General features: G+C 62.7%; 100 protein-coding genes, 1 pseudogene and 1 riboswitch. Of the genes and pseudogenes, 41 read left to right on the top strand and 60 right to left on the bottom strand.

The window, feature by feature from the left end:
* A complete protein-coding gene (locus AB5Y68_RS10575) occupies positions 1-594 on the top strand; it encodes a PilZ domain-containing protein (protein ID WP_039040292.1) in 594 nt (197 codons plus the stop codon).
* 47 nt (positions 595-641) lie between these two features.
* Here the strand turns inward: AB5Y68_RS10575 and greA are convergent, their stop codons facing one another.
* The 3 genes from greA to pomA all read right to left on the bottom strand — a co-directional run bounded on the left by greA (position 642) and on the right by pomA (position 2924).
* Positions 642-1118 (bottom strand): transcription elongation factor GreA, encoded by a 477-nt coding sequence (greA, locus tag AB5Y68_RS10570; RefSeq protein WP_010675378.1) that lies wholly within the window; start codon positions 1116-1118, stop codon positions 642-644.
* 145 nt (positions 1119-1263) lie between these two features.
* Positions 1264-2157 (bottom strand): flagellar motor protein MotB, encoded by an 894-nt coding sequence (locus tag AB5Y68_RS10565; RefSeq protein ID WP_039040293.1) that lies wholly within the window; start codon positions 2155-2157, stop codon positions 1264-1266.
* Positions 2158-2165: 8 nt separating this feature from the next.
* Entirely contained in the window at positions 2166-2924 is a 759-nt protein-coding gene (gene pomA / locus AB5Y68_RS10560; RefSeq protein ID WP_039040294.1) for a flagellar motor protein PomA, read from the bottom strand.
* A 234-nt stretch (positions 2925-3158) separates the two neighbouring features.
* Between pomA and xseB the strand changes: the two genes are divergently transcribed.
* The 3 genes from xseB to dxs are packed head-to-tail and all read left to right on the top strand — an operon-like array spanning position 3159 to position 6188.
* Positions 3159-3410: an exodeoxyribonuclease VII small subunit gene (gene xseB, locus AB5Y68_RS10555; protein ID WP_010675381.1), complete on the top strand. Its 252-nt coding sequence runs from the start codon at positions 3159-3161 to the stop codon at positions 3408-3410.
* A complete protein-coding gene (gene ispA, locus AB5Y68_RS10550) occupies positions 3411-4301 on the top strand; it encodes a (2E,6E)-farnesyl diphosphate synthase (protein WP_039040295.1) in 891 nt (296 codons plus the stop codon).
* Positions 4302-4322: 21 nt separating this feature from the next.
* Positions 4323-6188, top strand: a complete 1866-nt coding sequence (dxs, locus tag AB5Y68_RS10545) for a 1-deoxy-D-xylulose-5-phosphate synthase (protein WP_039040296.1) — start codon at positions 4323-4325, stop codon at positions 6186-6188.
* Positions 6189-6409: 221 nt separating this feature from the next.
* Here the strand turns inward: dxs and AB5Y68_RS10540 are convergent, their stop codons facing one another.
* The 14 genes from AB5Y68_RS10540 to glyA form a co-directional block, all read right to left on the bottom strand.
* Positions 6410-7351: an ABC transporter permease gene (locus tag AB5Y68_RS10540; RefSeq protein WP_029314771.1), complete on the bottom strand. Its 942-nt coding sequence runs from the start codon at positions 7349-7351 to the stop codon at positions 6410-6412.
* A gap of 3 nt (positions 7352-7354) precedes the next feature.
* Positions 7355-8329: an ABC transporter permease gene (locus tag AB5Y68_RS10535; RefSeq protein WP_039040297.1), complete on the bottom strand. Its 975-nt coding sequence runs from the start codon at positions 8327-8329 to the stop codon at positions 7355-7357.
* 96 nt (positions 8330-8425) lie between these two features.
* A complete protein-coding gene (locus tag AB5Y68_RS10530; protein ID WP_010675386.1) occupies positions 8426-9982 on the bottom strand; it encodes an ABC transporter substrate-binding protein in 1557 nt (518 codons plus the stop codon).
* Between the two features lie 58 nt (positions 9983-10040).
* Positions 10041-11765, bottom strand: coding sequence for an ABC transporter ATP-binding protein (locus tag AB5Y68_RS10525; RefSeq protein WP_010675387.1), 1725 nt, complete (start codon positions 11763-11765; stop codon positions 10041-10043).
* A 645-nt stretch (positions 11766-12410) separates the two neighbouring features.
* Positions 12411-12899 (bottom strand): phosphatidylglycerophosphatase A, encoded by a 489-nt coding sequence (locus AB5Y68_RS10520; RefSeq protein WP_010675388.1) that lies wholly within the window; start codon positions 12897-12899, stop codon positions 12411-12413.
* Positions 12896-13855: a thiamine-phosphate kinase gene (gene thiL, locus AB5Y68_RS10515; RefSeq protein WP_039040298.1), complete on the bottom strand. Its 960-nt coding sequence runs from the start codon at positions 13853-13855 to the stop codon at positions 12896-12898. Before thiL ends, AB5Y68_RS10520 begins: the two co-directional genes overlap by 4 nt.
* A 57-nt stretch (positions 13856-13912) precedes the next feature.
* On the bottom strand, positions 13913-14326 hold the full coding sequence (gene nusB / locus AB5Y68_RS10510; protein ID WP_010675390.1) for a transcription antitermination factor NusB: 414 nt from the start codon (positions 14324-14326) through the stop codon (positions 13913-13915).
* A gap of 14 nt (positions 14327-14340) precedes the next feature.
* Positions 14341-14811 carry a 6,7-dimethyl-8-ribityllumazine synthase gene (gene ribE / locus AB5Y68_RS10505; protein WP_010675391.1) on the bottom strand — a complete coding sequence of 157 codons (471 nt, stop codon included), beginning with the start codon at positions 14809-14811 and terminating at the stop codon, positions 14341-14343.
* Between the two features lie 133 nt (positions 14812-14944).
* Positions 14945-16054 carry a bifunctional 3,4-dihydroxy-2-butanone-4-phosphate synthase/GTP cyclohydrolase II gene (ribBA, locus tag AB5Y68_RS10500; protein WP_039040299.1) on the bottom strand — a complete coding sequence of 370 codons (1110 nt, stop codon included), beginning with the start codon at positions 16052-16054 and terminating at the stop codon, positions 14945-14947.
* A 137-nt stretch (positions 16055-16191) separates the two neighbouring features.
* Positions 16192-16845 carry a riboflavin synthase gene (locus tag AB5Y68_RS10495; protein WP_039040359.1) on the bottom strand — a complete coding sequence of 218 codons (654 nt, stop codon included), beginning with the start codon at positions 16843-16845 and terminating at the stop codon, positions 16192-16194.
* 55 nt (positions 16846-16900) lie between these two features.
* Positions 16901-18010, bottom strand: coding sequence for a bifunctional diaminohydroxyphosphoribosylaminopyrimidine deaminase/5-amino-6-(5-phosphoribosylamino)uracil reductase RibD (gene ribD / locus AB5Y68_RS10490; protein ID WP_039040300.1), 1110 nt, complete (start codon positions 18008-18010; stop codon positions 16901-16903).
* Between the two features lie 277 nt (positions 18011-18287).
* Positions 18288-18737 (bottom strand): transcriptional regulator NrdR, encoded by a 450-nt coding sequence (nrdR, locus tag AB5Y68_RS10485; protein ID WP_010675395.1) that lies wholly within the window; start codon positions 18735-18737, stop codon positions 18288-18290.
* A gap of 134 nt (positions 18738-18871) precedes the next feature.
* Positions 18872-19306, bottom strand: a complete 435-nt coding sequence (locus AB5Y68_RS10480; protein WP_052224829.1) for a hypothetical protein — start codon at positions 19304-19306, stop codon at positions 18872-18874.
* An 87-nt stretch (positions 19307-19393) separates the two neighbouring features.
* Positions 19394-20647: a serine hydroxymethyltransferase gene (glyA, locus tag AB5Y68_RS10475; protein WP_010675397.1), complete on the bottom strand. Its 1254-nt coding sequence runs from the start codon at positions 20645-20647 to the stop codon at positions 19394-19396.
* 341 nt (positions 20648-20988) lie between these two features.
* On the opposite strand from glyA, the gene AB5Y68_RS10470 reads away from it, so the two are divergent.
* The 11 genes from AB5Y68_RS10470 to AB5Y68_RS10420 all read left to right on the top strand — a co-directional run bounded on the left by AB5Y68_RS10470 (position 20989) and on the right by AB5Y68_RS10420 (position 32549).
* Positions 20989-21276 carry a hypothetical protein gene (locus AB5Y68_RS10470; protein ID WP_010675399.1) on the top strand — a complete coding sequence of 96 codons (288 nt, stop codon included), beginning with the start codon at positions 20989-20991 and terminating at the stop codon, positions 21274-21276.
* Between the two features lie 149 nt (positions 21277-21425).
* Positions 21426-22094, top strand: coding sequence for a molecular chaperone TorD (torD, locus tag AB5Y68_RS10465; RefSeq protein ID WP_039040303.1), 669 nt, complete (start codon positions 21426-21428; stop codon positions 22092-22094).
* 7 nt (positions 22095-22101) lie between these two features.
* Positions 22102-22470 (top strand): hypothetical protein, encoded by a 369-nt coding sequence (locus AB5Y68_RS10460; RefSeq protein WP_039040304.1) that lies wholly within the window; start codon positions 22102-22104, stop codon positions 22468-22470.
* Positions 22471-22576: 106 nt separating this feature from the next.
* Positions 22577-24364 carry an EAL domain-containing protein gene (locus AB5Y68_RS10455; protein ID WP_039040305.1) on the top strand — a complete coding sequence of 596 codons (1788 nt, stop codon included), beginning with the start codon at positions 22577-22579 and terminating at the stop codon, positions 24362-24364.
* A 175-nt stretch (positions 24365-24539) separates the two neighbouring features.
* The gene (acs, locus tag AB5Y68_RS10450; RefSeq protein ID WP_039040306.1) at positions 24540-26486 is read left to right on the top strand and encodes an acetate--CoA ligase; all 1947 of its coding nucleotides are present in this window, start codon (positions 24540-24542) and stop codon (positions 26484-26486) included.
* A 283-nt stretch (positions 26487-26769) separates the two neighbouring features.
* Positions 26770-27219, top strand: a complete 450-nt coding sequence (gene aroQ, locus AB5Y68_RS10445) for a type II 3-dehydroquinate dehydratase (protein WP_039040307.1) — start codon at positions 26770-26772, stop codon at positions 27217-27219.
* A gap of 36 nt (positions 27220-27255) precedes the next feature.
* Positions 27256-27717, top strand: coding sequence for an acetyl-CoA carboxylase biotin carboxyl carrier protein (accB, locus tag AB5Y68_RS10440; RefSeq protein ID WP_010675405.1), 462 nt, complete (start codon positions 27256-27258; stop codon positions 27715-27717).
* A 15-nt stretch (positions 27718-27732) separates the two neighbouring features.
* Entirely contained in the window at positions 27733-29073 is a 1341-nt protein-coding gene (gene accC, locus AB5Y68_RS10435; protein WP_039040308.1) for an acetyl-CoA carboxylase biotin carboxylase subunit, read from the top strand.
* Between the two features lie 268 nt (positions 29074-29341).
* Positions 29342-29590: a YhdT family protein gene (locus AB5Y68_RS10430; protein ID WP_039040309.1), complete on the top strand. Its 249-nt coding sequence runs from the start codon at positions 29342-29344 to the stop codon at positions 29588-29590.
* Entirely contained in the window at positions 29580-31037 is a 1458-nt protein-coding gene (gene panF / locus AB5Y68_RS10425) for a sodium/pantothenate symporter (RefSeq protein WP_039040310.1), read from the top strand. Before AB5Y68_RS10430 ends, panF begins: the two co-directional genes overlap by 11 nt.
* 87 nt (positions 31038-31124) lie before the next feature.
* Entirely contained in the window at positions 31125-32549 is a 1425-nt protein-coding gene (locus AB5Y68_RS10420; RefSeq protein ID WP_039040311.1) for a PTS transporter subunit EIIC, read from the top strand.
* Here AB5Y68_RS10420 and AB5Y68_RS10415 read toward each other — a convergent pair whose 3' ends face one another.
* On the bottom strand, positions 32550-33422 hold the full coding sequence (locus AB5Y68_RS10415) for a LysR family transcriptional regulator (RefSeq protein WP_039040312.1): 873 nt from the start codon (positions 33420-33422) through the stop codon (positions 32550-32552).
* A 100-nt stretch (positions 33423-33522) separates the two neighbouring features.
* Between AB5Y68_RS10415 and AB5Y68_RS10410 the strand changes: the two genes are divergently transcribed.
* The 3 genes from AB5Y68_RS10410 (at position 33523) to AB5Y68_RS10400 (ending at position 36773) form a co-directional block, all read left to right on the top strand.
* Positions 33523-34539: a zinc-binding alcohol dehydrogenase family protein gene (locus tag AB5Y68_RS10410; protein WP_039040313.1), complete on the top strand. Its 1017-nt coding sequence runs from the start codon at positions 33523-33525 to the stop codon at positions 34537-34539.
* Between the two features lie 531 nt (positions 34540-35070).
* Positions 35071-35949 (top strand): 50S ribosomal protein L11 methyltransferase, encoded by an 879-nt coding sequence (gene prmA / locus AB5Y68_RS10405; protein ID WP_039040314.1) that lies wholly within the window; start codon positions 35071-35073, stop codon positions 35947-35949.
* Between the two features lie 275 nt (positions 35950-36224).
* Positions 36225-36773 carry a sugar O-acetyltransferase gene (locus AB5Y68_RS10400; RefSeq protein ID WP_039040315.1) on the top strand — a complete coding sequence of 183 codons (549 nt, stop codon included), beginning with the start codon at positions 36225-36227 and terminating at the stop codon, positions 36771-36773.
* Positions 36774-36793: 20 nt separating this feature from the next.
* Here the strand turns inward: AB5Y68_RS10400 and AB5Y68_RS10395 are convergent, their stop codons facing one another.
* The 3 genes from AB5Y68_RS10395 to AB5Y68_RS10385 all read right to left on the bottom strand — a co-directional run bounded on the left by AB5Y68_RS10395 (position 36794) and on the right by AB5Y68_RS10385 (position 41094).
* A complete protein-coding gene (locus AB5Y68_RS10395) occupies positions 36794-37822 on the bottom strand; it encodes a methyl-accepting chemotaxis protein (protein WP_324606584.1) in 1029 nt (342 codons plus the stop codon).
* A gap of 588 nt (positions 37823-38410) precedes the next feature.
* Entirely contained in the window at positions 38411-38959 is a 549-nt protein-coding gene (locus tag AB5Y68_RS10390; protein WP_010675416.1) for an NAD(P)H nitroreductase, read from the bottom strand.
* A 107-nt stretch (positions 38960-39066) separates the two neighbouring features.
* A complete protein-coding gene (locus AB5Y68_RS10385; RefSeq protein ID WP_039040360.1) occupies positions 39067-41094 on the bottom strand; it encodes an NADPH-dependent 2,4-dienoyl-CoA reductase in 2028 nt (675 codons plus the stop codon).
* Positions 41095-41415: 321 nt separating this feature from the next.
* Between AB5Y68_RS10385 and sppA the strand changes: the two genes are divergently transcribed.
* On the top strand, positions 41416-43260 hold the full coding sequence (sppA, locus tag AB5Y68_RS10380) for a signal peptide peptidase SppA (protein WP_039040317.1): 1845 nt from the start codon (positions 41416-41418) through the stop codon (positions 43258-43260).
* Positions 43261-43322: 62 nt separating this feature from the next.
* Here the strand turns inward: sppA and AB5Y68_RS10375 are convergent, their stop codons facing one another.
* Both AB5Y68_RS10375 and AB5Y68_RS10370 read right to left on the bottom strand, forming a co-directional pair.
* Positions 43323-43880 (bottom strand): NUDIX domain-containing protein, encoded by a 558-nt coding sequence (locus tag AB5Y68_RS10375; RefSeq protein ID WP_039040318.1) that lies wholly within the window; start codon positions 43878-43880, stop codon positions 43323-43325.
* The gene (locus AB5Y68_RS10370) at positions 43877-44680 is read right to left on the bottom strand and encodes a DUF2989 domain-containing protein (RefSeq protein ID WP_039040319.1); all 804 of its coding nucleotides are present in this window, start codon (positions 44678-44680) and stop codon (positions 43877-43879) included. The genes AB5Y68_RS10375 and AB5Y68_RS10370 overlap by 4 nt, the downstream gene beginning before the upstream one ends.
* Before the next feature lie 211 nt (positions 44681-44891).
* On the opposite strand from AB5Y68_RS10370, the gene AB5Y68_RS10365 reads away from it, so the two are divergent.
* On the top strand, positions 44892-46325 hold the full coding sequence (locus tag AB5Y68_RS10365) for a glyceraldehyde-3-phosphate dehydrogenase (protein WP_039040320.1): 1434 nt from the start codon (positions 44892-44894) through the stop codon (positions 46323-46325).
* 60 nt (positions 46326-46385) lie between these two features.
* Positions 46386-46679, top strand: coding sequence for a YeaC family protein (locus AB5Y68_RS10360; protein ID WP_010675423.1), 294 nt, complete (start codon positions 46386-46388; stop codon positions 46677-46679).
* Between the two features lie 250 nt (positions 46680-46929).
* Here AB5Y68_RS10360 and ansA read toward each other — a convergent pair whose 3' ends face one another.
* Positions 46930-47937 (bottom strand): asparaginase, encoded by a 1008-nt coding sequence (gene ansA, locus AB5Y68_RS10355; RefSeq protein WP_010675424.1) that lies wholly within the window; start codon positions 47935-47937, stop codon positions 46930-46932.
* Positions 47938-48426: 489 nt separating this feature from the next.
* On the opposite strand from ansA, the gene gltS reads away from it, so the two are divergent.
* A complete protein-coding gene (gltS, locus tag AB5Y68_RS10350) occupies positions 48427-49626 on the top strand; it encodes a sodium/glutamate symporter (protein WP_039040321.1) in 1200 nt (399 codons plus the stop codon).
* 178 nt (positions 49627-49804) lie between these two features.
* On the opposite strand, the gene AB5Y68_RS10345 is transcribed toward gltS, so the two are convergent.
* Positions 49805-51676 (bottom strand): methyl-accepting chemotaxis protein, encoded by a 1872-nt coding sequence (locus AB5Y68_RS10345; protein WP_368207145.1) that lies wholly within the window; start codon positions 51674-51676, stop codon positions 49805-49807.
* Positions 51677-51928: 252 nt separating this feature from the next.
* Between AB5Y68_RS10345 and prfB the strand changes: the two genes are divergently transcribed.
* Positions 51929-53027 (top strand): peptide chain release factor 2 gene (gene prfB, locus AB5Y68_RS10340; RefSeq protein WP_102948437.1). Its coding sequence is split into 2 segments (ribosomal slippage): positions 51929-52003 and positions 52005-53027, totalling 1098 coding nucleotides; the frame shifts between segments, so codons are not numbered across the junction.
* Positions 53028-53104: 77 nt separating this feature from the next.
* Positions 53105-54583, top strand: coding sequence for a lysine--tRNA ligase (gene lysS, locus AB5Y68_RS10335; protein ID WP_223302609.1), 1479 nt, complete (start codon positions 53105-53107; stop codon positions 54581-54583).
* A 105-nt stretch (positions 54584-54688) separates the two neighbouring features.
* Here the strand turns inward: lysS and AB5Y68_RS10330 are convergent, their stop codons facing one another.
* Complete coding sequence (locus AB5Y68_RS10330) at positions 54689-55501, bottom strand: PhzF family phenazine biosynthesis protein (RefSeq protein WP_039040324.1); 813 nt, start codon at positions 55499-55501, stop codon at positions 54689-54691.
* Positions 55502-55699: 198 nt separating this feature from the next.
* Between AB5Y68_RS10330 and AB5Y68_RS10325 the strand changes: the two genes are divergently transcribed.
* From AB5Y68_RS10325 to AB5Y68_RS10315, 3 genes are read left to right on the top strand one after another with little or no spacing between them, the layout of a single operon-like run.
* Positions 55700-57487, top strand: a complete 1788-nt coding sequence (locus AB5Y68_RS10325) for an assimilatory sulfite reductase (NADPH) flavoprotein subunit (protein ID WP_039040325.1) — start codon at positions 55700-55702, stop codon at positions 57485-57487.
* Entirely contained in the window at positions 57487-59199 is a 1713-nt protein-coding gene (gene cysI, locus AB5Y68_RS10320) for an assimilatory sulfite reductase (NADPH) hemoprotein subunit (protein ID WP_039040326.1), read from the top strand. Before AB5Y68_RS10325 ends, cysI begins: the two co-directional genes overlap by 1 nt.
* Positions 59189-59995, top strand: a complete 807-nt coding sequence (locus AB5Y68_RS10315; RefSeq protein WP_010675432.1) for a phosphoadenylyl-sulfate reductase — start codon at positions 59189-59191, stop codon at positions 59993-59995. Before cysI ends, AB5Y68_RS10315 begins: the two co-directional genes overlap by 11 nt.
* Before the next feature lie 98 nt (positions 59996-60093).
* Here AB5Y68_RS10315 and proX read toward each other — a convergent pair whose 3' ends face one another.
* The 7 genes from proX to AB5Y68_RS10280 form a co-directional block, all read right to left on the bottom strand.
* A complete protein-coding gene (gene proX, locus AB5Y68_RS10310) occupies positions 60094-61095 on the bottom strand; it encodes a glycine betaine/L-proline ABC transporter substrate-binding protein ProX (RefSeq protein ID WP_039040327.1) in 1002 nt (333 codons plus the stop codon).
* Positions 61092-62240, bottom strand: a complete 1149-nt coding sequence (gene proW / locus AB5Y68_RS10305) for a glycine betaine/L-proline ABC transporter permease ProW (protein WP_039040328.1) — start codon at positions 62238-62240, stop codon at positions 61092-61094. The genes proX and proW overlap by 4 nt, the downstream gene beginning before the upstream one ends.
* Positions 62237-63433: a glycine betaine/L-proline ABC transporter ATP-binding protein ProV gene (proV, locus tag AB5Y68_RS10300; RefSeq protein WP_039040329.1), complete on the bottom strand. Its 1197-nt coding sequence runs from the start codon at positions 63431-63433 to the stop codon at positions 62237-62239. Before proV ends, proW begins: the two co-directional genes overlap by 4 nt.
* A 473-nt stretch (positions 63434-63906) precedes the next feature.
* Positions 63907-64398, bottom strand: coding sequence for a type 3 dihydrofolate reductase (folA, locus tag AB5Y68_RS10295; RefSeq protein ID WP_039040330.1), 492 nt, complete (start codon positions 64396-64398; stop codon positions 63907-63909).
* 23 nt (positions 64399-64421) lie between these two features.
* A complete protein-coding gene (locus AB5Y68_RS10290; RefSeq protein WP_010675437.1) occupies positions 64422-64889 on the bottom strand; it encodes a threonine/serine exporter family protein in 468 nt (155 codons plus the stop codon).
* Positions 64890-65007: 118 nt separating this feature from the next.
* Entirely contained in the window at positions 65008-65805 is a 798-nt protein-coding gene (locus AB5Y68_RS10285; RefSeq protein ID WP_042014428.1) for a threonine/serine exporter ThrE family protein, read from the bottom strand.
* Between the two features lie 232 nt (positions 65806-66037).
* Positions 66038-66376, bottom strand: coding sequence for a DUF3135 domain-containing protein (locus tag AB5Y68_RS10280; RefSeq protein WP_039040331.1), 339 nt, complete (start codon positions 66374-66376; stop codon positions 66038-66040).
* 407 nt (positions 66377-66783) lie between these two features.
* On the opposite strand from AB5Y68_RS10280, the gene mog reads away from it, so the two are divergent.
* Entirely contained in the window at positions 66784-67314 is a 531-nt protein-coding gene (gene mog / locus AB5Y68_RS10275) for a molybdopterin adenylyltransferase (protein ID WP_039040332.1), read from the top strand.
* Between the two features lie 31 nt (positions 67315-67345).
* Here the strand turns inward: mog and AB5Y68_RS10270 are convergent, their stop codons facing one another.
* Both AB5Y68_RS10270 and AB5Y68_RS10265 read right to left on the bottom strand, forming a co-directional pair.
* Positions 67346-67693, bottom strand: coding sequence for a DUF2541 family protein (locus AB5Y68_RS10270; RefSeq protein ID WP_080770024.1), 348 nt, complete (start codon positions 67691-67693; stop codon positions 67346-67348).
* 208 nt (positions 67694-67901) lie between these two features.
* Positions 67902-68657, bottom strand: coding sequence for a DNA/RNA non-specific endonuclease (locus tag AB5Y68_RS10265; RefSeq protein ID WP_039040334.1), 756 nt, complete (start codon positions 68655-68657; stop codon positions 67902-67904).
* Positions 68658-69302: 645 nt separating this feature from the next.
* Between AB5Y68_RS10265 and AB5Y68_RS10260 the strand changes: the two genes are divergently transcribed.
* Positions 69303-70028, top strand: a complete 726-nt coding sequence (locus tag AB5Y68_RS10260; protein ID WP_039040335.1) for a carbonic anhydrase — start codon at positions 69303-69305, stop codon at positions 70026-70028.
* A 73-nt stretch (positions 70029-70101) separates the two neighbouring features.
* Here AB5Y68_RS10260 and AB5Y68_RS10255 read toward each other — a convergent pair whose 3' ends face one another.
* The 10 genes from AB5Y68_RS10255 to AB5Y68_RS10210 all read right to left on the bottom strand — a co-directional run bounded on the left by AB5Y68_RS10255 (position 70102) and on the right by AB5Y68_RS10210 (position 82899).
* Positions 70102-71010: a pseudouridine-5'-phosphate glycosidase gene (locus AB5Y68_RS10255; RefSeq protein ID WP_039040336.1), complete on the bottom strand. Its 909-nt coding sequence runs from the start codon at positions 71008-71010 to the stop codon at positions 70102-70104.
* Positions 71004-72095, bottom strand: a complete 1092-nt coding sequence (locus tag AB5Y68_RS10250; protein WP_039040337.1) for a PfkB family carbohydrate kinase — start codon at positions 72093-72095, stop codon at positions 71004-71006. Before AB5Y68_RS10250 ends, AB5Y68_RS10255 begins: the two co-directional genes overlap by 7 nt.
* Before the next feature lie 144 nt (positions 72096-72239).
* A complete protein-coding gene (gene nirD / locus AB5Y68_RS10245) occupies positions 72240-72593 on the bottom strand; it encodes a nitrite reductase small subunit NirD (protein WP_039040362.1) in 354 nt (117 codons plus the stop codon).
* A gap of 47 nt (positions 72594-72640) precedes the next feature.
* Positions 72641-75223 (bottom strand): nitrite reductase large subunit NirB, encoded by a 2583-nt coding sequence (gene nirB, locus AB5Y68_RS10240; protein ID WP_039040338.1) that lies wholly within the window; start codon positions 75221-75223, stop codon positions 72641-72643.
* A 26-nt stretch (positions 75224-75249) separates the two neighbouring features.
* Positions 75250-76071: an ABC transporter ATP-binding protein gene (locus AB5Y68_RS10235; RefSeq protein ID WP_010675449.1), complete on the bottom strand. Its 822-nt coding sequence runs from the start codon at positions 76069-76071 to the stop codon at positions 75250-75252.
* Positions 76072-76102: 31 nt separating this feature from the next.
* Complete coding sequence (locus AB5Y68_RS10230) at positions 76103-77062, bottom strand: ABC transporter permease (RefSeq protein ID WP_052258857.1); 960 nt, start codon at positions 77060-77062, stop codon at positions 76103-76105.
* 14 nt (positions 77063-77076) lie between these two features.
* Positions 77077-78432: a CmpA/NrtA family ABC transporter substrate-binding protein gene (locus tag AB5Y68_RS10225; protein WP_039040339.1), complete on the bottom strand. Its 1356-nt coding sequence runs from the start codon at positions 78430-78432 to the stop codon at positions 77077-77079.
* 345 nt (positions 78433-78777) lie between these two features.
* Complete coding sequence (locus AB5Y68_RS10220) at positions 78778-79362, bottom strand: ANTAR domain-containing response regulator (RefSeq protein WP_010675452.1); 585 nt, start codon at positions 79360-79362, stop codon at positions 78778-78780.
* Between the two features lie 125 nt (positions 79363-79487).
* Positions 79488-80246: a uroporphyrinogen-III C-methyltransferase gene (gene cobA / locus AB5Y68_RS10215; RefSeq protein WP_010675453.1), complete on the bottom strand. Its 759-nt coding sequence runs from the start codon at positions 80244-80246 to the stop codon at positions 79488-79490.
* A 28-nt stretch (positions 80247-80274) separates the two neighbouring features.
* Positions 80275-82899 (bottom strand): nitrate reductase, encoded by a 2625-nt coding sequence (locus tag AB5Y68_RS10210; protein WP_039040341.1) that lies wholly within the window; start codon positions 82897-82899, stop codon positions 80275-80277.
* A gap of 284 nt (positions 82900-83183) precedes the next feature.
* On the opposite strand from AB5Y68_RS10210, the gene AB5Y68_RS10205 reads away from it, so the two are divergent.
* Positions 83184-83687: an RNA methyltransferase gene (locus AB5Y68_RS10205; protein WP_039040342.1), complete on the top strand. Its 504-nt coding sequence runs from the start codon at positions 83184-83186 to the stop codon at positions 83685-83687.
* Positions 83688-83709: 22 nt separating this feature from the next.
* On the top strand, positions 83710-83802 hold the full coding sequence (locus AB5Y68_RS10200; protein ID WP_162483103.1) for an RNA methyltransferase: 93 nt from the start codon (positions 83710-83712) through the stop codon (positions 83800-83802).
* 42 nt (positions 83803-83844) lie between these two features.
* Here the strand turns inward: AB5Y68_RS10200 and AB5Y68_RS10195 are convergent, their stop codons facing one another.
* Positions 83845-84588: a hypothetical protein gene (locus AB5Y68_RS10195; RefSeq protein WP_039040343.1), complete on the bottom strand. Its 744-nt coding sequence runs from the start codon at positions 84586-84588 to the stop codon at positions 83845-83847.
* Positions 84589-84782: 194 nt separating this feature from the next.
* Between AB5Y68_RS10195 and AB5Y68_RS10190 the strand changes: the two genes are divergently transcribed.
* The gene (locus AB5Y68_RS10190; protein ID WP_010675457.1) at positions 84783-85214 is read left to right on the top strand and encodes a universal stress protein; all 432 of its coding nucleotides are present in this window, start codon (positions 84783-84785) and stop codon (positions 85212-85214) included.
* 92 nt (positions 85215-85306) lie between these two features.
* Here the strand turns inward: AB5Y68_RS10190 and AB5Y68_RS10185 are convergent, their stop codons facing one another.
* The 6 genes from AB5Y68_RS10185 to gpt all read right to left on the bottom strand — a co-directional run bounded on the left by AB5Y68_RS10185 (position 85307) and on the right by gpt (position 91002).
* On the bottom strand, positions 85307-85942 hold the full coding sequence (locus tag AB5Y68_RS10185) for a murein L,D-transpeptidase catalytic domain family protein (RefSeq protein WP_039040344.1): 636 nt from the start codon (positions 85940-85942) through the stop codon (positions 85307-85309).
* Positions 85943-86098: 156 nt separating this feature from the next.
* Positions 86099-87355: a glutamate-5-semialdehyde dehydrogenase gene (locus AB5Y68_RS10180; protein WP_324606585.1), complete on the bottom strand. Its 1257-nt coding sequence runs from the start codon at positions 87353-87355 to the stop codon at positions 86099-86101.
* Between the two features lie 32 nt (positions 87356-87387).
* Positions 87388-88491: a glutamate 5-kinase gene (gene proB / locus AB5Y68_RS10175; RefSeq protein ID WP_010675460.1), complete on the bottom strand. Its 1104-nt coding sequence runs from the start codon at positions 88489-88491 to the stop codon at positions 87388-87390.
* 145 nt (positions 88492-88636) lie between these two features.
* Positions 88637-89029 (bottom strand): sigma factor-binding protein Crl, encoded by a 393-nt coding sequence (gene crl, locus AB5Y68_RS10170; RefSeq protein WP_039040346.1) that lies wholly within the window; start codon positions 89027-89029, stop codon positions 88637-88639.
* A 62-nt stretch (positions 89030-89091) separates the two neighbouring features.
* The gene (frsA, locus tag AB5Y68_RS10165; protein ID WP_010675462.1) at positions 89092-90360 is read right to left on the bottom strand and encodes an esterase FrsA; all 1269 of its coding nucleotides are present in this window, start codon (positions 90358-90360) and stop codon (positions 89092-89094) included.
* Between the two features lie 174 nt (positions 90361-90534).
* Positions 90535-91002, bottom strand: a complete 468-nt coding sequence (gene gpt, locus AB5Y68_RS10160; protein WP_039040347.1) for a xanthine phosphoribosyltransferase — start codon at positions 91000-91002, stop codon at positions 90535-90537.
* A 927-nt stretch (positions 91003-91929) separates the two neighbouring features.
* Here gpt and AB5Y68_RS10155 point away from each other — a divergent pair.
* Positions 91930-93381 carry an aminoacyl-histidine dipeptidase gene (locus AB5Y68_RS10155; RefSeq protein ID WP_039040348.1) on the top strand — a complete coding sequence of 484 codons (1452 nt, stop codon included), beginning with the start codon at positions 91930-91932 and terminating at the stop codon, positions 93379-93381.
* Positions 93382-94010: 629 nt separating this feature from the next.
* On the opposite strand, the gene AB5Y68_RS10150 is transcribed toward AB5Y68_RS10155, so the two are convergent.
* The 6 genes from AB5Y68_RS10150 to AB5Y68_RS10125 all read right to left on the bottom strand — a co-directional run bounded on the left by AB5Y68_RS10150 (position 94011) and on the right by AB5Y68_RS10125 (position 100770).
* A complete protein-coding gene (locus AB5Y68_RS10150; RefSeq protein WP_039040364.1) occupies positions 94011-95012 on the bottom strand; it encodes an ABC transporter ATP-binding protein in 1002 nt (333 codons plus the stop codon).
* Between the two features lie 94 nt (positions 95013-95106).
* The gene (locus AB5Y68_RS10145; RefSeq protein WP_039040349.1) at positions 95107-96144 is read right to left on the bottom strand and encodes an ABC transporter ATP-binding protein; all 1038 of its coding nucleotides are present in this window, start codon (positions 96142-96144) and stop codon (positions 95107-95109) included.
* Positions 96145-96169: 25 nt separating this feature from the next.
* Positions 96170-97987, bottom strand: a complete 1818-nt coding sequence (locus tag AB5Y68_RS10140) for an extracellular solute-binding protein (RefSeq protein ID WP_039040350.1) — start codon at positions 97985-97987, stop codon at positions 96170-96172.
* Between the two features lie 82 nt (positions 97988-98069).
* Complete coding sequence (locus AB5Y68_RS10135) at positions 98070-99113, bottom strand: ABC transporter permease (protein ID WP_039040351.1); 1044 nt, start codon at positions 99111-99113, stop codon at positions 98070-98072.
* A 2-nt stretch (positions 99114-99115) separates the two neighbouring features.
* On the bottom strand, positions 99116-100141 hold the full coding sequence (locus AB5Y68_RS10130; RefSeq protein ID WP_010675471.1) for an ABC transporter permease subunit: 1026 nt from the start codon (positions 100139-100141) through the stop codon (positions 99116-99118).
* 356 nt (positions 100142-100497) lie between these two features.
* Positions 100498-100770 (bottom strand): hypothetical protein, encoded by a 273-nt coding sequence (locus AB5Y68_RS10125; RefSeq protein ID WP_103259636.1) that lies wholly within the window; start codon positions 100768-100770, stop codon positions 100498-100500.
* A 110-nt stretch (positions 100771-100880) separates the two neighbouring features.
* Here AB5Y68_RS10125 and AB5Y68_RS10120 point away from each other — a divergent pair, with 110 nt between their 5' ends.
* The 7 genes from AB5Y68_RS10120 to AB5Y68_RS10090 all read left to right on the top strand — a co-directional run bounded on the left by AB5Y68_RS10120 (position 100881) and on the right by AB5Y68_RS10090 (position 108636).
* Complete coding sequence (locus tag AB5Y68_RS10120) at positions 100881-103487, top strand: TonB-dependent siderophore receptor (protein WP_039040352.1); 2607 nt, start codon at positions 100881-100883, stop codon at positions 103485-103487.
* A 102-nt stretch (positions 103488-103589) separates the two neighbouring features.
* Entirely contained in the window at positions 103590-104354 is a 765-nt protein-coding gene (locus tag AB5Y68_RS10115; protein ID WP_039040353.1) for a DUF3450 domain-containing protein, read from the top strand.
* The gene (locus AB5Y68_RS10110) at positions 104351-105724 is read left to right on the top strand and encodes a MotA/TolQ/ExbB proton channel family protein (protein ID WP_039040354.1); all 1374 of its coding nucleotides are present in this window, start codon (positions 104351-104353) and stop codon (positions 105722-105724) included. Before AB5Y68_RS10115 ends, AB5Y68_RS10110 begins: the two co-directional genes overlap by 4 nt.
* 10 nt (positions 105725-105734) lie before the next feature.
* On the top strand, positions 105735-106262 hold the full coding sequence (locus AB5Y68_RS10105) for a MotA/TolQ/ExbB proton channel family protein (protein WP_039040355.1): 528 nt from the start codon (positions 105735-105737) through the stop codon (positions 106260-106262).
* 67 nt (positions 106263-106329) lie between these two features.
* Positions 106330-106737 (top strand): biopolymer transporter ExbD, encoded by a 408-nt coding sequence (locus AB5Y68_RS10100; protein WP_005327075.1) that lies wholly within the window; start codon positions 106330-106332, stop codon positions 106735-106737.
* Between the two features lie 16 nt (positions 106738-106753).
* Complete coding sequence (locus AB5Y68_RS10095; RefSeq protein WP_039040356.1) at positions 106754-107389, top strand: energy transducer TonB; 636 nt, start codon at positions 106754-106756, stop codon at positions 107387-107389.
* An 11-nt stretch (positions 107390-107400) separates the two neighbouring features.
* A complete protein-coding gene (locus AB5Y68_RS10090) occupies positions 107401-108636 on the top strand; it encodes a lipopolysaccharide assembly protein LapB (protein ID WP_039040357.1) in 1236 nt (411 codons plus the stop codon).
* A 342-nt stretch (positions 108637-108978) separates the two neighbouring features.
* On the opposite strand, the gene AB5Y68_RS10085 is transcribed toward AB5Y68_RS10090, so the two are convergent.
* On the bottom strand, positions 108979-111984 hold the full coding sequence (locus AB5Y68_RS10085) for a glycosyl hydrolase family 18 protein (protein ID WP_368207148.1): 3006 nt from the start codon (positions 111982-111984) through the stop codon (positions 108979-108981).
* 145 nt (positions 111985-112129) lie between these two features.
* Positions 112130-112213: riboswitch (cyclic di-GMP riboswitch) on the bottom strand.
* A 293-nt stretch (positions 112214-112506) separates the two neighbouring features.
* On the opposite strand from AB5Y68_RS10085, the gene AB5Y68_RS10080 reads away from it, so the two are divergent.
* Positions 112507-114648 carry an ExeM/NucH family extracellular endonuclease gene (locus AB5Y68_RS10080; protein WP_039040358.1) on the top strand — a complete coding sequence of 714 codons (2142 nt, stop codon included), beginning with the start codon at positions 112507-112509 and terminating at the stop codon, positions 114646-114648.
* A gap of 419 nt (positions 114649-115067) precedes the next feature.
* Here the strand turns inward: AB5Y68_RS10080 and AB5Y68_RS10075 are convergent.
* A pseudogene (locus AB5Y68_RS10075) lies at positions 115068-115343 on the bottom strand (IS1595 family transposase); the annotation flags it as partial.

The following is a 115343-nucleotide window of genomic DNA, read 5'->3' as shown; positions in this document are numbered from 1 at the left end:
ATGGACAAGCATCAGCTCCTCACCGATGAAGAACTGGCCATGCTGCGGGACCTGGGAAACGATGAAGACATTGCCACCAGCCAATACCTGCGCGGCATCCTGCCCCTTCCTCTCCAAAGCCTGTTGCAGCGAGCCAAGCCTCTGACACTCGAAGCCCGCATCGCCGGCTACCAATTGCGTTTCCCGCTCCACTGCACCCAGGCAGAGGAGGGCCATACCGAGCTGCGCATCGCCGCGCCGACCATTACCGAGCTGGGCTCACCCCATCTGCGCGCCTGGCGACTCGACGAAAAGGCCGTGCTCTGCACCGAAGACGCGGAGTACGAGGTATACAGCCTCTCCCTTGGCGGTCTCATCGTGGCCGGCTTGCCGGACTCCTCTGCCAAGGGAGATCCACTTGGCGGATACCTTCGCATCGAGGGTCTCCCTCCCCTGGCCATGACAGGCACCCTCATCAGGCACGTGGATGCCAATCAACATCACCATGACTGGGCCGTCCAGTTCCGACTGGGCAAGGAGGATCAGGAACAATTGCGGGACTGGCTCTTCCAGCGCCACCAGGACGCCTTCGTCCAGGCCTATCAGGGTGACTAAAGACAACAGGGGAGCCCGGCTCCCCTGTCTCTTTCCCCGACGTTCAATCAGAGATAGGCAACTTCCAGGATCTCGTACTCCACATCGCCACCCGGCGTCTTGACGATGGCAACGTCATCCACTTCCTTGCCGATCAGGGCGCGGGCAATGGGGGAGTTCACGGAGATCATGTTCTGCTTGATGTCCGCCTCGTCGTCTCCCACGATGCGGTAGACCACTTCCTCTTCCGTTTCACTTTTGAGCAGGGTCACGGTTGCACCGAAGATGACGCGGCCATTGTTGGCAATCTTGGTGACATCGATAATCTGGGCATTGGAGAGCTTGCCTTCGATTTCCTGAATGCGGCCTTCACAGAAACCCTGCTGCTCGCGGGCGGCATGGTATTCGGCATTTTCTTTCAGATCGCCATGTTCACGGGCATCAGCAATCGCTTCGATAATCTGGGGACGCAGCTCGGTCTTGAGATAATCGAGCTCTTGACGCAGCTTTTCAGCGCCGCGAACAGTCATCGGAGTATGATTCATAGTCGAAACCTGGGTTGCTTTATAAAGAGAAGCTGCGGCAATCAAAAGAGAGCCGCAGCTGTCGGTTCGGATGGGGCATCTTAATATGAAGCCGCCACAAAATCCATGTCAGCCCCTGCGAGCGGGATCCCGCTTTGGGCCAGCGTTACTTGGATTCCGAGACGCCAAGCGGAGCCGACACCGTCGGTTTGCCCTGCATGATGGCGATCTCGACACGTCGGTTCATGCGCCGATTCTCCGGGCTGTTGTTGGGCACCAGCGGCTGGGAATCCGCCATCCCTTGCACCACCAGACGATTGCCGTCAAAACCGGGCACCTTGATCATCTGGTGGGCAACCGCCACCGCCCGCTGGGATGAAAGCTCCCAGTTGGACTGGAACAACTCGTCCTCGGTGGCCACATTGTCGGTGTGGCCGGAGACGGTGATCTCCCCCGGCACATCCTTGAGCAGCGCAGCCACCTTGCGGATCACCGGCCAGAACTGGGGTTGCAGGAAGGCGGATCCCGCCGGGAACGCCGCTTTCTCGCGAATGCGAATGATGATCTGCTGACCCAGCGCCTCTATCTCGATGGCCCCGTCCTGGATCTGGGCCTGCATCTGTTCGGCCAGCGCCTTGGCCAGGGTATTGGACTGCTCCTGCGCCTTCTGGGCCTGCTGGGCGGTGTCACCACCGCTCTGCTGCCCTTCGGTCTTGTCATGCCCCCCCGCCTTGTCCGCATCCCCGGGCTGAAAATCCAGCTCGGTCTGGGTCATGTCGATGGTCTGCTGCATGATGGTGTCGATGGGCGTAGGTTCAGGCCGGCCGGGGCGAAACTCCTGGGCGATGACCGAGGTCCCCTTGGGAATATCCTTCACCTCCAGGATATTCTGCACCCCGAACGCCTTCTCCATGGAGCCGGCGATCTGCTTGAACTTCTGCACATCCATCTCCGCAAAGGAGAGCAGCAGCACGAAGAAGCACATCAACAGGGACATGAGATCGGCGAAGGTACCCATGTAACCGGGCAGGCCGGGGGGCGGACACTTGCACTTTGCCATGGGGCCTCCTATTCGACCCCGTTGTTGCGTTTGGACTGGCTCAGGTAGTTCTGCAGCATCGCCTGGATCACGCGGGGGTTCTGGCCATCCTGGATGCCCATGATGGCGTCGAGTATCAGGGTGCGACTCAGTTGCTCCTCACCGCTGCGCAGCTCCAGCTTGTCGGCGATGGGGATGGCGATCATGTTGGCCTCGATGGCGCCATACAGGGTCGTCAGCAAGGCCACCGCCATGGCCGGGCCGATGGACTTGGGATCGCTCATGTTCGCCAGCATGGCCACCAGCCCCACCAGGGTACCTATCATCCCCATGGCGGGGCCGAGATCGCCGAGGGAGCGGAACACCTTGACGGCGATGACGTGGCGCTCCGAGGTCAGTTCTATGTCTTTTTCCATCACGGCCCGCACCACGTCCGCGTCATGGCCGTCCACCAGCATGTCGATGCCCTTCTTCATGAAGGTATTGGGGATCTCTGCCGCCTCCAGGGCCAGAAAGCCCCCCTTGCGGGCCGCATCCGCCAGTTCCACCGCCTTGGTGATGAGATCGTCGAGCTTGTCCCCCTTGTACATGAAGGCCTTGCCCGCGACCTTGAAGGCCATCAGAAACTGGCTGAGGTTGAATTTCATCATGCAGATGAACACGGACCCCAGTATGGTGATGTAGACCGATGGCATGTCCACATACATGCTCATGGGGCCGCCCAGCAACATGCCGTACACCACGACCCCGAACCCCAGCACTAAGCCTATCAGACTCCCTAAATCCACATCCCTACTCCTGTCGCCGAACGTGCCGTCTCATTATATTGCGTTGAATTTTCTGCTATTGCGTCCCCGGCAGCAAGCCCGGTACACCGCAATCGCCGATCGGCAATGCGTGGTTGCATGCCCGTTCTTATCGGCCAGGGTCAGGATAGTTTGAGGACGCCGCGTTTTTCTGCCTCCCCCCTGTGGCCGGTCGATGTTAAGATGAGCCGTTTTTTTCAATCCCCGAGGATGGACATGGCCAGTAAAAAAATCGACCGTCTGAGTTTTGATGCCACCCTGGAAGAGCTGGAAACCATAGTGCATCAACTCGAACAGGGCTCGCTCCCCCTCGAGGAGGCACTCAAACAATTCGAACAGGGCATCCATCTGGTGCGTGCCGGCCAGCAGAAGCTGGAACAGGCCGAACAGAAGATCCAGATCCTCCTGACCCAGGCCGATGGCAGCGAGCAAGCGGTCCCCTTTCGAGCAGAACAAGGAGAGGAGTGAGTGACCCTGGACGATTTCTCCCGCCTGCATCGGCGCCGCATCGACGACTGCCTCTCGGCACAGCTTGACGCCCTGCCCGCCATGGCGCCACGTCTGCGGGACGCGATGAAATACGGCCTGCTGCTCGGTGGAAAACGGGTGCGCCCCTTCCTGGTCTATGCCGTCGGCGAGATGCTGGGCGTCAAGAGCGAACTGCTGGATGGCCCCGCCGCCGCCGTGGAGTGCATTCACGCATACTCCCTCCTGCACGACGACCTGCCCGCCATGGACGACGACGATCTGCGTCGTGGTCAGCCCACCGTACACAAGGCCTTCGATGAAGGCACAGCCATCCTGGCGGGCGATGCCCTGCAGACCCTGGCGTTTTCCATTCTGGCCGACCACCCCATGCCCGATACATTGATGGCCAACCGGGTGCGGATGCTGAGTGCCCTGGCCCGCGCGTCCGGCTATCTCGGCATGTGCGGCGGTCAGGCACTGGATCTGGACGCCGAAGGGCGCCGGATCAGCCTCGCCGAGCTGGAGCAGGTGCACCGCCACAAGACCGGGGCCCTCATCGAGTGCGCCGTGACCCTCGGCGCCCTGTGCAAGGCTGACGTGGAACCCGCCACCCTCACCGCCCTGCAAACCTTTGCCGCCGCCATCGGACTCGCCTTCCAGGTGCAGGACGACATCCTCGACATCACGGGCGATACCGCCACCCTGGGCAAGCCGCAAGGCTCGGATCTGGCGCTGGAAAAGAGTACCTATCCGGCCCTGCTCGGACTCGACAATGCCCGTGAGCTGGCTCGCGAACTGCATGACAAGGCCTTAACAGCCCTGCAATCCTTGCCCTACAATACCGACATTCTGGAAGCGTTTGCCGATTACATCATCGAGCGAACCCACTAAACGCTGGATAACAGTAACAATATGAGCGTTGATATTAGCGATTTCCCCAACCTGGCCCTCGCAGACACGCCGGTCGATTTGCGATCCCTCCCCTTCGAGCGGCTGCCCGTGGTGTGCAACGAGCTGCGCGAGTATCTGCTGCGCTCGGTGAGCCGCTCCAGCGGCCACTTCGCCTCCGGCCTTGGCACCGTCGAGCTGACGGTCGCCCTGCACTATGTCTACAACACCCCCTTCGATCGGCTGGTGTGGGACGTGGGCCACCAGGCCTATCCCCACAAGATCCTGACCGGACGACGGGAGCGCATTCACACCATTCGCCAGAAAGATGGCCTGCACCCCTTCCCCTGGCGGGAAGAGAGCGAGTACGACGTGCTCAGCGTGGGCCACTCCAGCACCTCCATCGGAGCGGCGCTCGGCATGGCGGTGGCGGCCGAGAGCGAAGGGCTTGGCCGCAAGGTGGTCGCGGTCATCGGTGATGGCGCCATCACCGCCGGCATGGCCTTCGAGGCCCTCAATCACGCCGGCGATGTCCACAAGGACATGCTGGTGGTGCTCAACGACAACGAGATGTCCATCTCCGAGAACGTGGGAGCCCTGAACAATCACCTCGCCAGGCTGATGTCCGGCAAGCTCTACACCACGATTCGCGAGGGGGGCAAGAAGGTGCTGGCGGGGCTGCCGCCGGTCAAGGAGCTCGCCAAGCGGGCCGAGGAGCACCTCAAGGGCATGGTGGTACCGGGCACCCTGTTCGAGGAGTTCGGCTTCAACTACATCGGCCCCATCGACGGTCACGACATCCATGCCCTGGTCGAAACCCTGCGCAACATGCGCAATCTCAAGGGTCCCCAGCTGCTGCACGTCAAGACCAAGAAGGGCAAGGGCTACGAGCCAGCGGAAAAAGATCCCATTGGCTATCACGCCGTCCCCAAATTCAACCCGGATGACTGTGCCCTGCCCAAGAGCGCCGGTGGCAAACCCACCTTCTCCGCCATCTTCGGTCAGTGGCTGTGCGATATCGCCGCCAAGGACGAGCGCGTGGTCGGTATTACCCCCGCCATGCGCGAAGGCTCCGGTCTGGTGAAATTCAGCCAGCAATATCCGGATCGCTACTTCGACGTGGCCATCGCCGAGCAACATGCGGTCACCTTCGCCGCCGGTCTCGCCATCGCCGACCAGAAACCCGTGGTCGCCATCTATTCGAGCTTCCTGCAACGGGCCTATGACCAGCTGATCCACGACGTGGCGCTGCAGAACCTGCCGGTGCTCTTCGCCATCGACCGGGCCGGTCTGGTGGGGGCCGACGGCCCGACCCATCAGGGGGCGTTCGACATCAGCTTCCTGCGCACCGTGCCCAACATGGTGGTGATGACCCCGTCCGACGAGAACGAGTGCCGCCAGATGCTCTACACCGGCTATCTGTGCAACGGGCCAGTGGCGGTGCGCTACCCCCGTGGCAGCGGCACCGGTATCCAGGCCGAGAGCGAGATGCAGGCCCTGCCCCTCGGCAAGGGACGCGTCGTTCGCGAGGGCAAGGGGACCGCCATCCTGGCGTTTGGCACCCTGCTGCAACAGGCCAGAACGGCCGCCGAGGCGCTGGATGCCACCCTGGTGGACATGCGCTTCGTCAAACCCATGGACGAGGCGCTGGTGCTCTCTCTGGCCGCCTCCCACGATCAGTTCGTCACCCTCGAGGACAACGCCATCATGGGCGGTGCAGGCTCTGCGGTGAACGAGTTGCTGATGGGCTGCAAGCAGTGCAAACCGGTGCTCAACCTCGGCCTGCCGGACCGCTTCATCGAGCAGGGCACCCAGGATGAGATCTACGCCCTGCTGGGGCTGGACAGCGTGGGCATTCAGACCCGCATCGAGAGCTGGCTGCAGGCCTGACAAGGGTTATCGCAAGCAATAAACAAGGGCGCCTGATGGCGCCCTTTTTTGTTAATCACTGTGCCAGACCAAACCTGTTCACGCCCTGTCGCGAGAAGGCCGTCAACAAGGTTACAAGCCGCTCAGGAACCGAGACATACGTGAGCACTCCTTGGTTCCACATAAGCGAGCAGCACATGAACCTTGATCACGGCCTCGCAGCCAGTTCGTGGAGAGGTTTATCAGCCCTTGTAGATCTTCGGGTTGAACACATCCCGCAGCCAGTCACCCAGCAGGTTGATCACCAGCACCAACACCACCAGGCAGAGGCCCGGGAAGGCGGTGATCCACCAGGATCCGGAGAAGATGTAGTTGAAGCCCACGCTGATGAGCGACCCCAGGGACGGTTGATCAACCGGCATCCCCAGACCCAGGAAGGAGAGGGCCGCCTCGCTCATGATGGCGTTCGCCACCTGCACGGTGGAGATGACCAGGATGGGCGACAGGCAGTTCGGCAGAATGTGGCGGAACATGATGCGCGGGGCGCGGAACCCCATCACCTGAGCCGCTTCCACATACTCCTTCTTCTTCTCCGCCAGCACGGAGGCGCGCACCGTCCGGGCATACTGGGGCCACTCGGCGATACCGATGATCACCACCAGCATCAGGATGGCGAACTTCGAGTAGAACTCGGAGCCAAAGGTCGCCTGGAAGATGGCGGAGATGATGATCGCCACCATCATGGTGGAGAACGACAGCTGCACATCGGCAAAGCGCATCAGCAGGTTGTCGATGCGACCGCCAAAGTAACCGGCCATCAGACCGATGACGATACCGAGCACCAGCTGCAGCCCCACCGCGAACAGACCAATGGTCAGCGAGATGCGGGCGCCATAGAGGATGGTGCTCCAGATGTCGCGTCCCTGGTTGTCGGTCCCGAGCCAGAAGCGGGCCTCGCCCCCTTCCAGCCAGGAGGGGGGCAGCTCCGCATCCATCAGATCGAAGCTGGTCTGGTCATAGACGTTGTGCGGTGCGATCCAGGGTGCCAGCAGAGCCGCCAGCACGAAGACCACAAACACCGCAAAGCTGAACATGGCTACCTTGTCCCGCAGGAAGTAGTAGACGATGTCGGAATTTTTAAAACGTGCCCAACGGCTTGGGCTTGCAGTTACAGCGTTAGTCATCTGTTACCCCTTGGCGGTCAGGTTGACGGTCGGGTTGATCAACCCGTAGAGCAGGTCGACCAGGGTATTGGTCACCACGAAAATGAGGCCGACGAAGATGACGTAGGCAGTGATCAGCGGCGTATCGACCCGGTGGATCGCCTCAAGGAAGAGGAAGCCTGTCCCCGGCCACTGGAACACGCTCTCGGTCAGGATGGTGTAGGCCACCATGGTCCCGATCTGCACACCGCCCACCGTGATGACCGGCAGCATGGTGTTCTTCAGGGCGTGCTGGTAGTAGACCTTGTTGTTGTCCAGCCCCTTGGCACGGGCAAACTTGACGTACTCGGAGGAGAGCTGCTCCAGCATCTCCGAGCGCACCAGCCGGATGAACAGCGGCAGCATGATGGAGGAGAGGGAGACAGCTGGCAGCACCAGGTGCAGGATACCGTCCCAGGTGAAGAAGCCCGACTCCCAGCCCAGCAGGTTGTAGGTCTCGCCACGGCCATAGGCCGGCAGCCAGCCCAGCTGGATGGAGAAGAGGTACATCAGCATGATGGCGGTCAGGAAGACCGGGATCGAGATGCCGATGCTGCTCACCGCCATGATGACTTTGGTGAGGATGCTGCGCGGTCTTATCGCCGAATAAACCCCCAGCGGAATGGAGACCACGACGATGATGAGCGCGGCGGCAAACACCAGCTCAAGGGTAGCCACCAGCTTGTCGAGGATAACCTCGAGGGCTGGTCGCTTGAAGAAATAGGAAGTGCCCAGATCCCCGTGTACCGCGTTCTTCAAGAAGCGGCTGTATTTCACGAGGAAGGGATCATTGAGTCCCATCTTGTCGCGCAGCTCCTGGCGCACGGACTCGGAGACGGATTGTCCCACCAGCTCGCGCAGCGGATCCCCCAGGTTGTCCTGGATGGAGAAGGCGACCAGGCTGATGACGAACATCACTATCACGGCCTGATAGAACCGTTTCAGCAGGAATGTAAACATGCTTGTCCTTCTACGTGGCCTGTGTCTTGGCACAGGCTTCTGTTAATGGCGGGGCAACCATGGGTGCCCCGCCGGGTCCTTCCTTAAACGCTTCGCTTACTTGTTGACCACCAGGTCACCCAGGTAAGGGAAGTTCATCACGTTGACCACCGGCTTGATGTCGACGTTCTTCTTGGCGCCATAGGCCAGGTCTTCCCAGTGCAGCGGCACATAGGCGGCGTCGTCGATCAGCATGGCTTCCACCTTCTGCAGGATGGCGGCACGCTTGGCAGGATCGGTCTCGGTGTTGGCTTCCATCACCATCTTGTCAGCTTCCGCGTTGGCATAACCGCCGCAGTTGTACTGACCCATGCCGGTCTTGGCATCCTTGGTGAAGGTCAGGAACTCGAAGAAGTTCGCACTGTCTTCGGTGTCGGAGTGCCAGCCGATCAGCTGCATGTCAGCGGCGCACTTGTCAAACTCCGGCCAGTACTGGGCCACCGGCATGGTCTTCAGATCCACCTTGATGTTGATCTTGGACAGCATGGCGGAGACAGCCTGGGCAATCTTGACGTCGTTGACGTAGCGGGCAGCCGGGGAGATGAAGCTCATCTTGAAGCCCTTCTCGTAACCGGCTTCCTTCATCAGCTCCTTGGCCTTGGCCAGATCATACTGGGGCTTGAGCGCCTCGTTGTAGCCTGCGTAGCCTTTCGGGCTCAGCTGGCCGGCCGGGGTACCGAAGCCTTTGTTGATCTTGTCGACGATGCCCACCTGGTTGATGGCGTAGTTGATCGCCTGACGCACGCGCTTGTCTTTCAGCGCCGGGTTGGTGTTCTGGTTCAGCTCGATGATGATGGCACGGGTACCGGACAGGGTGACCAGCTGGGAATCCTTGCCGTTCTTCACGCGCTCCAGATCGTTCGGGGCAACCGGGTAGATCATGTCCACGTCGCCGCCCAGCAGGGCTGCAACACGGGTGGCGTCTTCCTTGATCGGTACCACGGTCAGGTTCTCGACGTTGCCCTTGGAGGCCTTGTCCCAGTAGTTGGCGTTGCGCACGTATTCCAGCTTCACGCCCTGCTCGCGGAACTTGACGCTGAACGGACCGGTACCGGAGACATTGGTGGAGGCGAAGGAGTCACCGTTCTTCACGATCTCGGCCTTGTCCTTGCCCGCCTCGGTCTTGCCGCTATAGAACTTGGAGTCCATCGGGAAGATGTAGGTGACGGTCTGCAGCACCAGCGGGAACGGCTTGGCGGTGACGAGATCCACGGTGAAATCATCCACCTTCTTGGCTTCGGCGATGGGGTCGAAGATCGCCTTGAAGTCCGGGGAGGCCTTCAGACGGTTGACGGTCCATACCACGTCATCGGCGGTGAAGTCGTTGCCGGAGTGGAACTTCACACCCTTGCGCAGGTGGAAACGGACGGTCTTGTCGTCGATGCGCTCATACTTCTCGGCCAGACGCGGCTCGAACTGCAGATCCTGGGTGTAACGCATCAGGGGGTCGAACACCAGGTGAGACATCTCCAGGGTCTGACCGGAGAGCTGCTCCTGCGGGTCCAGCGAGGTGGCGTCGGACGCGACGGCGACCTTGATGTCGGCAGCAGAAACGTTGAACGCGAGACCAGCGGCGAACAGCGCCATGGCGATCTTGGATAATCCTTTCTTCATGTCTTTCTCCATGCTTTTGGCTTTTTATTGACAGACAAACCGGCGAACCGGTGCTTTCCTAGCTTGCGATTTCCAGCCCCTCGCGGGACATTCCCTTGAATTCCGGCATGAGGGAGATCAGCTTGCGGCTGTACTCATGCTCGGCATTGGTGAACAGTTTCTCGGTCTCGGCCACTTCCACCAGATGACCGTGCTGCATCACACCGATGCGGTCGCACATCTGGCGGATGACCGGCAGATCGTGACTGATGAACAGCATGGTGAGCCCAAGCTCCTGTTGCAAGTCTTTGAGCAGGTTGAGGATCTGGGCCTGCACCGAGACATCCAGCGCCGAGGTGGGCTCGTCGCAGATGAGGAAGCGCGGGCGGGTTGCCAGGGCGCGGGCAATGGAGATGCGCTGGCGCTGACCACCGGAGAACTCGTGGGGATACTTGACCCCGGCGCCGCGGCCCAGGCCCACGTGATCCAGCAGGTCCCCGACGATCTGCTCTATCTGCCGCTCGCTCTCGGCGAGGCGGTGGAAGCGGATCGGCTCGGCGATGATGTCACGCACCTTCATGCGCGGGTTCATCGAAGAGTACGGGTTCTGGAACACCATCTGCATCTGGCGGCGCAGGGGGCGACGCTCGTGCTCCCCTTTCAGGGCGGTGAGATCGATCCCCTCGAAGACAATCTTGCCGGTATCGGGCGGATAGAGCCCGGTGATGGCACGGGCGATGGTGGATTTGCCGGAGCCCGACTCCCCCACCAGACCGAAAGTCTCACCCTCGAAGATTTCGAAGCTGATGTTGTTGCAGGCCCGCACGTACTGGCGGCGGCTCGGGAAGATGGAATCCTTGGTGACGAACTTCAGATCCACGTTCTCCACCCGCAGCAGCGCGCCTTCATAGGTGCGCTCGTCCTGACTCTGGCCGAGCCAGTGGGTCTTGAGATCGATGCTGGTATCCGCCGCACCGGCATCCTCGATATAGGAGACCAGGGGGAAGCGTACCAGCTTCACATCCGAGCGGGGCACCGCCGAGATGAGGCTGCGGGTATAGGGGTGATTGGGGCGGCCCAGCACCTGTTCGGTGGTGCCGAACTCCACCAGATCGCCGCGGTACATCACCGCCACCTTGTCGGTGACGTTGGAGACCACACCCATGTCATGGGTCACCAGCATGCAGCCTACCTGGCGCTCTTTGCACAGGTTGCGGATGAGCTGGAGGATCTGATCCTGGATAGAGACGTCCAGCGCCGTGGTCGGCTCATCGGCGATGATGAGCTCGGGATCCCCGGAGAGGGCGATGGCGATCACCACCCGCTGGCGCATGCCACCGGAGAACTGGTGAGGATACTGCTTGATGCGCACGTCCGGGTTCGGGATCCCCACCGCCCCCATCAGCTCGAGGGCCTTGGCAAAGGCCGCCTCGCGGGACAGGTCGGTGTTGGCGAGGATGGTCTCCACCAGCTGCTGCTCCACGGTGAACAGCGGATTGAGGGAGGTCATGGGATCCTGGAAGATGAAACCGATGCGCGAGCCGCGAATGGCCCGCATCTCGTTCTGGCTCTTGCCGGAGATGAGCTCGCCGTTGAGGTAGATATCGCCACGGGCGATGCGACCGGGCGGGCTCAACAGATCGATGACGGCGTTGCCGATAGTGGATTTGCCAGCGCCGGACTCACCGACGACGCCGACGATCTCGCCCTTTTCAACAGAAAAAGAGAGATCCTTGACCGCGGCAAGCACCCCGTAGCGGGAGGGGTACTCGATCCGCAAGTTTTTGACTTCAAGCAAGGACATGGTTACCTCTGCGGGGGACATCCGTCCCAAATAATTCGTCCGTAAATCAGCCGCAGATGCTGGTTGTGCCTTGGTACTGCTCGAGAGCCGTTGTTGTGTAATTAACGCTCAATCCATGAGGCAGCCAAACCAGCGATCCGGGCGGGTTTTTTGCATTTTTTTGGAATAACCCGCGAGTAAGTTAGTCGGTTTGCCCGCGGGTGTAAATGATCCAGTTATACAATTTCGCAATACTTTGCCCAGAGAATGCCGGCACCCTGGGGTTAAAATGTCGATAAAAGTCACATTACCAGAGATTACGCTGGCAATGCGAGACCATCAACCAATTATGTTTCAACAAAATAGCAACAAACCATCTTATTCACTATCAGCATTATGCTGACCAGCTTCGAATGAGTAGTGAATATTTATGTGAAATGATTTTTTGACGGCAGCATATCCGGAGTAAGGAAAAATAGGCAGAGCTAAATAGGGACAATGCAGAAGGATCAACCTGGGCCACAGGCCCGCCGGCACGGCAAGCCGGGAGGGATTGCATACAAAAAAACGCAGGCCCCTCAGGGCCAGCGTGTGCGGTATATCCGGCCTCTTTGCAAGAGGAGATGAGTGAAAAACAGCGAGAGGGCGTTCGGGAGCCGCCTCCCCTCACCAGTGGGCAAGCAGTTGCATGCAGGCCAGGGCGAACAGGCCGGCGATGAGATCGTCCAGCATGATGCCAAGCCCGCCGTGAATGCGGCGATCGAACCAGGAGATGGGCCAGGGCTTGAGCACGTCGAACAGGCGAAACAGCACGAAGCCCGCCAGCACCCACTCCCAGCCGGCCGGGGCCGCAATCATGGTGACCCCGAATCCGATGACCTCGTCCCAGACGATGGCCCCGTGATCCGGCATCCCGATGGCGTCGGTGGCGCTCTGGCAGATGCGGATGCCCGCCACGAAACCCACCACCAGCAGGGCGATGAACCAGGAGGTCGGCAGCCCGCTCACCAAGAGATAGAGCGGGATGGCTGCCAGGGTCCCCATGGTGCCCGGCGCCTTGGGGGAGAGGCCGGAGCCAAACCCCACCGCCAGAAAGTGGAGCGGGTTTTTAAGGTTCAGCCGCGTCAGCTCGGGCTTTATCTTGAAAGACATCATGCGAAGTGATCCCAGCCCTTGAGGTGCAGTTCGACGGGTTGTTCGTCCTGCAGGTAGTCGATGCCAGGCTCCCCGGCCAGGATGCGACCGATGCGGGTGAACTTCACGCCACAATTGGCCAGCGCCGTGTCCAGGGCGCCGTGATGCTCCTGGGGCACGGTGAAGCAGAGCTCGTAGTCGTCGCCCCCGGCCAGAGCCAGCTGCCAGGCATCCATGGCCGGCACCGCATCCTGCAACACGGGGGAGAGGGGCAGCAGGTTGAGATCGATCTGGGCTCGCACGCCGGACGCCTTGAGGATATGGCCGAGATCGGACGCCAGGCCGTCGGAGAGATCCAGGGCGCTGCTGGCCAGCCCGCGCAGGGCCTGACCGGCCAGGATGCGGGGATGGGGATGGTCGAGGCGCGGCAACACGGCCGCCAGTTGGTTCTCGTTGAGGGTGCGCTTGCCCAGCAGGTGGGAGAGCGCCAGGGCGGCATCTCCCAGGGTACCGGTCACGTAGACCCCGTCACCGGCCTTGGCGCCGCTGCGCATCAGGGCGCGACCTGCCGGGACCGATCCTTTCACCGAGACGGTGATGGAGAGGGGTCCGCGGGTCATGTCTCCCCCCACCAGCGCCACGTTGTAGTACTCGGCGAGCTCGAGGAACCCTTCGGCGAAACCGGCGACCCAGCGCTCGTTGATGGCGGGCAGGGTCAGGGCCAGGGAGACCCAGCGCGGCTCGGCACCCATGGCGGCCAGATCGGAGAGATTGACCGCCAGCGCCTTGTAGCCGAGATCCACCGGATCCATGTCGGGGAAGAAGTGCACGCCGCTCACCAGGGTGTCCGTGCTCACCGCCAACTGGGCGTCGGGGGGCAGGGTCAGCAGGGCACAGTCATCTCCAGGGCCCATCACCACGTCCTTGCGGGCGTGGGGGACCTTGAAGTACTTCTCAATCAGCTCAAATTCACCCATACAGTAAAAAGCCAGCAATAAGCTGGCTCCTCTCTTAATTGCTGACGGACAGCAGGATCAGCGCTTGGGCAGCGTCTTGATCACCTTGTCCAGGACGCCGTTGACAAACTTGTGGCTGTCATCGGCGGCGAAGGCTTTGGCCAGCTCGATCGCTTCGTTGATCACCACGCGCGGCGGCACATCTTCACGACGGGTCAGCTCGTAGGTCGCCAGACGCAGGATCGCCTTGTCCACCATGTCCACTTCTTCCAGCGGACGGGAGAGGAAAGGCGCGAACACCTTGTCCAGCTCGTTGCAGTGGACCGCAACCCCGAACAGCAGATCGCGGAAATAGTTCAGGTCCACACCCTTGGTGTCCTGATCGATCTTGAACTGCTCTTCGATGTCGCCCACGTTGGCCTGGGTCATCTGCCACTGGTAGATGGCCTGGGTGGCGCAATGGCGGGCCTTACGGCGCTCGGACGGTTTCAATGCATTTCTCCTCGTTACACGTCCAGTTGTTTCAGGACGTTGATCATTTCGAGCGCGCTCAGTGCAGCCTCTGCACCCTTGTTACCCGCCTTGGTACCGGCGCGTTCGATGGCTTGTTCAATGTTTTCGGTGGTCAGCACGCCGAAGGCAACGGGAATGTCGTATTCCATCATTACCTGGGCCAGACCCTTGCCGTTCTCGCTCGCTACCAGTTCGAAGTGGTAGGTACCGCCGCGGATGACGGTGCCGAGTGCGACGATGGCGTCGTATTGACCGCTCTTGGCCAGCTTCTTGGCCGCCAGGGGAATTTCGACGGCCCCCGGTACGCGCACCAGGGTCAGATTGCTCTCCTGGACCTGACCTTGACGCTTCAGCACGTCCAGCGCGCCGTTCACCAGGCTGTCATTGATGAAGCTGTTGAAACGGGCAACGACAATAGCAACACGCGCCTCGGGAGCGGCGATATTTCCTTCGATAATCTTCATTGGAAATCCTGTCTCTGTGCAATCAATTAGGGGCCGGGCTCAAAAGTGCACGCATTCTAGCACAACAGAGCCGCGACAAAAAACCATGGCCGCAACGGGCGGCCATGGTGATGAATTCAACCGTACGCAGCGCTTACTCGCCGACGTACTCCACCACTTCCAGACCAAAGCCACCGAGGGCATGGTACTTCTTGGGAGAGCTCAACAGGCGCATCTTGCCGACCCCCAGCGCCTTGAGGATCTGGGAACCGACGCCGACCCGGCGCGAGGTGCCCTGCCACTTGGCCCCTTCCGGTGCCAGCCCCTTGTCGGCGGCTTCAAAACCCTTGACCCGGGCCAGCAGCTCGGCGCCATGGGCTTCCGCCCCCAGGATCACCAGCACCCCGCCCTCGTCGGCGATGCGGGCCATGGATTTGGGCAGCGGCCAGCTGCGGGCGCTGTGGCGGTCGGTGAGCAGCAGATCGCTCAGCACGTCGTGCAGGTGCACCCGTACCAGGGTCGGCTGGTCGGCCTTCACGTCCCCTTTCTTCAGGGCGAAGTGCACCTGGTTGTCGATGGTGTCGCGGAAGGTGACGAGGTCGAACTCGCCGTATTCGGTGGGCAACTTGCACTCGGCCACCTTCTCTACCGTGGTCTCGTGCTGGTTGCGGTATTCGATAAGGTCGGCAATGGTGCCGAGCTTGATGCCGTGCTGCTCGGCGAAGATCTCGAGATCCGGGCGCCGGGCCATGGTGCCGTCTTCGTTGAGGATCTCGACGATGACGGAGGCAGGCTCGAAGCCGGCCAACCGGGCCAGATCGCAGCCCGCTTCGGTGTGGCCGGCGCGGGTCAGCACACCGCCATCCTGCGCCATCAGCGGGAAGATGTGGCCGGGCTGCACCAGATCGGCGGCCTTGGCATGGGGCGCCACCGCAGCCTGCACGGTGACGGCGCGGTCGGCGGCGGAGATGCCGGTGGTCACCCCTTCCGCCGCCTCGATGGAGACGGTGAAGGCGGTGGAGAACTGGGCATTGTTGCGATCGACCATCAGCGGCAGCGCCAGCTGCTTGCAGCGATCCCGGGTCAGGGTCAGGCAGATGAGGCCCCGACCGTAGCGCGCCATGAAGTTGATGTCTTCCGGGCGGACACAGGAGGCGGCCATGATCAGGTCCCCTTCGTTCTCCCTGTCTTCGTCATCCATCAGGATCACCATCTTGCCAGCCTTGATATCGGCAATGATTTCCTGGGTCGTGCTCAGCGCCATGGGCTACTCCATCAACATGCTTGGGGATTGAGCCAGTCGGCTCGACTTGATACTGCGTATTGTGCTCTAGATGGGGGCACGCGGCCCCGTTTCAATCCGCGCGGGATCACAGAACCGCGTTTTCCCGTCAAAACGGCTCACAAGAATCCGGACTGGGCCAGCTTCTCCAGGGTCAGGGTAGAGGCACTGCTCTCCTCGCGCTTGCCCGTCATCAGCCGCTCCAGATAGCGGGCTATCTGGTCCACCTCGAGATTGACCCGGTAGCCGGGTTTCCAGCGGGCGATGGTGGTCTCCTGGGCGGTGTGGGGCACTATGGTCAGCCGGAACAGATCCCCCTGCACGGCGTTGACGGTGAGGCTGATGCCATCCACTGCAATGGAGCCCTTCTCGGCGATGTAGCGGGAGAGCTCCCCCGGCGCCTTGATCCAGTATTCGATGGCGCGGCCGCTGGACGATTTGCTCTTCACCTCGCCGATGCCGTCCACGTGGCCGGAGACCAGGTGGCCGCCGAGGCGGGAAGTGGGCATCAACGCCTTTTCGAGGTTGACCGGATCCCCCACCTTGGCGGCAGAAAAACCGGTGCGGGAGAGGGTCTCCAGGGAGACATCGGCGGTATAGCTGTGATCCCCGAGCGCCACCACGGTGAGGCAGACGCCGTTGGTGGCGATGGAGTCGCCTAGCTTGACGTCACTGAAGTCCAGGGTCGGCGCGTGCACGGTGAGGGCCATGTCCTCCCCCTGGCGACGCAGCTCGGCCAGGGTTCCCACCGCTTCGATAATTCCGGTAAACATGCAGATCACCTTGCTGATGACGGGGGCGACGGATGCCCCCGTGAACATTGAAAAATCAGGCTATTTTCGCAGTGATGCGAATATCCTGGCCAAGCATGCGCACATCCTTGAGGTTGAGTTTGGGGGCCTGGAACAGCCGGGTCAGCCCCGGCAGATGGAACAGGCCGCGCCCCTCATCCCCCATCAGTTTGGGCGCCTGATAGAGCACCAGCTCGTCCACCAGCCCCTTCTCCAGCAGGGCGCCGCACAGCCGCGGCCCCGCCTCCACCAGTACCGAGTTGACATTCTGTTTGGCCAGCAGCATGAAGAGGCTGACCAGATCCAGCTTGCCATCCAGCAGCGGCACTTCCAGCTGCTGCACCCAGGCGGGCCACTCACCGGATGCCTTGTGGCGGGCCAGCAGTACCGGGCTCTCGCTCTGGAACAGGGGCAGATCCGGGGTGAGCCGGTTTTGCGAATCCACGATGACCCGCAGCGGCTGGCGCAGGGTCTCTTTGGGATAGACCGCCTTGACCGAGGGGGGCAGCTCGTCCCAGCGCACGGTGAGGGAGGCGCCATCCGCCAGCACGGTTTCGGCGCTGGAGAGCACCGCATCGTGACGGGCCCGCAGCCGCTGCACGTCCCGGCGCGCCTCCGGAGAGGTGATCCACTGGCTCTCGCCACTCGCCATGGCGGTGCGACCATCCAGGCTCGCCCCCAGCTTGACCGTCACCAGCGGAAACGCGGTGCGCATCCGCTTGAAGAAACCAGGATTGAGGGCCTCGGCTTCTGCGGCCAGCAGGCCGAAATCGGTCTTGATCCCCGCCTCGGAGAGCATCCGCAGGCCACGCCCGCCCACCTGGGGATTGGGATCCACCATGGCGGCGACCACCCGGGTCACCCCGGCCTTGATGAGCGCTTCGGCGCAGGGGGGCGTGCGACCATGATGGGAGCAGGGCTCCAGGGTCACATAGGCGGTGGCACCGCGGGCCTCTTCCCCTGCCGCGTGCAGAGCATAGACCTCGGCATGGGGCTCACCGGCCCGCTTGTGCCAGCCCTCCCCCACCACCACGCCGGCCTTCACCAGCACGGCACCGACGCAGGGGTTGGGGGCCGTGGTGTAACGGCCGCGCCGGGCCAGTTCGAGGGCCCGGCTCATCCATTGGTAATCGTCTTGACTAAACATCCGGGCTCCTGTGTCCAGCAACCTGTCCCCGGTGGCACGGCCATCCGATGGGACAAGAAAATAGGGTGTACGCGCTTGCCGCACGCCTTCTCGGGCAGATCGGCCATGGCATCTGACGCCATGGCGACGGGCACACACATCGCAGGATGCGGCCGCACGCCCTCATACTTTTTCACCAGTGCAACGATGCGCTGTCTAGATGTCTCACTGGTGTAACAACTGGCGCTGCCGCAACGGCAGCCCCTCTCTGATTCACATAGGGAGCCGCAGGCCGGCGTTACTTCTCCAGCTTGGCGATCTCTTCCCCGAATTCGCGAATGTCTTCAAAGCTGCGGTAGACGGAGGCAAAGCGGATGTAGGCCACCTTGTCCAGGCTCTTGAGCTCATCCATCACCAGATTGCCCACCAATTGGGAGGCGACTTCACGCTCACCGGTGGCCCGCAGGCGGGACTTGATGTGGTTGACCGCCTTCTCGATGGCCTCCATGCTCACCGGCCGCTTCTCCAGCGCCCGCAGAATGCCGGCCCGCAGTTTGTCTTCGTTGAAGGGCTCTCGGGAGCCGTTGGACTTGATGACGCGGGGCATGACCAGTTCGGCCATTTCGAAGGTGGTAAAACGCTCGTGACAGAGCAGGCATTCGCGACGGCGGCGCACCTGATGGCCCTCGGCCACCAGACGGGAATCGATCACCTTGGTATCAACGGCACTACAGAAAGGGCAATGCATCTGACCTCCGGCGTGGATGAAAATGGGCGCGGGCCCCGGGGGCTGGCGCTAGGCCGGCCAGTGTAACACGGCCATCCAGAGCCGGTAAAAGCCCATGAAAACAAGGGACAACCTGCCAGGCCTTCGGGCAGGACTCAGTCGTCATAGGGCAACGCCTCGGGGTCGCAATCCTGGTAATCGGGGGCAGGATCCGCCGCGAACCGGCGAGCAGCCACATGGCTGTGACCCAGCATCAGCGCCTTGCCCACCCGGTGCATGCCATCCATCACCCGACCGGCGCTGTCGAGCAGGATGGGATAGGCGAGATCCGCCGCCATCATGAGCTGGCAATGCGCCACCACGCTGCGCACCGTGGGCGTGGCGTCGCCATGGCCGTACCAGTGGTCGCGGTCAAGCTCGGCAATCTCGCCGAGTGCCACCGCCTGCACCGGCAGGTTGCGGCTCAGCCGGATCAAGCGGCGCACATCCCAGGCCAGCAGCCCCTGTTCGCTGGCGCGAAAGTGGTACTGGGCGCGAACCGTCTGCCGCAGTGACGCCTCCAGCACGTCCTCTTCCATGTCATCGCACATGATCACCTCTGTCTCATATTGCCAGACGCTGCAAAAAACAATGCCACCCGAGGGTGGCATTGGTCTTCAACCTGAAGGTCAGGCTGATTATGCGTAGACCGGGAAGCGGCGGCAGATATCCAGCACCTTCTCGCGCACAGTCGCCAGCACTTCTTCGTTGTCGTGGCTGTCCAGCACGTCGCAGATCCAGTTGGCCAACTGGATGGACTCGGCTTCCTTGAAGCCGCGGCGGGTAATGGCCGGGGTGCCGATACGCACGCCGGAGGTCACGAACGGGGAACGCGGGTCGTTCGGTACGGAGTTCTTGTTGACGGTGATGTTGGCCTTGCCGAGGGCTGCGTCGGCATCTTTGCCGGTCAGCTCGCGACCGATCAGGTCAACCAGCATCAGATGGTTGTCGGTACCGCCGGAGACGATCTTGTAGCCGCGCTCGATAAAGGTCGCCGCCATGGCCTTGGCGTTCTTCACGACCTGGGCCTGGTAGGTCTTGAACTCGGGCTCCAGCGCTTCCTTGAAGGCCACGGCCTTGCCGGCGATGACGTGCATCAGCGGGCCACCCTGACCACCCGGGAAGACGGCGGAGTTCAGCTTCTTGTACAGATCTTCGTCGTCGGCGGCGGAGAGGATCAGACCACCGCGCGGACCGGCCAGGGTCTTGTGGGTGGTGGAGGTGACCACGTGAGCGTGGGGCACCGGGTTCGGGTAGACGCCGGCGGCAATCAGACCGGCTACGTGGGCCATGTCCACGAACAGGTAAGCACCGATCTTGTCGGCGATCTCGCGCATGCGGGCCCAGTCGACGATGCCGGAGTAGGCGGAGAAGCCGCCGATCATCATCTTCGGCTTGTGCTCAACGGCCAGGCGCTCCATCTCGTCGTAGTCGATCTTGCCGGACTCGTCGATGCCGTAGGGGATGATGTTGTACAGCTTGCCGGAGAAGTTGACGGGGGAGCCGTGGGTCAAGTGACCGCCGTGGGCCAGGTTCATGCCGAGCACGGTGTCGCCCGGTTGCAGCAGGGCCATGTAGACGGCGCTGTTGGCCTGGGAGCCGGAGTGCGGCTGCACGTTGGCGTAGGTGGCACCGAACAGCTCTTTGGCGCGCTCGATGGCCAGGGTTTCAACCACATCCACATACTCGCAACCGCCGTAGTAACGCTTGGCCGGGTAGCCTTCGGCGTACTTGTTGGTCAACTGGGAGCCCTGGGCTTCCATGACGCGGGGGCTGGTGTAGTTCTCGGACGCAATCAGCTCGATGTGCTCTTCCTGACGACGGGTCTCGTCTGTGATGGCCTGCCACAGCTCTGGATCATAGCCGGCGATGGTCATGTCACGTTTCAACATCCGTTTATCTCCTGAAAATCGTTTGCGCGATAGGTGAAGTGGGCCCGCGCATTGTAACGTGAGCTGGATCAAAGAGACAGTCCAACCACCCAAAAAATTGTTTATAAAATGTAAAATACGTCGCAAATTTCGAATCCCGCCCCCTGGCTTCGCTCATCCCCCCGACCTCCCCACACCCGCAATCCGGCTCCAGCGATCGTCCCCGCTTCCCGGGCAAGGCGATAGAAACCAGAGCCAGATCATGGATATAGCATTTACTAACAGATAACATCTTTAGGCCATGGGACATCTGCACGAGCGGGTGTCGCTCCCTGCCATCCCGGAACACAAGGGGAAACGCCATGATGGATCATCTGATGCTGTTCGTGATTGTCGCGGTCTTCGCTCTCTTCTACTGGGTCTACTACACCGCCAGCCGCAAGGGTGCCTGCACCGCCAACTGGGAGACACTTCCCACCCGGGAGCAGTACCTGGCGGCCCATCCCGGCGCCGCCGACGGGGATCTCATCTTCTGCATCCATTGCGGTCACCATCAGCAGCGGGAGGTCGGCCTGGTGCACCAGATGGATTACCGCCGCCAGCACATCTGCCCCCGTTGCAAGCAGGTGCTCTATCGCGTCGAGGAGTAGGTCGGCCTCCTCGTCGCCCACGGTGATCCCGCGAATGCGACACCTCTCCTGGCGCTATCCGGCCAAAAGGCCCCATGAGTTTCCTTTATTTTTAAAGTCGTTAGAATCGGGGGCCATCAAGGCTCCCGATTGTCATCCACGGAGGAAAAATGCAGGAATTCATGGCGACCAGCGAACGCCGGGCCGAGCTTTATTGGTGGTTTTCCACCCTGTTTGCTGCCGAACTCAGTGATGCACAGATCGCTGAATACGACACCTATGACGTGCGCAGCTTCTTGAAGAGCCTCTCTACTCTCGACCCCATGCGCGAAGCCGTGGCCGAGCTCAACGACGCCATCGCCCGCCTGCTGGTGCGCCCCGAGCGCCAGACGGCGCTGGCCGCCGACTTCGCCGGCCTGTTCCTGAGCGCTCCCGGGCAGGGTGCCCTGCCCTACGAATCCCTCTACCGGGGCGAAGGCAAGCAGCTGATGCAGGCCCCCATGACCGAGATGCAGGCACGCCTCGATCGCCTCGGCATCAATGTCAGCGACAAGTACAATGAGCCTGCCGATCATCTGGCCATCGAGCTGGATCTGATGGGCAGCCTCATCATCCGCGCCGCCGAGTCGACCACCGCCGACCAGCGCGAGGCGTGGCTTGGCGAGCAGGAGTCCCTGCTGCACGGTCACCTGCTGGGCTGGTTCGAGCGCTTCGAGCAGGCCTGCCGGGCCGCCGACACGTTTGGCTTCTACGGTGCCAGTGCCCGCCTGCTGGGAGTCTTCCTCAAGATGGACGCCAACTACCTCTCCTTGGTCAAACCGGCACCGTCCGCCGACTGAGCCCGGCATGAAGACAGCCCTGCTTCTTATCGCATGCTGGCTGCTGGCCCTGATCCCGCTGGATCAGGGTCTCACTCCCCTCGTGACGCTGCTGTTCAACCCGGACCGCGCGCTCTACGGCACCGCCCAGCTCACCGGCTTTGCCGGCATCCTGCTGACCCTCTACCTCGCCAATCTCGGGGTGGAAGTGGTGCTGCGTCGCCGCTTCCAGATAGCGGGCATGCTGGCCCTGCTCGCCGCCTGGATAGATTTCATCAACAGCAGCGGCACCGAGAGCCACTGGCTGGTGCTCTACGCCATGGCGTTGCCGTTTCATCTGGTGGGCTGGCTGGTATTTGTTCGCGGGATCCAGGCGTTTGGCCGCCAGAAAGGCTGACATCTCGTTGATTTCACACCCTTCTCACACTTTCTTTCTCTCCTGACACTTCCTGCCATACTGACACAGTCGTCCTAATGACAAAGCAATCAATTCAGGAGCCTCCATGGAAAAAGTGCTGCCCGAATCGGTTCCGACACGGCATTTGTCAGGCCCGCTCTCTCCCTACGAGTTGCAACAGCTGTTCGCCCAGGCGCCCGTCGGGATTGGGGTCTTCGATCACGAATTAAGGTGTCGCGACGTCAACGGACGCTTTGCCGAACTGACCGGCCTCGCGCGGGCAGAGCACCCGGGCAAGACGCTATACGACATTGTCCCTGCCCAGACTCCCCAGCTGCTCCCGCTGTTTCAGCAACTGCGACAAGGTCCCCCCCGATGCACATTTGAGGTGGAAATGGTCGGTCTCTCCCGCGCGGCCTCCCCCGCACGCTGGCAAGTGAGCGTCAGCTCCGTGCTGGATGAGGAGGGCACCTTCAGCGGCATCTTCCTCGTGATGAGGGAGTCCGTACAGACAAGCACCCACCTCGACGCACCCGCGTCCCCCGGCCTGCAGGAGATGGCCCACCGCCATGCACTGCGTCTCTATCAGGCCGAAGCCCGCTTGCAGCACCTCTCCTATTACGATCCCCTCACCGATCTCGGCAATCGCCATCTGCTGCAAGAGCGCCTCACTCTGGAGATAGAGACGGCCAGGGTGAACCGCCACGTCCTGGCGCTGCTGTTCATCGATCTCGACGGCTTCAAACTCATCAACGACAACCTGGGGCACAGTGCCGGCGATCTGCTGCTCAAGCTGTCGGCAGACCGCATTCGCCACTGCCTGCGCCCCGGAGACATCGCCATCCGGCTGGGGGCAGACGAATTTCTGGTGTTGCTGCCCGCCATCAGAGACACCCAGGATCTGCTGGGTCTCATCGAGGGGTTGCAACGCAGGCTGCACGATCCCGCCGACATCGGCCAGGAGCGGGTGAGGCTCTCCGCCAGCATCGGCATCTCCCTCTATCCGGAGCATGGCCAGACCCCGGACAGCCTTATCAGCGCGGCGGACAACGCCATGCATGAAGCCAAGCGCCGTGGCCGCAACGGCTATCTGTTCCACTCCCCCGACATGACGGCACAGACCAGGGAGCGGATGCTGCTGGAGCAGGGATTGCTCAAGGCCATTGAGCAGCAAGAGTTTCGCCTGCTCTACCAACCCATGGCGGATCTGGCGGATGGTCATCTCAGCGGCCTGGAGGCCCTGATCCGATGGCAGCATCCCAGCCTTGGCATGATATCCCCGGACCGTTTCATTCCGGTGGCAGAGGAGTGCGGTCTCATCGAACCGCTGGGCGAATGGGTGATGCGCACCGCCTGCCGGCAAGGGCAGCAGTGGCTGGCCGAAGGGCTCGCCGTGCCCAGGCTCTCGGTCAATGTGTCGGTCAGGGAGATGCGCTCCCACGACTACGTGGAGCGGGTGACAGCCATTCTGGCCGAGACCGGTTTTCCTGCCGAGCGGCTGGAGATCGAGGTGACCGAGAGCATCATCCAGAGCGTGGATCACAGTCTGCGGCTCTTCACCCGTCTCAAGGCGCTGGGGGTACAGATCGCCATCGACGACTTCGGCACCGGTTTCTCCTCCCTGAGCCTGCTCAGGAGCCTGCCCATCGATCGCATCAAGATAGACAGGGCCTTCGTCCAGGCGTTGCCCGACGACAAGCACAGCCGCGAGCTGTGCCGTACCATAGTCCAGCTAGCCACCTCCCTCGGCATGGCCGTTACGGCGGAAGGGATAGAAACCCAGCCCCAGCGCCAGTTCCTGCAATCCCTGCGTTGCGAGGAGGGACAGGGCTACCTGTTCAGCCATCCCCTGCCAGAACCCCAGCTGCCTTCCCTGCTCCCCGTCCGCCATTGAGCCTTGGCCGCGCCACCACGAAAGCAAAGAAGGGAGCCCATGGCTCCCTTCTTTGCTCTCAACGTGTCCTCTCACCTGCTATCTTCGTCGCTATCCAAAAGTCTAATTGCCCTCGGGAACCAAAGGTATAAGTTGTTACTCAATCATTAAGAAAATGTATTCACAGGAGTGAGAGATGAGCGAGAGCAAGGTCTACCCGGTCAAGGCCCACATCGGCAACGGCGCCCTGCTGGACAAGGAAGGTTATGAAGCCATGTATCAGGCATCGGTGCAGGATCCGGACGCCTTCTGGGGGGAGCAGGGCAAGATCCTTGACTGGATGACCCCCTACACCCGCGTCAAGAACACCTCCTACGATCCGGGCCACGTCTCCATCAAGTGGTATGAGGATGGTCTGCTCAACGTCTCGGCCAACTGCCTGGATCGTCATCTGAGCGAGCGCGGCGACAAGGTCGCCATCATCTGGGAAGGGGACAACCCGGCCGAAGATCGCAAGATCACCTATCGCGAACTGCACGCCGAAGTGTGCAAGTTTGCCAACGTGCTCAAAGCCCAGGGGGTCAAGCGTGGCCACATGGTCTGCCTTTATATGCCCATGGTGCCGGAGGCGGCCATCGCCATGCTGGCCTGTACCCGCATCGGGGCCGTGCACAGCATCGTCTTCGGCGGCTTCTCGCCGGAGGCGCTCTCGGGCCGCATCATCGACTCCGGCGCCTCCGTCGTCATCACCGCCGACGAGGGGTTGCGAGGCGGTCGCCCCATCCCCCTCAAGAAGAACGTGGATGAGGCCCTTACCCACCCGGATACCAAGGTCAGCAAGGTGATCGTCCTCAAGCGCACCGGTGGCAACGTGGCCTGGCACGAGCACAGAGACATCTGGTGGCATGATGCGGTCAACGCCGCCAGCCCGGATTGTCCGCCCGAAGCCATGGGCGCCGAAGATCCCCTGTTCGTGCTCTACACCTCCGGCTCCACCGGCAAACCCAAGGGTGTGCTGCACACCACGGGCGGCTATCTGGTCTATGCCGCCCTCACCTTCAAATACGTGTTCGATTACCACGAAGAGGACATCTACTGGTGTACCGCCGACGTGGGCTGGGTCACCGGTCACTCCTATCTGGTCTACGGGCCGCTGGCCAACGGCGCCACCACCGTCATGTTCGAAGGGGTGCCCAATTACCCGGCCACCAACCGCATGAGTCAGGTGGTGGACAAACACCAGGTCACCATCCTCTATACCGCCCCCACCGCCATTCGCGCACTGATGGCCAAGGGCAAGGAGGCTGTCGAAGGCACTTCCCGCACCAGCCTGCGCATCATGGGGTCGGTGGGTGAACCCATCAACCCGGAAGCCTGGGAGTGGTACTACCGCACCATCGGCGACGAGCGCTGCCCCATCGTCGACACCTGGTGGCAGACCGAGACCGGCGGCATCCTCATCACTCCGCTGCCCGGCGTCACCGCGCTCAAGCCCGGCTCGGCCACCCGTCCCTTCTTCGGAGTACAGCCTGCTCTGGTGGACAACCTGGGTGAGCCGCTGGAGGGCGCCACCGAGGGCAACCTGGTGATCACCGACTCCTGGCCCGGCCAGATGCGTACCGTGTTCGGCGATCACGAGCGCTTCGAGCAGACCTACTTCTCCACCTTCCCGGGTCGCTACTTCACCGGCGACGGTGCCCGTCGCGACGAGGACGGCTACTACTGGATCACCGGCCGGGTGGATGATGTACTCAACGTCTCCGGCCACCGCATGGGCACCGCCGAAATCGAGTCCGCTCTGGTGGCCCATCCGAAAATCGCCGAAGCGGCGGTGGTGGGCGTTCCCCACGAGATCAAGGGACAGGGCATCTACGCCTATGTCACCCTGATCGCCGGGGAAGAGCCGAGCCGCGAGCTGCACAAGGAAGTGAAGGAGTGGGTGCGCAAGGAGATTGGCGCCATCGCGACCCCGGACGTGATCCACTGGGCCGAGGGGCTGCCCAAGACCCGTTCCGGCAAGATCATGCGGCGTATCTTGCGCAAGATCGCCACCGGCGAAACCGACAGCCTGGGGGATATCTCCACCCTGGCGGATCCGGGGGTCGTGGACAAGCTGATCCGCGAGAAGTCGGAAGCGGCGTGAGTCTCTTCCCCACGTCAACAGAGCCGGCCACGTGCCGGCTTTGTTGTCTTCGGGATCCGGACAGAGCAGAGTTCGGTGGCAGGCAGGGCTTGCGGGCAAACCAGGCCGATAAATAGCCAGATGTAGAGATTAGACCAGTAAAATGCTGCTAATTTTCACGAAATCAATATAATTGCGAAATCTGTGTGTCAGGGCACACCGATTTGTGCAAAAATCGGCTAGATTTTTGGTAGTCCAAAGATAGCTGATAGATAGCAGCATAATCATCGAGGATGTACTCAATATGTCGCAACATCACCGAATCCTCCTGCTTAACGGCCCCAATCTGAATTTGCTGGGCAAGCGGGAACCGGGAATCTACGGCAGCAAGACGCTCGATGAGATCGTCGCCGATCTGACGCGCAGCGCCAGCGAACTCGGTGTCACCCTGGAACATCTGCAATCCAATGCCGAGCACGAGCTGATCGGCCGCATCCATCAGGCCATGGGCCAGGTGGATTTCATCATCATCAATCCCGCCGCCTTCACCCATACCAGCGTTGCCCTGCGCGATGCCCTGCTGGGTGTGGCCATCCCCTTTATCGAGGTTCACCTGTCAAACGTTCATGCCAGGGAGCCCTTCCGTCATCACTCCTATCTGTCTGATGTCGCCAAGGGGGTGATCTGCGGGTTGGGTGCCGATGGTTACCAATTCGCTTTAACCGCGGCCGTGCATCAGTTGCGCGCGGCTTGATAATCACTGATCAGATAAAGAAGAAAGAGAATGCTAATGGATATCCGCAAAATCAAGAAGCTGATTGAACTGGTTGAAGAGTCCGGCATCGCCGAGCTGGAAATCTCCGAAGGGGAAGAGTCCGTTCGCATCAGCCGTAATTTCTCCGGCCAGGTTAGCGTTGCCCCGCAGATGATCATGCCCCAGGCCGCAGCTCAGGTTGCCGCACCGGTTGCCGCTGCTCCGGCAGCAGCCGCTGCACCTGCTGCCGATGCCGCCCCGAGCGGTCATCTGATGCGCTCCCCCATGGTGGGCTCCTTCTACCGCTCCTCCAGCCCGGAAGCCAAGCCGTTCGTGGAAGTCGGTCAGCACGTCAATGTCGGCGACACCCTGTGCATCGTCGAAGCCATGAAAATGATGAACCAAATCGAGTCTGACAAGGCCGGCGTGATCAAAGCGATCCTGGTTGAAAATGGTCAGGCCGTCGAGTTTGACGAGCCGCTGTTCATCATCGAATAAGGGAAAATGCCACCCATGTTGGACAAAGTAGTCATCGCCAACCGCGGTGAAATTGCCCTGCGGATCCTGCGCGCCTGCAAAGAGCTCGGGATCAAGACAGTGGCCGTTCACTCCACTGCCGATCGGGAGCTCAAGCATGTGCTCCTGGCGGACGAAACCATCTGCATCGGCAAACCTGCCAGCGGTGAGTCCTACCTCAATGTGCCGGCCATCATCGCCGCCGCCGAGGTGACCGGTGCCGTCGCCATCCACCCGGGCTACGGCTTCCTCTCCGAGAATGCCGACTTCGCCGAAGTGGTCGAGAAATCCGGCTTCATCTTCATCGGCCCGCGCGCCGAGACCATTCGCCTGATGGGTGACAAGGTCTCCGCCATCGAGGCGATGAAGAAGGCGGGCGTGCCCTGCGTACCCGGCTCCGACGGCCCGGTGGACAACGATGCCAAGCGCAACGCCGCCATCGCCAAGCGGATCGGGTATCCGGTGATCATCAAGGCCGCCGGTGGCGGTGGTGGTCGCGGCATGCGCGTGGTGCGCAACGAGGCCGAACTGGCCTCCGCCATCGCGCTGACCAAATCCGAAGCGGGCCAGTTCTTCAAGAACGACATGGTCTACATGGAGAAGTACCTGGAGAACCCGCGCCACATCGAGATCCAGGTGCTGGCTGACGGTCAGGGTACCGCCCTCTATCTGGGTGAGCGGGACTGCTCCATGCAGCGCCGTCACCAGAAGGTCGTGGAAGAGGCGCCGGCCCCCGGCATCACCGAGGAGATGCGCAAGTTCATCGGTGAGCGCTGTGTGCGCGCCTGTCTCGAGATCGGCTACCGCGGTGCGGGTACCTTCGAGTTCCTGTACGAGAACGGCGAGTTCTATTTCATCGAGATGAACACCCGTATCCAGGTGGAACATCCGGTCACCGAGATGGTCACCGGCGTCGACCTCATCAAGGAGCAGCTGCGCATTGCCGCCGGTCAGCCCCTGTCGATCACCCAGCAGGACATCCGCATCCGTGGCCATGCCATCGAGTGCCGGATCAATGCCGAAGATCCGGCCACCTTCCTGCCCTCTCCCGGTCTCATCCAGCGCTTCCACGCGCCGGGCGGCCTGGGCGTGCGCTGGGAATCCCACATCTATGCGGGTTACAAGGTCCCCCCCTACTACGACTCCATGATCGGCAAGCTGATCTGCTACGGGGAGAACCGCGACGTGGCCATCGCCCGCATGCGCCACTCCCTCGACGAGCTGGTGGTGGAAGGGATCAAGACCAACATCGCCCTGCAAAAAGAGATCATGAAGGACGAAAACTTCCAGCACGGTGGCACTAACATCCACTACCTGCACAAGAAGTTGGGTCTGTAATGGCTTGAGGCCCGACCCATTGAGCAAGGTGGCCGCATGAGCAGCCACTACCTGCACAAGAAGTCGGGTCTGTAATAGCTTGAGGCCCGACCCATTGAGCACGGTGGCAGCACAGAGCGGCCACCACCTGCACAAGAAGTCGGGTCTGCAAAGACCCCTTTCATCGGGATATTACGCGATCCACCCGGATCGCCAACGTAAAAAAGGGCCATGGCGACATGGCCCTTTTTTGTTATTCTTGCGCCCCGCTCACTCGTCGGAGGCCACAGTGAACCGTTTCGCACTCGCCCGTCGGGAAGCAGCCTTCTGCCTGCTGCTGACCCTGCTCTACTTTGTCGCCTGGTATGGCTCGGCGTATTTCATCCCCGAGGATCTCGAGCTGTGGGACCTGCCTCTCTGGTTCCTGCTCAGTTGCATCCTGATGCCGCTGCTGTTCATCGGCCTCTGCGCCCTCATGGTGGATCGCCTGTTCGTCGATATTCCCCTGGATAGCGAGGTACCACCCCATGAATCTTGAGCTGATGCTGCCGCTCTGCATCTACCTGGTGCTGGTACTGGGGGTCGGTTTCTGGGCCAGTCGCCACCGGACCGGCGGCAACTTCATGCAGGAGTACTTCATCGGCAACCGCAGCATGGGGGGGCTGGTGCTCGCCATGACCCTGGTGGCCACTTATACCTCTGCATCGTCCTTCATCGGCGGGCCGGGAGCCGCCTACAAGGTCGGCCTCGGCTGGGTGTTGCTGGCGATGATCCAGCTGCCCACTGTCTGGCTCACCCTGGGGGTGCTTGGCAAGAAGTTCGCCATCATCGCCCGCCGGGTCAACGCGGTGACCATCAACGACATGCTGTGGGCCCGCTACCAGAGCAGGGCGGTGGTCGTGCTGGGTTCGGTCACCATCATCCTCGCCTTCATCGCCACCATGGTGGTGCAGTTCATCGGCGGCGCCCGCCTGCTGGAAACGGCGACCGGCCTCAGCTATCAGCAGGGGCTCTTCCTGTTTGCCAGTTGCGTGCTGCTCTACACGGTGATCGGCGGCTTTCGCGCCGTGGTGATGACGGATGCCCTGCAGGGCATCGTCATGCTCATCGGCACTGGCGCCCTGCTGGCGGGCATCCTCATCGCCGGTGACGGGTTGCCGAATCTTGTCCACCAGCTCAAGGAGATAGATCCCAAGCTGGTGAGCCCCCAGGGGGCCGGCGACATGCTGACCCAACCCTTCATGCTGAGCTTCTGGGTGCTGGTCTGCATCGGGGTGGTGGGCTTGCCCCACTCGGCGCTGCGCTGCTTTGGCTACCGGGACAGCAAGGCGCTGCACCGGGGCATCCTCATCGGCACCATCGTCTGCGCCCTGCTGATGTTCGGCATGCACCTGGCCGGGGCGCTGGGCCGCGCCATCCTGCCCGGCATGGACAGCCCGGACAAGATCATGCCCTCCCTGATGATGGAGGTGCTCCCCCCCTGGCTGGCCGGGGTCTTCCTGGCGGCCCCCATGGCGGCCATCATGTCCACCATCGACTCCCAGCTGATCCAGGCCTCCGCCACCCTGGTGAAAGATCTCTACCTCAATTACCTCAACCCCAGGCAGGAGAAGCTGGAGGTCCGGGTGCCGCGCCTCTCCCTGCTCTGCACCCTGATCCTGGGTACCCTGGTGCTGCTGGCGGCGCTCCAGCCCCCCGAGATGATCATCTGGCTCAACCTGCTCGCCTTCGGCGGCCTGCAGGCGGTCTTCCTCTGGCCCCTGGTGCTCGGCCTCTACTGGTCCAGGGCCAACGGCCCGGGAGCCCTGGCCAGCATGGTCTGCGGCATCCTCTGTTACGGTACCTTGAGCCAATGGGGGATCAAGGTGGCCGGCCTGCACGCCATCGTCCCGAGCCTGGTCCTTGGCCTCGCGGCCTTTGTCCTAGTCAGCCTGCTCACTCCTGCCCCGGATCAGCGTGTCCGTCGATTGTTTGATCAAAATTAAGAAAAGGATCAATAAAGGAAGGCTCGCCTATTCCCAAATGGGGGCTCACGGGTAAAATGTGCGCCACGTCACAAATACCGTGCCCCCATGCCAGTCCAGAACGCCAGAAAGATCCTGACCCAGTCCCTGCAGCGCCTCGGCTATGCCCTGTTGCTGCCCGTCTCCATCCTGCCCCTGGCCGCCCTGCTCCACCGGCTCGGCCAACCGGACGTGCTGGATCTCGCCGTGCTCTCCCTCGCCGGTCGCGCCCTCTTCAGCCAGATGCCGCTCATCTATGCGGTGGCCATCGCCTTCGGGTTGAGTCGCCAGGGGCAAGGAGCCCAGGCGCTCGCCGGTGCGGTCAACTTCCTGCTGCTGAGCTCGGCGCTGGGCACCCTGGTGCCCGGGCTGCATGCGGACATGATCTGCGGCCTGCTGGCCGGGCTCGTCACCGCCATGGTCTGCTCCCGGGCCCGCGCTCTGCGGCTGCCGGGCTGGTTGCTCCCCCTGCAGGAAGATCTGCCGGGCATGTTGCTCTCGGCGCTGACCTGCCTGCTGCTGGTGATCCCCCTCTCCATCCTCTGGCCGCTGCTAGAACAGGGGCTCACCCTGCTCGCCTCCGATCTGCTCACCACGCCATTTGGCGCCTTCTGCTACGGCGTGCTGAACCGGCTGCTGATCCCCCTCGGTCTGCACCAGGTGCTGGGCAGCCTCATCGGGCTCGGGGAGAGCAACCTGCAAGCCCTCTCGACCGCCCAGCCACTGCATGAAGGCTATGTGGCCGGGCTCTATCCGGTCATCATGTTCGGCCTGCCCGGCGCCTGTTTTGCCATCTGGATCCATCGCCAGCGGATGCAGCAACTGCCCCAGGGAGGGCTGCTGCTCACCCTGGCGCTCACCTCGGCACTGGTGGGCATCACGGAGCCCATCGAGTTCCTGTTTGCCTTCACCGCTCCCTGGCTGTTTCTCGCCCATGCCCTGCTGACCGGTCTGTCGCTGGCCATCTGCAGCGGGCTCGACATCCAGGTGGGCAGCTACTTTTCTGCCGGATTGCTGGATCTGGTGCTGAGCTACCACGCCGGTCTGCACAGCTTCTGGCTCATCCCCCTGGGCATCCTCTTCTTCGTCGTCTATGCCCTGCTCTTCTCCCGGCTGCTGGAACACGCCCCCCTCAGTCTGCCGGGCAAGCCTATCACCGAGGATCTCTCCCGGCTCGCGACCGTGGCCCCCACCGATCCCCAGATGCTGGCTATCCAGTACCTCAAGATGCTGGGGGGCATGGACAACCTGCAGGCCATGAGCGTCTGCCTGACCCGCCTCAGCCTGCGGGTTCGCGACATGGCCCTGGTGGATCAATCCTGCCTGGCCAGACTGGGCTGCCTCTCCTGGGTCGTGCTCAACGAACATCAGCTGGTGCTGGTGCTCGGCCCCCATGCCGGCCTCATCGAAGGGCAGATCCGCATGCTGGCGGAACGCCAGTCGGTCCCGCTCGGTCTCGAACCGGCTCAGGCTCCCCTTGGCCAGCACCAGTGATCAGGCGAAGGGAAGACGTTCGGCCACGAAGTCCATCAGGCTGCGAAGGGCGGGGGCCAGGTGTTCCCGGCTCGGGTAGATGAGATAGAAGGGGTTCACCGGAACCAGGAGATCCGGCAGCACCTTGAGCAGTCGCCCCGCCGCCAGATCGTCGCCGCAGACATGGGCCGGCAGCAGGGCAATCCCCCCGTCATGGAGTGCCAGCTCCCGCAGCGCCAGCAGGCTGTTGCTCTGGCAGGCCCCGCGAGGGCGCCAGCCCCCCTCCTGCAATGGCCACACCGGCAAGGAGCCATGTACCAGGCAGGCGTGTCCGGCCAGCTCCGAGAGTTGGAGCGGCGTCCCGTTGGCCGCCAGGTAACCGGGAGATGCCACCAGATGGCGCGCCACCTGGCCGATGCGCCGGCAGATGAGGCTGGAATCTTTCAGCGGCGCTGCCCGCAGCGCCAGATCGTAACCTTCCCCCACCAGATCCAGCTGTTCATCGCAAAGGGTCAGCTCCAGCACCACCTCGGGATAGAGGGCGCGAAATTCGGCCAGTATCCGACCAAGCAGCAAGGTTCCCGTGGCTTCGGGAGCAGTGATCCGCACCCGCCCTCCAGGAGCCTCGCGCAACCGCGCCATCGCCAGGTTGGCACTACGCGCCAGTGCCAGCAGCTCCTGACAATGGGTCACATAGACCTCCCCCTGGGGCGTCAGGCTGAGCCTGCGGGTGGTGCGTTGCAGCAACCTCACCCCGAGCCGGGATTCGAGGCGCGAGATCTTCTGGCTCACCGAGGACTTGGGCATGCCGAGCACCTCGGCCGCCCCGGTGAAGCTCCCCTGCTCCACCACGGTGGCGAACAGCCCCATCAACTCCAGTTCGACATTGTTCATATATTCAAACAGTCTTTACCAATTACCCATCTTAATCTTGATAATTATCCAGACTAGAGTGAGTGGCAATCCCGAACACTGCTATTTGAAAGGAAAAGCCATGAAAGCCATCGCCCTGACTCACTATCTGCCAAGCAACCACCCCCACTGCTTCATCGAGAGCGATCTGCCCGATCCGACACCGGGCCCGCGGGATCTGCTGGTACGGGTCAACGCCACCTCCATCAATCCGGTCGACACCAAGGTACGCGCCCCCAAGGACAAGGTCGAAAGCAGCCCCCGCGTGCTGGGCTGGGACGCCGTGGGCGAAGTGATCGCCGTCGGTAGCGACGTCACCCTGTTCAAGGCCGGTGACAGGATCTGGTATGCCGGCGACATCAGCCGCCCGGGCAGCAACAGCGCCCTGCAACTGGTGGATGAGCGCATTGCCGCCATCGCCCCAGTCAACCTGACCGATCTGGAAGCCGCCGCCCTGCCGCTCACCGCCATCACCGCCTGGGAAACCCTGTTCGAGCGCATGAGCCTTACCCGAGAAAGCACCGGGCGACTGCTGATCATCGGGGGCGCCGGCGGGGTCGGTTCCATCGCCATCCAGCTCGCCCGCCAGCTCACCGGGATGGAGGTGATCGCCACCGCGTCGCGCCCAGAAACCCGGGAATGGTGCCTGGACATGGGAGCCCACCAGGTGGTGAGCCATCACCATCTGCAGGCGGAGCTCAAGGCACTCGGCATCAGCGAGGTGGATGCCATCTTCTGCACCAACGCCACCGAGCAGCACTGGAACACCATGGCCAGCCTCATCCGTCCGTTTGGTCACATCTGCACCATCGCCGAGTCCAGTGACCCCTGGGATCTGGGTCTGCTCAAACCAAAGAGCGTCACCTTCAGCCAGGAGTTCATGTTTACCCGCTCCCTGTTCCAGACCCCGGACATGATAGAGCAGCACAACCTGCTCGGCCGGGTCGCGGCCCTGATCGATGAAGGGGTGCTCAAGACCACCCTCAGCAAGGTGGTGCCCGAACTGACGCCCCTCACCCTGGCCCGGGCTCATGCCGAGCTGGAAGCGGGTCGCATGGTGGGCAAGCTGGTGATCGACATGAGCGGCTTCCATCGCTGAGGCGCCGCCAGAGCGGGTATCGTCGTCCTGACTATTCCCTTGTAGGTAAATAAATGCACCATCATGGGGTGAAATCACCAGTGACAAGCCCCAAGAGTGCACAGCCCCGCAGGTAACCTTTGTCCCTGACGGGGCATCTCCCCCGAAAAAACCATAAAAAAGAGGCCATCCCGTCGGGATGGCCCTAAAAACCTGAACGTTGGGGTAACAATCACACACATATCCTTATGCAGGACATCTGTAACTTTGCAGATAGCGTGCCAATCTCTGCTTTTCCCTCCCAATTAACCGCTTTTCAGCGCGCCGGCATAAAAAAAGCCACCCGAAGGTGGCTGAAAAAAGATGACGGAACTTCATAGAGCAAAGCATTCAGCGGGAACAAGTTGCTTCCCGTCACCCATGAAGGAATACATTAACCGTGCCAACTTGGCAGGGTTGCCTCCCTTCCCCATGAGGCCATGGTCAAACCACGACAGCACGGGTCCATGATGATAGAATCCCGCGGTTTCACATTTATGAAGAGCCGACGCCATGCCCTGGATACAAATTCGAATCAACGCCACTGCCAAGACCGCAGACAAGGTGAGCAACATGCTGCTGGGGCGTGGGGCCCAGGCGGTGACCTTTATGGATGCCAAGGATGTGCCCGTCTATGAGCCCATGCCCGGTGAAACCCCGCTCTGGGGCGAGACCGAAGTAATGGGACTGTTCGATGCCGAAACCGATCCGGCTCCCACCATCGCCTTCTTCCAGCAGATCTTCGGTGAAGACGTGGGCTACAAGGTCGAACAGCTGGAAGACAAGGACTGGGTGCGCGAGTGGATGGATCACTTCCACCCCATGCAGTTCGGCGAGCGGCTCTGGATCTGTCCGAGCTGGCGCGACGTGCCGAACCCCGATGCGGTCAACGTCATGCTGGACCCGGGCCTGGCCTTCGGCACCGGTACCCACCCCACCACGGCGCTCTGCCTGCAGTGGCTGGACGGGCTGGATCTGGCCGGCAAAACCGTGGTCGACTTTGGTTGCGGCTCAGGCATCCTCGGCATCGCCGCCCTGAAACTGGGGGCCGCCCGGGTCATCGGCATCGACATCGATCCGCAGGCCATCCAGGCCAGCCGTGACAACGCCGAGCGAAATGGCGTTGCCGACCAGATCGAACTCTACCTGCCGGCGGATCAGCCGCAAGACGTCGAAGCGGACGTGGTGGTCGCCAACATCCTGGCCGGCCCGCTGCGGGAACTGGCGCCGCTTATCGCCGGCCACGGCAAGGCGGGCAGCCTGATGGCCCTCTCCGGCGTGCTGGAAAGCCAGGCGCCAGAGCTGGAGACCATCTATGGCCAGTGGTTCGAAATGGACCCGACTGCGGTGAAGGAAGAGTGGTGCCGCCTCTCCGGCCGCAAATTCGGCTGATAAACAACAAGCCACGGTGGCTGCCAACCCATCAGCCACACACTCGGCTGATAAACAACAAGCCACGGCAGTTGCCAACCCATCAGCCGCACACTCGGCTGACAAGCAACAGGCCATGGCGGCAACACTTAGGTCGCTGAACGACAAGGGCACCCCAGGGTGCCCTTGTCGTTTCCGGACGCCCGTTCTCCTTCTGCCCACTCTGGGGAGAGCCTCACGCTTCTCTGCCCCCCGATGGCTTATCCTCTCTTCCTCCACCCCATCGAGGCCCAGTCATGACCGAATACGAGAAGATGATCGCCAGCCAGCCTTACAACTGCATGGCACCAGAGCTGGATCTGTTGCGCCGGGAGACGGCCCGCCTGTACCGCCGCTTCAATCGCAGCGACGAGGAGGATGAACAACTGGCGCTGCTGCAGCAGATCGTCGGCGAGCTGGCCCAGGGTGCCTTCATCTGCCCGCCCCTCTACTGCACCTATGGCCGCCACATCCACCTTGGCAAGGGCAGCTACATCAACATGGGGGCCACCCTGCTGGACAATGCCACCATTCGCATCGGCGCCGAGGTAATGATTGGGCCGAACGTGCAGATCTACACCGCCGCCCATGCGCTGGACGCCGATGAGCGCATTCAGGGGGTTGAGACGGCGCTGCCGGTCACCATCGAAGACAGGGTCTGGATAGGCGGCGGCGCCATCCTGCTGCCCGGCGTCACCATAGGGCGGGAAGCCGTCGTGGGTGCGGGCTCGGTCGTGACCAGAGATGTCCCGGCCGGTGCCAGGGTGGCAGGCAACCCGGCACGGCTGCTGCCAGTCAAAGGTTGAGCGGAAGGCCCGAGGCTCGCTCAGGCGCTTTCCAGCAAGCGGTCGATGCAGTGCACCACCTGCATGCTGGCGTTTTCCATGGTCTTGAGCTGCTCGACCATGCTTTTGATATCCCCCTGCTCGCGCGCGTGCAGGGCGGCCTTGCCGCTCTCGTGGACCCGCTTGTGGGGCCCGTCCAGTTCACGAAAGCCCGGCTTGTGGGCGAAGAGCTCCGCACCCTGCCCCTCGAAATACCATTTGCCCAGCCTGCACTGAGCGTGGTCGCTCACCGGCTCGTGAAAATGCTGCTGATCGATGAGCCGATAGATGGTGTTCTTCCAGACGGCGTGATCCAGCTTGGTGGTATTGAGGAAGGAGGTGGAGGCCGCACTGTGGATCACCTGCTGCATCCGGCCTGATTGTGCCAGCACCTGGGTCACCACCACATCGATCTGGGAGGAGGACGTCGCCACCTCGGCGGCACTGGCCTGATTGTCATCGATGATGGACTTGATCTCCTGCGCCTGGGCCACTATTTGCCTGACCAGCACCTCGATCTGGCTGCTGGCCTCATGAGCCTTGCTCGCCAGCTGACGCACCTCATCGGCGACCACGGCGAATCCTCGACCAGCTTCACCGGCCCTGGCCGCCTCGATGGCCGCATTGAGTGCCAGCAGGTTGGTCTGATCCGAAATGCCCTGGATGGCGGTCACGAACTGGTTGATGGCGGATGTACTGGCATCGAGCTGATGGACGGCTGCGAGGCTGCGAGCCGCCTCATCCGTGATGGCATGGGCGCGACCGGAGAGACGAGTGATGGCGCCCCGGGTCTGGGCAAAGAGCTGATCCAGCTCGCAAAGCGCTCCCTTTTCAGCCATCAGGTGCTCGGCACTGCCAGCCAGCGCTTCCCGCACGCTCTGCAGCATCTCACCTCCCTGGTTCTGGCAGGTGATAACCTGATTGAAGAGATCGCCACGCTCCCGGCTGGTGCGCTGCATGTGCTCGTATTCACCGATGGTGGCGCGCAATTCGGCCAGTTCGCTCTGGTGCTGCTGCTCTTTGAGAAGCATCGTCTCCCTGAGCTGTTGATTCTCTTTTTCAAGCTTGCGGTTGAACCACATATGGCCTCCGGATGGCAAAGGTGCGGGCAGTCGACATTGAAGGGAAGCCTCTGGCTCTCTTGTCTCTGCCGATGCTGGCTGATCCCGGGCCGGATTTCACCTGCAAATGCAGGATATTTGACCCTGATCCTGATTCCAATCGAGACCACATCAATGGCTGTGCAAAAGATCGCCGGAAAGAGACAAGGTGAGGTAGAGAAGAGGCAGAGGAGAAAGAACGCTGACGTGCCGATCCCGCAAAAATGAAGCCCAATGTCATCAAGACGTTGGGCTCTAAAAAGGTGCTACGGAATTGCGACTCTCATCGCAGAAAATTAGAAGGGGTCACCTTCTAAACTGGCAGTGGGATAATAACGCGGCGCAAACGTTTTACATAGCGTAATAAACCAGGAGTGAGAAGAATCTCTCACAATTCAAAAAATGTCCGGCCAACCCCCTTCTACCCTCTTGGCAAGTGCGCATTTATCAGTACAGCCTGACGGCTCTGTCAGAAAACAAAAAAGCCCTGAATAATCAGGGCTTTTGGCGTTCTGTGCTTCAGAAGCTGCGCACGAAGTCCTGGATGGGCAACTCGCGCAGCTTGCGGGCCTCCAGCATGGGGGTACCAAGGTAGAGGAAGCCCACCAGTTGATCCTCCGGTGCCAGCCCCAGTGCACCATGGATCTGCTCGTCGAAGATGAACCAGCCGGAGCGCCAGATGCCGTTGAAGCCCTGGGCCTGGGCCGCCATCTGCATCGCCATCAGGGCGCAACCGGCAGAGAGCTCCTGCTCCAGTTTCGGTACCTTGGGGTGCGCCTGATAACGGGTCGCCACCGCGATCACCAGGGGAGCACGCAGTGGCGCGGCGCGGCACTTCTCGACACTGTCCGCATCCTCGCCACGGGCATGGGCGGCATCGGCCAGCAATGTCCCCAGACGCTCACGCCCCTCCCCTTCAAACAGGATGAACTGCCAAGGGGTCAGGGTGCCGTGATCCGGCGCCCGCAGCCCGGCCTTGAGGATATTGTCGAGCACTTCGCCACTCGGGGCAGGCTCGGCCAGACGACCACAGGAGTGGCGATTGAGTAACAGATGGAGGGCATCCATGGGGCAGTTCCTTGTCAAAGGCGATGATGGCGCTACCTTAGCACAGCACCAGATGAAGAAAACCCCTGAGGTTCAGGGGTTTGTCAGGATACGAAAGGGCCGGGAGGCTAGATGACGGCAGCCAGCTCCGCCCCTTGACGGATGGCGCGTTTGGCATCCAGCTCGGCGGCCACGTCGGCACCGCCGATGATGTGCACCGGCTTGCCAGCAGCCTGCAGACCGGCCTGCAACTCCTTGAGGGGCTCCTGTCCGGCACAGATGATCACCTGATCCACCGGCAGGCACTGCTGCTGGTCGCCCACCTGGATGTGAAGCCCGGCATCGTCGATACGCAGGTACTGGACGCCGGAGAGCATCTGCACCTTGCGATTCTTGAGCACGGTGCGATGGATCCAGCCGGTGGTCTTGCCAAGGCCGTCGCCCACCTTGCTCTCCTTGCGCTGGAGCAACCAGATCTGGCGCTCGGGGGCATCGATCTCGGGGGTAGTCAGGCCGCCGCGCTCACCCAGTTGCTTGTCGATACCCCACTCCTTGAGCCAGTGATCGCGATGGCTTTCAGCATCCGGCGCTCCTCTCTTCTCCACCAGGTATTCGGCCACGTCAAAGCCGATGCCGCCGGCGCCGATCACCGCCACCTTCTCGCCCACCGGCTTGTGATCACGCAAGACATCGAGGTAGCTCATCACCTTGGCATGCTCGATACCCGGAATGTTGGGAGTGCGCGGGCGGATGCCGGTGGCGAGGATCACCTCGTCAAAACCGCCGCCCAGCAGGCTCTCGGCACTCTGGCGCTGGCCAAGATAGAGCTCGACGCCGCACTTCTCCATCCGTTTGGCGAAGTAGCGCAGGGTCTCGTGAAACTCCTCCTTGCCCGGGATCTGCTTGGCAAAGTTGAACTGGCCGCCGATTTCGCTCGCCTGATCGAACAGGCTCACCTGATGGCCCCGCTCGGCGGCGTAGCAGGCAAACGCCAGCCCCGCAGGACCCGCCCCCACCACCGCCAGCTTCTTGGGTTGGGGCACCCGGCCAAACGTCAACTCGGTCTCGAAACAGGCGCGGGGGTTGACTAGGCAGGAGGCACGCTTTTGCTTGAACACGTGGTCGAGGCAGGCCTGGTTGCAGGCGATGCAGGTGTTGATCTCGTCCGCCCTGTCTTCAGCCGCCTTGATGACGAACTCGGGGTCTGCCAGGAAGGGGCGCGCCATGGAGACAATGTCCGCCTCCCCGCCCGCCAGGATGCGCTCTGCCACCTCGGGGGTGTTGATGCGGTTGGTGGTGATGAGGGGCACCTTGAGGTGCTTTTTCAGCTCGGCGGTCACCCAGCTGAAGGCACCGCGCGGCACGCTGGTGGCGATGGTGGGAATGCGCGCCTCGTGCCAGCCGATACCGGTGTTGATGAGGGTGACCCCCACCTGCTCCAGTGCCCGGCCAAGTGCGATCACTTCCTCAAGGGAGGAGCCCTGCTCCACCAGGTCCAGCATGGAGAGGCGGAAGATGATGATGAAATCCGTGCCCACCCGCTCACGGATGGCGCGGACAATCTCCACCGGGAAGCGCATGCGGTTTTCACTGCTGCCGCCCCAGCTATCGGTGCGCTTGTTGGTGCGTTCGCAGATGAACTGGTTGATGAGATAGCCTTCCGACCCCATCACCTCGACCCCGTCATAACCGGCCGCCTTGGCCAGCGCCGCAGTGGCGGCGAAGTCGCGAATGGTGCCGCGGATCTGCCGCTCGCTCATGGCCCGCGGCTTGAACGGGGAGATGGGAGCCTTGAGGGCGCTCGGCGCCAGGCTGAACGGATGGTAGGCGTAGCGGCCCGCATGAAGGATCTGCAGCGCTATCTTGCCCCCTTCCTGGTGCACTGCCTCGGTCACCTTGCGGTGTTTGGCTACCTGCCAGGGAAAGCTCAGCTGGGAGCCGTGGGGCACCAGCCGCCCCCGCAAATTGGGGGCGATACCGCCGGTCACGATGAGACCGACCCCGCCACGGGCCCGCTCACCATAGAAGGCGGCCAGCTTGTCAAAGCCCCCCTTTTCCTCCTCGAGGCCGGTGTGCATGGACCCCATCAGTACGCGGTTGCGCAACTGGGTAAAACCCAGATCGAGGGGGGTCAGCAGCGTGGGATAACGGCTCATGATGCACTCCTTGTCGAGGTCGATGTGCACGGGGTCATGCTCCAGCCTTCCTGGCTGCCTCGGGTGACGGGCAGTAAAAAGAAGAGGTAGGTGGAGGTGGGGCCGGCTCATCGGGCCTTTCAGTTAATTTTTTGTTATCAAACTGGAGCTAGAGTAAAGAATCGAAAACTCTTTTTCAAACAAATGTTTGGACATTTTTTCAGCGAACAGCTGTGTTCCGAAGTGGCGGGGAGGCAGTCGACTCAAGGGGAAATGGCAATTGGCTGCGCAACTGGTTAATAATGGCTGCTCTCAACCCATTAACAGGGCGACAACGCAGCTATGTCTATTTTCAAAGGTCTGGGATGGCTCTTTCGCAGCCTCTGGCGCCTGCTCAACTTTACCCGCTTGATGCTGGTCAATCTGCTGTTTCTCGTCGTGGTCTTGATCATCGTCTTCAGCGTCAGCCAGAAAGAGGCCCCCAGCGCCCCCATCGAAGGGGCTCTCACCCTCAATCTCTCCGGCGTACTGGTGGAACAGCGCACCCAGACCGATCCCACGGTGCAGCTGCTGCGCCAGGTGGACAACAGCGACGAACTGCCCAGCGAGATCGTCCTCTCCGATCTGCTGTGGGCCATCAAGAACGCCAAGGATGACGATCGCATCAAGGCGCTGGTGATCAAGCCCCAGGGTCTGCAAGGGGCCAGCCTCTCCAAACTGCAGGAGGTGACGGCCGCCATCGACGCCTTCAAGGAGAGCGGCAAGCCGGTCATCGCCATGGCGGACTACTACAGCCAGGGGGCCTATCTGCTCGCCGCCCACGCCGACCACGTGCTGCTCAACCAGAGTGGTGCCGTGCTGATCGAGGGGCTGGGTGTCTACCAGACCTACTTCAAGTCGGCACTGGAGAAGCTCAACATCACCCCGCACGTCTTCAAGGTCGGCACCTACAAGTCCTTCGTCGAGCCCTACACCCGGGACGAAATGTCCCCCGAGAGCAAGGAGGCGAACCAGCGCTGGCTGGATCAGCTGTGGCAATCCTATGTGGCCGACGTGGCGGAGCAGCGGGAGATCGAGCCGGATGCCGTCGCACCGAACAAGGATCACTTCCTCGAACTGCTGCGCAAGGCCGGCGGCAATGCGGCCAGCTACGCCCTCGACAACGGTCTGGTGGATCAGCTCGCCACCCGCGACGAGATGACCCAGGCGGTGATCAAGGAAGTGGGCGAGGCCGATGATCACGGCTGGAAGGGCGTGGGCCTGAAAGAGTATCTGGCCGCCATCCCGGAACAGTACCCCCAGAGCGGCAAGGATGAGGTTGGCCTCATCACCGCCAGCGGCGCCATCATGGATGGCGTCCAGCCTGCCGGCACCATCGGCGGCGACAGCCTTGCCGATCTGCTGGCCGAGGCCCGCCGTGACGATCAGGTGAAAGCCGTGGTGCTGCGAGTGGACAGCCCCGGCGGCAGCGCCTTCGCCGCCGAGCAGATCCGCGCCGAACTGCTGGCCCTGAAACAGGCGGGCAAGCCGGTGGTCATCTCCATGGGCAGCTACGCCGCCTCCGGTGGCTACTGGATCTCCGCCGATGCAGACAAGATCTTCGCCTCCCCCACCACCCTCACCGGTTCCATCGGGGTGTTCGGCATGTTCGCCACCATCGACAAGGCGCTCTCCCAGTACGGGGTACACACCGACGGCGTCGGCACCACCGACTTCGTGGGGGTCGGGCTGACCCGTGCCCTGCCGGATCACGTGGGTGAAGCCATTCAACTGAGTGTGGAAGACACCTATCAGCGCTTTGTCGGCCTGGTGGGCAAGGGCCGGGGCCTTAGCCCGGAAGAGGCGGAAAAAGCCGCCGAAGGCCGGGTCTGGACCGGGCAGGATGCCAAGGCACTGGGGCTGGTGGACGAGTTTGGCAATCTGGATGACGCCCTCAAGGCGGCCGCCGATCTCGCCAACCTCAAGAGCTGGCAGGTCACCCCCATCGCACCGGAAGAGTCGGCCAGGGACAAGTTCCTGCGCGAGCTGTTTGACAGCAGCGCCCAGGCGCTGGCCCCGCACCTGCAAAGCTGGCTGCCCGCCGGGCTTGGCAAGGCGCTGCTGGAGATGAACCGCACTCTGGACCCGCTGACCCGCTTCAACGATCCCCAGGGCACCTACGCCTTCTGCCCGGTCTGTCTCCCCTGACGCCGGGGACAGCCATAAAAAAACCGCCGACAGGCGGTTTTTTTATGGGGCAAGCGGCCTTGTCAGGTCAGCAAGCCGGACGCTTGCCAGCGGTGCAACTCTGCCAGCACCCGGGTCTCTCGCGCCGTCCACTGGGGACAGGGACCCGCCAGCTGGGTCTTGTTGGTTTGCAGGGCCTCGGCCAGGGGGAACCAGCCCGGCGTGAAGCCGAGGCGGATCTCGTAGGGCTGGGGGCGCGGCGCACTCCAGTCCTCCCCGACCCGGCAGAGGTAATAGGACGATCGGATGCAGTAGGCATCGTAATCCGGCTCGCGCGCGGCACGATACTCCCGGGTCTCTCCCAGCAGGGGGCCCACGGCCACCAGCTCCGCGCCACACTCTTCCCGCAGCTCCCGGGCCAGGGCCGCATCGTGCGCCTCCCCGTGCTCGATGCCGCCACCGGGGAACATGAGATCCCCGTTGACGCGGGAGTGCACCAGCAGCAGTCGATCACCACGCATCACCACGGCCCTCACCGTGGCCCGTTCAAGCACCCTGTCCTCGCCGCGGATCTGGCCGTGGACGAGGCGGATATCGAAGGGATGGACCCACTCCCGGGCTTCTGACAGGGTCGGATTCATGGTGTGTGGTAGCTCCCCTGCCTGAGTGCATCGACGATGGTGGCCGCCTGGTCGTCCAGCGTCTCCTGCTCCTCCTTGCCGATGGCATGGTAAATGCCGAGCCGGGTGGCGGAGACCTCGGGGCTCTCCTGGAATGACTCGCTCACCTTGCCCCACAGATAGGCCTGATCAAATCGCTTCTGCCCCATGTAGAGGGTGCTGAGGGCGGTGAGGATCCGGCTGTTGACCTTGTCCCCCTCCCGATAGAGGGAGAGCGCATGGTGCATCAGCCTGATGGCCTTCTCGGGCTCGCTCTTGGCATAGATGCCGCCGAGCGCCAGTTGCAGCTCGGGCTCCTCGAGGCTCGGCGTCCCCTCCTGCGCGAGGAAGCTGGCGCGGGCCTCGGGACTGGTGTTGTTGGTCCAGTGCCAGAGCAGCAGGTAGGGATCCTGGGAACCCCGGGTCTGAGCGTCCAGTTGCTCCAGTTGACGGCCGGCGGCCAGCATCCCTTCCACTCTGGGGCTCTTCTGCTCCCTGGCCCGCTTGTACTCAATGTTGGTGGAGTGCTCGGCGCACTGCAGATAACGCTCCAGGCCGCGCATCAGATCGTACTTGCGCCTGTCCGTCCCCTCTTCCTGGAGATAGTAACGACCGCGAATGACGTCGCTGCGCTCATAGCGACACCAGCCGTCGTCCACCAGGTCCGCGCACAGGGCGGGATATTGGGAGCAGATGTTGTGGATCCTGTCGTCGTCGCAGGCCGTCAACGTCAGGCAACAAGCGAGGGAAAGCAGTAACGGACGCTGTGAGAATAGGGTCATGGTTCACATCTGGTTGATAACAATCGCAACCCGCACCGGCCACCGCCAACTAGCAAACAGGCTACATATCCATTACAATGCGCGCGCCGTATAAGGCCGCGATTGCAGAATAATATAACGAAACCATCAGCCCTACACTGATCTGCCTTCGACGAATTTCAATTTGCCCAGGCAACTTGCTTCAACAACGTGAAATAAAAGGATCTGGTTAATGACCCACGAGCACTACTTGCAGGCGTGGCAGGAGAGCCAGGAGCTCGCCGAAGCCATGCAACCCTTGATAGGTCGCCTCTACCGACAGCAAGGGATAGAGATCACCCTCTACGGACGCCCCCTGCAAAACGCCTCCACCATCGATATCCTCAAGGCCCACCGGGTCGTTCGCCGCCACCAGGGCACCCCGCTGCCCATCCAGCAAAGCTTCCCTCTCCTGCGCACCATCGTCGCCCTGAACCCCACCGCCGCCGAAGTCGATCTCGGCAAACTGGCCGTGGGCTACTGGCAGGATCACGAGGATGAAGCCGGCATCGAAGATTATCTGCGTGCCAAGCTGGCACCGGCACTGAACCGCAGTGCCGTGCCCGCCCCGACCGACGTGGTGCTCTACGGCTTCGGCCGCATCGGCCGCCTGCTGGCCCGTCTGCTCATCGAGCGCACCGGCGCCGCCAACTCCCTGCGCCTGCGCGCCATCGTGGTGCGCGGCGGTCGCGACGGGGATCTGGAGAAGCGTGCCAGCCTGTTGCGCCGCGATTCGGTGCACGGCCCCTTCAACGGCTCCATCGAAGTGGATAGTGATCGCAGCGCCATCATCGCCAATGGCACCTTCATCCAGGTGATCTACGCCAACAGCCCGGCCGACATCGACTACACCGCCTACGGCATCGACAATGCGCTGATCGTCGACAACACCGGCGTCTGGCGTGACGAGGCGGGGCTGTCCGAGCACCTCAAGGCCCGCGGCGCCGCCCGGGTGCTGCTGACCGCCCCCGGCAAGGGGGAAATGAAGAACGTGGTGTTCGGGGTCAACCACGAGGTGATAGGCCCGGATGACAAGATAGTCTCCGCCGCCTCTTGCACCACCAACGCCATCACCCCGGTGCTCAAGGTGATGCAGGACAAGTACGGCATCCGCCACGGCCACGTGGAGACAGTCCACTCCTATACCAACGATCAGAACCTCATCGACAACTATCACAAAGGCGAGCGCCGCGGTCGCAGCGCAGCCCTCAACATGGTGATGACCAGCACCGGTGCCGCCAAGGCGGTGGCCAAGGCGCTGCCGGAGCTCAAGGGCAAGTTGACCGGCAACGCCATCCGGGTGCCCACACCCAACGTGTCGCTTGCCATCATCAACCTGTCGCTGGAACAGACCACCGATCGGGAGAGCCTCAACGCCTATCTGCAGCAAATGGCACTGAGCTCGGCCCTGCATCGCCAGATCGACTTCAGCGCCAGCACCGAGCTGGTCTCCTCCGACATGGTGGGCTCCCGTTTTGCGGGCATCGTCGACTCCCAGGCCACCATCGCCGAGGGGGATCACTGCGTGCTCTACGTATGGTATGACAACGAGTTCGGGTACAGTTGTCAGGTAGTACGGGTGATGGAGCAGATGGCCGGCGTAGTTCGCCAGGATCTGCCGGAATAGTCCGACAGGATCTGCCCGCCTGACCCCGTGTTCATGGCTCAATTTTCAAGGAGAGGCCGGATGTCGTCTCAGCAAGTGACGTTTCAACAAGCGATAGCGCAGATGCCCAAAGAGGTGTACGAGCGGCTCAAGACTGCGGTCGAGCTCGGCAAATGGCCGGATGGCAAGCCCCTCACCGAGGAGCAGAAGGCCACCTCCCTGCAGGCCGTGATGGCCTGGCAGGCGATGCACCTTGAGAACCCCGAGCACATGAACATCGGCCGTGACGGCGAGATCGTGATGAAGAGCAAGAGCGAGCTCAAGCGCCAATATCGCGATGAGGAAGAGATAGTGCGGGTCGACCTTAGCCACTGAGGCAGGCCGCACGTCACCTATCGCGGTAACGAAACGAAAGAGGGGAGCCATTATGGCTCCCCTCTTTTTTCCTCTCTATGCAGGATGACTCATCCCCCTCATCCCCGGCCCTTCTCCCACCAGGGGAGAAGGGAGCTGGCACGCACCTGCGAGCAGTCAGCGGGCCACCTGCCGGCGATCTTCATGGCAAACCTCGCCACCTCGATCTATCCCCTCTCCCGCTGGGAGAGGGTTAGGGTGGGAGGGAAAGTCAGGGGGTCAGTTCACCCCGCAGGGACTGCTGCATCAGCTCGCGGATGCGCGGCGCCGGCAGATCCTGGCTCAGCAGGAAGTGCAGCTTGGTGAGCGCCGCCTCGGCTGTCATGTCGAAGCCCGAGATGACTCCCGCACGGGAGAGGGCGTTGCCGGTGGCATAGCCCCCCATGTTGACCTTGCCGTGCAGGCACTGGCTCAGGTTGACGATGATGACGCCCCGGGCAGATGCCTCGGAGAGCAGCGCCAGCATGGCCGGGTTCTGGGGCGCATTGCCCACCCCGAAGGAGAGCAGGATCAGCGCACGCACCGGCTGTTGCAGGATGTTCGCTATCACCTCAGCCGATATCCCCGGGTAGAGGGTCACCACCCCGATGGGCTGGGGGGTGATGTCGTGCAGCACCAGGGGGCGATCGCACGGCACGCCCAGCTCACCTGCCTCCAGGGAGATGGCGATACCGGCATTGAGCAGGGGCGGGTAGTTGGGCGAGTCGAAGGCGTGGAAGCCGTCGGCATGCACCTTCTTGCTGCGGTTGCCGCGATAGAGCTGGTTGTTGAAGAAGAGCGTCACCTCGTGGATCGGGTAGTTGGCCGCGATATAGAGGGCGTTGAGCAGGTTCTGCTGACCGTCCGAGCGCAGCTCGGCCAGGGGGATCTGGGAGCCGGTGATGATGACCGGCTTGTGCAGATCTTCGAGCATGAAGGAGAGCGCAGACGCGGTGAACGACATGGTGTCGGTACCGTGCAGAATGACGAAACCGTCGTACTTGTCGTAGTTGCCCTTGATATCCTCGGCGATGCGCTGCCAGTCTGCCGGCGTCATGTCGGAAGAGTCGATGAGGGGGGCATATTCGTGGATATGGTAATCGGGCATTTCCGGTCGATGGAACTCGGGCATCCGTGCCAGACAGTCCTCCATGAAGCCCGCCATCGGTACATAACCGTGGTCGGAACGCTGCATCCCTATGGTGCCGCCTGTGTAGGCAATGTAGATGGACTTCTTCACACCCTCTCCTCTCTCTGGACTGGAAACCGGCAAATCAAACAGGGCTCAACCGATACAGCCCCCGTCCTTCAGATGGTGCGGGCGGGCTCAATATCGGTCATCAGCAGACCTCTTGAGGGTCTGTGTCCTCCCGTGGGGGCGGAACCGGGCGAATTATAAAGAGTGCCGCTGCAAATGACAGCCGCAGCAGCATTGTTGCGATCCGGAGCACACTCGGCGAGGCAGTTTTAAATGCCATGTTAACACCATGTTTTAATCATTAATGTGACATATGTGGATGTACTTGGTGTTTTTTGCTAGTATCCGGCGGATTTTTCACAAATCTCATCTGGACGCCCGACGAACACGGGCTCGTGTCGACCCCCTCTTTTGCAGAGGGACGGGGCTGCGGCCCCTCTGTCACTGGCGCGTTCGCCACTCTGTTTCATCCCGGCTGGATCCGTGAGTCTTTCTCGCCAAAGACACAGCCGATCAACATGGGAGCACTGAATGCTACAACTTGATGCCTACGCCACCCTGGTCGCCGCGACCCTGGTGCTGCTGCTTGGCCGCCTGCTGGTCAACAAGATAGGACCCCTGCGCACTTTCAACATCCCCAAACCCGTGGCCGGTGGCCTGGTGGTTGCCCTGGTGCTGCTGGTGCTGCGTTCCACCCTGCAGATCGAACTGCAATTTGATACCAGCCTGCAGACGGCCCTGATGCTGACCTTCTTCGCCTCCATCGGCCTCTCCGCCGATCTGGGCAGCCTCAAGCGCGGCGGCAAGGCGGTGGCCACCTTCCTGCTGGTGGTCACCGGCCTGCTGCTGGTGCAGAACAGCCTGGGGGTGGGTCTGGCCACCCTGCTGGGGCTGGATCCCCACATGGGGCTGCTGGCCGGCTCCATCACCCTCTCCGGCGGCCACGGCACCGGGGCGGCCTGGGGCTCCATCTTCACCGAGAAGTACGGCGTGCAATCCGCCGCCGAGCTGGCGATTGCCTGTGCCACCTTCGGCCTGGTGCTGGGGGGCCTCATCGGCGGCCCGGTTGCCCGTTATCTGGTGAAGAAGGTGCAGGTGCCCGGTGAGGAGCACAACCGTGACGGCGCCCCCCAGGGCTTCGAAATGCCGGACATGGAGCGCCCGCTCACCACCTTCAGCCTGATCGAGACTCTGGCACTCATCGCCATCAGCCTGAAAGGGGGCGAAATGCTGGCCCTCTACCTCAAGGGCGGCGTCTTCGAGTTGCCGATCTTCGTCTGCGTGCTGTTCGTCGGCGTGCTGCTGCGCAACCTGCTCACCCTGCTCAACTGGCACGAAGTGAGCGACCGTGAGGTCTCCCTGCTCGGCAACGTCAGCCTGTCGCTCTTCCTCGCCATGGCGCTGATGAGCCTCAAGCTGTGGGAGCTGGCAAGCCTGGCCCTGCCCATCTTCATACTGCTGGCCGTGCAGACGGTGGCCATGGCGCTCTACGCCATCTTCGTCACCTTCCGGGTCATGGGGCGCAACTATGATGCGGCCGTGCTGGCGGCGGGTCACTGCGGCTTCGGCCTCGGCGCCACCCCCACTGCCATTGCCAACATGCAGGCCATCACCCAGCGCTTCGGCCCCTCCCACCTGGCCTTCCTGGTGGTGCCCATGGTCGGTGCCTTCTTCATCGACATCATCAACGCCGTGGTGATCAAGCTGTTCCTGGCCCTGCCCTTCCTGTGATCCCGGACGCAGGCCCCGTATGACAGAGCCCACCTTGCGGTGGGCTCTTTGCTTGCTGGCCCCTGGACGCTGCCCCGACCCCCACCAAGGGGCCGACGGCAGGCAACAAAAAGCCCCGCACCAAGGTGCGGGGCTTTTTACTGACGCCACGGTAGGTAGGACTGCGGCCTGACCTTCCTTACAAAATAAAGGTCGACACCTGCTGGTTCAGGTTGGTGGCACGCCCCTTGAGGTTGTGCGCCTGATCCAGGTCGCGCATGGCGGAAGCGGTGATCTCGTCGCTCACATCCTTGATGGCGGTGGTGTTCTGGGTTATTTCACCGGTCACCTGGGTCTGCTCCTCGGCGGCGGTGGCGATCTGGCCCGCCATGTCGGAGATGAGGCTGACGGCCTGGGTGATCTCCTCCAGAGCCGCAGCGGCAGCGTCAGCATCCTTCACGCTGTTGTCCGCCAACCCCTGGCTGGTCTGCATCAGGCTCACCGCGCGGGCCGTGGTCTGTTGCAGGGTTTCGATGGTGGACTGGATCTCCTGGGTGGAATCCTGGGTACGGCGCGACAGCACCCGCACCTCGTCCGCCACCACGGCGAAACCGCGACCCTGTTCACCGGCCCGGGCCGCTTCAATGGCCGCGTTCAGCGCCAGCAGGTTGGTCTGCTCGGCGATGCCCTGGATGGTGGAGAGGATGCCGGAGATGGCCTGGGCGTGACGGCTCAGCTCACCGATGACGCCGGTCGCCTGCCCCACTTCCTCGGCCAGGTTGTTGATGGATTGGCGAGTCTGGTTCACCAGGATCTTGCCCTGTTCACTGCTCTGGGCGGATTGCTGGGCGGCGGCAGCGGTGTTCTCGGCGTTGCCCGCGATCTCCATGGTGGCACTCGCCATCTCGGTGACGGCGGTGGCGACCATGGTCACCTCCTCTTGCTGGCGCTGCAGCTCTTCCACCGCGGCCTGGTTGGTCACCAGACTGCGTTCGGCATCGGCGTTCAGCTCGTTGGCAAGCTGACGGATGTTGGCGATGAGCTGATGCTGGCTGCCCACGAAGCGGTTGAAGCTGCCGGCGAGCTGGCCCACTTCGTCATTGGCGTCGATCTTGATACGCTGGGTCAGATCGCCGTTACCGTCGGCGATGCGGGCCAGGGCCTGGGACACCTTGGTGAGGGGACCGAGCAGCAGGCTGACCAGCCAGGAGATGGCGAGGATGCTGCCCACCAGCACCAGCAGGGCCAGGCCGAGCTGGGTCATCAGCAGGGAGGAGAGCGGCGCCTCCAGGGTGCTCTTGTCCAGTACCAGCACCAGCTCCCAGTCGGTGTCCGGAATGTCCGTCGCCCACAGCAGCTTGTCACGCCCCTCGTTGTCGAAGAAAGCAGGCACCAGACTGTTGCTCGCCTTGCTCTGATCGATCAGGGCATTGGTCAGATCGTTGTCGATCTCGCTGGCCGGCTTCATCGCCTTGGCCGCATCCTTGTAGGCGATGACGGTGCCATCCTTGTGCATCAGGATGGCGAAGCCGTCCGCTGGCAGCTTCATCTTGGTGATGTCATCCACCAGGGAGGCGATGGAGAGATCCCCCCCCACCACGCCGCCCTGGGCAGGCTGGGCCAGGGTCACCACCAGAATGTTGTAGGCCACGTCAAGGTAGGGTTTGGTGACGATCATGCCGCCCTTGGCCATGGCTTCCTGATACCAGCCACGGGAGCGGGGATCGTAACCGTCGCGGTTGATGGAGGGGTCGGAGTCGTTCATCTTGCCGCTGCCCTCACCGAAATAGGTGAGCTGGAAACGGCCGGACACCTGGGCCTGTTGCAGGGCGTTGAGGGGCTCGGCACCGGCCTTGTTGCCAAGGGCCTGGATGACGTCACGACGGGCGGCAAGCCAGTCGCTGACGCTGGCGGCCTGCTGGCTGCCAAGGCGCTGCACCTGTTCCTGACTGCCTTGCAGCAGCATGGACTTCTGGCTGGTGTAGCTCTGCCAGGAGAGCAGCAGGATCACCAGTGACAAGGCGATGACCACAGACAACAGTATCTTCTGCTTGAGTGATAGGTTTTTCATCGTGTTTTCTTCTTGTGGGGGTCGGGAACAGGATCAATCGGGAGTGCGTGGCACTGTGTGTTGTTAGCGGCCAATCTGCGCAAAACTGAAGCGGAGAATGGCGTGAGTGACGATATTTTACGCGGAAATTTTAAAAATGCTGCGGAAAATTGGAGCAGGAAAAAGAGCGGGGCCAGCCAACCCTGTTTATTCCTTCTGCAATTGGCTAGAATATCCCGTTTTTAAATCACATCGACCCCGAGAGTTTTCACGATGTTTGAAGTCAATCCTGTATTAAACAAGCTTAAGGAGCTGTCTGAGAGGACCGAGCTGCTTAGGGGGTACCTTTGACTATGACGCCAAGAAAGAGCGTCTAGAAGAGGTCAATGCCGAGCTGGAACAGCCGGATGTCTGGAACGAACCCGAGCGCGCACAGGCGCTGGGCAAGGAGCGCGTCTCCCTGGAGAACGTCGTCAGCACCATCGATACCCTGACCCAGGGCGTCGATGACGTCGAGATGCTGGTCAGCCTGGCCGTCGAAGGCGAAGACGAAGAGACCTTCAACGAAGCCGTGGTCGAAGCGGACGAGCTGGAGGCCAAGCTGGTGGATCTCGAGTTCCGTCGCATGTTCTCCGGTCAGCACGACGGTTCCGACTGCTACATCGACATCCAGTCCGGTTCCGGTGGCACCGAGGCCCAGGACTGGGCCAACATGGTGCTGCGCATGTACCTGCGCTGGGGCGATGCCCACGGCTACAAGCCCGAGCTCATCGAGTGCTCCGAGGGCGACGTGGCCGGCATCAAGTCCGCCACCATCAAGTTCACCGGCGAGTATGCCTTCGGCTGGCTGCGCACCGAGACCGGCGTGCACCGCCTGGTACGCAAGTCGCCGTTCGATTCCGGCGGCCGTCGCCACACCTCGTTCTGCTCCGTGTTCGTCTACCCCGAGATCGATGATGACATCGAGATCGAGATCAACCCGGCTGATCTTCGCATCGACGTCTACCGCGCCTCCGGTGCCGGTGGTCAGCACGTCAACCGGACCGAGTCCGCGGTGCGTATCACCCACGTGCCGACCGGCGTGGTGGTGCAGTGCCAGAACGACCGTTCCCAGCACAAGAACAAAGATCAGTGTATGAAGCAGTTGAAGGCCAAGCTCTACGAGCTGGAAATTCAAAAGCAGAACGCTGAGAAGCAAGCCCTCGAAGAGACCAAGTCTGACATCGGCTGGGGCAGCCAGATCCGCTCCTACGTACTGGATGATTCCCGTATCAAGGATCTGCGCACCGGCGTCGAAACCCGCAATACCCAATCGGTACTCGACGGCGACTTGGACAAGTTTATCGAAGCCAGCCTGAAATCAGGCCTGTAAACAGAGCAGCAGGAATCACCATGTCTGAACAAACCACCACCCCGGAAGTCGACCAGACTCTCGAACTGAACAACGAGATGCTTGAGCGTCGCTCCAAGCTGGCCGCCTTGCGCGCCCAGGGCAACCCCTTCCCCAACGATTTCCGTCGTGACAGCCTCTCCGGCGATCTGCACGCCGAATTCGGCGACAAGAGCAATGACGAGCTGGTCGCCCTGGGTAAACAGGTGAAGATTGCCGGTCGCATCATGACCCGCCGGATCATGGGCAAGGCGTCTTTCGCGACCCTGCAGGACATGGCTGGCAAGATCCAGATCTACGTGACCCGTGACGACCTGCCGGAAGGCTTCTACAACGAGCAGTTCAAGAAGTGGGATCTGGGTGACATCGTCGGTGTCGAGGGCACCCTGTTCCGCACCAACGCCGGTGAGCTCTCCGTACACGTCTCCACCATCCGCCTGCTGACCAAGGCCCTGCGCCCGCTGCCCGAGAAGCACAAGGGTCTGACCGACCAGGAAGCCCGCTGCCGCCAGCGTTACCTGGACCTGATCGCCAACGAAGAGTCCCGCAAGACCTTCGTGACCCGCACCAAGGTGGTGGCAGGCATTCGCAAGTTCCTGAATGACAAGCGCTTCATGGAAGTGGAAACCCCCATGATGCAAGTCATCCCGGGTGGCGCCTCCGCACGTCCCTTCATCACCCACCACAATGCGCTGGACATCGACATGTACCTGCGTATCGCTCCGGAACTCTATCTGAAGCGTCTGGTGGTCGGTGGTTTCGAGCGTGTCTACGAGATCAACCGCAACTTCCGCAACGAAGGCATCTCCGTTCGCCATAACCCCGAGTTCACCATGCTCGAGTTCTATATGGCCTACGCCGATTACATCGATCTGATGGATCTCACCGAAGAGATGCTGCGCACTCTGGCGCAAGACATCCTGGGCGACACCAGGATCCGTTACGCCAAAGAGGGCGAAGAGGGCCTGACCATCGATTTCGGTCAGCCGTTCCAGCGCCTCTCCATGGTCGACTCCATCCTGAAGTACAACCCGGGTGTGACCCGTGACGATCTGGCCACTCTTGAGAAGGCCACCGCCGTCGCCAAGGGTCTGAAGATCGAGCTGATGAAGAGCTGGGAGCTGGGCCACGTGATCACCGCGATCTTCGAAGAGACCGTGGAACACATGCTGCTGCAACCGACCTTCATCACCGAGTACCCGGCCGCCGTCTCCCCGCTGGCCCGCCGCAACGACCAGAACCCGGACGTCACCGACCGCTTCGAATTCTTCATCGGCGGCCGCGAGCTGGCCAACGGCTTCTCCGAGCTGAACGATGCGGAAGATCAGGCCGAGCGCTTCCAGGCCCAGGTTGACCAGAAAGCCGCAGGCGATGACGAAGCCATGTTCTACGACGCCGACTTCGTCACCGCGCTGGAGCACGGTCTGCCGCCGACCGCCGGTCAGGGTATCGGTATCGACCGTCTGGTGATGCTGTTCACCAACAGCCACACCATCCGCGACGTCATCCTGTTCCCGGCCTTGCGTCCACAAAAGTAAGCGCCGCAGAAACAGGGCCGCAGCAAAACGCTGCCGTCCATGGCAATCAAAACGCCCCGCAATTGCGGGGCGTTTTTTATGCAGAAGTCACACTGTGACGAGCGGTCATCGGTCCGCTGGTGCGACAGGCGGCAGCAGCCACTCCCCCTGCCACAGGGTCAGTGCCCGGCCCGCCATCAGCACCCGCTCCTCCTGCAATTCCAGCCTGAGATCCCCACCCCGGGCCGAGATCTGGCGGGCCCGCAATTGCCGTTTGCCGAGCCGCTCGGCCCAGAAGGGCACCAGGGCGCAGTGGTTGGAGCCGGTCACCGGATCCTCGTCCACTCCGACCCAGGGGGCGAAGTAGCGGGAGACGAAGTCGTCCTCCTTCCGGCTCGATGGCGCCGTCACCATGATCCCCCGGCCCGGCAGAGCCCGCAGGGCGTGAAAATCGGGGGTGAGCGCGCGGACCTCTTCCTCGCTGGCGAGCTCAAGCAGGAACTTGGCCCCGGCCGCCAGGGTTTGCAGCGGCCGGCAACCGACCGCAGCCCCATAGGCCGGATCCAGAATGAGCGGCGCCAGGGCAATGCGCGGAAAATCGAGCCAGATCCACTCCCCTTCCCGCCGGGCAACCAACTCGCCGCTGCGGGTCGCGAAGCGGATGGGCTGAGCTTCGGCCACCTCCCCCGTCTGCCACAGCACATGGGCCGCCGCCAGGGTGCCATGGCCGCACAAGTCCACCTCCACTTGCGGGGTGAACCAGCGCAATCCGTAATGCCCCTCTCCCAGTTGGGTCAGAAAGGCGCTCTCAGAGAGGTTGAACTCCGCCGCCATGGCCTGCAGCTCGGCGTCGGGCCGCGCTTCCCCCAGCACCACCACGGCGGGGTTGCCTGCGAAGGGGTGATGGCTGAAGGCGTTGACATGAAAGAGACGGGACATGGTTGCTCCTTGGGGCATGAGAGATCCCCGGGACAGGGGGCTCGGCAAGGCCATTTTTATATCACGGGCGCCCCGGGGCTGAGATGGATTTTGGCTTTATAAATTCATAAATCGCATAAAGAAGATATTTTTATTCTTTGTTGTTATTCATTACACCCCTTACCCTGACCAAAAATCAGACCATGGAAGACATGTGTGATGCCATTGACAGCCCCCACCCTGAGCCCGCTCTCTGACGAACAGCAGCGCCAGCTCAACCAAGTTCTCACCACCCTCAATACCCAGCAACTGGCCTGGGTCAGCGGTTATCTCTACGGCCTCTCCCAGGCGGGCGTCCAACCCGTGGCGAGCGCAGGTGCAGAAGTCGCGGCTCCCGGCGGCAGCCTGACCATTCTCTATGGCTCCCAGACCGGGAATGCCAAGGGCGTGGCCAGCGCCATCAAGGCCCAGGCCGAGGCCCGCGGCCTGCCGGTGACCCTCACCTCCATGGCGGACTACAAACCCAAGCAGCTCAAGAAAGAGAGCCACCTGCTGGTGGTAGTGAGCACTTACGGGGAGGGGGAGCCCCCCGAGAGCGCCGTCGATCTGTTCGAGCAGCTCAAAAAGGGCAAGGTCGGCAAGCTGGAAGGGCTCAAGTTTGCCGTGCTGGGGCTGGGTGACAGCTCCTATGAGTTCTTCTGCCAGACCGGCAAGGATTTCGATGGTTTCCTCGCCAAAGCGGGGGCAGAGCGCATCCATGAGCTAGCTAGCCTCGATGTGGATTATCAGGATGCCGCCAAGGCCTGGGGCGAGCAGGCCGTTGCGGCGGTCGCCGCCACCCTCTCTGCCGGCGCCGCGACCGCCAGCGTGGCGGGCTCGGTGCAGGCCGCCGTCGGCCACAGCCAGTACAACAAGGAGAACCCCTTCCCCGCCAGACTCTCGGTGAACCAGAAGATCACCGGCCGCGACTCCACCAAGGACATCCGCCACATCGAGATCAACCTGGAAGAGTCCGGCATCACCTACCAGCCGGGGGACGCGCTCGGCATCTGGTTCGACAACGACGCCGATCTCGTGGGGGAAGTGCTGGCCCTGACCGGTCTGACCGGTGATGAGGCCACCCCCCATGGCAGCCTGCGCGAGGCGCTGACCCGTCACTACGAGCTGACCCGGCTGCACGGGGGCCTGATCACTGGCCTCGCCGAGATCACGGACAACGCGGCGCTCAAAGATCTGGCCGGTGACAAGGCCCAGGTCAACGCCCTGGTGGCCAGCGCCCAGGTGGTGGACGTACTGAAACGCTTCCCGGCTTCCTTGAGTGCCGATCAACTGATCGCACTGCTGCGCCCCCTCACCCCCCGCCTCTACTCCATCGCCTCCGCCCAGAGCGAGGTGGAAGAAGAGGTGCACCTGACCGTCGGCGTGGTCCGCTACCGCCAAGAAGATGGCACAGTGCGAAGCGGCGGCGCCTCCTCCTATCTGGCGGACCGTCTGCCGGAAGATGCCGAGGTCCGGGTCTTCGTGGAGCACAACGACAACTTCCGACTGCCCGCCAATCCCGACACCCCCGTCATCATGGTGGGCCCGGGCACCGGCATTGCCCCGTTCCGCGCCTTCCTGCAGGAGCGGGAAGCACAGGGGGCAGAGGGCAAGAACTGGCTCTTCTTCGGCAATCCACACTTTACCCAGGATTTCCTCTATCAAGTGGAGTGGCAGCGTTATGTGAAATCGGGCCTGCTGTCCAAGATCTCCCTGGCCTTCAGCCGGGATCAGGCCAACAAGATTTATGTGCAGGACCGCCTGCGCGAGGCAGGGCTTGAGCTCTACCAGTGGCTGGAAGCAGGCGCTCACTTCTATGTGTGTGGCGACGCCAACCACATGGCGAAGGATGTGCAGGAAGCCCTGCTGGAAGTGATTGCGGAACACGGCCACAAGAGCCGTGAGGAAGCAGAAGAGTATCTGAGCGAATTGCGTCGTGCCAAACGTTATCAAAGGGATGTCTATTGATGAGCAAACAACTTATTCCGGGACCGGTCGAAGGGCCGCTGGCTGACAACGAACGCCTCAAGCGCGAGAGCAACTTCCTGCGCGGCACCATCGCCGAAGATCTGCAGGACCCGCTCACCGGCGGCTTCAACGGCGACAACTTCCAGCTGATCCGCTTCCACGGCATGTATCAGCAGGATGACCGCGACATCCGCCCGGAGCGCGCCGCCCAGAAGCTGGAGCCCCTGCACAACGTCATGCTGCGCGCCCGCCTGCCCGGCGGCATCATCACCCCGGCCCAGTGGCAGGTGATCGACAAGTTCGCCGAAGAACACAGCATGTACGGCAGCATCCGCCTGACCACCCGCCAGACCTTCCAGTTCCACGGGGTACTGAAGCGCGACATCAAGCTGATGCACCAGACCCTCAACAGCACAGGTATCGACTCCATCGCCACCGCGGGGGACGTGAACCGCAACGTGCTCTGCACGAGCAACCCGGTGGAGTCCGAGTTGCACCAGGAGGCCTACGAGTGGGCCAAGAAGATCTCCGAGCACCTGCTGCCCAAGACCCGCGCCTACGTGGAGATCTGGCTGGATGGCGAGAAGCTGGGGGGTGACGAGGAGCCGATCCTGGGCTCCAACTACCTGCCGCGCAAATTCAAGACAACCGTGGTCATCCCGCCCCACAACGATGTGGACATCCACGCCAACGATCTCAACTTCGTGGCCATTGCCGATCACGGCAAGCTGGTGGGCTTCAACGTGCTGGTGGGGGGCGGTCTGGCCATGACCCACGGCGACACCACCACCTATCCGCGCAAGGCGAGCGACTTTGGCTTCATTCCGCTCTCCCACGTGCTGGAGGTGGCGGCCGCCGTGGTCAGCACCCAGCGCGACTGGGGCAACCGGGTCAACCGCAAGAACGCCAAGACCAAGTACACCCTTGAACGGGTGGGGGTCGAGGCCTTCAAGGCCGAGGTGGAGAATCGCGCCGGCATCCAGTTCGGGCCGGTTCACCCCTATGAATTCACCAGTCGTGGCGATCGCTTCGGCTGGGTGGAGGGGATCGACGGCAAGCACCACCTGACCCTGTTTATCGAGAACGGCCGCCTGCTGGACTTCCCGGGCAAGCCCCTCAAGACCGGCATGCTGGAGATCGCCAAGGTGCATCAGGGGGACTTCCGCCTCACCGCCAACCAGAACCTCATCATCGCGGGCGTGCCTGCCGGCGAGAAGGCACGCATTGAGGCGCTGGCGCGCCAGTACGGTCTGCTGGATGACGGCGTGAGCGAGCAGCGCAAGCAGTCCATGGCCTGTGTGGCCCTGCCTACCTGCCCCCTGGCAATGGCCGAGGCCGAGCGCATGCTGCCTGCCTTCGTCACCGACATCGAGGGGCTGCTGGCCAAGCACGGCCTGGCGGATGACGCCATCATCTTCCGGGTCACCGGCTGCCCCAACGGCTGCGGCCGCGCCATGCTGGCGGAAGTGGGTCTGGTGGGCAAGGCGCCGGGTCGCTACAACCTGCACCTGGGGGGCAACCTCGAGGGGACCCGCATCCCGCGCCTGCACCTGGAGAACATCACCGAGCCGCAGATCCTGGCCGAACTGGACGCCCTGATCGGCCGCTGGGCGAGCGAGCGCAACCCGGACGAGTGCTTCGGCGATTTTGTCATTCGCGCCGGGATCATCGCCCCGGTTATCGACTCCGCGAGGGACTTCTATGCAGCCTGAACAGACTGATACAGCCCGGCTGGCGCGCACCGCCGACGGCCGGCTCGACCTCGACGCCCTGCTGGCCCTGGGCCGGGAGGAGCAGGTCGAGGCGCTGGCCCCCCTCAACCGGGAGCTGGACGCCATGAGCGCCCCCGAGCGGGTGCGCTGGGCCCTGGCCAACCTGCCGGGGGAGCATGTGCTGTCGTCGAGTTTCGGCATCCAGGCGGCGCTCATGCTGCACCTGGTGAGCCGCGAGCGGGCCGACGTGCCCGTGGTGCTGACCGACACCGGTTATCTCTTCCCCGAGACCTACCGTTTCATCGACGAGCTGACCGAGCGTCTCGCGCTCAACCTCAAGATCTACCGGGCCGAACTCAGCCCGGCCTGGCAGGAGGCCCGCTTCGGCCTCCTGTGGGAGCAGGGGGTGGAGGGGATCACCCGCTACAACCAGCTCAACAAGGTGGAGCCCATGGACCGCGCCCTGAACGAGCTGGGTGCCCGCACCTGGTTCTCGGGCCTGCGCCGTGAGCAGTCCGGCAGCCGGGGCAAGCTGCCGGTGCTGGCCATCCAGCGCGGTCGCTTCAAGTTCCTGCCGGTGATCGACTGGAGCAACAAGGACGTCTTCTACTACTTCAAGGAGTTCGACCTCCCCTACCACCCGCTGTGGGAGCAGGGCTACCTCTCGGTCGGCGACGTGCACACCACCGCCAAGTGGGAGCCCGGCATGAGCGAGGAGCAGACCCGCTTCTTCGGCCTCAAGCGCGAGTGCGGCCTGCATGAGGAAGGTGGCGAGAGCGACGGCTCCGGCATCTGATCCCCCGGCCCGGCCATGTGCTGCGCCCGCCCACAAAAAAACGCCCGGCAACTGCCGGGCGTTTTTCTTTGCGCAAAAGGGTGATGTAACGCCCTTCATTACATGGCGGCAGCGCGCGCCTGATTCAGCCAGTCGTTCACCAGTGCCTCGTGGCCCTTGAGCCAGGCGTCGGCATGACGCTCCACGTCCGCCGGCTTGTTCTGCCCCTTGTTCATCAGGCCGTTCTGCACGTTGATGTCATTGAGCGGCAGCTTGACGATGGAGAAGAGCTTGGCGGCGGCCGGATTGGCCTCGGCAAACCGCTTGTTGGCAACGATATGCATGGTGTTCACCGCAAAGCCGTAGTTCTTGCCGTTCGGCAAACGGGTCTTGGCCGCATCCGGGGCGTCGGCGGGGACTTCCAGCCACACCACATCCTTGCCCGGCACCAGTTCGCTGCTGAGCCAATAGGGGGTCCAGGTGTAATAGAGCACCGGCTTGCCGGCCTGGTAGCGAGCCAGGGTATCGGCGATCAGCGCCGCGTAGTTGCCCTGCTTGTGGGCCACCGTGGGGGTCAGACCAAAGGCGTCGAGGTGATGGTTGATCGCCCCCTCGCAGCCCCAGCCGGGGTTGCAACCGATGAGGTCGGCCTTGCCGTCGCCATCCCCGTCAAACAGCGCCGCCACCTCGGGATCCTTGAGCTGGCCCAGGTTGGTGATGCCGTATTGGGTCGCGGTCTTCTTGTCGATGAGGTACCCCTGGGCGGCACCGGCCACATAGGTGCCCTCACGGAAGAACACCTTGTCGCCCCCCGCCTGCTCGTACTTGTTGTCCTGCAGCGGCACCCAGTTGAACGCGAGGAAGGTGCCGTCTCCCTGGGCCACCGAGGCATAAGCCACGTTGTAGTCCACCTCCTGGGCGGGCTGGACATCGTAACCCAGACGCGCCATCAGCTTGCTCACCAGCAGGCTCTGGAAGGCCTCTTCCGGCAAGGAGCTCTGCAGGGGCTGAACGCGAACCCCCTCCCCCGGCAACTCGGCGCTGGCCATGGCGAGCGGGCTCAGCAGTTGGGCACTCAGCAGCAATGTGCCCAGGGTCAATCCTTTGGTGATCGGTCTCATGCGTTTACTCCTTTGTAATCAATTTTCTTGTCACGGCCGGCCAGGCGCAGCAGCAGGGCGGCGGGGCCGTGCTGATACCAGCGGCCGGTACGGGTGCGATCCGGTTGCCCCATCGCCTGGGTGAGGCGGTCGAGCACGATGGCCAGCAGCACGATGCCGAGGCCGCCGATGGAGGCGAGCCCCATGTCGAGCCGGCCGATGCCGCGCAGCACCATCTGGCCGAGGCCCCCCACCGCGATCATGGAGGCGATCACCACCATGGAGAGCGCCAGCATCAGGGTCTGGTTGACCCCGGCCATGATGGTGGGCATGGCGAGCGGCAGTTGTACCTTGAACAGCAACTGGGAGGGGCTGGCACCGAACGAGTGGGCCGCCTCCACCAGATCCGTGGGCACCTGGCGAATACCCAGCATGGTGAGCCGGATCATGGGCGGCAGGGCGAAGATGACGGTCACCACCACCCCGGGCACGTTGCCGATGCCAAACAGCATCACGATGGGGATGAGGTAGACGAACGCCGGGGTGGTCTGCATGGCATCCAGCAGCGGCCGGGTCCAGGTGGAGAGCCGCTCGCTGCGGGCCAGCAGGATGCCGGTGGGCAACCCCAGCAGCACACAGAAGAACAGCGAGGTCAACACCAGGGACAGGGTCACCATGGCATCGGACCAGGCCCCGATGAGCCCGATCCCCACAAGAGATACGAGCGTGCCGAGCGCCATGCGGCCGTTCACCAGTTGCCAGGCAAGCAGGGCCAGGAGCCCCATCATCAGGGTGGAGGGCACCGTCTGCAGCAGATGGGTCATGGCGTTCAGGGTCAGCTCCACCGGTGCGCGGATCAGCTGGAACAGCGGCCGCAGGTTCTCCACCAGCCAGCCGATGCCCCCTTCCACCCAGGTATCCAGCGGCACCAGCGCCTGCTGGAAGGGATCCAGCCAGTCGATGGCGGTTGTGGTGTCGGCGGCTTCGATCTGGTTCTGCCAGTCGGTCGCCTCAGTGTCGGTACTGCCCCAGGGATCGGACACCTCGGCGGACGCAGGCGAGCTCCAGGGGTCTGCCGCCACCTCATCGGCCCGCAGGGAAGGGCTCGCCAGCAGCACCAGGGCCAGCAGCCCGCTCAGCAAGAAATGGGGATTCATCAGCTTCATGCCGGAGTACTCCTGTCCAGGGTGTTGAGCAGATTGGCCTTGGAGATGAGGCCGAGGTAAGTGCCATCCTCCTCGACCACGGGCACCTGACAGGGAGCGGCCGCCACCTGGCTGATCAGTTCATTGAGGGCGGTGTCCGCCAGGATGGGCTGGATGTCCGCCAGCAGCGCCTGCTCCAGGCTGCCTTTGGCCCTTACCGCCTGACCGAGCGACTCCACCGAGACGACCCCGAGGAAGCGGCGGCTGCGATCCACCACGTAGCCGAACTCCCGCTCAAGCTCCTTGAGCTGGCGCAGGGCGTTGCCCGGCCCGTCGGTGGTGTGTTTCTTGATGAGGGGCACCTGCTTGCGGCTGGCCACGTCGCGGGCGCTGAACACATGGGCCAGATCCACCCCGCGAAAGAAGGCGCGCACATAGTCGTTGGCGGGCTGGTTCAGGATCTCGTCCGGGGTGCCCACCTGCACCAGCTGGCCATCCTGCATGATGGCGATGCGATCGCCGATGCGCATCGCCTCGTCCAGATCGTGGGAGATGAAGACGATGGTGCGCTGCTGACTGGCCTGCAGCTTGAGCAGCTCGTCCTGCATCTCGGTGCGGATCAGGGGATCCAGCGCGGAGAAAGCTTCGTCCATCAGCAGAATGTCGGGGTCATTGGCAAGGGCCCGGGCCAGCCCGACCCGCTGCTTCATGCCGCCGGAGAGGGCATCCGGATAAGCCTCTATCCACTGTCCCAGCCCCACCTGATGGAGCGCCTGACGGGCGCTCTGCTGGCGCTCCGCCAGCGGTACACCGGCCAGCTCCAGCCCGAAGGCGGTATTTTCCAGCACACTCAGGTGCGGCATCAGGGCGAAGGACTGGAATACCATGCTGATCTTCTTGCGACGCACCTGGCGCAGCTCGCGCTCCGAGATAGCGGCGATGTCCTCGCCATCGATCAGCACCTGGCCGCGGGTCGGCTCGATCAGCCGGTTGAAGAGACGCACCAGGGTGGACTTGCCCGAACCGGAGAGGCCCATCACCACGAAGATCTCCCCTTCGTTGATGGCCAGATTGACATCCTGGACCCCCAGGGTCTGCCCGGTTTTTTGCAGGATACTGGCGCGATCATGCCCTTTCGCCAGCAGTTTGAACGCTTTATCCGGCTGATCGCCGAAAATTTTGTAGAGGGATTTGACCTCGAGTTTGACTGTCATATTGTCCTTTTTTCTTGGCCGACGCTTTGCCTGGCAAACCGTCGAACGTGAGCCAATTACTTTTAACACTAAGCAATTTCACACCCAAACAAAAGAACCAATTGAAGCCAACCTAGAAAGGTTAAATTTAACTCATTGATTTTTATTGGTTATTTTCATTCATAAAAATCCATTAAATCACGATAAAAACGCCTATAACAGACAGGGTCGCCACAGTAGCGATGCACTTTCAGCACATTTCATTAATGATTAAAAGGCGTTAGCAGCAGGCGAAAAGAGAGAGTGGGGACGACTGCGCCCATCGGAGCGATGAATGGCCCATTCATTACATAACTAATCATTTTAATGTCACGCATTCTGGATATTGCTTCAGGCATCTTCAGCCATGTCGGTTCAGCGCTCTTCTCTTTGCGGCAACAGGGCACAAAAAAGCCCCCGGCTGTCGCAAGGGGCTCTTCATGGCATCAGAGGGCTCAGCGCCGCTGCCAGGTCTCGAAACAGTAGGGGTGGGGGTTCTTCTCGTCAGGCTGATGTAACTCGCGCTCGATGCAGGACCAGTCGCCCTCGTCGAAGGCCGGGAAACGGGTATCCCCCTCCACCGCCAGATCGATGCGGGTCAGATAGAGCCTGTCGGCCCGTGGCAGCAGCTGGCCGTAGAGATGCCCCCCCCCGATCACCATCAGCTCCGCGACGTCACTATCCGCCAGCAGGGCCAGTGCGGCCTCCACCGAGTCGATAACCTCCACGCCGTCGGCCCGGTAGTCGGGATTGCGGCTGATCACCAGATTGCGACGGCCTGGCAGCGGCCGTCCGATGGACTCGAAGGTCTTGCGCCCCATCAGCACCGGCTTGCCCAGGGTGACCCGCTTGAAGTGGGCCAGATCCGCCGGCAGGTGCCAGGGCATCTGGTTGTCCAGGCCGATCACCCTGTCCTGGGCCATGGCGGCAATCATGGAAATCATCATGGGGTCAACCTCTCGCACCGTCGTCAGATAATGGGGCGGTTACGGTACACGACCAGAGAGGGGATCGCCAAACCGAAACTCAGGGCCCCCACGATAAAGAGCGCCTTGAGGCCGTTCTCCACCGCGCTCTGAAGCAGCTCCATGGTCACCCCGGAGATATTGAGCTCCACGATGGCGATCATGGTCTTGAACGCATAGCTGCCCGGGATCATGGGGATGATGGAGGCAACGCTGAACACCGGGCGCGGTGCCAGCAGGCGGCGCGACCAGTAGACACAGACAAAGCCGACCGTGGTCGCCGCTGCCAGGGTGGCCCACTCGATGGGCATGCCGTAGTGGATGAGCAGGGTACGCAGGCTGTGGGCCAAGGCGCCCCCCATGGCGCAATATTTGAGCATCCGTGGCGGCACGTTGAACAGCATGGCAAAGCCCACCGCCGGAATGGCCGACCAGAAGGCATCCTTGGCCAGCAGCCAGAGCAGTTCCATCATACCTTCCCCCCCCAGATACCGGTCACCGACATGGCGAGCATGATCCCGATATGGTTCCACGCGCTGATGGATAGCCGGTTTGCCCCGATCAACAGGGTCGATACAACGTCAAAGATCTTCATACTTTCCACCCCCAGATGCCGGTCACCGACATGGCGAGAATGATCCCTATGGCTGCGCTGATGGTCAGCAGTGTCGCCGTGCCCCAGCGGGCCAGCCCCATGTTGAAGTAACCCTTCACCATGTCGGAGACCGCATTGATGAGCGGGAACCCCGGCACCAGCAGCAACACGCTGGCGGCCATGGCGAGATAGGGTTGTTCGCCCCAGCCGAAGAAGGTGGCGCTGGAGGCGAGCAGGGTGGCGATGAAACCGGTGGCGGCAAAGTTGATGAGGGGACTGTGGTGATGGCGGGCAATGAGCTGGCGCACCCGCATGGCGACCGAGGCCGAGCAGCAGGTCACCAGGAAGATGGGCCAGTCACCGCCAAACAGCAGGCTGAAGGCACCGCAGGAGAGCCCCACCATGGGCACCACCAGCCAGGGGTGATAGTGGAACGGCGTGATGGCCTCGAGGCGCTGACGTACCTCGCGCGCGCCGATAAGCGACTTTTCCGTCATGATGCAGATGCGCTGGATTTCGCACACCACCTGCATGTTGATGCCGTGCTCCCGCACCCGGCGGGTGGTGGTGACGCAACTGCCCTGGTAGAGGCTGGTGAGGACGATGGCGCTGGAAGAGATGGCCATCTCGACGCTCTCCAGCCCGAGCGCCATGCCCAGGCGGACCGTGGTCTGCTCGATGATGCGGCTCTCCGCCCCAAACTGGGCCAGCATCTGGCCCGCCTTGACGATGATCCGGGTGATCTCCGTCTGCTGCTCTCGCGACAGCACCCTTCCTGGTGTGATGCTTCTCATGATCCCTTTGAGTCATAGCAAGATGAAATGTGTCTGGATATTACCCCAAAATAAATACACCTTCATCCATCTCTATCGGACTGCGGGCACTGGTCACTATTATTCAGCCGCCAGGGGAATATTTGCAGCAAATAAAAAACAATTCACCCAACTTGCTTAACAACTTGTTTGAGAAGGGGTGAAACAAATTAATAAATACCCTGTTTTTTTATATCTTGAACAGGGCCGTGAATTATTTCCGTTTCAGATAACTGGAAAACGCTATCACATTATCCGGCGGCGGGGGCTCTGCCATTTCCTGACAAGATTCATTCTGCAGATCCAGAATGTGCTGGCGCATGGCGTAGACGGAGTCATGCATCATGTTGGCTATCCGGATGCAGCTGTCGAGGTTGTTTCTTGCCAGGCGGCGCTGGCAGTCGATGCGAAATTGCAGACCTCGCAACCGACGTTGCCGCTCTGGCCCCACCTGGGCGATCAGGGTCTCTATCTGCTGGTGCAGCAGCGCGTCGAGTCGCTCCGGCTCGGCCAGCGCCCAGTACTTCAGGGTATCGAAATCAGGCAGCTCCATATACCCTCCTGGCCGGACCTCGCCCATGGAATGGAACGACGCCGGGCACATCACTATTTCACTGTCCCTATGGAAGGTTATATAGGATGGTGGCGATTTTGGGTCATTCACCGCCGAGCCACAGGAGTCCGGTTTTTGGCACGAATTGCGCATTGTTGGCGGAAAAAATCATTTATTCCTTATGATTCATGAAATTAACCGAATCCGGCCTGCGTCAGTTTTTTTATAAAATTTCAGCACCATTTTTCTCGGCCTTATGCCTTATTAACGGACTTTTCTCAAAATTGTTTTTCATTCGACTCTCCCCCTGGCTCGACGCCCTCCCCTTGCCTCATCCTGCGGTTTAACATATCTCACTGATTATGTTATTTTATTTACCACTTTATTGCGGCAACCAAGGGCAGACCATGAGCAAGGCAAGAATCGGTATCGTCACCGTCAGCGATCGCGCCAGTGCAGGCATCTACGAAGATCTCTCCGGCAAGGCCATCATCGACACCCTGAACGCCTACCTGACCTCGGAATGGGAGCCCGTCTATCAGGTGATCCCCGACGAACAGGATCAGATTGAGGCGACCCTGGTTCGGCTGGTGGACGAGGAGCAGTGCTGCCTTGTCGTGACCACGGGGGGCACAGGGCCGGCCAGGCGTGATGTGACCCCGGAGGCCACCGAGGCGGTGTGCGATCGCATGATGCCGGGCTTTGGCGAGCTGATGCGGGCCGAGTCCCTCAAGTTCGTGCCGACCGCCATCCTGTCGCGCCAGACCGCCGGCCTGCGCGGCAGCTCGCTCATCGTCAACCTGCCGGGCAAGCCCAAATCGATCCGCGAGTGCCTGGATGCGGTCTTCCCCGCCATCCCCTACTGCATCGACCTGATGGAAGGGCCCTATCTCGAGTGCGACGAGGCCATCATCAAACCGTTCCGCCCGAAGAAATAAGCACTGGGCGGGGATTTCCCCCGCCCTTTGCTCATTTGCGCCCGTACACCTTGACCCCCGCCCTGCTCCCTTCCGAATTGCCGTACACCTCGATGCGCTTGAGGCAGAGCCGGCTGCCGAGGGATTGCCACCCCGACTCCTGATCCTCTCTCAACACCTGGTCGAAATAGAGGGTCTTGCTGCGATCGTTGCCGTAGAACACCTTGACCCGCTCCAGGGTCAACTCCCGCCCTGCCTTGACCATGATGGATTTGGTCGGCCGGCAGGCGAGCATGGGAATGATGGCGGGATGATCGCCGACCCCGAGCAGAATGGTCTGCCCCAAGCGGATATCCTCGTCGGCCATGGCCGGGGGAACAGCAGCCCCCAGCAGCGCCATGGGTACGCAGATGCGCAACGCGCGGGCAAGAGTGGACGAGGAGTGAAGGGAAAACAGCGCTGACATGATGCCTCCTGAAAAAAGGAGTCATGATAAGGACCCGATGCCAGACCCAAGCTGTACTGGCCCTGTACCAGGGGCCATGACAATGGCCGGAAGCCCGTGCGGGTAACGGGGGCCTGGGCCCCCGTTACCCCTGCCGGACGCGCTAACCGCCCCACATGGCCGACAGCCGCGACTCCATGGCCTCTTCCTGCTCATCCGGCAGCTCGGTGAAGAAGTCGAGCCCGGTCTGCTCCTCCACCTCATCCACCGTCACCACATAGTCCGCCAGCCTGCTGGCCGAGACGTTCTCTTGCGGCAGGATGAAGGCGATGGCCCGCTTGCCCGCCAGATCCATCACCACCCGGTAGTAGGCGTGGGGCACGGTCACGCCGTTGCCGATGGCGCCATCGGAGTGGGTGAAGATGGGGCCGGTGATCACCTGCACGCTCTTGTAGGTGATGGCCCACTGCCGGGTCTTCTCCTCCAGGATGCGCCAGGCCCCCTGGTTGAGCGCCGGCAGTTGCGGGGTCATGTTGGTGAGCAGGAAGCTCTGCTTCATGGTGTTGGTGGTGGAGCGCATGTCCGCCGCCGGTGCCTGGTGGCCGCGGTCATAGCCCGAGCCCTTGTAGTCCGACAGGGTGGCGCGAAACTGCACCGGCACCTCCTTGTCCTCGGCGAAGGCATCCTTGCGCGGCACCTGGCCCTGGGCGCTGGCGGCCGTCATCCGGTAAGAGACCCAGTCAGAGACCTTGGTGTCGTAGTTGTACCCGGCGGCATAGCCCTCCCGGCACAACAGCTGACTGGATTGACCGGGTACCCCCAGGGTGACGTGCTCCCCGCACTGGAATCCCGCCGCCAGGCTCGGGAAGGTGGTGAGAGTGAATCCGATAGCCAGAACTAATTTATTGATATTATTCATTATTATGCCACTCCTTGTGTTAGGCGGAGTGATTTGACACCAGGTCGGATGAGCAAGGCAATCGCACAAATAGCGAGCAATCCGGAAATGTGAAGAGGACGGCAAAACCGCAAACAAGGCGCCGCCAACCGGGGGATTGTCATCCCGCCGTCACTGTGCTGAGGGGGGAATTTCTCCTGCACTATCAGAGGGATAAGGGGTCAACACCGAGGCACTCTGTCAGCACAGCGCCCGGCTCCCGCCACGCACGCCCCTGACCGGGTCAGGGAATATCGAACAAATCCCAGCGAAATAAGGGATCCTCAAGCCCGATAATTAGTCCGCGCTTGTTTGCTCGAGATCAAACGGAGCCATGAAAAGCCCTCTAGAATCAGCCCGTCATCTATTTGGGGCGCCATGAAAGGGGGCCGTTCATTGCGAAAATGCCCGCAGGATTTCTCCTCCATGAATAAGCGGGCCCCGTTGCCGGAATACATCATGGCGCCGCATCATGCCACGCTTCAAATAACGATGACGACAGACCTTTCATAACAATTAATCCGGTCTGGCACCGCGTACCCTGCGTTTCCAACGATGCCATTGATGAGGCCTTCCTGCCGGAAGGCCAGGAATGGCCGTGCTTTTCAATCAGGATAAGGATGCATGATGAAAAAGTCCCTGCTGGCTGGCGCCCTGCTGCTCTGCCCTGCCGCCTTTGCCGCCACCACACACTGGGAATACAGCGGCGAGGCCGGCCCGGCGAAATGGGCCAGCCTGACCCCGGAATATGGCCAGTGTGCCGGCAGCAACCAGTCGCCGGTCAACCTCTCGGGTCTGGTGAAGGCCGATCTGGCCCCCCTGCAGTTCCACTATCAGGCGGGTGGCAAGACGCTGGTCAACAACGGCCACACGGTGCAGGTCAACTATGCCCCCGGCAGCACCCTTGAGCTCGACGGCATGCACTTCGAGCTCAAGCAGTTCCACTTCCACGCCCCCAGCGAAAACCTCATCGAAGGCAGGTCCTACCCCCTGGAGGGTCACCTGGTCCATGCCAATGACAAGGGGGAGCTGGCGGTGGTCGCCGTGATGTTCGAGCCGGGCCAGGCCAATGGGGCCCTGAGCCAGGCCTGGCAGGTGTTGCCAGCCAAGGCGGGGGAGATCCATGCCTTCAAGGAACCCATCTCGGCAGAGCAACTGCTGCCCGCCCAGCACGACTACTACCGCTTCAGCGGGTCCCTGACCACCCCACCCTGCTCGGAAGGAGTGCGCTGGCTGGTGATGAAGGAGCCGGTCCAGGCCAGCCAGGCCCAGATCGATGCCTTCAAGGCGGTGATGCACCACCCCAACAACCGCCCCGTCCAACCTCTCAACGGGCGACTGGTGCTGGAATAAGGGGGTTATCTCACCGATTCGCGCAATAAAAAGAGGGCCTGTTGGCCCTCTTTTGCATCTTTCGCAAAGGTATTTACAGGCTGGCAGCGATGCGCGCCCCCAGGGCGGCGTTGTTCAGCACCAGCTGGATATTCGCCGCCAGGGAGTTGCCACCGGTCAGCTCGCACACCCGGGCCAGCAGGAAGGGGGTGGACGCCTTGCCCTTCACCCCCTGCTCGTCCGCCTCTCGCAGTGCCTGGGCAATGGCGGCGTCGATGTCGGCCTTGGGCATGGCAAACTGGGTCGGGATCGGGTTGGCCACCACGGCGCCCCCCGCCAGCCCCAGCTCCCACTTCAGACGCAGTGCCTCGGCGATGGCCGCCGGGCTCTCCAGGCGATAATCCACCTTGAAGCCGCTCTCGCGGGTGTAGAAGGCGGGCAGCTCCTCGGTCTGGTAGCCGATCACCGGCACCCCCTGGGTCTCCAGGTACTCCAGGGTCAGACCGATGTCGAGGATCGACTTGGCACCGGCGCAGACCACGGCCACCGGGGTCTGGGCAAATTCCTGCAGATCCGCCGAGATGTCGAAGGTCTCCTGGGCGCCGCGATGCACGCCGCCGATGCCGCCGGTGGCGAACACCCGGATCCCGGCCATGGCGGCCACTATCATGGTGGAGGCCACCGTGGTCGCCCCCAACCCCTTGTTGGCCAGCACGAAGGGGATGTCGCGGCGGCTGCACTTGGTGGCGGCGTGGCCGGCCCGGCCCAGCGCCTCCAGGGCCCCCGCATCCAGACCCACCTTGAGGCGGCCATCGATGATGGCGATGGTGGCCGGCACGGCGCCGTTGTCCCGCACCACCTGCTCCACCTGGCGCGCCGTCTCCACGTTCTGCGGATAGGGCATGCCGTGGGAGATGATGGTGGACTCCAGGGCCACCACCGGCTTGCCGGCGGCCAGCGCGGCGGCAACTTCAGGTTGGATATCGAGGTAAGCGTTCAACATGGGTACTCCTCCAGCATGCGTTCAACAGCGGCCTTGGATAGGCCGGAAAAGACGGTATCGGAACAATTGACGGTGAGGGCGGCGCAACCGAGGGCGAACCGGGTTGTCTCCATGATGCCCTGATCCAGCAACCAGGCGTGGGCCAGCCCTGCCATGAAGGCATCGCCGCCGCCGGTCACGTTGACGACCGGGCTGCCGAGCACGGGCAGATGGCCCTGGCAGGCCCCGTCGCTATAGAAGATCCCCTGATCGCCTAGGCTCAGGAAGAGCCGCTGCACCCCGGCGCGGTGGAACCAGGCCGCCGCCATGGGCCAGGTGTCGGGCCCGCCGATGGTGAAGCCGCACAGCTGCTCCGCCTCGGTGCGATTGGGTTTGAGGGTGTGGATGCGGTGCAGCCAGGGGCGGATCTTCTCCACCTTGGCCACCGACACTGTGTCCACGAAGATGATGTGCTCACCCTGGCGCTCGAACAGCCAGTCCAGGGTGTGGGTGGCGAGGTTGGTGTCGAGCACCCAGAGCCGGGCCGCACCGAGAAAACCGCTCAGGGGGGTAAGCCGGGCCGGGGTGAGCTGCTCGATGATCCCCATGTCGTTGACGGCGCAGCTCATCTCGCCGCTGCCATCGTGCAGGCTGAGGTAGCAGGAGGTCGATTGACCTTCCAGCACCAGCACCTGGCGCACGTCGACCCCGGCGCGCTGGCTCACCTCCAGCAGGTGGTGGCCGTATTGATCGTTGCCCACCGCAGTCAGCAGCCGGGTGTCGGTGCCAAGGCGCGCCAGGTTCTCGGCGATGTTGCGCCCTACCCCGCCGGCGGAGGTGCGTACCCGGCCCGGGTTGGAATCCCCGATGCGCAGGTTGTCGTGGCTGCAGCCACAGATATCCATGTTGGCGCCGCCGATCACCACGGCGTAGGGGCCTTCGCGCAGCACATAGCCGCGCCCCTGCACATAGCCCTGGCGCATCAGGCTGGAGATGTGGCTCGCCAGCGCGGAGCGGCTGATGCCGAGCCTGTCCGCCAGCTCCTGCTGGGCAATCATGGGATCCTGGCGCAGCAGGGCGAGGATCTCTTGCTCACGTTCCGTCATAGACAAACATCCAGTTGCAAACGTTTGTCCATTATTTCCGAAAAACGTTTTCCCGCCATCCTCTCGTACAAGAAATGTCGGGTCGCGCACAAAAAATCACCGGGCAGTGCCCGGCGATCACAACATGGTTTTCAGATGGGCCACTCACCCCAGCTGTACCCAGACCTCGCTCCCCTCCAGCCGCACCGGCCAGCAGGCGACGCTCAGGGCAGGATCGTCCAGACAGCGACCGTCCATCAGGGCGTAGCGCTGCTTGTAGAGGGGGGAAGCCACCACGGGTTCCCCCCCCGCATCCCCCACCAGACCACGCCCCAGCACTGCGACACCGGCCAGGGGGTCCACCCCGTCCAGGGCATAGACAAGCTCCCCGAGGCGAAACAGCGCCAGTACCCGCCCCTCCAGCCAGGCGCTGCGCCCGGCCTGCTCCGGCAGCGCCGCCAGCTCGCATACCCGGTGCCACTGCCCGCAGAGCTGTGCATCGTCCTTGTCATCCTTCATACCACCTCCTTGATACTGATGGCGGGCGTGCAACCCGTTGCCCCCGCTCATACCACCTCCTTGACAGCGATATCCGGCACCCATTGCCCCCGCTCCTCACGGCGCGGCGGCGTCTCGTCCTCGGGCCGGTTGACGAAGGCCTCGAACAACTTGAGCTTGTCCGGATCCGCCAATGTGCTCTTCCACTCGCACTGCCAGGTGCCGACTATCCCCTCCATCATGGCCTCCAGCTCGGCACCGATGCCGAGCCTGTCCTCGATGATCACCGACCTGAGATAGTCGAGCCCCCCTTCCATGTTCTCCATCCAGACCGAGGTGCGTTGCAGCCTGTCCCCGGTGCGCACGTAGAACATCAGCAGCCGGTCGATGTAACGGATCAGGGTCTGCTCGTCGAGATCCGTGGCGAACAGGTCGGCGTGGCGCGGCCGCATGCCGCCGTTGCCGCACACATAGAGGTTCCAGCCCCGCTCGGTGGCGATGACGCCGATGTCCTTGCTCTGGGCCTCGGCGCACTCCCGGGTGCAGCCGGAGACCGCAAACTTCAGCTTGTGTGGCGCCCGCAGCCCCTTGTAGCGGTGCTCCAGGGTCTGGGTCAGGGTCATGGAGTCCTGCACCCCGTAACGACACCAGGTGGAGCCCACACAGGACTTCACGGTGCGCACCGACTTGCCGTAGGCCTGACCGGTCTCGAAGCCCGCCGCCACCAGCTCGCCCCAGATGGCGGGCAGCTGGTCGACCCGGGCGCCGAAGAGATCGATGCGCTGGCCGCCGGTGATCTTGGTGTAGAGGCCGTACTTGCGCGCCACTTCGCCGATGGTGATGAGCCCCTCCGGGGTGATCTCCCCCCCCGGGATACGCGGCACCACTGAATAGGTGCCGTCCTTTTGCAGGTTGGCGAGGAAGGCGTCGTTGGTATCCTGCAACGCGCGGTGGGGCTTCTCCAGCACGTGCTCGTTCCAGAGGGACGCCAGGATGGAGGCCACCGTCGGCTTGCAGATGTCGCACCCCAGCCCCTGGCCGTGCTTGTCCCGCAGCGCCTCGAAGCTCTTCAGCTCGCCGACCCGGGCCAGGTGATAGAGCTCCTGACGGCCGTAGGCGAAGTGCTCGCACAACCCCTTGTCCGCCTCGACGCCAAGATCCGCCAGGGTCTGATCCACCACTTGCTTGAGCAGGTTGCTGCAACCGCCGCAACCCGTGCCGGCCTTGGTGCAGCTCTTCACCGCCGACAGCTCGTGATTGCCCGCCCGAACGGCGGCCACCACGTCCCCCTTGCTGACGTTGTGGCAGGAGCAGAGGATGGCGCTGTCCGGCAGCACCAGGGGCGCGGGGGCGGCCCCGACCTCCCCCACCAGCAGGGAGAGCGGCGGCTGGGGCAGCGCCACCCCGTTCTGGTAGTACTGCAGCAGCCGCTCATAATCGGCCCCGTCCCCCACCAGGATGGCGCCGAGCAGGCGGTTGCCCTCGCCGTCGGTCACCAGCTTCTTGTAGATGCCGTTGACCCTGTCCAGCAGCAGCAGCTCCTGGGCGCCGGCGGTGGCGGCGTGGGCGTCGCCGATGGAGCCCACGTCCACCCCCATCAGCTTGAGCTTGGTGGACATGTCGGCCCCGATAAAGCGGCTCTCGCCGCCGCACAGGCTGGCCACGGCGGCCCGGGCCATCTGGTAGCCGGGGGCCACCAGGCCGAAGATGCGCCCCTGCCAGAGCGCGCACTCGCCGATGGCGAGGATGGCGGGATCCGAGCTGTGGCAGCCGTCGTCGATGCAGATGCCGCCGCGCTCCCCGACCTCCAGCCCGGATTGCCGGGCCAGGGTGTCGGCGGGTCGAATACCGGCCGAGAACAGCAGCACGTCGGTCTCAATGTGAGTGCCGTCCTTGAAGCGCAGGCGATGACGGGCCTGCTCCCCCTGCTCGATGCACTCGGTGGCTTTCTCCACCAGCACCTCGACCCCGAGGGCCTGGATCTTGTCCCGCAGCACGGCGCCGCCGCTCTCGTCGAGCTGTACCGGCATCAGCCTTGGGGCGAACTCCACCACCTGGGTCTTGAGGCCGAGCAGGCGCAGGGCGTTGGCCGCCTCCAGCCCCAGCAGGCCGCCACCGATGACCACGCCGCTGCGGGCCTGGGCGCAGGCATCGCGGATGGCGGCGAGATCTCCCAGGGTGCGATAGACGAAACAGCCCTCCCGCTGATGGCCGGGGATGGGGGGTACGAAGGGGACAGAGCCGGTCGCCAGCACCAGACGGTCGTAAGGGAATTGCTCGCCGTTGGCCAGCGTCAGGGTGCGGGTGGCCCGGTCGAGCACCTCCACCTCGGCCCCCAGCCGCAGCGCAATGCCGCTCTCTTCATACCAGGCGGGGTCGGCCATGCGCAGGGCCTGGGGCGCCTTGCCGCCGAATACCTCGGACAGATGCACCCTGTCGTAGGCGGGGTCCGGCTCGGCGCCAAACACCGTCACCTCGAACCGGCTCAGGCCACCGGCCGCCACCAGCTGTTCGACGAAGTGGTGACCCACCATGCCGTTGCCCACCACCAGCAGGCGTTGCTTTGCGGTCTGTTCGGCGGAACCACTGTTCTGGCAACCGAGCAGGCCCATGCCGTCCTCTGTCACCCACTGTTGCTCTTTGTCAGTCATGTCTCTCTTCCTTGAATCCGGCGGGCTCAGGCGCGCAGCTTGCTGCGCACCTGCCCGGCTGCCTTGAGGGGGGTCACCTTGCGCTGCTTCTCGTAGAGGAAGCGCAGCACCTGCTGGCGCAGCTTGTGGTAGTGGGGATCGTCCGCCAGGGCGACCCTGTCTCTGGGCCTTGGCAGGTCGACGGTCAGGATCTCACCGACCGTGGCGCTGGGGCCGTTGGTCATCATGACGATGCGATCGGAGAGCAGCACCGCCTCGTCCACGTCGTGGGTGATCATGATGACGGTGTTGCCAAGCTCCGCCTGGATCGCCATCAGAGCATCCTGCAGATGGGCCCGGGTCAGGGCATCGAGGGCGCCGAACGGCTCGTCCATCAGCAGCACCTTGGGGGAGAGCGAGAGGGCGCGGGCGATGCCGACCCGCTGCTTCATCCCCCCCGACAGCTCGTGGGGCATCTTCTGGCTGGCGTGATCCATCTGCACCAGGGAGAGGTAGTAGTCCACCCGCTCCGCCACCGCCCGCTTGTCAGACTCCACCTGGGCCACCGCCAGCGCCACGTTCTGCTGGACGCTGAGCCAGGGCAGCAGGGCGTGGTTCTGGAACACCATGGCCCGCTCGGGCCCCGGCCCCGCCACCTCGCGGCCATCGAGGATGATGCCCCCCAGAGTCGGCTCCAGCAGCCCGGCCACCAGGTTGAGCACCGTGCTCTTGCCGCAGCCCGAGTGGCCGATGAGGGAGACGAACTCCCCCTTCTCGATGCGCAGGTTGACCCGGCTCAAGGCCTCGAAGCTGCCCTGCTCCGTCTCGAACGAGATGCCGACGTCGCTTATCTCCAGATAACTCTTCATTGGCTCTTCTCCTGCCTGAATAGGAATGTGATTAACGCAGCACCTGGCGCTTGTCCCAGGACAACCACTGCTGCAGGGCCAGCATGCCCCTGTCCAGGGCACAGCCGATGAGGCCTATGGTGATCACCGCCACCATGATGCGGGCCAGAGACGCAGAGCCGCCGCTCTGGAACTCGTCCCAGACGAACTTGCCGAGCCCCGGGTTCTGGGCCAGCATCTCCGCCGCGATCAGCACCATCCAGGCCACCCCCAGGGAGAGCCGCAGCCCGGTGAAGATCATGGGCAGGGCCCCGGGCAGCACGATGCGCCGCACATGGGTCACAAAGGAGAGGCGCAGCACCCGGCTGACGTTGTGCAGATCCCCATCCAGCCCCGCCACACCCACCGCCGTGTTGATCAGGGTCGGCCAGAGGGAGCAGAGGGTCACCGTCAGGGCAGAGGTGAGGAAGGACTTGGCAAGCCAGGGGGCGGGATTGGCGTAGAGGGCGCTCACCACTAGCGTGATGAGGGGCAGCCAGGCCAGCGGCGACACCGGCTTGAGCAGCTGGATCACCGGGTTGGCGGCGCGATAGAGCCCCTGGTTCATGCCGAGCAGCACCCCGCACGGAATGGCGATCAGGGTCGCCAGCGCGAAGCCGCACAGCACGGTGAGCAGGCTGGTGGCTATCTGATCGAAGAAGGTGGGACGTCCTGTGTAGGGACGCAGCTTCACCTCGGCCGCCGGATCCGCCGCCAGCATTGCCGCATTGCGCACCTGCTGGCGTTCGAGGAAGGCCGCCGCCTTCTCCCGCTCCTGCAGATGCTCCTGACCGAGGGACCAGAGCTGGCTGGCGGTGGCGAGCGGCCCCGGCAGGGTGCCCAGACTGGTCTGCACCTGGCTCGCCCCCCACTGCCAGAGGCCGAGGAAGAGCAGCACGCCGAGCAGGGGCTGCACCATGATTTTCCAGTTGATGGCTTTTAAATGGATGAGGGGCCATGTGTGTCGTTTCATCGGGATCTCCTTGCTCATTGCACCCGCTCATCGCCCTTGAGGCCGATGGCGAACTGTTGCAGGTAGGCGTTGGGGTGGCGGCCGTCGTAGATGAGGCCGTCGATGAAGCCATCCTGGGGGCCGCGATAGCCCTGCTCGCTGGCAAAGTCGGGGAAGTCACTGGCCTTGAGCTTGCCCTCGGCGATCAGCGCCTCGGCGGCCTGGCGATAGACGTCCGGTTGATAGACGGCCTTGGCCACCTGCTCGAACCAGGCGTCCGGCTTGGCCTCGGGGATCTGGCCCCAGCGCCGCATCTGGGTCAGATACCAGATGGCGTCGGAGTAGTAGGGATAGGTGGCGTGGTGGCGGAAGAAGACGTTGAAGTCCGGCACCTGGCGCTTGTCCCCCCTGGCGTACTCGAAGGTGCCGGTCATGGAGCTGGCGATCACCTGCTCGTCCGCCCCCACGTACTCGGGTTTGGCCAGCAGCTTGGCCGCCGCGCGCCGGTTGCCGTTGTCGTCTGCATCCAGCCACCAGGCCGCCCGCAGCAGCGCCTTCACCAGCCGCACATGGGTGTTGGGGTGACGTTCGGCCCACTGCCGGGTGACGCCGAACACCTTCTCCGGGTTGTTGCGCCAGATCTCGTTATCCGTGATGACGGGCACCCCTATGCCCCTGGCGACCGCCTGCTGGTTCCAGGGCTCCCCCACGCTGTAGCCGGCGATGGTCCCCGCCTCCAGGGTGGCGGGCATCTGGGGGGGGGGCGTCACCGACAGCAGCACGTCCGCCTGGCGTTGGCCCGAGTTGTCGCCGAGCCGGGGCGCATAGAAACCGGGGTGCAGGCCGCCTGCCGCCAGCCAGTACCTCAGCTCGTAGTTGTGGGGGGAGACGGGGAAGACCATCCCCATGTTGAAGGGCTTGCCCCCCTGGCGATAGTCCGCCACCACGGGCTTGAGGGCGGCGGCACTCACCGGGGGCGGCACCTGGCCCGCCTGCGGCCTGGGCAACTGGGGCGCCATGGCGGCCCAGACGCTGTTGGCCACCGTGATGGCGTTGCCGTTGAGATCCATGGCAAAGGCCGTCACCAGCTCGGCCTGGGTGCCGATGCCGATGTGGGCCGCCAGGGGCTGGCCCGCCAGCATCTGGGCGCCGTCCAGCTCGCCGTCTATCACCCGATCCAGCAGGATCTTCCAGTTCGCCTGGGCTTCGAGGGTGACGTAAAGTCCCTCATCCTCGAAATAGCCACGCTCGTAGGCCACCGCCAGCGGCGCCATGTCGGTCAGCTTGATGAAGCCGAGCCTGAGCTCCTCCTGCTCCGGGGCTCCCAGTGCCAGCACCGGCAGCGACAGCGCCGCCAGCAGCAGCCCCGCACATCCTTGTCGTCCGTTCATTGCATCTCCTCCCTCGGTTCCGGGTCAGGGCCATGGCGCCAGGCTGCCTGGAATCGCAGTGCCACCTCGTTGCAGCGCTGCGACCCAAGGTGCGTCGCGACCAAAAAAAAAGCCCCGCCGATCCGGGATCGGCGGGGCTTCTTTGCCCTGTTGCGGGTGAGTGACCTGACCGGCCCCTCACTGCGCATCGTTACTTCATTGCTATCGTGTTTTTGTTATTCACTTTCCGTGCCAGCTCGTCCAGGGTGCATCAGGCGGCCCTTTGCGGCCTGTGGTGCCCAGATCCTCCCTCAAATTTGCCTCAATTAGGCGCAGTTGCACCAAAACGGTTGGCCACGGGAGCGCTCAGGCGGGCAAAGCCTGCAGCAGTTGCCGCGCCAGCTCCCCCAGGCTCAGGTGACGGCTCATGGCGGTGCTGCGCATCAGGCGATAGGCCTCATCCTCGTCCAGCCCCTGATGGCGCATCAAGCGTCCCTTGGCTTGCTCGATGAGCCGCCTATCCTCCAGCTTCTGGCGCAGCTCGCTCTCGGTCTGCATCAGGGCCTGCACCATGGCGAGCTGACTGCGGGCCAGGCGCAGCCACTGCTCCACCGGCTCACGCTCGCCGCAAGGGTGGGGCACCAGCAACACCCCCTGCTGCAATAGGGCGAGCTGGGTATCACCCCCCAGCCGCTCGCAGAACAAGAGGCGCGGCATGTCGGGCCAAAGGGAGAGGCCAAGGCGTACCTCGGCGCTGAACTGGCGGCAACTGACGAGCAGGGCATCCCCCCTCTGCGTCGGCGTCAGCAACTGGCGGGTATCGAGGATCCCGGGCTGATGGCCGTAGTGACTGACCAGCAGGGCCAGGCGGTTCGCCTGGCCCGGGTCATCGGCGTGGATCAACAGCCGGGAAGCGGGGCCGTCCTGGCCCCGGGTGGAAAAAGTGGTCATGGCGCTCCTTGCCGGCGACGATCGCGTTCTGTCTGGCGAAAATACCGCAACATGAAGGCCAACTCTTTGAATCTACCTCCTTTTTATCTATCAGGAGGTAGTGGGGGTAGAGGGAAAATCGCCCCTCAGGCGACCCGTTCCAGGGCCTCCGTCAGCAGCCCCTGCAGCTCGGCGCGCAGCCGCACCACCTCCCCCATGATGATCAGCACCGGGCTCTGGCCCAGCAGGGCACGGGCGGCCTGCTCCAGGCCATCTAGCGTGGCCTCGTGCACCTGCTGGCGGGGGCTGCAGCCAGCCACCACCAGGGCCACCGGCAGCGCGCCCGGGGCCCCCGCCCTCAACATCCCTTCCCGAATGCGGGCCGCCCGCTCCAGCCCCATGTAGAACACCAGGGTGTGGCCCGCCCGGGTCAGCCCCTGCCAGCCCTGATAGTCGCGCTCGTCCATCAGGTGCCCCGTCACCAGGGTCAGGGAGCGGGCCAGCCCCCTGTGGGTCAGGGGAATGAAGCTGCTGGCGGCGCAGCCCAGGGCCGCCGTGATCCCCGGCACCAGCTCGGCCTCGATGCCGTGCCGGGCCAGGTGCAGCGCCTCCTCGCCACCGCGCCCGAACACCAGGGGATCCCCTCCCTTGAGGCGCACCACCCGCTTGCCCGTGCGGGCCAGGGCCAGCAGCAGGGCGTTGATCTCCTCCTGGGTCGGGCTCGGCTCACCGCAGCGCTTGCCCACGTCGAAGCGGGCCGCCCCGTGGGGAATGCGGGCCAGGATCTCGCTCCCCACCAGGCGGTCATAGACCACGACCTCTGCCGCCTCCAGACGGTGCAGGGCGCGCAGGGTCAACAATTCGAGGGGCCCGGGGCCCGCTCCCACCAGACTGATTTGGCTCATCTCAGGCTCCTTGTGTCCTGGCACCGCACTAAGCGGATGCCAGGAAAACATGTTTGATCAACAGCTTGTCGATTTCGGGCAGACAGGTGCCGCAGTTGCTACCACAGCCGAGCAGGGCCTGCAGCCCCGCCAACTCGCTCACCCCCTGCCGGGTGATGGCATCGACGATGCGCTGCTCCGAGACCCGCAGGCAGGAGCAGACCAGCCGGCTCTCCCCGGCCAGGGCCTGGCTCAGGGTCTGGCTCAGGGCCCCCGCCTGGAGCGGCGTGCCGAGCAGACTGGCCAGCAGGTCGACCTTGATGTCCGGGCGCCGCGCCCCCACCAGCAGGATCCCCTCGATACGATCTCCGGCCAGGGCCACGGCCAGCCACCCCTCCTTCATGGGCAGCCTGAGCCAGTGCCCCTCGGCCCCCAGCCGTTGCCACAGGCGCTCTGTGCTCTCTGACCAGGAGGCCAGCAGGGTGCAGTTCCCCTCGGGCAGGGGACGCCTGGCCCACCAGTCCACCGGCTCGCGCCACTCACCACGGCCACACCAGAGCCCTTGCCAGCGGGTGAGCTGCGCCCTGGCCTGCATCCGCCCCTGTTTGAACATCGGCTGGCCGGAAAGGGGATCCACCACGGGGGCGATGAGGCGGTTGACCGCCCCCTGGCTGCACTGGCTGTCGGTCCAGTGCATGGGCAGGAAGGCCTCCCCCTCCCTGAGCCCCTCATCCAGCCCCACCAGCAGCAGCGCCTCTCCAAACCCGTTGCAAAGGCGCACCAGGTCCCCCTCCTTCACGCCAAGCGCCAGCAGGCTGGCGGCCCCCATTCGCACCCTGGGCCAGGGCTCGGCCTCCTGCAACCGGGGCACGTGGCCGGTGCGGGTCATGGTGTGCCACTGATCCCGCAGGCGGCCACTGTTGAGGAGCAGGGAGACAGCCCCTGCAAGCGGTGGCGTTTCTGGCTGCTCGGGGAAGCGCTGGGCCAGGGGCAGCAGGCAGGCCCGGCCATCCGGGGTGGCAAAGCGTCCGTCCTCGAACAGGCGGGCCCTCCCCTGGGGCCAGTCGGCGTTGACGGGCCAGCTCAAGGGTTCCAACGCCTCGAATTCGGCACGGGTGAGACCCGCCAGCCCGGAGATGTCGAACTGGCGGGATCCGTCGTTCTCAAACCCGGAGAGGGCGGCATGCTCGCAGAAGATTTCGTGCTCGTGCTCATAGGCGAACCCCTCGCCAAAGCCGAGCCGACGGGCGAGCCGGGTCAGGGCCCACCAGTCGGGCCTGGCCTCCCCCGGCAGGGGCAGGAAGGCGCGCTGGCGGCTGATGGTGCGCTCGGAGTTGGTGACGGTGCCGCTCTTCTCCCCCCAGGCGGCGGCAGGCAACAGCAGGTGGGCGAGGCGCGCCGTGTCGGTGTTGGCCGTCACCTCGGAGACCACCAGCAGCTCGCAGCGGCTCAGGGCCTCGCGCACCCGGTTGCCGTCCGGCAGGGAGACCGCCGGGTTGGTGCCGAGCACCCAGAGCGCGCGGATCTCCCCCCGGTGCACCGCCTCGAACAGCTCGACGGCCTTGTGCCCCGGCCCGCGCACCATGGTCGGGCTTCCCCAGAAGCGCTGTACCCGATCGCACTCGGCCTCGCCAAAGCCCATGTGGGCGGCGAGCTGGGTCGCGAGCCCCCCCACCTCACGCCCTCCCATGGCGTTGGGTTGCCCCGTCATGGAGAAGGGAGCCGCCCCCGGCTTGCCGATGCGACCGCACATCAGGTGGGCGTTGATGATGGCGTTGGCCTTGTCCACCCCCTGGTTGGACTGGTTGATCCCCTGGCAGAACAGGGTGACGGTCTTGGGGGTGCGGGCAAAGAGCTGGTAGAAACCGAGCAGATCGCTGCGGGAGAGGCCGCAGCTGCGGGCCACCTCGTCCAACTGCCAGGCGGGGTCGTCCAGCGCCCCCGCCAACGCCTCGAAGCCGCTCACGTGCTGCGCCACATAGGCCTTGTCCCAGCCATCGACATCGAGCAGGTAGCGGCACAGGCCGTTCCAGAGCGTCACGTCGCTGCCGGGTTTGAGTGCCAGATGCAGATCCCCCTGCTCCGCCGTCATGGTGCGGCGGGGATCCAGCACCACCAGCCTGAGCTCGGGGCGCCGCGCCCTGGCCTGCTGCAGGCGGCGAAACAGCACGGGATGGGTCCAGGCGGTGTTGGCACCGGTGAGCACCACCAGATCGGCGAGCTCGAGATCCTCGTAACAGGCGGGCACCAGATCCTCCCCGAAGGCGCGCTGGTGGGCCACCACCGCCGACGACATGCAGAGCCGGGAGTTGGTGTCCACGTTGGCACTGCCCAGGTACCCCTTCATCAGCTTGTTGGCGACGTAGTAATCCTCGGTGGTGAGCTGGCCCGACAGATAGATGCCGATGGCACCCGGCCCAGACTCGGCCAGGATGGCGGCAAAACGCTCCGCCAGGGTGTCCAGGGCCTCCTCCCAGCCGATGCGCTGCCCCATCCAGCGCGGATAGAGCAGGCGATCGGGAAAGGCCAGGCTCTCCAGCAGGCTGGCCCCCTTGACGCACAGGGCGCCGCCGTTGGCCGGATGCTGCTCATCCCCCTGCAACTGCCAGTTGTCCCCCTCCCGGCTCAGCCGGATGCCGCACCCCACTCCGCAATAGGCACAGGTGGTCTTCATTCCCTCGCTCCTTGTCATGTGTCTGACGAGGGGCCCATAAAAAAAGCGTCCGCCCCCCTGCGGGGACGGACGCCTTTGTCCGGATGCCTCATCGTCTTGTATGGGGAAGTGATTGCAAACCCCGCGCCAGGATGCAAGGGGCGCCGCCATTGCGCATCAGGGGGTCGGGCTGCGCCGCCACGGTGCAGCCGCCCCCTTGTTGGGCCCGCCTTGCGGGAATCCGCCCCGCACGCTGGGCAAGGGGCCCACCGGGGGTATAATGCGCCGCCACACAGGAGAGAGAGATGAAAGTGTCAGATGAAGGCGCTGCCGGGCAGCACCGGGCAGATACCCGGGAGAGAGGGGACTATTGCGCCATCGGGCTGGTCAATCCCAAATCCCCGGAGAACGTGGGCGCCGTGATGCGGGCCGCCGGCTGCTACGGGGCGGACGAGGTCTACTACACAGGGCAGCGCTTCGAGCTGGCACGCCGTTTTGTCACCGACACCAAGCAGATGGTGGAGAAGATCCCCCTGCTCGGGGTCGAGGAGCTGCTGGACTTCGTGCCCGAGGGCTGCACCCCTGTGCTGGTGGATCTGATCGAGGGGGCCACGCCCCTGCCGGATTACGTGCACCCCGAGAGAGCCTTCTACATCTTCGGCCCGGAGGATGGCACCCTGGAACCCGCCCGCTTCGCGGCGGTGAAGGAGGTCATCTATGTGCCGACTCAGGGTTGCATGAACCTGGCCGCCTCGGTCAACGTCATCCTCTATGACCGGTTGGCCAAGACGCTCAGCGCCAAAGGCTGAGGCAGGACAAGACGTTATCTATGTGGCCAGACCGACAGGCTGCATGCACCTCACCGCCTCGGTCAACGTCATCCTCTATGACCGGTTGGCCAAGACGCTCAGCGCCAAAGGCTGAGGCAGGACAAGCGGGGCCCGATGACGGCATCAGGCCCGACAGCTAGGGCTGTGGCTTGTTCGCCCGCACCACCTGCTCCCTGAGAAAGCCCTGGTAGTAGTCGTAGAGCTTGTTCTGCCGATAGATCTCCGCCAGTTTGCCCTGCCTTATCAGGGTGCGCATGCCGGGATCCCAGAGCCCGTGCAACTCCCTGCCCTTCGGGGTATCGGCGAAGATGGGGTAGGTAGGGATCCAGCGCAGGAATACCTGTACCAGCTCGGGGGGAAGGGAGCCTTCGGGGTAGAGGGCGCCGTCGGTCAGGTAGTAGCGGTAACGCCCCTTGATCAACAATTGCAGCGCCATCTCATGGCTGTCTATCTCGAACCAGCGCATCGGCTCCGGGATGAACTTGTCAAAGGCCCACCCCCTCAGCCAGAGCACCTCCTGCTCCTTGAGGCTGTGCTCCCCTGCCCAGTGCGGCAGCCAGCGCTTTTGCATCACCACGCTCACGTAGTCAGCCGAGTCGGGGTAGTCGGGCTGATGGACCCCGGGCACCTCTCCCCGATAGACCCCCATCGCCATGTCCCCCTCCTTTTTCGACACCACCGCCAGTGCCCGTTTGTAAGGCACCATGTGAAGCTTCACCCCGTGCCCCAGGGGTTCATAGATGGCTCGAACCACATCCAGATAGACCCCCTTGCCGTCCCGGTGACAGAAGCCGGGCCAGTCATCGCAATAGACGTGTATGGTGTCTGCCCGCACAAACGAGGTGATCAGCAGGCAACAGAACAGAAAAAGACGAACCATGAATATCCTCAGTGATATGGCACTCGGCAGATGCTCACCGCCGGACGGCCCGTTCAGGCATACAGATAGCATAGAAAAACAGAGTCCCGGCCGACATTTTCCCCATTTTGCGAGCGGGTCGAGGGTTATTGTCGCCCCACAGCGTATCATGGCAAACAAGATTCATTAGTAGCCCAACTTGAGGGGAGATTCTCATGCCAACCATCAAATCCCTGCTCTGCCCCGTCGATTTCTCCGAGATGTCCAGAGCGGTACTCGACTACGCCGTCTTCATGGCCAACACCCACCAGGCCGAGCTCAAACTGGTCCACGTGGTGGATCAGCTGCACGGCTTCGACAGCTACAAGATCCTGCACATGACGGCCATCGAGATCACCCACGAGATGGAGCGTCAGGCCAAGAGCCAGCTCAAGGAACTGGTCGCCTGCCTGCCCATTCCGGCCAAATTCGAGGTCCGTTTTGGCCGCGCCGCCGATGAAATCGTCCTCCAGGCGAAGGAAGACAAGGTGGATCTCGTGGTCATGGGCAGCCATGGCCGCTCCGGCATCAGCCACCTGCTGGTAGGCAGCGTGGCGGAATCCGTGGTGCGCCACGCCCCCTGCCCCGTGCTGGTGGTCCGCAAATAATCCCCGCCTGATGCGCCAAGGCCAGCATATGCTGGCCTTTTTGCTGTTGATTGCCATGAGATGCTCATCGCAGCAGACTCGCGGGCAGGGTCTCAGCCATGGGCATAGATGACGCTCCCTCCCTTGATGGTGTCGATGATGGCCCTGGACTGCTCCCTTGGCAGGGCCGGGCATCCCCAGCTGCGCCCCAGCTTGTCAAATTTCAGCAGATGCCTGGGGCTGGCGTAATCCGCCCCGTGCACCACGATGGCGCGCTTGCGGGCATTGCTGTTCTTGCCGGGACTGAGGCCGTCGAGACGCAGGGAGTAACCGTGCTTGCCCTGATAGGTCTCGGCGGTGCGGTAGACCCCGAGGGAACTTTGCCGGGAATTCATCTGATTGGAGAACTGGCGGGCGGCCAGCTCCCCCGAATTGCGGCCGTGGCTGACCCAGGTGTGGTAGAGCAGCTTGTGGCGCTTGACGTCGATGACGAACAGCCGGCGCATGGTCGAGGGCTTGCTGTAGTCGATGATGGTTAGAATGGGTTTTCGCTTGTGGCGCACGCTCTGGTAACCGTCCAGGGCCTTGCGAAACACGCGGCTGTCGAGTTTGCCCGCCAGCCCGAGCTGACGATAGAGATCCTGGTCCCAACTGGCGTGGCTGGCGCCGCTGAAACAGAGCGCCCCCAGCAGCAGTGGCAGGCTCAGCCAGAGGCTGCCCCACCACGCACTCCTATCCCGTTCCTTCATCCTTGAAGTTGCTCCCCTTGCTGTCGGTGGCCTGATGCCCCGGGTGACACCGCATCCTGCTGGATAGTTATATGCAAGCCATTGATTGCGAGCAATAAAAAAGCACAAAAATGCCGACCTGAGTCGGCATTGTCCTGCTTGCTGAGCGTGCCTGGATCAGGCACGGCTGAGATAATCCGCCTGCCCCACCCACTTGTAGCTGGTGAGTTCGGTCAGCCCCATGGGGCCACGGGCGTGAAGCATCTGGGTCGAGACCGCCACCTCGGCCCCGAGGCCAAACTGGCCACCGTCGGTGAAGCGGGTGGAGGCGTTGACATAGACCGCCGCCGAACCGGCCCCGTTGACGAAACGCTCGGCATTGGCGAGGGAGTTGGTCAGGATGGCATCGGAGTGGCCGGCGTTGTGCTCGCGCATATGGGCGAGCGCCTCGTTGACGTCCGCCACCACCTTGACCCCCAGGGTCAGCCCCAGCCACTCGGTGTCGAAATCTTCCGGCCCCGCGTCGCACAGGTTGTCGCTGCCAGCCAGCAGCGCCATGGCATTGGGCGCGCCCACCAGGGTCACCTTGCGCTCGTTCATCAGAGCCACCAGTTGCGGCAGCAAGGTGGCCGCCACCTTCTCGTGTACCAGCAGGGTATCGAGGGCGTTGCAGGCGGAGGGGCGCTGCACCTTGGCGTTCTCGATGACCGCCAGGGAACGCGCCAGATCGGCGCTCTCGTCCACGAAGATATGGCTGATACCGAACCCGCCGATGATGACGGGGATGGAGCTGTTCTCCTTGCACATCTTGTGAAGACCCGCGCCGCCGCGGGGGATGATCATGTCCACGTAGCGGTCGAGGCGCAGCAACTCGGCCACCAGCGCCCTGTCCGGGTTGTCGATGTACTGCGCCGCCGCCTCGGGCAGGCCGGACGCCGCCAGGGCATGCTGGATCACCCGCACCAGCTCCAGGTTGGAGTGGAAGGTCTCGCGACCGCCGCGCAGAATGCTGGCGTTGCCGGTCTTGAGGCAGAGGCTGGCGATGTCGATGGTGACGTTGGGGCGCGCCTCGTAGATGACGCCGATGACCCCGATGGGCACCCGGCGACGGGAGAGGCGCAGGCCATTCTCCAGCACCCGGCTGTCGATTTCGGCCCCGACCGGATCATCCAGGGTGATCACCTTGCGCACATCCGCCACTATGCCGGCAAGGCGCGCCGGGTTGAGCAGCAGGCGATCCAGCATGGCTTCCGTGAGCCCCGCCTCGCGCCCGGCGGCGATGTCTTTCTCGTTGGCCGCCAGGATCTGGGCACTGCGTGCTTCCAGTTCATCGGCGATGGCCGCCAGCGCCCGGTTCTTCTGTGCCGTGCTGACGGTGGCCAGTTGATAGGCGGCTTCACGGGCCGCCTGCCCCATTTTCTCCAGACTCATCACAGTTCCCTTTTGTTCATGCGGTGCCGCCCTGTTCAGAGCAGCACCATGTCATCACGGTGGATGGCCACGGCCCCATAGCCGTAACCCAATACCTGTTCAATCTGATCCGAGTGGACACCCCGCAGCCGATCCAGCTCCAGATGGTCGTAACGGCAGATACCGCGAGCCAGCTCGCTCCCCTTGGGATCCAGGATACGCACCACGTCGCCACGCACGAAATCGCCCTTCACCGCGACGATGCCCTTGGGCAGCAGGCTGGAGCCCTTCTCCTGCATGGCGGCCACGGCCCCCTGATCCACCTGCACTTCGCCGTGAGGAGGGGGCCCTGCCAGGATCCAGCTCTTGCGCCCTTCCAGGGGGGATGCCAGGGCAGGGAACAGGGTCCCCACCCGCTCCCCGGCGGCGAGGCGGCCGATCACTTCCGGGATCTGGCCGGTGGCGATCACCACGTCCACCCCGGCCCGGCGCGCCACGTCGGCCGCCTGCAGCTTGGTGGCCATGCCACCGGTGCCAAGGCCGCTCACGCTGTCACCGGCAAGGGAGCGCAGGGTGTCGTCTATGGTCTGCACCTCTTCGATGAGCTGGGCATCCGGGTTGGTGCGCGGGTCGGCGGTGAAGAGCCCCTTCTGATCCGTGAGCAGGATCAGCAAGTCCGCATCCGCCAGGATGGCGGCACGGGCGGAGAGGTTGTCGTTGTCCCCCACCTTGATCTCGGCGGTGGCCACGGCGTCGTTCTCGTTGATGACGGGGATGATGCGGTGATCGAGCAGAGTGCGCAGGGTGTCGCGGGCATTGAGGTAGCGCTCCCTGTCTTCCAGGTCGGCGCGGGTCAGCAGCATCTGGCCGATGTGCAGCCCGTAGAGGTTGAACAGGTCCTGCCATACCCGGATGAGCTGGGTCTGACCCACCGCCGCCAGCATCTGTTTGTTCGGCAGGGTAGGCGCCAGCGGAGGGTGGCCCAGATGCTCGCGACCGGCGGCGATGGCCCCCGACGTGACCAGCACGACACGGTGCCCGTGTCGATGCAAGGCGGCACATTGTCTGACCAGCTCGACCATGTGGGCACGGTTGAGGCGGGCAGATCCCCCGGTGAGCACGCTGGTGCCCAGTTTGACGACTATGGTTCTGTTTTCCATGGGAACGAAGGGTTAGAAAAGTAAGGAATCCCTTTATACCCACGGCCCCCCTGCCCTGCAAGGCAATTAAGCCTCGCCAGGCAGTTGCGGGCTCGGTGACAAAGCATCGGGGTACCCCGCACCGGGAAGATGCGGGGCTTGGGGATCAGGCTGCCGTCACGCTCAGTTCGGCGGTCACCTGCTTCGCGGGGGAGAGGGTGCACTCCAGCTGGGTCAACTTGCCGCTGATGAGCTTGTAGAAATGTTGCAGGGTGCGTTCCACTTCCGCCTGATGCTTCTTGGGCAGCGCCTTGTCGATCCACTCCCCGTCCGCGTTGTAGAACCCCGTCTGATAGTGGTAGCTGAAGCTGTGATCCGCCTGCTCCAGCACCAGCCACCAGCCCCAGAACTCCCGCTTGTCCGGAGCAGGCTTGGCGCTGACACAGACGGACAGGCAGTCAAAGCGGTAGCGGCCCTCCTCGCACAGGTCTTCACGCAAATAGGGGCCAATGGCCGCGAACTGCCGCAGCAATCGCTTGTAAGTCACTCTTTCTGACATGCTAACCTCCCTGTTGAACAAGCCATACCATCACATGATGATGTTACATTTTTAGTTTTATATCATGTACATAAGTGCTTTTTGAGCCAATCTACCGTCTCTTTCAGTGCCTCGTCATAGACCTCGAGCAGTGGCTGCTTGTCAAACACCACCGCCTTGCCGTTGCGACTCGCAGCGGCCAATGCCCGGACATCCTGCTCGGGACAAATAAAATCTTTCTTGTGCCCGATACTCAATATCGGCACGGAAGTGCGACTCCCCAGCAATCCCTGGGTCTTGAGGGAGAAGACCTGGCACTTGGTGCGCAGCAGATCCCACTGGGCCGCGTCCGCCCCCAGCCGGTTCGCCAGCCCGTCGCGCATCATGCGCGGGCAGCGGGCGAACATCTCCTGATTGGTGAACACCTGGTTGATGCCGGCACCGATGCAGACCACGGTCCGAAGCTTGAACGGCTCGACGAAGGCGAGACGGGCCGCCACATTGCCGGCGAGGCGGAACCCCACCATGGCGATGCGCTGGTGATCGACCCAGGCTACCTCCGAGAGGTAGTTGAGCACCGCCTGGTGCAGGCGGCTGGTGTCCTGCACCAGGGGCCAGTGCTCGGCATAGCCGGTGCCCGGCATGTCCAGGGAGAGCATCCCGATGCCGTGGGGCTCGAGACACTTGAAATAGAAGTTGAGGAAGTCCACCTGAAGCGAATCGATGCCACCGCTGACGATGACCAGGGGCACAGGTTTCTCGGTGGTGGGCAGATGCAGGTAGCCCTGGATGGTCTTGCCCCGAAACGGGACCTGCAACTCCTTGAGGGGCACCTTGAACAGGCGCCCGGCCTCGCGATAGGCCATGTTGCCGAGCAACTGGGCCTGATCCGCCAGCTCGTCGTGCTTGAGGTGGGGGTAGCTTGCGATGGAGTAGTAGCGCACTGCCTTGAGCAGGCTCTTCAGCGCCGCGGCGCGATCCCCTTCCCCCAGCAGCGTCCGCCCCGTATTGAAATAACGGCCGGCAAGCTGGCTCCACTCATAGACCCAGTTGCCGGGCACATAGCCCTTGATGGTGTCCAGATAGCGTTCGTGACTGCGCTCCCCCTGCCCCATGGCGATGTGCGCCAGGGTCTGCTCCACCTCGACGGGATCGGCCCCCTGCCAGGCCCAGGTCGGTCTGCGCAGCAGGCGATACCAGCGGGGCGACAGGGCGCCATCGATGAAGCTGTCAGACAGTGCGCTGTCTTGCTCGTCGACGGGGCTCGAGTTGGAGACTTCGGAAGTTTCCAATACCTTTTTGACCCGGGTAAACAGCTTTTCCGTCAGATTGGTATCGTCGTTTGGTTCCAAAATGGTGGCTCTTCTGTCTCAAACAATGTCCCATCTTAACCACTTTTCACATCGAGCAGCCACACCAGAAACGCATTGAGCCCCAAAAGGGGCTCAATGTGGTCAACCTTGCATCACGACGGATCAGTCCGCTCCCGAATGCCGGGGAGTCACTGGTAGCGACCGGTGCGGCGATTACGCTTCGTCGCAGATCGGCTTGGCGAACTCCAGCGCCATGTCCCAGGGCTGTTCAATCCAGGTATCCTGCGGAATAGCGACTTCGAAGTCATCCACAAGGGGTTCGCCCATGGGCTTGGCGAAGATGGTGATGAACTTGGCTCTGGGGTAGAGCTCGCGGATCGCCTTGGCGGTGCCGCCGGTGTCCACCAGATCGTCCACCACCAGCCAGCCTTCGCCGTCACCTGCGGTGGTGGCAGCCTTCACCACCACCAGCTCGCGCTGGTTGTCGTGGTCATAGCTGGAGATGCAGAGGGTTTCGACATTGCGAATGCCAAGTTCGCGGGCCATCAGGGCCGCAGGCACCAGACCACCGCGGCTGACGGCGATGATCCCTTTCCACTGGCTGACAGGCAGTTGACGACGGGCCAGACGGCGCGCTTCGCGTTGCAGGTTATCCCACGATACATAGAACTTTTTTGGCATGCTATCGATCTCAACGAGTTATAAAGCAATCACTTATGAGGCGAAACCCGGCAAAGAGACGGGTTCAGGTCAATTCTGGCACCCCGTTTCCCGAATTTTGCTTGCACTTTTTCGTGCCTCGGGGCTGACGCCTCGGCGGCAAAAACGGATGCAATGCGAACAGGGATGGGGTGTAGCTGGCGGCCATGTCGGGTGGACTCCCGATCTCGGGCCGGCTGTTGGGCCGGTATGATAGCACTCTTTATGGATAAATTGAGCGGCAAACGTATGCGAAAAACAGGAAATGTCCGCCATCTTCCGCTCTGTCGCCCTTTTGGGAGGGCTCCGGCGACACCGACAGGTTAGCCGTTTGACACACATTCCATGACATTCGGGCAAAAAAATAGCAGGGGGAGGAGAGGTTCCTCACACACCTGCTGCTGTTACCTGTGACGCCTGCGAGCCTTAACGGCGGGTAGCGTAGGGATTCGGGTAGTTGAAACCCTGGGTATAGAGAGATTGGGCAAACCAATAGGTTGAATTGCTGCCTGACATCATAAACTCCTGATTGCTTAACAAGTTACGTACCTTAATGCGGGTTCACATCCTTGAACTGACACTCGGTTCCATGGAGGCGCACTTGCTTTGCTTCGGTTCCCTGGAGGCATTGATTGTCATCCTGACAAGTGGGCTGGCCACGGCGGCTAATTTACCACCCGGCGCCCAAAAGACAATATTTTTGTGACTGGCATCACAAAATTGATGTTGTGCTGACACGAATAAGGCAGGTAGTGAAGTTCGCCATCCATGCTCCCTTTCCCAGCACAAGCAGAGCGTCATTTGCGCTGATCGCTCACATTTTTGCGTGATTGACTGTATTATCGTTATCCTCTTCCCCGGCCCGCAGAGTGGGGCCCGACATTTTCCATGCTGGTAAGGAGTCCCGACGTGGCACAGCTCAGTTCTCTGTCTCCCAAGTTGATTTGGCAATTCTTCGAGCAGATCTGCTCCATCCCCCACCCCTCCAAGCACGAAGCCCAACTGAGCGCCTGGATCGTGGCGTGGGCCCAGGGAGAAGGCCTGGCGGTCAAGCAAGATGCCGTCGGCAACATCATCATCAAGAAACCGGCCACGCCGGGGATGGAAAACCGCAAGGCCGTGGTGCTGCAAGCCCACATCGACATGGTGCCCCAGGCCAACGCCGACACCCAGCACGACTTCACCACCGATCCCATCGATGCCTACATCGACGGTGAATGGGTCACTGCCCGCGGCACCACCCTGGGCGCCGACAACGGCATGGGCATGGCTGGCTGCCTGGCCGTGCTGGCCGACAAGACCATCAAGCACGGTCCGCTGGAAGTGCTGCTGACCACCGACGAAGAGACCGGCATGACCGGCGCCTTCGGTCTGGAAGCGGGCTGGCTGGAAGGCGAGATCCTGCTCAATACCGACTCCGAAGAGGATGGCGAAGTCTACATGGGCTGCGCCGGCGGGGTGGATGCCAATATCCGCTTCCCCCTGGAGCGGGTCGCTGCCACCGAGGGTGAAGGTTTCGAGCTGCAGGTCAAGGGCCTGCGCGGCGGCCACTCCGGGGTCGACATCCATCGCGGCCGCGGCAACGCCAACAAGCTGCTGGTCCGTCTGCTCAAGGCCGCCGAACCGCTGGGGGTGCGCCTTGGCGATCTCAGTGGCGGCACCCTGCGCAACGCCATCCCCCGCGAGGCCCGCGCCAGCCTGCTGGTGCCCGCCGCCAGCGTGGCTGACTTCAAGGCCCTGGTGGACCGCTACGCCGGCATCTATCAGAGCGAGCTGGCCGCCACCGAGGCCAACCTCACCGTGCTGCTCACCGCCCGGGAGAAACCGGCCCAGCTCATGAGCGAGTCCCTGCAAAGCCGCCTGCTGGATGCCCTGATGGCCTGCCCGAACGGGGTGATGCGCATGAGCGACGCCATCCCGGGCGTGACCGAGACCTCCACCAACCTGGGTGTCATCAAGACACTCGAGGGGGAAGTCTATGTGCAGTGCCTGATCCGCTCCCTCATCGATTCCGGTCGCGAGAACATCGAGCAGATGACCCGCTCCCTGTTCACCCTGGCCGGCGCCAGCTGCGAGTTCACCGGCGCCTACCCGGGTTGGGCCCCGAACGTCGACTCACCGGTCATGGCACTGGTGCGAAGCAGCTACCAGACCCTGTTTGGCGAGATGCCGAACGTCATGGTGATCCACGCAGGCCTCGAGTGCGGTCTGTTCAAGAGCGCCTACCCGGACTGGGACATGGTCTCCTTCGGCCCGACCATCCGTGGCGCCCATGCACCGGGGGAGAAGGTACACATCCCGGCGGTCGAGCGTTTCTGGCAACTGCTGGTTCACGTGCTGGAACATATCCCGGCCAAGTAAGCCAGCTCACGACCATACCGATGCCCCGCCCCGTGCGGGGCATCTTTTTTGTGCACCCTCCTCGGCCACCTCTCTCATATCCCCGATTCCACGCGCGGCCCTGGCTTGAAATCGTATCCATGAACAGGTCTGCATTTGAAAACCTTTTCCATGATTTATGTAAATTTACAACACAAAAAGTTGATCCAGCTCACATATGCCCCTAGGATCAGAACGTGACCAAGGTCACACAACCCATGAACCACAGAGAAACGAGGTCATCATATGTTCGAGAATCTGGCAGTGCTGTTCCACCTGAAGGGTGCAACCAGCAAGAAAGGTGCTGAAGAGAAAGACACTTATGCGCCTGCAACCCGCAATTACTACTTCCGTTATGGCGCCTGATATCGCCTGTCCGGAAGTTGAAATTAGCAACGTAATAAAACTACAAAACAACTCAGCAATCCACACAGCAGCCACCCCCATCGGGGCGCTGTCCTGCCCGGGCCAGAATTTCCACGGCCAAACCTGAACTCCAACCATGAAGATGGGGCCCGCAGGCCCCATTTTTTTATTCCGTTTCCGCCTCTATTGCGCCTCCTCGGTGCCACCTTGCAGCGATGCCGGTCGCGACGTGGCGGGCGCCGGCATCATATCGCCTTTCCCAGTGGCACCGCCTCCTGCACGGGCAAGGGGAAATGGCAGGCCACCTGATGCCCCTGCCCGCCGCACGCCTCAAGGGCGGGCGAGCGGGTGCGGCACAGATCCGTTGCATGGGGACAGCGCTGGTGAAAGTGGCAGCCACTCGGCGGCGAAATGGGGGACGGCACATCCCCCGTCAGCAGGATGCGCTGGCTGCGCCGCCGTGGATCCGGCACCGGAATGGCGGAGATGAGCGCCTGGGTATAGGGATGGCGTGGTGCCAGGTAGAGTGCCTGGGCCTCGGCCAGTTCGACGATCCGGCCCAGATACATCACCGCAATCCGGTCCGAGATGTGCTTGACCACCGACAGGTCATGGGCGATGAAGATGATGGCGAGGTTCATCTCCCGCTGCAGATTGAGCAGCAGGTTCACGATCTGGGACTGCACCGACACGTCGAGCGCCGACACCGCCTCGTCACACACCAGCAGCTTGGGCTTGAGGGCGATGGCGCGGGCGATGCCGATGCGCTGGCGCTGGCCACCAGAGAACTCATGGGGATAGCGATCCACCGCGCTGCCGGGCAAACCGACTTTCTCCAGCAGCTCCTGCACCCATGTCCGGCGCTGTTCGGCGTTGCCCTTGCCGTGGATGATGAAGGGCTCCTCCAGGATCTGCCCCACCGTGTGGCGGCTGTTGAGGGATTCTGCGGGATCCTGGAACACGATCTGCATCTCCTGACGCAGGGATCGCATCTCCTTGGGCGAGAGGTGGGTGATGTCACGCCCCTCGAAGGTGATGGAACCGGCGCTCGGCTCGAACAGCTTGAGCAACGAACGCCCCAGGGTGGACTTGCCGCATCCCGACTCTCCCACCAGGCCAAGGGTCTCCCCCTGCTTGAGATCAAAGCTGATGCCATCCACCGCGTAGACGGTGTATTGCTTGCGCAAGAAACCGCCACCCATCTTGAAATGCTGCTTTAAATTGCTTACCGACAACAAGCTGGTCATGACTTCCATCCCCGACGATTCATGGCAGCAAACGACCTGGTCGCCTTCCCGCCGCCTGGCTGTCCTGCGACACCCCGTCCCCACACCAGGCCGCTCATAGGCTCACCTCCTTCCAGTGGTGGCAGGCCACCCCGTGGCGTTCGCTCAACTGCTCGGTCACCGGTATGGTCTCCACGCAAAGGGGCGTGGCATGGGGGCAGCGGTTGGAGAAACGGCACCCCGCCGGCATCTCGTGCAGGGCGGGCACCTGACCCTTGATGGTCTTGAGCAGGCTCTTTGGCACATCTTCCAGACGCGGGATCGAGGCCATCAGACCATGAGTATAGGGATGGCGCGGGTGGTCAAACAGTTCATAGATATCGGCCCGCTCCACCGCACGCCCGGCATACATCACCACCACCTCGTCGCACAGCTCCGCCACCACCCCGAGATCGTGGGTGATGAAGATGATGGCCATGCCGGTCTGGGCTTGCAGCTCCTTCATCAGATCCAGGATCTGGGCCTGGATGGTCACATCGAGCGCCGTGGTCGGCTCGTCGCAGATGAGCAGGGCCGGTTCGCAGGCCAGCGCCATGGCGATCATCACCCGCTGGCGCATGCCGCCGGAGAGATTGTGGGGATAAGCCGCGAAACGCTGGGCAGGCTCGGGGATCCCCACCTTCTGCAACATGGCGATGGCGGCGTCACGGCGCTGGGCCTTGCTGTAATCGGGGCGGTGGAGGCGAAACACCTCCATCAGTTGATCGCCAACCGTCTGCACCGGGTTGAGGGCCGTCATGGGCTCCTGAAAGATCATGGAGATACGGTTGCCACGCACCTTGTACATCTGCTCCGGCGGCAGATTGAGCAGCTCCTCCCCCTGAAAGCGGATGGAGCCCGCCACCACCTGACCGTGGGGCCTTGGCAGCAACCCCATGATGGCCAGCGAGGTGACGCTCTTGCCGCAGCCGGACTCGCCGACTATCCCCAGGGTTTTGCCCGGGGCGACCTGGAAGCTGACCCCGTCGAGCACCTTGATCTTGCCGTCGTCGACGGCGAACTCCACCTCGAGATCCCGCACCTCGAGGATGGGGGACAGAGACTGCCCCTCATGATCTCTGGTGCCGGGGGCGGTGGCCTGTGTGTTGGGCATGACTGCTGCTCCCTTCTGGGCCACATCAATGATGTGCATAGGTCTTGTCGATCAGGGTGATGGGGGCCAGCGCCTTGCCGTCAGCCTTGGCCTTCTGGGTCTCCTCCTTCACCTTGGGATCGATCCAGAGCAGGCCGCCACTGCTGTGGGGGTAGCCATCCATGGGCCAGTAGAGCAGATCCGGGGTGTTGCGGGTGGCGGGCACCTCCGGCAGCATCACATAGCGCCAGCTGCTGGCTCGCACATAGTTGAGCTGAACGCCGGGCACGAAGATGGCGAGATCATAGATCCGCTGCTGGATCTGGTGGGAAAGCGCGGCCCGCTTGTCCATGTCGAACTCGACGTTGTAGGCGTCGATCAGGCTGTCGAGCGCTTTGTCAGCCACGTTGAACAGGTTGTTGGTCTGGGGCTTGTTGGCGTTGTCGGAGTGGAAGGACTCCCAGTATTGCGGATAGAGACCACCGCCCCCCCAGCCAAGCCAAGCCGCCTCGTGTTTCTTCTCCAGCATCACCTTGAAGCCGGTGGCGCCATCCACCAGATTGAGCTCCAGATCCAGGCCCGCCTTCTTGGCCTCTTCCTTGAGCACGGTCAACCGCTTGGAGTGCTCCTGGCTGGTGTAGGTGAGGGCCAGGGTGAGCCGCTCTCCCTTGTCGTTTTGCAGGATGCCGTCCGGTCCCTGCTTGCCGTAACCGCCCTTGGCGAAGTACTCCCGTGCCTTGGCGATGTCGTAGGCCCGCTCAGGGAGCGCGATGTCGGTGAAGGCCCCGAAGCCAGAGCCGAAGGTGGTAGCGCGGTCATAATCGCCGTGCAGCACCGTCTCTATCATCTTGTCGATGTTGAAGGCGTGCTGGATGCCGAGCCGCACGTTGAGATCCGCCAGCTTGGGATTGGCCACGTTGAGGTGAACCCCCTGCCCCCCCTGCTTGGTGTCGGTCATGGCCATCACCTTCTGCACGTATCCCTGCTTGTACTCCGGTGTGACCGCCTTCTCATGCCACCAGTTGGGCAGGATCATCTCGAAGGTGTCCAACTCCCCCTTGAGGAAGTGGCGGAACGCGATGTTGTGGTCGCGGATCACCTGCACCTTGATGGTGTCGAGGTTGAACCTGTGCTGGTTGTAGCGATCGTCTTTTGCCCACCACTCTTTCTGCTTGCTGAAGGTGACGGACTTGCCCTTCTTCACGTCGCTCATCACGTAGGGGCCCGTGGTGGGTACCACGGCCCAGTTGTACTGCTTCACCCAGTTCGGGCCCATCTTGTAGTAGTGCTTGGGCTGGGGCCACAGTTCGGTGGTGTTGAGGAGATCGAGCTTGGCCTTGCGGCTGCCCGCCTTGACCAGGATGGTGTGGTCGTCAATCTTCTCCACCGCCACCACCTCGGTGGTGTAGTAGTTGTTGAACCAGGGGCCCTTGATGTCCTTGGAGCGCATCATCTCGTAGCCGAAGGTGTAGTCATCGGCGGTGACCGGCTTGCCGTCGGACCACTTGGCGCGCGGGTCGAGCCTGAAATAGACGGTCTGGCTGTCCGGCGCGATGGCCCAGGCATTCGCCAGGGCCGGAATGGGGTTGCCCGTGTTGGGATGGAAGCTGATGAGCCTCATCTGGTTGTCGAGGATGAAGGAGCGGAACGAGCCGTTGGAATCCGGCCCCACGGTGCGAAACGTCAGCGGGAAGCTGTCGACGAAGAGATTGAGGTTGCCGCCGGGCAGCGCCTTGGGAGAGGCGAACACGGGGTCGGTGTCGTTGGTCTCCCACGTCAGATCCGCGGGCAGGCTGGCCGCCCACACCCAGGATCCGTTCAACAGCAGAAAGAGAGCACCTGTCCATTTGATTTTATTGTTCATGTTTGACTTCCTGGTCATGCCCCTGCACTGGGGGTTTATCAATTTAAGGGTGAGCGACCCGGCGCCTTGAGTGCGCCACAGGTCACTGATAACGGGTAAATTTGCGCGGGTCGAACGCCTCGCGGATCGCCTCGCCGATAAAGGAGACCATGATCAGCACCAGACTCACCGCCGCCACTACCGAGCTCACGATCCAGATGGCGTCGAGGTTGTTGATCCCCTGGGAGAGCAGCTCCCCCCAGCTCGGGGTCGGCGGCGCCAGGCCAAAGCCCAGGTAGTCCAGCGCCGTCAGGGTGGAGATGTTGCCCACCACGGCAAACGGGGCCAGGGTGACGATCATCATCAGGGTATTGGGCAGAATGTGGTTGAAGATGATGCGCCTGGTGCTCGCCCCCTGGGCCCGCGCCGCCATCACGTAGTCCCGCGCCCGCTCCTTGTAGGTGAGGGTGCGCATGTACCAGGTGATCCCCATCCAGCCGAACAGCACGTTGATGCCCACGAACAGGCCGAAGTTCGGCTTGGCCAGGGAGACCAGGATCATGATGACGTAGAGGAAGGGCACCTGGGACCAGATCTCGATGAAACGCTGCATCAGGAGATCGAATCGACCGCCGAGGAACCCCATCATGCAGCCGATGCTGACCCCGATGACATAGCTCGCCACCAGCGCGATGAAGGCAAAGCCGATGGCGATGCGAAAGCCGTAGACCAGCCGTGCCAATACGTCGCGACCGCTGGTGTCGGTGCCGAGGAAGTGGCGCTCCGCCAGGCTCGGGGCATAGGGCGGGTAGGCTTCCTCCTTGAAGTCCTGCTCATAGGGGTTCCAGGGCACAGGTGGCAGCAGCACCCAGTCCCCCTTGCCCTCTGCGGCGAATTTGTCTTTGAGCTGGCGGTAGTTGGTCTCGTACTCGTAGTCGAGCCCGAAGTGCTGGCCCGGGATCACGTCCCCATAGGTGGGGAAATAGAGCTCCCCCTGATAGCTCACCGCCAGGGCCCGGCTGTTGACCAGCAGTTCCGCCAGCAGAGAGATGACCACCAGGACCGAAAAGATGACAAAAGAGTAGTAGCCGCGCTTTATCGACTTGAAGCGCTTGAGTTTTTTCAGAGTTACCGGATTCAGGTTCATGCTCACTCTCCAAACCGCACGCGGGGATCGACCAGGGCAACGCAGATGTCGGAGACAATGTTGCCCACCAGCATCAGCATGGAGGTGATGGCCAGAATGCCCATGACGGTGGGGTAATCCCGCTCGACAATGGCCTCGTAACCGAGCAGGCCGATGCCGTCGATGTTGAAGATGGTCTCGATGAGGAAGGAGCCCCCGAAGAAGACGGTGAGCACCGACCCTAAGTGACTCGCGATGGGGATCAGGCTGTTGCGCATGGCGTGATCGGTCACCGCCTTGCGAAACGGCAACCCCTTGGCCACGGCGGTGCGCACATAATCCGCCGACAGGTTCTCCATCAGGCTGTTCTTCATGGTCATGGTGAGGATGGCGAAATCCCCGATGGCGTAGGCGATGAGCGGCAGCAGCGCGTGGGCGAAGACGGTGCGGATCTGATCCCAGCTGCTCTCCATCCCGTCAAACTCGTCCCCCGGGAAGCCCCCCATGGGCAACCACTCCAGATGGAACGCAAAGACGGTGATGAGGAAGATCCCCACCACGTAGGCGGGCAGCGCATAGGCCATGTAGATGAGCATGGAGCTCAGGGAATCGAAGCGGCTGTTGTGTCTGAGCGCCTTGGCCACTCCGAGCGGGATGGAGACGGCATAGCTCAGCAGAAAGGTGGCGAGCCCGAAGAAGGCGGTCACCGGCAACCTCTCCTTGATGAGATCCCACACCGGCTCGTAATAACGGGTCGACTCCCCGAGATCCAGCACCGCCAGCTTCTGCAACCAGTCCCAGTAGGCGACCAGCATGGGTTTGTCGAGGCCGTAGAACGCCTTGAGCTCTTCAATCTGTTCGTCGGAGAGTGCCTGCGCCCCCTTGCTGCCACTGGAGCGGCCGGACTCGTTTTGCGAGACCTGCGCCTGCAGCAGCATGCGCTCGACCGGGCCGCCCGGCACGAAGCGGGTGATGGTGAAGACGAGCAGGGTGATACCGAGAAACGTCGGGATGATCAAAAGCATCCGACGTAGGAAATACGACAGCATGGTGGAACCTCGTCCTTGTTGTTCTTTTATGGCCAGTCACATCCGGTGACGGGCCTATCCTTACCTGGCATTACTCACTGAATTGACTGGCATTGGCAGACAATCCGGCTCGGTCACTGTAAAAGCTCTGCAACAAAAATCAAGTAGAACCCTGTCTGCGACCAGGAATGTCCCCCCGCAGCATATCCCGCGGATGATTTTTTCCAAAAAAACCAACTTCAATATAAAAAACTGCTACGCCTACCCGTCCAACTCGATTTTAATTATTAAAAAATTAATTACACAGGTGTTTTAATCCAAATCAAGCAGAATAAAATCAACAAGTTAATGATAATTCGGGTTGTTTTCTCATTTACCTATAAAAGAAGAGGGATAGCCTCCCCCACCATCCGTTCCCCGGAAAACGCTCTCGCCATAAAAGCAGATGAAAATACTGCAAAAAACCGTTTTCTCGATATCGGCACCGGAGTGACAAGCGACTTATCGATAAGTTCAAAAATAATCAATAAAATTGTAAAAATCGAACTTAACAACATCTTTACATAAGTTGACGCAACATTTACGGAATAAAACGCCAAAAATATTCCATCAAGTGCATATTCCCATCTAATTCCCTCTGCTGCCCCCATCCCCGCCGCTCCATTTGACGTCCATCACCAAACCTTGATAAGCCTTACGCACCGCTCCAACGAGGGCGGTAATGGAAGCAAACAATAAACAATCAGGAAGGATACTAGCGATGCTTAGGAAAAGCAGACTCTCTGCTGCCGTAGCGTTTGCCTTGGCGAGCGCGGCAGTTGTGGCCACCCCTGTCCTGGCCGAAGAGGGCCAGAACGTAGAAAAACTGCAAAAAATCAAGGTCACCGGCTCGCGGATCTCCCGGGTCGATGTGGAAGGCGCCACCCCGGTCGTCTCCGTGACCAAGGCGAAAATCGAGCAATCCGGTCAGCAGACCGTCGCCGATTACCTCAAGCAAGCCTCCTACAACTCCTTTGGCGGCGTCTCCCCTGCCTCCGGCAGCTCCTTCCAGTCCCAATCCACCGTCGGCCTGCGCGGCCTGGGTTCCGAGCGTACCCTGGTTCTGCTGAACGGCAAGCGGGTAGCGGGTTCCCCCACCATGGGCGGCACCTCCATCAACCTCAACACCATCCCCATGGCCGCCGTTGAGCGGGTCGAGGTCAACCTGGACGGCGGCTCCGCCATCTATGGTTCCGACGCCATCGGTGGCGTGATCAACGTGGTGCTCAAAGAGGGCTACGAAGGGCTGGACTTCCAGGGCCGCATCGGCTCCCCGAGCGAAGAGGGCGGCGACGAGAAGAGCGGCTCCATCGTGGCAGGGGTGGCCGGCGAGAAGGGCTCCCTGATGGCGGTCTACGAGCACGACAAGAAGGACGTCATCTACGCCCGGGATCGTGACTATCTCTCCAAACAGGGCAACGACTCCCCCAGCCCCTACGGCCGCAACGTGGAAGGGATCACGGGTCTTGACGCCAACGGCGACCCCATCTGGAAATACGGCCCCCTGGCCGGCGCCACCAATGCCGACGGTTCATGCAAGGAGCCCTTCGTCGGGTTCGAGGGCGGCTGTAACTTCAACTACGGCCAGGTCGCGGCCACCACGGCCTCCCGCAGCCGTGACACCCTGTACGTGAACGGTCGCTACCACATCAACGACAATGTGGACTTCGTGCCGCAGATCATCGGCTCCCGAGTCGAGAGTTTTGGCCGCTTCGCCCCGGCCGCCGGTGCCTTCACCATTGACCCGGCCAACCCGAAGAACGCCCAGTTCTTCGCCGACAACGGCCTGGATGCCGCCGCCACCCAGGGTCTGGGTGAGGCTGCCTACGCCTACTACCGCTTCAGCAACGTCGGTCCCCGTGACAACTATGTCACCGACACCACCGGCAGCATGAACCTCGGCTTCGAAGGCACCATCGCCACCGAAAGCGTCGGCGACATGCAGTGGAACGCCGGCTACATGTACTCCAAGACCGACAACAAGGAGAACGGCACCGGTTACGTGCTGAAGTCCGCCGCCCAGCAGGCGGTCGCCGACGGCAAGTTCGTCGGTGGCGAGTTCGACGCCTCCACCACGGCCTCCATGGCCGCCGACACCAGCCGCCGCTCCACCATGGACTTCTACCAGTGGTACGCCGGTGTCCAGTGGGACATGGGTGAACTGCCGGCCGGTCCGGTCAGCTGGTACGCCGGTGCCGAGTACAACGACTGGGTCTATGCCGACAAATACGACGCCCAGTCCGAAGCCGGCAACATCATCGGCTCCTCCGGCAACTCCTCCGGTGGCGTGCGTGACGTGACTGCCGCCTACATCGAGTCCCTGGTGCCCATCACCGAGCAGATCGAGCTGAACGTGGCCGGTCGCTTCGACAAGTACAGCGACTTCGGCAGCGCCTTCTCCCCCAAGGCGAGCCTGCGTTACCAGCCGCTGGACAACCTGATGCTGCGCACCTCCTGGTCCCGTTCGTTCCGCGCCCCCAGCCTGAGCGATCTCTACTCGGCTGACTCCTTCTCTGCCGACTGGGCGAAGGATTACGTCTACTGCGAGGCCAACGGCATCTCCGCGGCTGACTGCCCGAACCGCCAGTACGACACCACCCGTACCTCCAACGAGGATCTGAAGGAAGAGACCGCGGACACCTGGAACTTCGGGGTGGCCTACAGCCCGGTGGATGACCTGAACCTCTCCCTGGACTACTACACCATCAAGATCGAGGACGTGATCCAGCTGAACTCCCTGCAGTCTCTCATCTATGACGAACTGAACAGCGGCAGCTCCAGCAGCATCACCCGCAACAGCCAGGGCAAGATCAGCAACGCCATCGCACCCATGGTCAACCTGGGGACCCTCGAGACCTCCGGCCTCGACCTGAAGGTGGATTACACCTACGACCTGAACTACGCCACCGTGCGTTATGACCTGGGCGGTACCTACATCCTGAAATACAAGGAAGGTCTGTACGCCGGTGGTCCCATCATCGACAAGATCGGCCAGAACGGTCTGCCCCAGATGCGCTTCAGCTCCGGTGTGGGTGTCAACGTTCCCCAATGGTGGAACATGGATACCTACCTGAGCGCGAACTACATCGACTCCCAGAGCCAGGATTACATCGCCGATACCGGTGAGGAAGTGGGCCACATCGCGTCCCAGACCACCTGGAACCTGAACGTCGGCGTGGAAGCGCCCTGGAACGGCAAGATCCAGGTCGGCGTGAAGAACATGTTCAACGTGGGCCCGTCCCTCGAGAGCGATGGCTTCACCTATGACGACGAGCTCTACAGCATCGACGGTCGCATCTACTACCTCGACTACAGCCAGAAGTTCTAATCCACCAGCAAACCACAAGCCGGCCCGTTCGGGCCGGCTTTGCCCAAGGTCCCAAGGAAGTTACGGAGATAGGGTAATCCTATGAAAACAAGGACAACTACAATGAAGAAAGCGCTCCTCGGCAGCCTGATTTCGGCTGCCTTGCTGACCAGCTTCAATCTGAGTGCCGCCTCTGCCAGCCAGGCCGTGGACGCTCAAGCCGCCACCGACAATGCATCCAAAGTTTCCCAGCAGAAGATCGACAGCTACGCCGAGTCTGCCGAGTCTGCCCTGGCCCAGTACAAGGCCGCCCTGCGCCAGGCCGACAGCCTGCGCACCTACAACGAGCAAGTGGGCAAGATGGTCGACTCCCAGAGCGCCGAACTCGCCTCCATGCAAAAGCAGATCGCCCAGATCGACCAGACCAGCACCGAAGTGGTGCCCCTGATGCTCAAGATGATCGACTCCCTCGAGCAGTTCGTCTCCCTGGACCTGCCGTTCCAGAAGGTGGAGCGTGAGGACCGCGTGGCGGCCCTGACCGATCTCATGAACCGGGCCGACGTCACCATCTCCGAGAAGTACCGCAAGATCCTCGAGGCCTACCAGATCGAGGAGGGCTTCAGCCGCACCATCGAAGCCTACAAGGCGAGCCTGGACAAGGATGGGGACGAGAAGACCTACGAGTTCCTGCGGGTCGGGCGCATCGCCCTGCTCTACCAGTCCCCGGATGGCAACGAGACCGGCATGTGGAACAAGAAGACCCGCCAGTGGGAAGTACTGCCCCAGGAGTATCGCAGTGCGGTTGAACAAGGCCTTCGCATCGCGAAGAAGCAGGCGCCCCCCGCCCTCATCAAGCTGCCGGTTCAAACTGCGGAGAAAGCATCATGAAAGGAATCAAACTTGCCATCGCCTCGCTGATCGCGGGCGCTACCCTGGTCACCCTGCCGGTGACCGCCGCCGAGAAGCCGGTGGATCTCAACGCCCTGCTCAATCAGGTCAAGGCCGCCAGCACCAGCGAATCCCAGCTCAACAAGGAGCGGGAAGCCCGCTTCCTGGCTGACAAGAACGAACAAGGGGCCCTGCTCGCCAAGGCCAAGGCGGATCTCGCCGCCGAAGTCGCCAGGGGCGAAAAGCTCAAGGCCACCTTCGATGCCAACGACAAGCAGCTCACCGAGCTGACCGAAACCCTGCGCCAGCGCTCCGGCAACATGGGCGAGATGTTTGGCGTGCTGCGCCAGTTCGCCGGCGAGTTCAAGGGGATCTTCAACGCCTCTGCCCGCCGGGTCGAGCATCCGGAGCAGACCGCCCTGCTGACCCGCCTGGCCGAGAGCAAGGAGCTGCCCTCCAGCGATGACCTGACCGCCTTCTGGACCACCACCCTCAGCCGCATGGTCGACGGTGGCAAGGTGAGCCAGATCCCGGCCACCGTGGTCTATGGCGAAGGCAACCAGGCCCAGAAGACCGTGACCCAGATCGGCGAGTTCAACACCGTCTCCGAAGGCAAGTACCTCACCTTCGTGCCGGAGACCGGCAAGTTCGAACAGCTGCCCCGCCAACCCGACAAAGGAGTGCTGGAACCCATCGCCGACTTTGAACAAGGTGGCGGCAGCGTCGAACCCATCTTCGTCGATCCGTCCCGCGGCGTGATCCTCTCCCTGCTGGTGCAGTCGCCGACCCTGAAGGAGCGCATCGATCAAGGGGGTGAAGTGGGCTACGTCATCATGGTACTCGGCGTGCTCGGTACCCTGCTGGCACTGTTCTGCGGCGCTCGCCTCTCCCTCATCGGCGGATCCATGCGCAAGCAGCTCAAATCCGATCAGATCATCAAGGGCAATCCCATCGGCGAGATGCTGGGGGCCTACCAGAGCCATCGTGGCGACAACATCGAGGATCTGGAATCCAAGCTCGACGAGATCATCCTGCGCAACGTGCCCAAGTTCGAGAAGGGCATCAGCATCATCAAGCTGATCGCCTCCGTCGCCCCGCTGCTGGGTCTGCTGGGGACAGTGGTCGGGATGATTGCCACCTTCCAGGCCATCACCCTGTTCGGTACCGGCGATCCCAAGCTGATGGCGGGCGGTATCTCCGAGGCCCTGGTGACCACCATGCAGGGTCTGGTCGTGGCCGTGCCCATGCTGTTCCTCTACACCATCGTGCAGACCCAGAGCCGTCGTCTGATCCAGGTGCTGGAAGAGCAGAGCGCCGGTTTCGTCGCCCGCTACCAGGAACGTCTGCACGCCGCCAAAGCCGCAGCCTAAGGAGTCACCCATGTGGTTCTGGTTGATTGAAGAAGTCGAGTCGGTCCGCCGGTTTCTGGGATTGGGGGGCGACGTGCTGGTCGCCCTGTTCTTCCTGACCCTGATGATGTGGGCCCTGCTGCTGGAGCGCTGGTTCTACTTCATGGCGGTCTACCCCAAACAGGTGAAGCAAACCAAGGCGGCCTGGCTGGCCCGCACCGATCACCTCTCCTGGTCCGCCAGGCAGATCCGCCGCGAGCTGGTCTCCAGGGTTGCCATGGCGGTGGACAAGGGGATGCCGGTCATCAAGGTGCTGATCGCCCTCTGCCCGCTGATGGGGCTGCTCGGGACCGTGGTGGGCATGGTACAGGTGTTCGACACCCTGGCCATCACCGGCACCGGCTCACCGCGGGCGATGGCCTCGGGGATCTCCAAGGCGACGGTACCGACCATGGCGGGCATGATTGCCGCCCTTTCCGGCCTGTTTTTTGTCAACCAGCTCGATCACAAGGCCAAGTTGGCGGTGCAGAAGCTGGAAGACAACCTGAAACACGGCTGATGCAGGATGCACATCCCCGGCCGGGCCATGCCCGCCGGGGCACAGAACAAGCAAGGAGTTTTTTGCCATGAGAAAACGTCACAGCGACAGCGGTGCTGACGAGGCGGCCATCGATTTGACCCCCATGCTGGACATCGTGTTCATCATGCTGATCTTCTTCATCGTCACCACCTCGTTCGTCAAGGAGTCCGGCGTGGAGATCAACCGCCCGAGCGCCAGCACGGCCGAGACGGTGAAGAAGGGGAACATCATGGTCGCGGTCCGCGAGAACGGTCAGGTCTGGGTCGACAAACGGGTCGTCGAAGTGGGTGCCGTGCGCGCCAACATCGAGCGGCTGCGGGCGGAGAACCCGGAGAGCGCCGTGGTGATTCAGGCCGATACCGAGTCCCGTTCCGGGCTGGTGGTGCAGGTCATGGACCAGATCCGCATGGCCGGTGTCCAGAACATCTCCATCGCGGCGAGCAAGAGCAGCTGATGCCGGAGCGAGCCCTATGAGATACCTGATATCGTTGGCGGTCTCCTGCGTGGTGGTGTTCTTCCTGTTCCTGGGAATGAACAAGCTCATCACGCCGGATCACCGGGAGCTGACGGAGCGGGAGGACGTCACCATGACCGACTTCATCCGCCTCAAGCCTCAGGAGACCCTGCAAGAGAAACAACGGGAACTGCCCAAGCCGCCGCCCCCGAACCGCCCGCCGCCCCCGCCCGAGATGGAGGTGGCGAGCACGGACAGGCCGCAGATGGAGAGCTCCCCCATGGACATGCCCAAACTCGACATCCCGGTCAACATCGGTGGCGGCAACGCCCTGGGTGCCTACAGCACCGGTGGCGGTGGTGGCGGCATGGGTGGCAACAACGGCGCCATCCCGATGGCGACCTTCGAGCCCATGATGCCCCGCAAGGCGGCCCTGGCCGGTCTCGCGTCCGGCAAGGTACTGGTGGAGTTCACCGTCACCGAGCGCGGTACCGTGAGCAACATCCGCATCGTCAAGGAAGAGCCCCGCAGCTATGACCTCGGCAAGGCGGCACGCCAGACCATCGCCAAGTGGACCTTCAAGCCGGCCATGGTGGACGGCAAGCCGCAGGCCAGTCGCATGCAGCAAGAGATCGAGTTTGCGACCAACTAAGGAGGGTGGCGATGAAAAAGTTACATACCCTGATCCTCGCCCCGGTGGCCATGGCGGTGCTGCTCAGCACCGCCACCTGGGCCGCCGAACAACCCGCCCTGTCTGACCGCGCCTACCGCGCGGTCAACAAGGCCCAGGCGTTGATCACCGAGAAGAAATACGGCGAGGCCAATGCCAAGCTGCAGGAGGCGCTGTCCGGCGCCGGCGAGCGGGTCTACGACAAGGGGGTCATTTTGCAGACCCTGGGCTTCGTGGCGGCGCAGCAGGAGAAGTACGGTCAGGCGACCAAGTACTTCGCCGACGCCATCGCCACCGGCGGCCTGCCGCCCCCGGTGGCCCAGCAGGTGCGCTACAACCTAGCCCAGCTCTACATGGCGGAGGGGAACTTCAAGGGTTCCATCAACACCATGAAGGAGTGGTTCGCAAACCTCGGCAAGGACGAGAAGCCGACCCCGCACGCCTACATCACCCTGGCCAACGCCCATGTGCAGCTCAAGCAGTACCGGGAAGCCATTCCGGCAGTGGACAACGCGATCAAGCTCTCCGCGGGCAAGGCGCCGGAGTCCTGGTACCTGCTGAAGATGGCGGCCCACTACGAGCTGAAACAGTACAAGCCGGCCACCGAGGTGCTGACCGTCCTGGTGGACCGCTACCCGGAGAAGAAGAAGTACTGGACCCAGCTCTCGGCCATGCACATGCAGGCGGGCAACGATGCCAAGGCCCTGGCGGCACTGGAAGGGGCCTACAACCTCGGCATGCTGACCGAAGCCAACGAGTTGCAGCGGCTCGCCAACTACCTCGCCTTCGCCGGCATTCCCCACCGCGCCGCCCGCGTGATGGAGAAAGCCATGAAGGAAGGGCAGATCGAGAGCACCGCGGCCAACTACAAGACGCTCGCCAACTACTGGCATCAGGCCAAGGAGCTGGACCCGGCCATCGACACCCTGGCCAAGTCCTACAAGCTGGCCCCCAATGCCGAGCTGCAGCTCAAGATGGCGCGCATGATGATCCAGAGCAAGCGCTACCAGGATCTGGTGGCCTTCGCCGCCAAACCTGCCGCCAACGCCAGCGGCGAGCAGCGGGCGGACCTGAAGTTCCTGACCGGGGTCGCCTATTTTGAGCAGCAAAAGCCCAAGGAGGCGCTCTCCGCCTTCACTCAGGCTGCCCAGAACGGCAATGTCAGTGGTCGCGCTTCCCCCTGGATCAGCTTCTTGAAAGAGCAGCAGGGCGGCGCCGTCACCCAATAAAGCTGCGCGGCCCGGCTGGCGGGACGGGGATCTCCCCGACTCGGCATCCGGGCCGCGACACATCGACAAGGGGGTCACCCCGCAGATTGCCTTGGTGGCAATTGGCCGCTCTTCGGAGCGGTCTTTTTTATGGCACCGCCCCTGCCCTTTTCCCCCTCCTTCTCCTGATGCAAGGCACAAAAAAATCCGGAGCCTGGGCTCCGGATTGGGTCATTGCCTTGCGAGAGAACAGGCCATGCAAAGTGCCGGCCTGCCGCTCAAACGGTCATCAGTAGCTGCACACCAGCGTCCAGCTGCCGTCGCCCGCTCTGAGTTCGCTGCTGGCACAGCAGCCGGGACAACTCAGTAGTTGCATACCAGCTTCCAGCTGCCATCGCCCGCCTTGGGCTCGCTGCTGGTCCACCAGTTGGCCTGCCACACCGCCTTGCCGTTGGTCATGCGGTCGTTGCCATTGGCGTGATCCCCGCGCGGCCAGGTCGGATAGGCATTGTAGTCCGCCGGGTTGACGTTCTGGCTGGCACAGGTGGTGCCACCGCTGCCGCCGTCACCACCGCCACTGCTGCCCAGCACCGCCTCGGCCAGGGCCGGGAAGTCGAACTTCAGGCCTATGGTCTGGCTGCCGGCAATCAGGCGCATGCCACTCGGCACGCCGGCGGTCGGCAGGTAGTAGGTCATGGCCACTTCCACGTCGGTGCCCGGCGTCCAGGCTTTCCAGGCCGGCAGCGTCAGAGCCACCTTGTGGAAGTCCTTTTCATTGGCGATGCCGTCCGAGTTCTGGTTGCCACCGCTCTCCACCACTTTCAGCCCCATGCCGCTCTGGTCGGTGATGGTGTCTGAGGTGGAGGTGGGGACCAGGAACTCGATGCGGGTGCCACCCGGAATGGTCTGGGTCGACTTGTTGGTGAGCTTGAGGGTCGGGTTGATCGGGTAGTTGGAGTCCCCTTCCTTGAAGCCGGAGAGGCTCACGCCGATGTCGAGCTGGGCGGCCGGAGCCGGCAGATCATTCTGCTTCAGGGCCGCCTTGTCGGCCTTGCTGAACTTCTCGTAGGCGAGGCTGGTGAGGGTGCTGCCCATCACGTACTCGTTCTTCGCGGCGTCGAAGTCATAGTCCCCCGCCATCTCCCAGAACATGACGCCCCCGAGGCCCCGCTTGACGATGTAGTCGAGCTTGTGACCCATGGACTCTTCATCTTCGGTGGAGAGGAACACCTTCTTCTGCTCGTTCCAGAGCCAGGGCGCATGAGCCTTGTCGTCGTAGTAACGCACATACTGGCCTTGCATCACGTGGGCCGGGTTGTTGGGATCCAGACCCCAGGCCTGGCCGTAGCTCGGCAAGGTGGTGATGCCGAGGCTGGCGGCGTGCTCCAGGTTCTTGGCATGCCACATGGGCACGGCGCCGCCGCCAATCTCCTTGCCGTTCTTGTCAAGGTCATGCCAGATGTTGTCGATGCCCACCGCCCCGTTGCCGCACGGAATGGTGCTGCCACCGGTGCCCGGCTGGCAATCGCTCTGGCTCGGCAGCGCCGCCTTGCCACCCAGACCGTGGGTGCCACCGGTGACCCCCTGCCAGCCACGGGTGTAATAGGGCACCCCTATGTTGATCTTGCCCGCCGCCAGGGCACCACGGAAGTAGTGGGCCGCCCAGGCGGAGTTGAGATAGCCGATGCCGCCAAACTGGGCCTGGGTGTAGACACCCCACTGGGACAACTCGGGATCCGCCTTGTTGTCGAACAGGGCGGCGTTGTGACCGACGAAGTGGTTCCAGGCACCGTGGAAGTCATAGGTCATCAGGTTGACGTAGTCGAGGTACTGGGTGACCTGGAAGTTCTCCATGCCGCGCAGCAGGTAGGCCGAGGCCGGCGAGGCGATGGTCAGCATGTACTTGCGACCGTCCTCGGTGCCGGCGCTGTCGAGCTTGTTGCGCAGGGTCTTCATCAGCACTTCATAATTCGCAAAGAGCTTGCCGCGACACTGGTTGGAGAGCGGGAAGTCGTTGGGGTTGCCCGCATCCTTCATAGAGGTGGGGTACTCGTAGTCGATATCCACCCCATCGAAGCCGTACTGGCGGATGAAGCCCACGGCCGAGTCGGCAAAGGCGTTGATGCCGGCGGTGTTGACCGAGCAGTCGCCCTTGGTGGTGGCGGCGTAGAAGCCGCGGGTATCGGCCCAGCCCCCGACGGAGATGAGGGTCTTCACGTCCGGGTACTGCTTCTTGTACTTGGACAGCAGGTTGAAGTGACCCTTGTAGGCAAACTCCGGATCCATCTCGGCGCCCGGCACCCCGTTCCAGGTCAGCTTGGTGGCGGCGTCATCCACCTTGATGGTGTGACTCTGCTCGTCCACCGCCGCGAAGGCGTAGTTGATGTGGGTGATCTTGTCCCAGGGAATGTCGCTCACCAGGTAGGCGGGCAGGCCGTTCTTGCCGGTGCGCCAGGAGGTGAAATACCCGATGACGCGGCGGCCGTGGTCATCCCCCATGCACTCGCTGCCGTCGGCGCGGTAGATCTGGCGCACGTCGCAGGAGAGGTTGCCGCCGGTAGGGGGCAGGGCAGCTTCTTCCACCTGCACGTCCACCTGGGCCGACTCGCCAGAGAGGTTGGTCTTGTCGGTCGCCACCAGCTTGAGGCCGGTCAGCCCCTTGTTCTGGGGCGTCCAGCTCAGCTGCCAGGGGGCGCTGGTGTCCTCGCCCACCTTCTGGCCATTCACGAAGAGCTCGACCTTGGCGACGTCGTCATTGGCGTCGGTGACATTGCCGCTCACGGTGAGGGCGCGGCCCAGGGTCACCCTGGCGCCGGCGGCGGGGCTTGCGATGCTCACCCTGGGCGCCTCTGGCGCCACCACGGCGGCGACCTTGAAGCTCGAATCCGCCTCGCTCAGCACCTTGCCGTCTTTATCCAGCGCCCGGGCCTTGAGGGCGTGATTGCCCGCACCGGCGGCAGACCAGCTGGCACTCCAGGGAGAAGCCGTGGCGGTGGCCACCAGAGCGCCGTCGATGAGGTATTCCACCCGGGCGAGCGCCGTGACCGGGCCGCTCAGCGTCACCGCCAGGGCCACACTGGCCCCCTCGCTGACGCTGGCACCCACGGCGGGGGAGCCGATGGCGACGACCAGGGCCGGCGGCGGCACCTCGCCACCATACAGCTTCCAGGCATCGGCCCAGACGGTGCCGACCCCGGGCTCATAGTGGTAGGGGGACGCGCCGCACCAGCCGGAATAAGGGAATTCCTTGCATTCATAGAGGGCGCCTGCGTTGCTGACGATGTCGCCAGCCTTGTAGGCGGTGCCGGCCTGATAGGCGGGGTAAGCGGCCTGCGCCCAGGCAGGGACGGCCGCAAGGGCGACCAGCATGGCAAGCCTGCTGGGCCTCAAGATCTGTTGCATATTGTTATCTTCCTTGTTTTGTCTTGGCTTCAATACCGGGAAAAGCGCAATCGCAACAGGGAACAAGGGAGCGACAACAGGCCATGGACGGGCCACAAACCCTCAAGTCACCCTGGGTAACCCCGCTGTCTGGCCCGGATGGGACAGATCGGAGGCTTTGCGTCCCGGCATCACTGCCGGTTTGCCCTTTGCCTGGGTTCCGTGAGGAACGGCTCGAGTATAGGAAGCAAGTGACCACTGCTCAATCTTTATTCTCGAAGGAAAATATGTGAATGCTGGTCGCCTCACACTTTTCGCTCCCACCTGATGACAAATAGATCATCAATATCAAACTGTTAGCCACGTCAAAAAATGGCAGATGGGCTCCTTTGTCTCCTCATAATGTGCGTTGGTTCACTGGTCAGAGCTGCCAGAAATGTGACAATGCGCGCCCTTGGCCACGATGCCAAGGCTATGGAAACACTGGCAAAAATAAAAAAAGGAATACCCATGAAAGGAACACCTACCCTGCTGTCGCTGGCCGTGGGGCTCGCGCTCGCGTCCACCTCTCTCTACGCCGCCGGCTTCAGTTGCCCGGCCGACAGTGCCCTCACCCCCATCCCCGCCATCCAGGGCAGCGGCGACAAGAGCCCCCTCGTCCCGGACGATCAGTTCGAAAGCGCCCGGAGCGTCTCGGTCAAGGCGGTGGTCTCGGGTCTGGGGGAAAGCCTCAACAAGGGCTTCTACCTGCTGGATGTGCAGGGGGACGGCAACCCCGAGACGTCGGACGGCATTTTCGTCTACCTCAACGACAAGAACTTCGCCAGCAAGTACCCGGACATCCAGCCGGGCGCCCTGGTCTGTCTGGAGGCCAAGGTCGAGGAGTATTACGGCCACACCCAGCTCAAGCCCCTGTTTGACGGCAGCACGCCGCGCCTGACGACCCTGGCCCAGGGCGCCGCCCCGGCCGCCACGGCGCTGCGGGTACTGGAGGGGGAAACCCTGGCCCGAGCCCTGGAGCGTCACGAAGGGATGCGGGTACGCCTTGACGCCGACAGCGCCCTCAAGATAAGCCGCAACTTCAGCTACGACTATGCCGCCCGGCGCAACAACCTGGTGCTCGCTCACGGCGGCCCGCTGATGAAGCCGACCCAGCTCCATGTGGCGAGCAGCCCCGAGGCCGTGGCGCTGGCCGAGGCCAACGCCAGCAACCGGGTCTTCCTCGAGTCGGACGTCAAGGCGGGGGACGGCAAGATCCCCTGGCTGCCCGCCTGGGAGCCGGAGCAGGGTTACCTGCGCATCGGCGATGCCCCGGTCAATCTGGAGGCCATGGTCGGCTACAGCTACAACGAGTACCGCCTGATCGTGCCCCGGGATCAGACCATCACCGCGGGGGATCTGCTGCGGACCGGCGACAACGACCGCCAGAGCGCCCCGGCCCGCCTGGATGGCACTGACCTTCGCATCGGCAGCTTCAACGTGCTCAACTACTTCACCAGCCACTCCAGCGTGGGGGGCGCCCTCAACGTGCTCTGCGCGGATCAGGCGGATGCGGACAGCGCCAAGGGCTGCAACCGCGGCGCCAAGAGCCTGGAAGAGTTCCAGTTGCAGCGCGCCAAGATCGTCAACGCCATCACCGAGATGGACGCCGACCTGCTCGGCCTGATGGAGATGGAGAACAACGGCTTTGACGAGCACGCCGCCCTCCACGATCTGGTGGAGAGCCTCAACGCCAGGCAGAAGGAGGCGAGCAAGCACTACGCCTTCGTCACCCTGCCCAAGGCCCTGCTCACGGAGGATCGCTTCTTTGGCGGCGACGCCATCATGGTGGCCATGATCTACCGCCCCGCCCTGCTCACCCCGAGCGGGGATGCCGACGTCATCCCCCTGCCCCAGCAGCGCTACACCACGGGCGGCGTCACCAAGAGCGCCGGTCAGCGGGACTCCCTGGTCCAGCGCTTCACCGTGGCGGGCAGCGACGCCCCCCTGACCCTGGTGGTCAACCACCTCAAGTCCAAGGGGTCGGGCTGCTATGAGAACGGGGATGGCAAGACGGAGCCTGCGGATCTGCAGGGCAAGTGCACCGAGTTTCGGGTGAGCGCCGCCAAGGTGCTGGGGGAGGCGGTGAGCAAGATGCCGGGCCAGGTGCTGCTGGTGGGGGACTTCAACTCCTACGCCAAGGAGGATCCCATCCGGGTGCTGACCGACTATGCGCCGGTCGCGGGGGAGCGCCAGATCCGCTCCGCCTCCCACACCTACATCGGCGACAAGCCCTATGAGCAGATGGGCCAGACGGTGGCCAAGGGTTACGGCCTGGTGGATCTGAACGTCAAGTTCAACCAGGAGAAGGCCATCTCCTACAGCTACGAGGCCGAGCTCGGCACCCTGGACTACGCCCTCGCCAACCCGGCGCTGGCTGACAAGGTGGTGGCGGTGGCCGACTGGCACATCAACTCCTTCGAGAGCAACCTGTTCGAATATGGCAGCGCCTACACCGGCGACCTCATCAAGTCGGACAACCCCTTCAGCGCCTCAGACCACGACCCCGTCATCGTCGATCTCAAGCTCAAGGAAGCGAGCAAGGGGGGTGGCGGCGCCATGGGCGCCCTGCTGCTGGCCCTGTTGCCGCTCGCCTGGCGGCGCCGTCGCTAAGACGCGGCATCCTCGATGCCAGGTGCAAAGCCCGCGATGATCGCGGGCTTTTTTTGTGCCAGGGCCATTTGAAAAACAAATGCAAAGGGCCACATCATGGGATTAATAAATACCTTGTTGCCCCACCCCGCCCCTTTCCCGGAGGGCTGGCACCCTGCCGACGGTGAAACCCGGTGCTGACATCAGGGGCCGGATAGCGTATCCCGCAGGTTGCCGAACGAACCAACCACCGCGCGGCAGAGGATGGCATCGCGCAGCCCGCGCCATGGCCATGGCGGCATCAGCGCCAATCCCCACCCTCACCCCCGTCAGCGGCGGCCAGAGCCGCTGATGCCCTCGCGGACAGGGTGAAGCGCCATTTGCCAGACAAATGCAAAGGGCGAGATCATGGGAAATCCAAATGACAGGCAAACAAAAGGCTATGTCCCAATTACGTGTTGCATCGGGTGCCCTAGCGCCTCATGCAAACACATCTTGGTATTTACCTCCCTGCCGTAACGTTCCAGCATCCTGCGCCAGCCCAGATAATTCCTCAGGTAGTGGGTTGCGACTCCATGGAATCGTTCCATCCACTCCTTCAACCGCCGGTGATATCCGTTCACATGCTGGATGTGGTATGCCCCAATGACTCGCTCACCTCGACGGTTGTACACCACCTGATGTGTTATGCCCCGCGCTTGGCTGAAACTGGCATA

Origin of the sequence: Aeromonas sp. R6-1 (assembly GCF_040908165.1) — a bacterium.
GTDB classification, from domain to species: domain Bacteria; phylum Pseudomonadota; class Gammaproteobacteria; order Enterobacterales; family Aeromonadaceae; genus Aeromonas; species Aeromonas caviae.
Note: the sequence above shows the minus strand (reverse complement) of the source record. Positions and strands in the feature narration are given on the sequence as shown.

What these genes read in the sequence shown, in the direction of transcription:
- gpt (WP_039040347.1), bottom strand. Translation starts at nt 91,002, where the DNA reads ATGCCAAAAAAGTTCTATGTATCGTGGGATAACCTGCAACGCGAAGCG.
- AB5Y68_RS10370 (WP_039040319.1), bottom strand. Translation starts at nt 44,680, where the DNA reads ATGACCCTATTCTCACAGCGTCCGTTACTGCTTTCCCTCGCTTGTTGC.
- xseB (WP_010675381.1), top strand. Translation starts at nt 3,159, where the DNA reads ATGGCCAGTAAAAAAATCGACCGTCTGAGTTTTGATGCCACCCTGGAA.
- nrdR (WP_010675395.1), bottom strand. Translation starts at nt 18,737, where the DNA reads ATGCATTGCCCTTTCTGTAGTGCCGTTGATACCAAGGTGATCGATTCC.
- AB5Y68_RS10135 (WP_039040351.1), bottom strand. Translation starts at nt 99,113, where the DNA reads ATGAACCTGAATCCGGTAACTCTGAAAAAACTCAAGCGCTTCAAGTCG.
- sppA (WP_039040317.1), top strand. Translation starts at nt 41,416, where the DNA reads ATGTCTATTTTCAAAGGTCTGGGATGGCTCTTTCGCAGCCTCTGGCGC.
- AB5Y68_RS10390 (WP_010675416.1), bottom strand. Translation starts at nt 38,959, where the DNA reads ATGGATGCCCTCCATCTGTTACTCAATCGCCACTCCTGTGGTCGTCTG.
- AB5Y68_RS10195 (WP_039040343.1), bottom strand. Translation starts at nt 84,588, where the DNA reads ATGGTTCGTCTTTTTCTGTTCTGTTGCCTGCTGATCACCTCGTTTGTG.
- AB5Y68_RS10260 (WP_039040335.1), top strand. Translation starts at nt 69,303, where the DNA reads ATGAAAAAGTCCCTGCTGGCTGGCGCCCTGCTGCTCTGCCCTGCCGCC.
- cysI (WP_039040326.1), top strand. Translation starts at nt 57,487, where the DNA reads ATGAGCAAACAACTTATTCCGGGACCGGTCGAAGGGCCGCTGGCTGAC.
- AB5Y68_RS10120 (WP_039040352.1), top strand. Translation starts at nt 100,881, where the DNA reads ATGCTTAGGAAAAGCAGACTCTCTGCTGCCGTAGCGTTTGCCTTGGCG.
- AB5Y68_RS10205 (WP_039040342.1), top strand. Translation starts at nt 83,184, where the DNA reads ATGAAAGTGTCAGATGAAGGCGCTGCCGGGCAGCACCGGGCAGATACC.
- AB5Y68_RS10190 (WP_010675457.1), top strand. Translation starts at nt 84,783, where the DNA reads ATGCCAACCATCAAATCCCTGCTCTGCCCCGTCGATTTCTCCGAGATG.
- AB5Y68_RS10230 (WP_052258857.1), bottom strand. Translation starts at nt 77,062, where the DNA reads ATGAAACGACACACATGGCCCCTCATCCATTTAAAAGCCATCAACTGG.
- AB5Y68_RS10145 (WP_039040349.1), bottom strand. Translation starts at nt 96,144, where the DNA reads ATGCCCAACACACAGGCCACCGCCCCCGGCACCAGAGATCATGAGGGG.
- folA (WP_039040330.1), bottom strand. Translation starts at nt 64,398, where the DNA reads ATGATGATTTCCATGATTGCCGCCATGGCCCAGGACAGGGTGATCGGC.
- proV (WP_039040329.1), bottom strand. Translation starts at nt 63,433, where the DNA reads ATGACAGTCAAACTCGAGGTCAAATCCCTCTACAAAATTTTCGGCGAT.
- nirB (WP_039040338.1), bottom strand. Translation starts at nt 75,223, where the DNA reads ATGACTGACAAAGAGCAACAGTGGGTGACAGAGGACGGCATGGGCCTG.
- AB5Y68_RS10330 (WP_039040324.1), bottom strand. Translation starts at nt 55,501, where the DNA reads ATGTCCCGTCTCTTTCATGTCAACGCCTTCAGCCATCACCCCTTCGCA.
- gltS (WP_039040321.1), top strand. Translation starts at nt 48,427, where the DNA reads ATGCTACAACTTGATGCCTACGCCACCCTGGTCGCCGCGACCCTGGTG.
- AB5Y68_RS10575 (WP_039040292.1), top strand. Translation starts at nt 1, where the DNA reads ATGGACAAGCATCAGCTCCTCACCGATGAAGAACTGGCCATGCTGCGG.
- thiL (WP_039040298.1), bottom strand. Translation starts at nt 13,855, where the DNA reads ATGGGTGAATTTGAGCTGATTGAGAAGTACTTCAAGGTCCCCCACGCC.
- AB5Y68_RS10125 (WP_103259636.1), bottom strand. Translation starts at nt 100,770, where the DNA reads ATGGGGGCAGCAGAGGGAATTAGATGGGAATATGCACTTGATGGAATA.
- AB5Y68_RS10150 (WP_039040364.1), bottom strand. Translation starts at nt 95,012, where the DNA reads ATGACCAGCTTGTTGTCGGTAAGCAATTTAAAGCAGCATTTCAAGATG.
- ribD (WP_039040300.1), bottom strand. Translation starts at nt 18,010, where the DNA reads ATGTTTAGTCAAGACGATTACCAATGGATGAGCCGGGCCCTCGAACTG.
- greA (WP_010675378.1), bottom strand. Translation starts at nt 1,118, where the DNA reads ATGAATCATACTCCGATGACTGTTCGCGGCGCTGAAAAGCTGCGTCAA.
- ribBA (WP_039040299.1), bottom strand. Translation starts at nt 16,054, where the DNA reads ATGGCGCTGAGCACGACCCAGGAAATCATTGCCGATATCAAGGCTGGC.
- panF (WP_039040310.1), top strand. Translation starts at nt 29,580, where the DNA reads ATGAATCTTGAGCTGATGCTGCCGCTCTGCATCTACCTGGTGCTGGTA.
- AB5Y68_RS10325 (WP_039040325.1), top strand. Translation starts at nt 55,700, where the DNA reads ATGCCATTGACAGCCCCCACCCTGAGCCCGCTCTCTGACGAACAGCAG.
- AB5Y68_RS10225 (WP_039040339.1), bottom strand. Translation starts at nt 78,432, where the DNA reads ATGAACGGACGACAAGGATGTGCGGGGCTGCTGCTGGCGGCGCTGTCG.
- AB5Y68_RS10420 (WP_039040311.1), top strand. Translation starts at nt 31,125, where the DNA reads ATGCCAGTCCAGAACGCCAGAAAGATCCTGACCCAGTCCCTGCAGCGC.
- AB5Y68_RS10110 (WP_039040354.1), top strand. Translation starts at nt 104,351, where the DNA reads ATGAAAGGAATCAAACTTGCCATCGCCTCGCTGATCGCGGGCGCTACC.
- proB (WP_010675460.1), bottom strand. Translation starts at nt 88,491, where the DNA reads ATGGAAAACAGAACCATAGTCGTCAAACTGGGCACCAGCGTGCTCACC.
- acs (WP_039040306.1), top strand. Translation starts at nt 24,540, where the DNA reads ATGAGCGAGAGCAAGGTCTACCCGGTCAAGGCCCACATCGGCAACGGC.
- AB5Y68_RS10365 (WP_039040320.1), top strand. Translation starts at nt 44,892, where the DNA reads ATGACCCACGAGCACTACTTGCAGGCGTGGCAGGAGAGCCAGGAGCTC.
- AB5Y68_RS10495 (WP_039040359.1), bottom strand. Translation starts at nt 16,845, where the DNA reads ATGTTTACCGGAATTATCGAAGCGGTGGGAACCCTGGCCGAGCTGCGT.
- glyA (WP_010675397.1), bottom strand. Translation starts at nt 20,647, where the DNA reads ATGTTGAAACGTGACATGACCATCGCCGGCTATGATCCAGAGCTGTGG.
- AB5Y68_RS10315 (WP_010675432.1), top strand. Translation starts at nt 59,189, where the DNA reads ATGCAGCCTGAACAGACTGATACAGCCCGGCTGGCGCGCACCGCCGAC.
- AB5Y68_RS10220 (WP_010675452.1), bottom strand. Translation starts at nt 79,362, where the DNA reads ATGACCACTTTTTCCACCCGGGGCCAGGACGGCCCCGCTTCCCGGCTG.
- AB5Y68_RS10265 (WP_039040334.1), bottom strand. Translation starts at nt 68,657, where the DNA reads ATGAATAATATCAATAAATTAGTTCTGGCTATCGGATTCACTCTCACC.
- AB5Y68_RS10520 (WP_010675388.1), bottom strand. Translation starts at nt 12,899, where the DNA reads ATGATGTCTTTCAAGATAAAGCCCGAGCTGACGCGGCTGAACCTTAAA.
- AB5Y68_RS10285 (WP_042014428.1), bottom strand. Translation starts at nt 65,805, where the DNA reads ATGAGAAGCATCACACCAGGAAGGGTGCTGTCGCGAGAGCAGCAGACG.
- AB5Y68_RS10395 (WP_324606584.1), bottom strand. Translation starts at nt 37,822, where the DNA reads ATGCTTCTCAAAGAGCAGCAGCACCAGAGCGAACTGGCCGAATTGCGC.
- AB5Y68_RS10080 (WP_039040358.1), top strand. Translation starts at nt 112,507, where the DNA reads ATGAAAGGAACACCTACCCTGCTGTCGCTGGCCGTGGGGCTCGCGCTC.
- AB5Y68_RS10255 (WP_039040336.1), bottom strand. Translation starts at nt 71,010, where the DNA reads ATGTTGAACGCTTACCTCGATATCCAACCTGAAGTTGCCGCCGCGCTG.
- AB5Y68_RS10185 (WP_039040344.1), bottom strand. Translation starts at nt 85,942, where the DNA reads ATGAAGGAACGGGATAGGAGTGCGTGGTGGGGCAGCCTCTGGCTGAGC.
- nirD (WP_039040362.1), bottom strand. Translation starts at nt 72,593, where the DNA reads ATGAAGGATGACAAGGACGATGCACAGCTCTGCGGGCAGTGGCACCGG.
- torD (WP_039040303.1), top strand. Translation starts at nt 21,426, where the DNA reads ATGCAGGAATTCATGGCGACCAGCGAACGCCGGGCCGAGCTTTATTGG.
- AB5Y68_RS10345 (WP_368207145.1), bottom strand. Translation starts at nt 51,676, where the DNA reads ATGAAAAACCTATCACTCAAGCAGAAGATACTGTTGTCTGTGGTCATC.
- mog (WP_039040332.1), top strand. Translation starts at nt 66,784, where the DNA reads ATGAGCAAGGCAAGAATCGGTATCGTCACCGTCAGCGATCGCGCCAGT.
- crl (WP_039040346.1), bottom strand. Translation starts at nt 89,029, where the DNA reads ATGTCAGAAAGAGTGACTTACAAGCGATTGCTGCGGCAGTTCGCGGCC.
- AB5Y68_RS10095 (WP_039040356.1), top strand. Translation starts at nt 106,754, where the DNA reads ATGAGATACCTGATATCGTTGGCGGTCTCCTGCGTGGTGGTGTTCTTC.
- AB5Y68_RS10085 (WP_368207148.1), bottom strand. Translation starts at nt 111,984, where the DNA reads ATGCTGGTCGCCCTTGCGGCCGTCCCTGCCTGGGCGCAGGCCGCTTAC.
- AB5Y68_RS10400 (WP_039040315.1), top strand. Translation starts at nt 36,225, where the DNA reads ATGACCGAATACGAGAAGATGATCGCCAGCCAGCCTTACAACTGCATG.
- AB5Y68_RS10235 (WP_010675449.1), bottom strand. Translation starts at nt 76,071, where the DNA reads ATGAAGAGTTATCTGGAGATAAGCGACGTCGGCATCTCGTTCGAGACG.
- AB5Y68_RS10460 (WP_039040304.1), top strand. Translation starts at nt 22,102, where the DNA reads ATGAAGACAGCCCTGCTTCTTATCGCATGCTGGCTGCTGGCCCTGATC.
- lysS (WP_223302609.1), top strand. Translation starts at nt 53,105, where the DNA reads ATGCTTGAGCGTCGCTCCAAGCTGGCCGCCTTGCGCGCCCAGGGCAAC.
- AB5Y68_RS10385 (WP_039040360.1), bottom strand. Translation starts at nt 41,094, where the DNA reads ATGAGCCGTTATCCCACGCTGCTGACCCCCCTCGATCTGGGTTTTACC.
- AB5Y68_RS10090 (WP_039040357.1), top strand. Translation starts at nt 107,401, where the DNA reads ATGAAAAAGTTACATACCCTGATCCTCGCCCCGGTGGCCATGGCGGTG.
- AB5Y68_RS10250 (WP_039040337.1), bottom strand. Translation starts at nt 72,095, where the DNA reads ATGACGGAACGTGAGCAAGAGATCCTCGCCCTGCTGCGCCAGGATCCC.
- AB5Y68_RS10115 (WP_039040353.1), top strand. Translation starts at nt 103,590, where the DNA reads ATGAAGAAAGCGCTCCTCGGCAGCCTGATTTCGGCTGCCTTGCTGACC.
- AB5Y68_RS10525 (WP_010675387.1), bottom strand. Translation starts at nt 11,765, where the DNA reads ATGTCCTTGCTTGAAGTCAAAAACTTGCGGATCGAGTACCCCTCCCGC.
- cobA (WP_010675453.1), bottom strand. Translation starts at nt 80,246, where the DNA reads ATGAGCCAAATCAGTCTGGTGGGAGCGGGCCCCGGGCCCCTCGAATTG.
- AB5Y68_RS10270 (WP_080770024.1), bottom strand. Translation starts at nt 67,693, where the DNA reads ATGGCGCTGCTGGGGGCTGCTGTTCCCCCGGCCATGGCCGACGAGGAT.
- AB5Y68_RS10565 (WP_039040293.1), bottom strand. Translation starts at nt 2,157, where the DNA reads ATGGCAAAGTGCAAGTGTCCGCCCCCCGGCCTGCCCGGTTACATGGGT.
- AB5Y68_RS10280 (WP_039040331.1), bottom strand. Translation starts at nt 66,376, where the DNA reads ATGGAGCTGCCTGATTTCGATACCCTGAAGTACTGGGCGCTGGCCGAG.
- AB5Y68_RS10105 (WP_039040355.1), top strand. Translation starts at nt 105,735, where the DNA reads ATGTGGTTCTGGTTGATTGAAGAAGTCGAGTCGGTCCGCCGGTTTCTG.
- ribE (WP_010675391.1), bottom strand. Translation starts at nt 14,811, where the DNA reads ATGAAGATTATCGAAGGAAATATCGCCGCTCCCGAGGCGCGTGTTGCT.
- AB5Y68_RS10100 (WP_005327075.1), top strand. Translation starts at nt 106,330, where the DNA reads ATGAGAAAACGTCACAGCGACAGCGGTGCTGACGAGGCGGCCATCGAT.
- AB5Y68_RS10210 (WP_039040341.1), bottom strand. Translation starts at nt 82,899, where the DNA reads ATGAAGACCACCTGTGCCTATTGCGGAGTGGGGTGCGGCATCCGGCTG.
- AB5Y68_RS10130 (WP_010675471.1), bottom strand. Translation starts at nt 100,141, where the DNA reads ATGCTGTCGTATTTCCTACGTCGGATGCTTTTGATCATCCCGACGTTT.
- AB5Y68_RS10470 (WP_010675399.1), top strand. Translation starts at nt 20,989, where the DNA reads ATGATGGATCATCTGATGCTGTTCGTGATTGTCGCGGTCTTCGCTCTC.
- AB5Y68_RS10290 (WP_010675437.1), bottom strand. Translation starts at nt 64,889, where the DNA reads ATGATGGAACTGCTCTGGCTGCTGGCCAAGGATGCCTTCTGGTCGGCC.
- AB5Y68_RS10415 (WP_039040312.1), bottom strand. Translation starts at nt 33,422, where the DNA reads ATGAACAATGTCGAACTGGAGTTGATGGGGCTGTTCGCCACCGTGGTG.
- AB5Y68_RS10480 (WP_052224829.1), bottom strand. Translation starts at nt 19,306, where the DNA reads ATGTGCGATGACATGGAAGAGGACGTGCTGGAGGCGTCACTGCGGCAG.
- aroQ (WP_039040307.1), top strand. Translation starts at nt 26,770, where the DNA reads ATGTCGCAACATCACCGAATCCTCCTGCTTAACGGCCCCAATCTGAAT.
- AB5Y68_RS10530 (WP_010675386.1), bottom strand. Translation starts at nt 9,982, where the DNA reads ATGAAGAAAGGATTATCCAAGATCGCCATGGCGCTGTTCGCCGCTGGT.
- AB5Y68_RS10410 (WP_039040313.1), top strand. Translation starts at nt 33,523, where the DNA reads ATGAAAGCCATCGCCCTGACTCACTATCTGCCAAGCAACCACCCCCAC.
- AB5Y68_RS10375 (WP_039040318.1), bottom strand. Translation starts at nt 43,880, where the DNA reads ATGAATCCGACCCTGTCAGAAGCCCGGGAGTGGGTCCATCCCTTCGAT.
- accC (WP_039040308.1), top strand. Translation starts at nt 27,733, where the DNA reads ATGTTGGACAAAGTAGTCATCGCCAACCGCGGTGAAATTGCCCTGCGG.
- AB5Y68_RS10535 (WP_039040297.1), bottom strand. Translation starts at nt 8,329, where the DNA reads ATGTTTACATTCCTGCTGAAACGGTTCTATCAGGCCGTGATAGTGATG.
- prmA (WP_039040314.1), top strand. Translation starts at nt 35,071, where the DNA reads ATGCCCTGGATACAAATTCGAATCAACGCCACTGCCAAGACCGCAGAC.
- AB5Y68_RS10360 (WP_010675423.1), top strand. Translation starts at nt 46,386, where the DNA reads ATGTCGTCTCAGCAAGTGACGTTTCAACAAGCGATAGCGCAGATGCCC.
- AB5Y68_RS10455 (WP_039040305.1), top strand. Translation starts at nt 22,577, where the DNA reads ATGGAAAAAGTGCTGCCCGAATCGGTTCCGACACGGCATTTGTCAGGC.
- proX (WP_039040327.1), bottom strand. Translation starts at nt 61,095, where the DNA reads ATGAGACCGATCACCAAAGGATTGACCCTGGGCACATTGCTGCTGAGT.
- AB5Y68_RS10140 (WP_039040350.1), bottom strand. Translation starts at nt 97,987, where the DNA reads ATGAACAATAAAATCAAATGGACAGGTGCTCTCTTTCTGCTGTTGAAC.
- accB (WP_010675405.1), top strand. Translation starts at nt 27,256, where the DNA reads ATGGATATCCGCAAAATCAAGAAGCTGATTGAACTGGTTGAAGAGTCC.
- dxs (WP_039040296.1), top strand. Translation starts at nt 4,323, where the DNA reads ATGAGCGTTGATATTAGCGATTTCCCCAACCTGGCCCTCGCAGACACG.
- proW (WP_039040328.1), bottom strand. Translation starts at nt 62,240, where the DNA reads ATGAAGCTGATGAATCCCCATTTCTTGCTGAGCGGGCTGCTGGCCCTG.
- AB5Y68_RS10540 (WP_029314771.1), bottom strand. Translation starts at nt 7,351, where the DNA reads ATGACTAACGCTGTAACTGCAAGCCCAAGCCGTTGGGCACGTTTTAAA.